This is a genomic window from Granulicatella elegans ATCC 700633 (assembly GCF_000162475.2).
Classification (GTDB): Bacteria; Bacillota; Bacilli; order Lactobacillales; family Aerococcaceae; genus Granulicatella; species Granulicatella elegans.
Genome location: NZ_KI391971.1, coordinates 97,942 through 213,284, shown reverse-complemented (window position 1 = coordinate 213,284; position 115,343 = coordinate 97,942). Strand labels below are relative to the sequence as shown.

General features: G+C 33.7%; 104 protein-coding genes, 4 tRNA genes, 1 rRNA gene, 5 pseudogenes, 3 riboswitches and 1 other annotated feature (1 of these 118 running past the window's edge). Of the genes and pseudogenes, 19 read left to right on the top strand and 95 right to left on the bottom strand.

Annotated features, from left to right (window positions below; all coding sequences use genetic code 11):
- On the bottom strand, nt 1-212 hold the 5' portion of the coding sequence (locus HMPREF0446_RS00915) for a folate family ECF transporter S component (protein ID WP_006703644.1). Its footprint begins 316 nt before the window's first position; the window shows 212 of its 528 coding nt (coding positions 1-212); it begins with the start codon at nt 210-212; its stop codon lies off the left edge, out of view.
- A 63-nt stretch (nt 213-275) separates the two neighbouring features.
- Nucleotides 276-375, bottom strand: a riboswitch (THF riboswitch).
- Between the two features lie 195 nt (nt 376-570).
- Here HMPREF0446_RS00915 and HMPREF0446_RS00910 point away from each other — a divergent pair.
- The 3 genes from HMPREF0446_RS00910 to HMPREF0446_RS00900 are packed head-to-tail and all read left to right on the top strand — an operon-like array spanning nt 571 to nt 3,066.
- Nucleotides 571-1,413 carry an AraC family transcriptional regulator gene (locus HMPREF0446_RS00910; RefSeq protein ID WP_006703645.1) on the top strand — a complete coding sequence of 281 codons (843 nt, stop codon included), beginning with the start codon at nt 571-573 and terminating at the stop codon, nt 1,411-1,413.
- 9 nt (nt 1,414-1,422) lie between these two features.
- Complete coding sequence (locus HMPREF0446_RS00905) at nt 1,423-1,989, top strand: GNAT family N-acetyltransferase (RefSeq protein WP_006703646.1); 567 nt, start codon at nt 1,423-1,425, stop codon at nt 1,987-1,989.
- A gap of 6 nt (nt 1,990-1,995) precedes the next feature.
- A complete protein-coding gene (locus HMPREF0446_RS00900) occupies nt 1,996-3,066 on the top strand; it encodes a PDDEXK nuclease domain-containing protein (protein ID WP_020991245.1) in 1,071 nt (356 codons plus the stop codon).
- Nucleotides 3,067-3,130: 64 nt separating this feature from the next.
- Here the strand turns inward: HMPREF0446_RS00900 and HMPREF0446_RS00895 are convergent, their stop codons facing one another.
- Entirely contained in the window at nt 3,131-4,747 is a 1,617-nt protein-coding gene (locus HMPREF0446_RS00895; protein ID WP_020991244.1) for a peptide ABC transporter substrate-binding protein, read from the bottom strand.
- Between the two features lie 146 nt (nt 4,748-4,893).
- Nucleotides 4,894-5,694 (bottom strand): formate/nitrite transporter family protein, encoded by an 801-nt coding sequence (locus HMPREF0446_RS00890; RefSeq protein ID WP_006703649.1) that lies wholly within the window; start codon nt 5,692-5,694, stop codon nt 4,894-4,896.
- A gap of 192 nt (nt 5,695-5,886) precedes the next feature.
- Between HMPREF0446_RS00890 and HMPREF0446_RS00885 the strand changes: the two genes are divergently transcribed.
- Both HMPREF0446_RS00885 and HMPREF0446_RS00880 read left to right on the top strand, forming a co-directional pair.
- A complete protein-coding gene (locus tag HMPREF0446_RS00885; protein ID WP_006703650.1) occupies nt 5,887-6,288 on the top strand; it encodes a DUF4430 domain-containing protein in 402 nt (133 codons plus the stop codon).
- Entirely contained in the window at nt 6,288-6,827 is a 540-nt protein-coding gene (locus HMPREF0446_RS00880) for an ECF transporter S component (protein ID WP_006703651.1), read from the top strand. The genes HMPREF0446_RS00885 and HMPREF0446_RS00880 overlap by 1 nt, the downstream gene beginning before the upstream one ends.
- Before the next feature lie 24 nt (nt 6,828-6,851).
- On the opposite strand, the gene yidD is transcribed toward HMPREF0446_RS00880, so the two are convergent.
- The 7 genes from yidD to cdaA all read right to left on the bottom strand — a co-directional run bounded on the left by yidD (nt 6,852) and on the right by cdaA (nt 12,323).
- Nucleotides 6,852-7,151, bottom strand: a complete 300-nt coding sequence (gene yidD / locus HMPREF0446_RS00875; RefSeq protein WP_006703652.1) for a membrane protein insertion efficiency factor YidD — start codon at nt 7,149-7,151, stop codon at nt 6,852-6,854.
- A gap of 11 nt (nt 7,152-7,162) precedes the next feature.
- Entirely contained in the window at nt 7,163-7,774 is a 612-nt protein-coding gene (locus HMPREF0446_RS00870; protein ID WP_006703653.1) for a TVP38/TMEM64 family protein, read from the bottom strand.
- 116 nt (nt 7,775-7,890) lie between these two features.
- The gene (locus HMPREF0446_RS00865) at nt 7,891-8,421 is read right to left on the bottom strand and encodes an acyl-CoA thioesterase (RefSeq protein WP_006703654.1); all 531 of its coding nucleotides are present in this window, start codon (nt 8,419-8,421) and stop codon (nt 7,891-7,893) included.
- Nucleotides 8,422-8,724: 303 nt separating this feature from the next.
- Complete coding sequence (locus HMPREF0446_RS08235; RefSeq protein WP_169816064.1) at nt 8,725-8,829, bottom strand: putative holin-like toxin; 105 nt, start codon at nt 8,827-8,829, stop codon at nt 8,725-8,727.
- 253 nt (nt 8,830-9,082) lie between these two features.
- Nucleotides 9,083-10,438, bottom strand: coding sequence for a phosphoglucosamine mutase (gene glmM, locus HMPREF0446_RS00860; RefSeq protein WP_006703655.1), 1,356 nt, complete (start codon nt 10,436-10,438; stop codon nt 9,083-9,085).
- A 30-nt stretch (nt 10,439-10,468) separates the two neighbouring features.
- Entirely contained in the window at nt 10,469-11,485 is a 1,017-nt protein-coding gene (locus tag HMPREF0446_RS00855; protein ID WP_006703656.1) for a CdaR family protein, read from the bottom strand.
- Nucleotides 11,478-12,323 (bottom strand): diadenylate cyclase CdaA, encoded by an 846-nt coding sequence (gene cdaA / locus HMPREF0446_RS00850; protein WP_020991243.1) that lies wholly within the window; start codon nt 12,321-12,323, stop codon nt 11,478-11,480. Before cdaA ends, HMPREF0446_RS00855 begins: the two co-directional genes overlap by 8 nt.
- Before the next feature lie 152 nt (nt 12,324-12,475).
- On the opposite strand from cdaA, the gene HMPREF0446_RS00845 reads away from it, so the two are divergent.
- On the top strand, nt 12,476-12,781 hold the full coding sequence (locus HMPREF0446_RS00845) for a YjgN family protein (protein WP_006703658.1): 306 nt from the start codon (nt 12,476-12,478) through the stop codon (nt 12,779-12,781).
- 40 nt (nt 12,782-12,821) lie between these two features.
- Here HMPREF0446_RS00845 and HMPREF0446_RS00840 read toward each other — a convergent pair whose 3' ends face one another.
- The 9 genes from HMPREF0446_RS00840 to HMPREF0446_RS00800 all read right to left on the bottom strand — a co-directional run bounded on the left by HMPREF0446_RS00840 (nt 12,822) and on the right by HMPREF0446_RS00800 (nt 23,053).
- On the bottom strand, nt 12,822-13,751 hold the full coding sequence (locus HMPREF0446_RS00840; RefSeq protein WP_020991242.1) for a 2-keto-3-deoxygluconate permease: 930 nt from the start codon (nt 13,749-13,751) through the stop codon (nt 12,822-12,824).
- 44 nt (nt 13,752-13,795) lie between these two features.
- Nucleotides 13,796-14,545, bottom strand: a complete 750-nt coding sequence (locus HMPREF0446_RS00835) for an SDR family NAD(P)-dependent oxidoreductase (protein ID WP_006703660.1) — start codon at nt 14,543-14,545, stop codon at nt 13,796-13,798.
- Between the two features lie 163 nt (nt 14,546-14,708).
- Nucleotides 14,709-15,542, bottom strand: coding sequence for a rhamnulose-1-phosphate aldolase (gene rhaD / locus HMPREF0446_RS00830; RefSeq protein ID WP_006703661.1), 834 nt, complete (start codon nt 15,540-15,542; stop codon nt 14,709-14,711).
- Nucleotides 15,543-15,898: 356 nt separating this feature from the next.
- Nucleotides 15,899-16,078, bottom strand: a complete 180-nt coding sequence (locus tag HMPREF0446_RS00825; protein ID WP_020991241.1) for a hypothetical protein — start codon at nt 16,076-16,078, stop codon at nt 15,899-15,901.
- A gap of 1 nt (nt 16,079) precedes the next feature.
- Entirely contained in the window at nt 16,080-17,420 is a 1,341-nt protein-coding gene (locus HMPREF0446_RS00820) for a PTS galactitol transporter subunit IIC (RefSeq protein ID WP_006703662.1), read from the bottom strand.
- Nucleotides 17,421-17,431: 11 nt separating this feature from the next.
- The gene (locus HMPREF0446_RS00815; protein ID WP_006703663.1) at nt 17,432-17,710 is read right to left on the bottom strand and encodes a PTS sugar transporter subunit IIB; all 279 of its coding nucleotides are present in this window, start codon (nt 17,708-17,710) and stop codon (nt 17,432-17,434) included.
- Entirely contained in the window at nt 17,707-18,186 is a 480-nt protein-coding gene (locus tag HMPREF0446_RS00810; RefSeq protein ID WP_006703664.1) for a PTS sugar transporter subunit IIA, read from the bottom strand. Before HMPREF0446_RS00810 ends, HMPREF0446_RS00815 begins: the two co-directional genes overlap by 4 nt.
- A gap of 12 nt (nt 18,187-18,198) precedes the next feature.
- Nucleotides 18,199-20,130, bottom strand: coding sequence for a BglG family transcription antiterminator (locus HMPREF0446_RS00805; RefSeq protein WP_006703665.1), 1,932 nt, complete (start codon nt 20,128-20,130; stop codon nt 18,199-18,201).
- A gap of 259 nt (nt 20,131-20,389) precedes the next feature.
- Nucleotides 20,390-23,053, bottom strand: coding sequence for a YhgE/Pip domain-containing protein (locus tag HMPREF0446_RS00800; protein ID WP_006703666.1), 2,664 nt, complete (start codon nt 23,051-23,053; stop codon nt 20,390-20,392).
- Nucleotides 23,054-23,182: 129 nt separating this feature from the next.
- On the opposite strand from HMPREF0446_RS00800, the gene HMPREF0446_RS00795 reads away from it, so the two are divergent.
- The gene (locus HMPREF0446_RS00795; RefSeq protein WP_006703667.1) at nt 23,183-23,743 is read left to right on the top strand and encodes a TetR/AcrR family transcriptional regulator; all 561 of its coding nucleotides are present in this window, start codon (nt 23,183-23,185) and stop codon (nt 23,741-23,743) included.
- Between the two features lie 115 nt (nt 23,744-23,858).
- Here the strand turns inward: HMPREF0446_RS00795 and HMPREF0446_RS00790 are convergent, their stop codons facing one another.
- From HMPREF0446_RS00790 to HMPREF0446_RS00770, 5 genes are all read right to left on the bottom strand, one after another.
- Nucleotides 23,859-25,379 (bottom strand): ABC transporter permease/substrate-binding protein, encoded by a 1,521-nt coding sequence (locus HMPREF0446_RS00790; protein WP_006703668.1) that lies wholly within the window; start codon nt 25,377-25,379, stop codon nt 23,859-23,861.
- Nucleotides 25,372-26,103, bottom strand: coding sequence for an ABC transporter ATP-binding protein (locus HMPREF0446_RS00785; RefSeq protein WP_006703669.1), 732 nt, complete (start codon nt 26,101-26,103; stop codon nt 25,372-25,374). The genes HMPREF0446_RS00790 and HMPREF0446_RS00785 overlap by 8 nt, the downstream gene beginning before the upstream one ends.
- Before the next feature lie 49 nt (nt 26,104-26,152).
- A complete protein-coding gene (locus tag HMPREF0446_RS00780) occupies nt 26,153-26,608 on the bottom strand; it encodes a MarR family winged helix-turn-helix transcriptional regulator (protein WP_006703670.1) in 456 nt (151 codons plus the stop codon).
- A gap of 137 nt (nt 26,609-26,745) precedes the next feature.
- Entirely contained in the window at nt 26,746-28,101 is a 1,356-nt protein-coding gene (locus tag HMPREF0446_RS00775; RefSeq protein ID WP_006703671.1) for a hypothetical protein, read from the bottom strand.
- A gap of 13 nt (nt 28,102-28,114) precedes the next feature.
- Entirely contained in the window at nt 28,115-28,975 is an 861-nt protein-coding gene (locus HMPREF0446_RS00770; protein ID WP_020991240.1) for a methyltransferase domain-containing protein, read from the bottom strand.
- Nucleotides 28,976-29,148: 173 nt separating this feature from the next.
- On the opposite strand from HMPREF0446_RS00770, the gene HMPREF0446_RS00765 reads away from it, so the two are divergent.
- Both HMPREF0446_RS00765 and HMPREF0446_RS08445 read left to right on the top strand, forming a co-directional pair.
- Complete coding sequence (locus HMPREF0446_RS00765; protein WP_006703673.1) at nt 29,149-30,309, top strand: CobW family GTP-binding protein; 1,161 nt, start codon at nt 29,149-29,151, stop codon at nt 30,307-30,309.
- Nucleotides 30,310-30,591: 282 nt separating this feature from the next.
- Nucleotides 30,592-30,852: pseudogene (locus HMPREF0446_RS08445) on the top strand (hypothetical protein); the annotation flags it as partial.
- A 382-nt stretch (nt 30,853-31,234) separates the two neighbouring features.
- Here the strand turns inward: HMPREF0446_RS08445 and HMPREF0446_RS00760 are convergent.
- The 5 genes from HMPREF0446_RS00760 to HMPREF0446_RS00740 all read right to left on the bottom strand — a co-directional run bounded on the left by HMPREF0446_RS00760 (nt 31,235) and on the right by HMPREF0446_RS00740 (nt 34,831).
- On the bottom strand, nt 31,235-32,050 hold the full coding sequence (locus HMPREF0446_RS00760; protein ID WP_006703674.1) for a DUF2785 domain-containing protein: 816 nt from the start codon (nt 32,048-32,050) through the stop codon (nt 31,235-31,237).
- Nucleotides 32,051-32,131: 81 nt separating this feature from the next.
- Entirely contained in the window at nt 32,132-32,725 is a 594-nt protein-coding gene (locus HMPREF0446_RS00755; protein WP_169816063.1) for a hypothetical protein, read from the bottom strand.
- A 71-nt stretch (nt 32,726-32,796) separates the two neighbouring features.
- Nucleotides 32,797-33,801: a flotillin-like protein FloA gene (gene floA, locus HMPREF0446_RS00750; RefSeq protein ID WP_006703676.1), complete on the bottom strand. Its 1,005-nt coding sequence runs from the start codon at nt 33,799-33,801 to the stop codon at nt 32,797-32,799.
- 11 nt (nt 33,802-33,812) lie between these two features.
- Nucleotides 33,813-34,457: an NfeD family protein gene (locus tag HMPREF0446_RS00745; protein ID WP_006703677.1), complete on the bottom strand. Its 645-nt coding sequence runs from the start codon at nt 34,455-34,457 to the stop codon at nt 33,813-33,815.
- Between the two features lie 80 nt (nt 34,458-34,537).
- Nucleotides 34,538-34,831 (bottom strand): thioredoxin family protein, encoded by a 294-nt coding sequence (locus HMPREF0446_RS00740; RefSeq protein WP_006703678.1) that lies wholly within the window; start codon nt 34,829-34,831, stop codon nt 34,538-34,540.
- A 143-nt stretch (nt 34,832-34,974) separates the two neighbouring features.
- Between HMPREF0446_RS00740 and HMPREF0446_RS00735 the strand changes: the two genes are divergently transcribed.
- Nucleotides 34,975-35,694 carry a YebC/PmpR family DNA-binding transcriptional regulator gene (locus tag HMPREF0446_RS00735; protein WP_006703679.1) on the top strand — a complete coding sequence of 240 codons (720 nt, stop codon included), beginning with the start codon at nt 34,975-34,977 and terminating at the stop codon, nt 35,692-35,694.
- A gap of 103 nt (nt 35,695-35,797) precedes the next feature.
- Here the strand turns inward: HMPREF0446_RS00735 and HMPREF0446_RS08850 are convergent, their stop codons facing one another.
- Nucleotides 35,798-38,668: a YSIRK-type signal peptide-containing protein gene (locus tag HMPREF0446_RS08850; protein ID WP_006703680.1), complete on the bottom strand. Its 2,871-nt coding sequence runs from the start codon at nt 38,666-38,668 to the stop codon at nt 35,798-35,800.
- A 178-nt stretch (nt 38,669-38,846) separates the two neighbouring features.
- Entirely contained in the window at nt 38,847-40,166 is a 1,320-nt protein-coding gene (locus tag HMPREF0446_RS00725) for a glycosyltransferase family 4 protein (protein WP_006703681.1), read from the bottom strand.
- Nucleotides 40,167-41,060: 894 nt separating this feature from the next.
- Between HMPREF0446_RS00725 and HMPREF0446_RS08440 the strand changes: the two genes are divergently transcribed.
- Complete coding sequence (locus HMPREF0446_RS08440) at nt 41,061-41,237, top strand: hypothetical protein (RefSeq protein ID WP_156902298.1); 177 nt, start codon at nt 41,061-41,063, stop codon at nt 41,235-41,237.
- A 72-nt stretch (nt 41,238-41,309) separates the two neighbouring features.
- Here the strand turns inward: HMPREF0446_RS08440 and HMPREF0446_RS00720 are convergent, their stop codons facing one another.
- From HMPREF0446_RS00720 to HMPREF0446_RS00695, 7 genes are all read right to left on the bottom strand, one after another.
- Nucleotides 41,310-43,562, bottom strand: a complete 2,253-nt coding sequence (locus tag HMPREF0446_RS00720) for a heavy metal translocating P-type ATPase (protein WP_006703682.1) — start codon at nt 43,560-43,562, stop codon at nt 41,310-41,312.
- A 22-nt stretch (nt 43,563-43,584) separates the two neighbouring features.
- Entirely contained in the window at nt 43,585-43,794 is a 210-nt protein-coding gene (locus tag HMPREF0446_RS08920; RefSeq protein WP_006703683.1) for a heavy-metal-associated domain-containing protein, read from the bottom strand.
- A 115-nt stretch (nt 43,795-43,909) separates the two neighbouring features.
- The gene (sstT, locus tag HMPREF0446_RS00715; protein WP_006703684.1) at nt 43,910-45,151 is read right to left on the bottom strand and encodes a serine/threonine transporter SstT; all 1,242 of its coding nucleotides are present in this window, start codon (nt 45,149-45,151) and stop codon (nt 43,910-43,912) included.
- A 155-nt stretch (nt 45,152-45,306) separates the two neighbouring features.
- Entirely contained in the window at nt 45,307-46,896 is a 1,590-nt protein-coding gene (locus HMPREF0446_RS00710) for an ATP-binding cassette domain-containing protein (protein ID WP_006703685.1), read from the bottom strand.
- 86 nt (nt 46,897-46,982) lie between these two features.
- Entirely contained in the window at nt 46,983-47,834 is an 852-nt protein-coding gene (locus tag HMPREF0446_RS00705; RefSeq protein WP_006703686.1) for a helix-turn-helix domain-containing protein, read from the bottom strand.
- 216 nt (nt 47,835-48,050) lie between these two features.
- Nucleotides 48,051-49,094 carry a Fic family protein gene (locus HMPREF0446_RS00700; protein ID WP_006703687.1) on the bottom strand — a complete coding sequence of 348 codons (1,044 nt, stop codon included), beginning with the start codon at nt 49,092-49,094 and terminating at the stop codon, nt 48,051-48,053.
- A 179-nt stretch (nt 49,095-49,273) separates the two neighbouring features.
- Entirely contained in the window at nt 49,274-50,638 is a 1,365-nt protein-coding gene (locus tag HMPREF0446_RS00695; protein WP_006703688.1) for a hemolysin family protein, read from the bottom strand.
- Nucleotides 50,639-50,856: 218 nt separating this feature from the next.
- Here HMPREF0446_RS00695 and cbpA point away from each other — a divergent pair, with 218 nt between their 5' ends.
- The gene (gene cbpA / locus HMPREF0446_RS00690; RefSeq protein ID WP_006703689.1) at nt 50,857-51,495 is read left to right on the top strand and encodes a cyclic di-AMP binding protein CbpA; all 639 of its coding nucleotides are present in this window, start codon (nt 50,857-50,859) and stop codon (nt 51,493-51,495) included.
- 474 nt (nt 51,496-51,969) lie between these two features.
- Here the strand turns inward: cbpA and HMPREF0446_RS00685 are convergent, their stop codons facing one another.
- The 5 genes from HMPREF0446_RS00685 to HMPREF0446_RS00665 form a co-directional block, all read right to left on the bottom strand.
- Nucleotides 51,970-54,495, bottom strand: coding sequence for an ABC transporter ATP-binding protein/permease (locus HMPREF0446_RS00685; RefSeq protein WP_006703690.1), 2,526 nt, complete (start codon nt 54,493-54,495; stop codon nt 51,970-51,972).
- Nucleotides 54,496-54,600: 105 nt separating this feature from the next.
- A complete protein-coding gene (locus HMPREF0446_RS00680) occupies nt 54,601-55,242 on the bottom strand; it encodes an SdpI family protein (protein WP_006703691.1) in 642 nt (213 codons plus the stop codon).
- Between the two features lies 1 nt (nt 55,243).
- Complete coding sequence (locus tag HMPREF0446_RS00675) at nt 55,244-55,510, bottom strand: metalloregulator ArsR/SmtB family transcription factor (RefSeq protein WP_006703692.1); 267 nt, start codon at nt 55,508-55,510, stop codon at nt 55,244-55,246.
- Between the two features lie 237 nt (nt 55,511-55,747).
- The gene (locus HMPREF0446_RS00670) at nt 55,748-58,918 is read right to left on the bottom strand and encodes an FtsX-like permease family protein (RefSeq protein WP_020991235.1); all 3,171 of its coding nucleotides are present in this window, start codon (nt 58,916-58,918) and stop codon (nt 55,748-55,750) included.
- A gap of 13 nt (nt 58,919-58,931) precedes the next feature.
- Nucleotides 58,932-59,633: an ABC transporter ATP-binding protein gene (locus tag HMPREF0446_RS00665; RefSeq protein ID WP_020991234.1), complete on the bottom strand. Its 702-nt coding sequence runs from the start codon at nt 59,631-59,633 to the stop codon at nt 58,932-58,934.
- Nucleotides 59,634-59,758: 125 nt separating this feature from the next.
- Here HMPREF0446_RS00665 and HMPREF0446_RS00660 point away from each other — a divergent pair, with 125 nt between their 5' ends.
- Entirely contained in the window at nt 59,759-60,307 is a 549-nt protein-coding gene (locus tag HMPREF0446_RS00660) for a TetR/AcrR family transcriptional regulator (protein WP_006703695.1), read from the top strand.
- A gap of 11 nt (nt 60,308-60,318) precedes the next feature.
- On the top strand, nt 60,319-60,732 hold the full coding sequence (locus HMPREF0446_RS00655) for a peptide deformylase (RefSeq protein ID WP_006703696.1): 414 nt from the start codon (nt 60,319-60,321) through the stop codon (nt 60,730-60,732).
- A gap of 70 nt (nt 60,733-60,802) precedes the next feature.
- On the opposite strand, the gene HMPREF0446_RS00650 is transcribed toward HMPREF0446_RS00655, so the two are convergent.
- The 31 genes and pseudogenes from HMPREF0446_RS00650 to HMPREF0446_RS00510 form a co-directional block, all read right to left on the bottom strand.
- Nucleotides 60,803-61,699, bottom strand: a complete 897-nt coding sequence (locus HMPREF0446_RS00650) for a DUF7916 family protein (RefSeq protein WP_006703697.1) — start codon at nt 61,697-61,699, stop codon at nt 60,803-60,805.
- 13 nt (nt 61,700-61,712) lie between these two features.
- A complete protein-coding gene (locus HMPREF0446_RS00645) occupies nt 61,713-62,444 on the bottom strand; it encodes a copper homeostasis protein CutC (protein WP_006703698.1) in 732 nt (243 codons plus the stop codon).
- A complete protein-coding gene (locus tag HMPREF0446_RS00640; protein ID WP_006703699.1) occupies nt 62,441-63,592 on the bottom strand; it encodes a Sapep family Mn(2+)-dependent dipeptidase in 1,152 nt (383 codons plus the stop codon). The genes HMPREF0446_RS00645 and HMPREF0446_RS00640 overlap by 4 nt, the downstream gene beginning before the upstream one ends.
- Nucleotides 63,593-64,552: a N(4)-(beta-N-acetylglucosaminyl)-L-asparaginase gene (locus tag HMPREF0446_RS00635; RefSeq protein WP_006703700.1), complete on the bottom strand. Its 960-nt coding sequence runs from the start codon at nt 64,550-64,552 to the stop codon at nt 63,593-63,595.
- A 2-nt stretch (nt 64,553-64,554) separates the two neighbouring features.
- Complete coding sequence (locus tag HMPREF0446_RS00630) at nt 64,555-65,646, bottom strand: M42 family metallopeptidase (RefSeq protein ID WP_006703701.1); 1,092 nt, start codon at nt 65,644-65,646, stop codon at nt 64,555-64,557.
- 4 nt (nt 65,647-65,650) lie between these two features.
- A pseudogene (locus HMPREF0446_RS00625) lies at nt 65,651-66,631 on the bottom strand (hypothetical protein).
- A gap of 16 nt (nt 66,632-66,647) precedes the next feature.
- Nucleotides 66,648-67,151 (bottom strand): GrdB-related putative oxidoreductase, encoded by a 504-nt coding sequence (locus HMPREF0446_RS00615; protein WP_020991233.1) that lies wholly within the window; start codon nt 67,149-67,151, stop codon nt 66,648-66,650.
- 104 nt (nt 67,152-67,255) lie between these two features.
- The gene (locus tag HMPREF0446_RS00610; RefSeq protein ID WP_006703704.1) at nt 67,256-68,611 is read right to left on the bottom strand and encodes a PTS sugar transporter subunit IIC; all 1,356 of its coding nucleotides are present in this window, start codon (nt 68,609-68,611) and stop codon (nt 67,256-67,258) included.
- Between the two features lie 11 nt (nt 68,612-68,622).
- A complete protein-coding gene (locus HMPREF0446_RS00605; RefSeq protein WP_006703705.1) occupies nt 68,623-68,943 on the bottom strand; it encodes a PTS sugar transporter subunit IIB in 321 nt (106 codons plus the stop codon).
- Between the two features lie 30 nt (nt 68,944-68,973).
- Nucleotides 68,974-69,297: a PTS lactose/cellobiose transporter subunit IIA gene (locus tag HMPREF0446_RS00600; RefSeq protein WP_020991232.1), complete on the bottom strand. Its 324-nt coding sequence runs from the start codon at nt 69,295-69,297 to the stop codon at nt 68,974-68,976.
- Nucleotides 69,298-69,474: 177 nt separating this feature from the next.
- Nucleotides 69,475-69,912, bottom strand: a complete 438-nt coding sequence (locus HMPREF0446_RS00595) for a hypothetical protein (protein WP_020991231.1) — start codon at nt 69,910-69,912, stop codon at nt 69,475-69,477.
- A 133-nt stretch (nt 69,913-70,045) separates the two neighbouring features.
- Nucleotides 70,046-70,117, bottom strand: a tRNA-Gln gene (locus HMPREF0446_RS00590).
- A 1-nt stretch (nt 70,118) separates the two neighbouring features.
- Nucleotides 70,119-70,202 (bottom strand) — tRNA-Tyr (locus HMPREF0446_RS00585).
- Nucleotides 70,203-70,458: 256 nt separating this feature from the next.
- The gene (locus HMPREF0446_RS00580; RefSeq protein ID WP_006703708.1) at nt 70,459-70,998 is read right to left on the bottom strand and encodes a T6SS immunity protein Tdi1 domain-containing protein; all 540 of its coding nucleotides are present in this window, start codon (nt 70,996-70,998) and stop codon (nt 70,459-70,461) included.
- A 75-nt stretch (nt 70,999-71,073) separates the two neighbouring features.
- On the bottom strand, nt 71,074-71,496 hold the full coding sequence (locus tag HMPREF0446_RS00575) for a hypothetical protein (RefSeq protein WP_006703709.1): 423 nt from the start codon (nt 71,494-71,496) through the stop codon (nt 71,074-71,076).
- 316 nt (nt 71,497-71,812) lie between these two features.
- Nucleotides 71,813-72,070: pseudogene (locus HMPREF0446_RS00570) on the bottom strand (phosphomethylpyrimidine kinase); the annotation flags it as partial.
- Nucleotides 72,071-72,126: 56 nt separating this feature from the next.
- Nucleotides 72,127-72,618 (bottom strand): hypothetical protein, encoded by a 492-nt coding sequence (locus HMPREF0446_RS00565; protein ID WP_006703711.1) that lies wholly within the window; start codon nt 72,616-72,618, stop codon nt 72,127-72,129.
- Nucleotides 72,619-72,838: 220 nt separating this feature from the next.
- Complete coding sequence (locus HMPREF0446_RS08845; RefSeq protein WP_390890851.1) at nt 72,839-72,997, bottom strand: DUF6985 domain-containing protein; 159 nt, start codon at nt 72,995-72,997, stop codon at nt 72,839-72,841.
- A gap of 35 nt (nt 72,998-73,032) precedes the next feature.
- Nucleotides 73,033-73,317, bottom strand: coding sequence for a DUF6985 domain-containing protein (locus tag HMPREF0446_RS08665; RefSeq protein WP_006703713.1), 285 nt, complete (start codon nt 73,315-73,317; stop codon nt 73,033-73,035).
- Nucleotides 73,318-73,397: 80 nt separating this feature from the next.
- Nucleotides 73,398-73,670: a chorismate mutase gene (locus tag HMPREF0446_RS00555; protein WP_006703714.1), complete on the bottom strand. Its 273-nt coding sequence runs from the start codon at nt 73,668-73,670 to the stop codon at nt 73,398-73,400.
- A gap of 15 nt (nt 73,671-73,685) precedes the next feature.
- The gene (locus tag HMPREF0446_RS00550) at nt 73,686-75,155 is read right to left on the bottom strand and encodes an SLC13 family permease (RefSeq protein ID WP_006703715.1); all 1,470 of its coding nucleotides are present in this window, start codon (nt 75,153-75,155) and stop codon (nt 73,686-73,688) included.
- 195 nt (nt 75,156-75,350) lie between these two features.
- On the bottom strand, nt 75,351-75,626 hold the full coding sequence (locus HMPREF0446_RS00545) for a DUF2087 domain-containing protein (protein ID WP_006703716.1): 276 nt from the start codon (nt 75,624-75,626) through the stop codon (nt 75,351-75,353).
- A 153-nt stretch (nt 75,627-75,779) separates the two neighbouring features.
- Nucleotides 75,780-76,400 (bottom strand): ECF transporter S component, encoded by a 621-nt coding sequence (locus HMPREF0446_RS00540; protein ID WP_006703717.1) that lies wholly within the window; start codon nt 76,398-76,400, stop codon nt 75,780-75,782.
- Nucleotides 76,401-76,563: 163 nt separating this feature from the next.
- Nucleotides 76,564-76,680, bottom strand: a riboswitch (FMN riboswitch).
- Between the two features lie 131 nt (nt 76,681-76,811).
- A pseudogene (locus HMPREF0446_RS08435) lies at nt 76,812-76,940 on the bottom strand (hypothetical protein); the annotation flags it as partial.
- A pseudogene (locus tag HMPREF0446_RS08800) lies at nt 76,934-77,083 on the bottom strand (polyribonucleotide nucleotidyltransferase); the annotation flags it as partial. The pseudogenes HMPREF0446_RS08800 and HMPREF0446_RS08435, both read right to left, overlap by 7 nt.
- Before the next feature lie 449 nt (nt 77,084-77,532).
- Nucleotides 77,533-78,399 carry a methylenetetrahydrofolate reductase [NAD(P)H] gene (gene metF / locus HMPREF0446_RS00535; RefSeq protein ID WP_006703719.1) on the bottom strand — a complete coding sequence of 289 codons (867 nt, stop codon included), beginning with the start codon at nt 78,397-78,399 and terminating at the stop codon, nt 77,533-77,535.
- 61 nt (nt 78,400-78,460) lie between these two features.
- Complete coding sequence (metE, locus tag HMPREF0446_RS00530; protein WP_040507379.1) at nt 78,461-80,710, bottom strand: 5-methyltetrahydropteroyltriglutamate--homocysteine S-methyltransferase; 2,250 nt, start codon at nt 80,708-80,710, stop codon at nt 78,461-78,463.
- Nucleotides 80,711-81,234: 524 nt separating this feature from the next.
- Nucleotides 81,235-84,054 (bottom strand): excinuclease ABC subunit UvrA, encoded by a 2,820-nt coding sequence (uvrA, locus tag HMPREF0446_RS00525; RefSeq protein WP_006703721.1) that lies wholly within the window; start codon nt 84,052-84,054, stop codon nt 81,235-81,237.
- 250 nt (nt 84,055-84,304) lie between these two features.
- Entirely contained in the window at nt 84,305-85,066 is a 762-nt protein-coding gene (locus HMPREF0446_RS00520) for an exodeoxyribonuclease III (RefSeq protein WP_006703722.1), read from the bottom strand.
- A gap of 133 nt (nt 85,067-85,199) precedes the next feature.
- On the bottom strand, nt 85,200-86,453 hold the full coding sequence (locus HMPREF0446_RS00515) for a sensor histidine kinase (RefSeq protein ID WP_006703723.1): 1,254 nt from the start codon (nt 86,451-86,453) through the stop codon (nt 85,200-85,202).
- Entirely contained in the window at nt 86,371-87,066 is a 696-nt protein-coding gene (locus HMPREF0446_RS00510) for a response regulator transcription factor (RefSeq protein ID WP_006703724.1), read from the bottom strand. Before HMPREF0446_RS00510 ends, HMPREF0446_RS00515 begins: the two co-directional genes overlap by 83 nt.
- A gap of 185 nt (nt 87,067-87,251) precedes the next feature.
- Here HMPREF0446_RS00510 and HMPREF0446_RS00505 point away from each other — a divergent pair, with 185 nt between their 5' ends.
- The 5 genes from HMPREF0446_RS00505 to purR all read left to right on the top strand — a co-directional run bounded on the left by HMPREF0446_RS00505 (nt 87,252) and on the right by purR (nt 91,842).
- A complete protein-coding gene (locus tag HMPREF0446_RS00505; protein WP_006703725.1) occupies nt 87,252-88,076 on the top strand; it encodes a lipoate--protein ligase family protein in 825 nt (274 codons plus the stop codon).
- A gap of 35 nt (nt 88,077-88,111) precedes the next feature.
- Nucleotides 88,112-89,464 (top strand): HD domain-containing protein, encoded by a 1,353-nt coding sequence (locus HMPREF0446_RS00500; RefSeq protein WP_020991228.1) that lies wholly within the window; start codon nt 88,112-88,114, stop codon nt 89,462-89,464.
- A 132-nt stretch (nt 89,465-89,596) separates the two neighbouring features.
- Complete coding sequence (yidA, locus tag HMPREF0446_RS00495) at nt 89,597-90,421, top strand: sugar-phosphatase (RefSeq protein WP_006703727.1); 825 nt, start codon at nt 89,597-89,599, stop codon at nt 90,419-90,421.
- Nucleotides 90,418-90,771, top strand: coding sequence for an ASCH domain-containing protein (locus HMPREF0446_RS00490; RefSeq protein WP_006703728.1), 354 nt, complete (start codon nt 90,418-90,420; stop codon nt 90,769-90,771). The genes yidA and HMPREF0446_RS00490 overlap by 4 nt, the downstream gene beginning before the upstream one ends.
- A gap of 231 nt (nt 90,772-91,002) precedes the next feature.
- On the top strand, nt 91,003-91,842 hold the full coding sequence (gene purR / locus HMPREF0446_RS00485) for a pur operon repressor (protein WP_006703729.1): 840 nt from the start codon (nt 91,003-91,005) through the stop codon (nt 91,840-91,842).
- Nucleotides 91,843-92,035: 193 nt separating this feature from the next.
- On the opposite strand, the gene HMPREF0446_RS08660 is transcribed toward purR, so the two are convergent.
- The 21 genes from HMPREF0446_RS08660 to rrf form a co-directional block, all read right to left on the bottom strand.
- Nucleotides 92,036-94,870 carry a mannosyl-glycoprotein endo-beta-N-acetylglucosaminidase gene (locus HMPREF0446_RS08660; RefSeq protein ID WP_006703730.1) on the bottom strand — a complete coding sequence of 945 codons (2,835 nt, stop codon included), beginning with the start codon at nt 94,868-94,870 and terminating at the stop codon, nt 92,036-92,038.
- A gap of 263 nt (nt 94,871-95,133) precedes the next feature.
- A complete protein-coding gene (locus tag HMPREF0446_RS00475) occupies nt 95,134-96,093 on the bottom strand; it encodes an AEC family transporter (RefSeq protein WP_020991227.1) in 960 nt (319 codons plus the stop codon).
- 120 nt (nt 96,094-96,213) lie between these two features.
- Complete coding sequence (locus HMPREF0446_RS00470; protein ID WP_006703732.1) at nt 96,214-97,029, bottom strand: metal ABC transporter permease; 816 nt, start codon at nt 97,027-97,029, stop codon at nt 96,214-96,216.
- Nucleotides 96,978-97,682, bottom strand: a complete 705-nt coding sequence (locus tag HMPREF0446_RS00465) for a metal ABC transporter ATP-binding protein (protein WP_006703733.1) — start codon at nt 97,680-97,682, stop codon at nt 96,978-96,980. The genes HMPREF0446_RS00470 and HMPREF0446_RS00465 overlap by 52 nt, the downstream gene beginning before the upstream one ends.
- A gap of 213 nt (nt 97,683-97,895) precedes the next feature.
- The gene (locus HMPREF0446_RS00460; RefSeq protein WP_020991226.1) at nt 97,896-100,031 is read right to left on the bottom strand and encodes a glycosyl hydrolase family 28-related protein; all 2,136 of its coding nucleotides are present in this window, start codon (nt 100,029-100,031) and stop codon (nt 97,896-97,898) included.
- A 220-nt stretch (nt 100,032-100,251) separates the two neighbouring features.
- Complete coding sequence (locus HMPREF0446_RS00455; protein ID WP_006703735.1) at nt 100,252-101,247, bottom strand: LacI family DNA-binding transcriptional regulator; 996 nt, start codon at nt 101,245-101,247, stop codon at nt 100,252-100,254.
- Nucleotides 101,248-101,416: 169 nt separating this feature from the next.
- Nucleotides 101,417-102,115 (bottom strand): MgtC/SapB family protein, encoded by a 699-nt coding sequence (locus HMPREF0446_RS00450; RefSeq protein ID WP_006703736.1) that lies wholly within the window; start codon nt 102,113-102,115, stop codon nt 101,417-101,419.
- A 2-nt stretch (nt 102,116-102,117) separates the two neighbouring features.
- Nucleotides 102,118-103,809 (bottom strand): ABC transporter permease, encoded by a 1,692-nt coding sequence (locus HMPREF0446_RS00445; RefSeq protein ID WP_006703737.1) that lies wholly within the window; start codon nt 103,807-103,809, stop codon nt 102,118-102,120.
- 12 nt (nt 103,810-103,821) lie between these two features.
- Nucleotides 103,822-104,832 (bottom strand): ABC transporter ATP-binding protein, encoded by a 1,011-nt coding sequence (locus tag HMPREF0446_RS00440; protein WP_006703738.1) that lies wholly within the window; start codon nt 104,830-104,832, stop codon nt 103,822-103,824.
- Between the two features lie 97 nt (nt 104,833-104,929).
- Entirely contained in the window at nt 104,930-106,003 is a 1,074-nt protein-coding gene (locus HMPREF0446_RS00435) for an extracellular solute-binding protein (protein ID WP_006703739.1), read from the bottom strand.
- A 26-nt stretch (nt 106,004-106,029) separates the two neighbouring features.
- On the bottom strand, nt 106,030-106,692 hold the full coding sequence (locus tag HMPREF0446_RS00430; RefSeq protein ID WP_006703740.1) for a DUF1868 domain-containing protein: 663 nt from the start codon (nt 106,690-106,692) through the stop codon (nt 106,030-106,032).
- Between the two features lie 185 nt (nt 106,693-106,877).
- Nucleotides 106,878-108,353: a UDP-glucose--hexose-1-phosphate uridylyltransferase gene (galT, locus tag HMPREF0446_RS00425; protein ID WP_006703741.1), complete on the bottom strand. Its 1,476-nt coding sequence runs from the start codon at nt 108,351-108,353 to the stop codon at nt 106,878-106,880.
- Between the two features lie 49 nt (nt 108,354-108,402).
- The gene (locus HMPREF0446_RS08215) at nt 108,403-109,146 is read right to left on the bottom strand and encodes a protein phosphatase 2C domain-containing protein (protein WP_006703742.1); all 744 of its coding nucleotides are present in this window, start codon (nt 109,144-109,146) and stop codon (nt 108,403-108,405) included.
- Between the two features lie 257 nt (nt 109,147-109,403).
- The gene (locus HMPREF0446_RS08915) at nt 109,404-110,960 is read right to left on the bottom strand and encodes an SEC10/PgrA surface exclusion domain-containing protein (protein WP_006703743.1); all 1,557 of its coding nucleotides are present in this window, start codon (nt 110,958-110,960) and stop codon (nt 109,404-109,406) included.
- A gap of 308 nt (nt 110,961-111,268) precedes the next feature.
- Nucleotides 111,269-111,358, bottom strand: a riboswitch (TPP riboswitch).
- A gap of 61 nt (nt 111,359-111,419) precedes the next feature.
- Entirely contained in the window at nt 111,420-112,070 is a 651-nt protein-coding gene (locus HMPREF0446_RS00405; RefSeq protein WP_040507374.1) for a response regulator, read from the bottom strand.
- Nucleotides 112,063-113,193, bottom strand: a complete 1,131-nt coding sequence (locus tag HMPREF0446_RS00400; RefSeq protein ID WP_006703744.1) for a sensor histidine kinase — start codon at nt 113,191-113,193, stop codon at nt 112,063-112,065. The genes HMPREF0446_RS00405 and HMPREF0446_RS00400 overlap by 8 nt, the downstream gene beginning before the upstream one ends.
- Nucleotides 113,190-113,849: a CPBP family intramembrane glutamic endopeptidase gene (locus HMPREF0446_RS00395; RefSeq protein WP_006703745.1), complete on the bottom strand. Its 660-nt coding sequence runs from the start codon at nt 113,847-113,849 to the stop codon at nt 113,190-113,192. Before HMPREF0446_RS00395 ends, HMPREF0446_RS00400 begins: the two co-directional genes overlap by 4 nt.
- Before the next feature lie 12 nt (nt 113,850-113,861).
- Nucleotides 113,862-114,581 carry a metallophosphoesterase family protein gene (locus HMPREF0446_RS00390; RefSeq protein ID WP_006703746.1) on the bottom strand — a complete coding sequence of 240 codons (720 nt, stop codon included), beginning with the start codon at nt 114,579-114,581 and terminating at the stop codon, nt 113,862-113,864.
- Between the two features lie 142 nt (nt 114,582-114,723).
- Nucleotides 114,724-114,796: transfer RNA gene (locus tag HMPREF0446_RS00385), tRNA-Thr, on the bottom strand.
- A gap of 31 nt (nt 114,797-114,827) precedes the next feature.
- Nucleotides 114,828-114,901, bottom strand: a tRNA-Asn gene (locus tag HMPREF0446_RS00380).
- Between the two features lie 10 nt (nt 114,902-114,911).
- Nucleotides 114,912-115,027 (bottom strand): 5S ribosomal RNA (gene rrf, locus HMPREF0446_RS00375).
- Between the two features lie 84 nt (nt 115,028-115,111).
- Nucleotides 115,112-115,343, bottom strand: a sequence feature (23S ribosomal RNA rRNA prediction is too short).

The following is a 115,343-nucleotide window of genomic DNA, read 5'->3' as shown; positions in this document are numbered from 1 at the left end:
AGGAAATTTCCTAAAATATCTACAAAAAATCCTACAACAGCTGCTCGATAAGGTCCTAAAATCACCCCAGCAAGTGCCGCTCCGATAAATCCGAATCCGATTTGTACGAGATTCCCCATTTTAATCGATGGAATCATCTCAATAATTAAACGCATGGCAATCATTAATGCGGTTACCGTTAATGTTCTTGTTAATTGTGTTTGTTTGTTCATATTAGCATCTCCTTTTAACTGTCATAAAGAGCTGCTCCATTTAATAAATAGTCTGTCATTAAATGCAGCGAATGCGAATACACTACCGCAAAGAGTTCTCTTTTTCGTCCAATCGGCAACATCCCATCCATTTGGCACTTAACGCAATGTATTCTACTCTGATTTGTTGTGGTTCGTCTCTTCGATTGACGAAACCTTTTCCATGCACTCCTTTCTACCAGAAAATAGCATACCTGGTTTTTAAGTTGTCGTCAATGAAACTGTCATTCTTCCGTTTCTTTCTATCTTTTCCCAAAGGGAATTGATGAATAAGGCGCTTTCAAGTATAATGAAAGTAACAGATAAGGATGTGAAAAGTATGAGTAATGAACGTTATTTAGTAATTGAATCGAATATGCGAAGTTTATCCTTCCATTTAGAATCTATTACAAAATCAAAATATGATAGCGACTGGCACAGCACAATCCATTCTCATCCATTTATGGAATTATTTTATGTATTAGATGGAAAGGGAGAATTTATCATTGAAAATCGACGTTTCCCTGTAAAGGCACAAGATTTCGTTATTATTAATCCACAAGTCGATCATACAGAAGTTTCTTCCCCTGAAGAACCTCTCGAATATATTGTATTAGGAATTACAGGACTTTCTTTTTCTAACTTTTTTAATACGCAAACAAATGTCGAGCAACCTTTTTCATTTTTCAACTTGCGAGACGAACAAAAGGATATTTTAGTGTATTTAAACGCAATGGTAACAGAAGCAACCAATCACTCGATGAGCTATGAATTAGTTTGTCATAATTTATTAGAAATATTGCTCATTAAAATTCTTCGAAATAAATCGTTTGAAATTGATGTTAGTCCAATTAATAAAACGACAAAAGATATTAGTCTCATTAAACACTATTTAAAAACACATTATCGAGAACAAATCTCCTTACAGGATTTAGCTGATTTAACACATTTAAGCAGATTTTATATCTCACACAGTTTTAAAAATGAAATGAATCAAACACCAATGGAATATTTGACAGATATTCGCATTGAGGAAAGTAAAGTACTCCTCTCTACAACGAATTACTCGATGTCACAAATTGCATCTATTGTTGGATTTTCAACTCAAGCATATTTTTCAAAACAATTTAAACAAAAAATGGGTATGACCCCACTCGCATACCGTAAATCTCAACTAGAATAAGGTGAAACAATGATCCGACAACCCAAACCCGAAGAAAGAAAGCAAATCATTCCGCTCATTCAAACCATTATCGAAGACATGGAATTGCCCATTTTAAAAGTAGTATCACTCAATACTCTTCACGCCATGCTAGAAGAAGCCATGCTACAAGAAGACTTCCGATATAGTCTAACCAATACACTTGTTTATATTGAAGACGGAACCGTTGCAGGAGCAATTTTTGGCTACCATGGACATCTAGAAGAAAAGGTCGATGACCCATTTTATCAATTGTATGAAACGTACAATATTCCTTCTTCCATTCGTCTCTATGAGGATTCTGAAACACAAGCTGGAGAATGGTATATTGATATTCTCTCTGTGCATGAAAATCATCGAAGAAAAGGAATTGGGATGAAATTACTACAGGAAGCTGAAGAATTAGCAAAAAAACAAAACGCTAGTGTCATTGCTTTGAATTGTGATAAGGTGAATGACAAAGCATATCAGCTCTACCAAAAACTAGGCTATACTGCGACTAGTACAAAAATCTTAAGTGGACATTCTTATTATCATATGACAAAAAAACTTGAGTGATTTGGGATGAACAAAAACGATTTATCGATTATGAAAGATAACGAATATAAAAAATTTATTTCGATATTAAAAGAAAAAGTTAGAAGCAGTCAGTTAAAAGCGGCTATAAAAGTTAATTATGAATTACTTGATTTATATTGGAACTTAGGAAAGGAAATTGTTGAAAAACAAAAACAATATTCTTGGGGTGATAGTTTTCTAAAAGTATTAAGTACTGATTTAAGAGAAGAATTCCCTGATATAAAAGGATTTTCACCTGCAAACCTAAAACATATTCGATATTGGTTTAACTTTTATAACGATTCCCTAATGGGGTTACAAGCTGTAACCCAAATATCAGATATTGAAAGAAAAATAAAAAATATTCCATGGGGACATAACCAAAGAATTATGTATAAAAGTAAAGATATCCAAGATGCTTTATTTTATGTAGATAAGACAATAGAAAATGGATGGAGCAGAAGCGTTTTAGAACATCAGATTGATGGGGAATTATATAAAAGACTTGGAAATGCAGTTACAAATTTTGACAATAGATTGCCAGCGCTCCAATCTGAATTAGCCAAACAAACTATAAAAGATCCCTATAATTTTGATTTTTTAACCATACGAGATAAGCATAATGAAAGAGAGTTGGAAGAAGCATTAACCAATCAAATAACTTCTTTCCTTTTGGAACTTGGTACAGGATTCTCCTACATTGGTAAGCAAGTTCATATTAAGGTTGGAGAAAGTGATTTTTATATAGATTTACTTTTCTATCATGTTAAACTGCATGCCTATGTTGTAATAGAATTAAAGACAGAAAAATTTAAACCAGAATTTGTAGGACAACTTAATTTTTATGTAACAGCTGTAAATAAAAACATAAAGTCAGATAGCGATAACCAAACTATAGGTTTACTCATTTGCAGAGACAAAGATAACATAGTTGCTGAATATTCACTTGAAAACATCTCACAGCCAATCGGAATCAGTCAATATGAAATCAGTAAACTACTTAATCAAAAATTCAAAAGTAGTTTACCTTCTATTGAGGAGATAGAAGCATCTATAAAAGAATTCGATTCAAAATAATAATTGATGATTAACAAAAACAGAGGTACCTACTATTATAGTTACCTCTGTTTTAATATTTCTTTTACTGCACGCTTGCCTGACGTAAGTTCACTGTACGTCCAAACGGTAATACTTCAAAGCCTTTTACATTTTCAGCTAATAAATAGCTTTGAGAAGCTTGGTAAATTGGAGCTACAACTGCATCATTCATAATGACTTTTTCTGCAGCTAGCATTTGATTCCAACGATTTTCTGGTTGAGTGGCATAAGTCGATTTCACGGCATCTACTGCTTTATCATATTCTGGGTTAGAGTATTTCGCAAAGTTAATACCGCCACCTGTAATATATTGCTCTAAGAAGTTCAATGGATCTTGATAATCTGGAGCCCAAGTACCGTAGAAAATATCAAAGTCGCTTGCACGTTGTAATTCTAAACGGTTTTTCAATGGAACAGGTTGTAATTTAAATGTTACACCTGGTAAATTCTTTTGAATTTGCGCTTGTAAATATTCTCCTACAAGTTTTGAAGTTCCTGTATCAGAAGTTAATAAAGTAACGGTTGCTTCACTAACCCCTAATTCTTTTTTCGCTAATTCCCATTCTTTTTGAGCTTCTTGTACATCAAATTTCAAGAAATCACCTGATTCATCTACAAAATCTTTTCCAGTTGCTTCATTTGTTGCAAAGCTTTTTGGAATTAATCCTGTTGAAGGAATTGAGCCATCTTTTAAGACATTATTTGTTAACGCTTGTTTATCATAAGCCATCGCAATCGCACGACGGAAGTGTTGGTTTGCTGTTGTTGGTTTCAATGTATTAAAACTCATATATCCCATTGTTGCTTTTGGTTGCGCATGGAATGTTGGTTGAGATTTATATTGATCCACAAATTGGTCACTAATCGTTGTATATTGGACTTGTTTTGAATCAAATAATTGAACAGAAGTTGCTACTTCTTTAGATACATTCACTGTCACTTCATTTAAAGCAACATTGCTAGCATCCCAGTAGTCCGCGTTTTTCACTAATTTCCAAGTTAATTCTGAACCTGTCCATCCTTCTAATTTGAATGGTCCATTTACGACTACATTTGAAACATTTGAACCATATTGATCACCTAATTTTTTAGCCACTGCTTCAGATTGTGGTAAGAAACGTGAACCCGTTAATAATTTTGGTAAATATGGAGCTGGATTTTCAAGTGTAATTTCTAATGTTTTATCATCAAGAGCCTTAACTCCTAATTCTTCCACTGGTAATTCTCCACTACGAATTTTTTTCGCATTTTTGAACACATCCGCTGATTGTGCTACATGTCCTTCTTGTGGATTCACTAATTTACGATAAGTAAATACAAAATCTTGTGCTTTTACAGGAGATCCATCTGACCATTTTGCATCACGTAATGTAAAAGTATAGACTAAACCATCTTCACTCACTTTAGGTTCTTGCGCAGCCATTCCTAATTCAACTTTATTGTTTGCTGCTACACGATATAATCCTTCAAAAATTTGTCCCATCATATCTGAGCTTGGAACATCATCATAATCTGCACTATCTAATGTTGTTAATTCGCCAAAGGTTGTCATTGTTAAGCGATTCGCAGCATTCGTAGAACTTGATGAATTGCTGCCACAAGCAGCCAAACCTACCGCCACTAATAAACTGGTCGCTAACATTTTGGTTGTTTTTTTCATAACAATTCTCCTTTTCATTTCATTCATCGTTTTCACGATAGAGTTATAGTAACAGATTTTATCCGATTCCCCAATTATTCTGCTCAAGATTTTGAAAATTTTCTAAAAATAAAAAAGGCTGCCTCTAGAGGCAACCCTTAGTTTCATTATTCATGATAAACACTTTTTGTTTTGTTTAAGAATGCGTAAGCTAATCCAACAATCACGCCCCCACCGATTGTATTACCGATAAACGCTACTACCCAGTGACGAATTAAGTTGAACCAGTTCATAAATTCTAGAGATGGAGAAACTGCTGAGAATTTAACAATTGAGAATGAAGCAAAGTTTGCTACCACGTGTTCTTCTCCTAAGAATACAAACATGAAAATTGCTGAAATAATAATCCACATTTTAGCAGCATCATCTTTAATTAATAAGAACGCTAAGATTGCAACGTTAACAAAGATATTCGCTAAAACAGCTTCTAGAAGAACTTGTCCATTTCCTCTTAATGCTTTCCCTTTAACAAGACCAACGATGAAGTGTTGTACATCCATTGCATTAAAAGCTGAACTATATGCAAATGCTGCCCCAATAATCATCGCTCCAATCAAGTTGAAGATTCCGCAGTATAATAAAATTGTTACAGCTTTTGATAGGCGAATATTTTTTTGATAAACTCCTGCTGTTAAATACATCATATTAGATGTTGCTAATTCAGAATTTAAGAATAAGATATAAACTAATCCCCAAGTAAAAATAAATGCAAAGAAAAATTTACTTAACGCTGGATTTAATCCTGCAATCACTTGTGCTGCTGCCGCCCCTGCTGCTGTACTCATTGTTAGAAAAGCTCCTGCAAACATTGAACGTAATGCATAACGTGCTTTACTTTCGTCAAACAACGCTTCTTTCTTTTGACAAGCTTTCGCTACTTTTTCTGAAAATTCATAACCTTGTGCCATATAGGTCATTTCCTCCTTTTAATTACTCTTCCTTTTTGGAATAATACTTTGTCAGTATACCACTTTTTTCACAAGGTGAGTAGATAAGATTTTATATTTTTTTAATTTCTTCATAGAATATAAATGACTTTACATTCTATCTCGCTTTCGCTATGATGGTATAGGTTTAAAAGAACACTCTAGGAGGATTTTATGAAAAAATTATTAGCTTTAGCTTTATTAACTGTATCTTTAGGAGCTTGCGCACAACCAACAGCCCCTACTAAACAAACATCTCAAGAAACAACAACTACAGCAAAAGTAGAACAAACGATTACAGTAAATGTTAAAAAAGATGGAGAACCAATTTCAGGAAGTCCATTTACCTTAACTTTCAAAGATGGTGATAAATTATTAACAGTCATGAAAGAACAAATGCAAATCGTTGAAAAAGATGGTTTCGTATCTTCAATTAACGGCATTGAACAAGAACCAGCAAACCAAAAATATTGGTTATTTGATGTCAATGGTGAAATGAGCCCAGTCGGAGCTAACCAAGTTGACTTAAAACAAGGTGACGTTATCGATTGGAAATTAGAAGCATTTAAACAATAATGAAAAATACGTCTATTTTTTCCATTAGAAAAATCACACTGATCGCATTACTATCAACACTAGCCTACATTGGTAGACTCCTATTTTCCTGGATTCCAAATGTTCAACCGGTGACGGTGATTCTATTAATCATTACTCTTGAAATGGGATTAGTAGAAGGAATTTTGACTGCCAGTTTATCGATGATTCTATCTAATATCTTTTTAGGAATGGGACCATGGACCTTGTATCAAATTGCTAGTTTTGCGATTGTCATTCTTGTATTTTCTTGTTTGAAACCTTTCTGGAGACAAACTTGGAAACAACCCTTATTGAAATTAGCCTTTTTTACAATCATGGCTGGTTTAACGGGATATTTATACGGATTTGTCATTTCGATTTTTTCTGTATATTTTTATCATATTCCTAAATTTTGGGTATATTATTTACAAGGACTACCATTTGATACACTACATGCTTTTGGAAATATTGGCTTTTGGATACTCTTATCGCCACTATTGCCACGTATTATTCAAAAGTATCAAACTAAATTTCAGTAATATAAAAAGGAGATTGAATACCGTTCAATCTCCTTCTTTTTTGATTTCTATCGGTTGACAACATTGACAACTTCTCTTTTTTCGATAGTCTTTATGTCGTCTTACTGTAAATTCATCTGGAACTGGATCTTGTCCTCCTAAAATAAATGGATGACATCTCATAATTCTACCAATTCCCATTATTACACCCTTGATAGCGCCATGTTTTTCAATTGCTTGAATCATATACGTTGAACAAGTTGGTCGATAAATACACGATGGTGGAAATAATGGAGAAATCCATTTTTGATATCCTCGAACCAATCCAATCATTATTCTTTTCACACAAAACACCTCTACCCTTGAATCCATTTAAAGAGAACTTGTACTCCTTCTGCTGCAATCAATGTATAAACATATAGTGTGACAGGTTTTGCCACTAAACAAATCGCTACAAAATTCTTAAACGTCATCTTCCCTAATCCTGCTACCATACATAAGAAATCATCAGGAAATCCTGGCAATACTAATGCCCAAAAGAAGAAACGTTCGAATTTCTTCCCATCATTTAAATAGCTAATATATTTATCATAAGTCGCTTGAGAAACAAATGCTTGAACGACTGTTTCTCCATATCGTCTTGCTAGCCAAAAATTAATCATAGACCCAATCATAATACCAATAAAATTATAAATAAACCCATATAAAGGGCCAAATACAATATGCCCAACGACACAAGTTAGTCCGCCCGGAATAATCGGATAAACTACCTGTACTATTTGAATGAAGATAAAGAATAATACTCCATACATTCCCCAATTGCCGACCAACTGTTGGAATGCTCCTCCAACCTCAAAATAATGATGTTTGGCAATGATGTATCCTAAATAAATCGTTAGGAGAATTCCTCCTACTGTCAATACTTGAATAATTTTCCGATTTAATGCAATAGCATTTGTTTTATTCATAGTCCCCTCCTGTAACCTTCTTCATCCAGAATCATTTGATAAGACTACTTTAACAAATCAAATATGAAAAATCCTTGATTTTTTCTAACAAAAACGGTGATAACCTTACATTACTGTCACAATGATTCCATCCAAGGTTTATGAATAGAAACATGATTCATTAATTCTTCTTGTCGTTTCAATTGTTCTAATCGAGCTAAACGTCTGTCTTCATAGCCACTACAAATGAATTTCTCTTCTGCAGTTTCCGGTTCAATCGCTGGAACTGCAAAATCCGTTTCCCCTTCTCGAGGTAAAGCTACAAATGTCCAAAAACTAGTCGCTGCTAAATAACGTTCACCTGTTAAAACATCTTCCCCTACTACTTTACAAAAGACTTCCATACTTTTCTTTCCAACACCAGAAATATACGTTTCCACACAAACAGAATGCCCTAATGGTAATGGTTTTAAATAATTCATCGCATCGACTGAAGCCGTCACTGCTAAACGACGACAATGACGAGACACCGTAATCGATGCACAATCGTCAATAATACGAGTTAAATTCCCTCCAAATAATGTTTGATGCATATTCACATCAAATGGAAAAATTCTTCTAGACTGAATCGCACGTGTTTGTGCGCATGTTTTGATTGTTGTATTCATACTAACTCCTCTAATATTCAATAACGCTATTGTACCATTCCTTTTCTTTTTTTCAAAAAGTATGGCTTTGAGATAATAGTTCCTTCTTTTTTTATTTCTCACCACTCTACAAAATTAGAATCAATATTATTCGGGACATTATCACTTGGATTTGCGAAGTTTGCAATTCGTTTTGTTTTTGGTATAATGAAGATACAAAAAGAGCCGAGCAGCAACTCGACTCTAATGTAGACCGTTGAAAAGACGGTGGCAGTTATTAGTGTATTAATAACACCGCTAACTCTTCCAAAGTTATGAGCGGTGTTATTTTTTTGTCTTGATTTCTATCAGTTTGACAATGAGTGCCACTAACGCAACTAGTAAAGTCGCAAAAGAACACACTAATGTCAATGCTTCATAGACTGACAAAATACAACCTCCTTTCGATAGATTTTAAACAGATGCTCATAAGCATCACCTACCTTTATAGAGATTGCCACCGCTTTAAAACTTTCTACGCCGAGAGTGTACCATAAACGAAATAGAAATAACAGTTAAATGAGCAAAAAATCATATTGTTATAATAATATTATTTAGGACATTTTTACTTGTGTTTGATACAAATTCCTCATACAAAAAAGAGAGCAACTTTCGTTACTCTCTCATACTCAAACTTCCATTCTTAGTCTAAGCCAATTTCTTGACGAACTACATCTGCAATTCGTGTAACATAATCATGACATAACTCATCCGTTGGCGCTTCTACCATGACACGTACTAATGGTTCTGTTCCACTTGGACGAACTAGAACACGACCATTTCCTGCCATTTCGGCTTCCACTGTGTCGATAATTTCTTTAATCGCTGGAACTTCCATAGCCCCGTTTTTATCGCTCACTCGAATATTGACTAATTCTTGAGGATAAGTAGGTACTTCACTGGCTAATTCACTTAATTTCTTACCTGTTTGTTTCATAACATTCATTAATTGAATTCCTGATAATAATCCATCGCCTGTTGTATTTAAATCTAAGAATACAATATGTCCTGATTGTTCTCCACCAAAGTTATAACCATTTTTGCGCATTTCTTCAACAACATAGCGATCTCCTACAGCTGTTTGAAGAGCGACCATTCCTTCTTCTTCCACTGCTTTATGGAATCCTAAGTTACTCATAACTGTTGAAACAATTGTATCTTGATTCAATTGTCCTACACTGCGTAAGTATTTTCCACAGATAAACATAATTTTATCGCCATCTACGATTTCTCCGTTTTCATCAACCGCAATACAACGGTCTCCATCTCCATCGAAACTTAAGCCTAAATCTGCGCCATTTTCTTTTACAAATGCTGCTAAAGCTTCTGGATGTGTTGAACCCACTCCATCATTAATATTCACACCATTTGGTTTATTTCCCATTGTGTAAAACTCTGTTTCTAAATCTGCAAATAAACGATTTAATACAGCTGAAGTTGCTCCATTTGCACCATCTAACGCTACTTTCATATCTGTTAGAGGGCCGTCAATTGTTTGTTGTAAAAACTGACTATATTTCATTGTTCCTTCTAAATAATCATCCACAGTTCCTAATTCATCTGTTGAAGGACGTGGTAATGTATCTTCTGGACTATCTAATAAAGCTTCAATTTCTGCTTCTGTTTCATCAGATAATTTAAAACCATCTGCTCCAAAGAATTTAATTCCATTATCTTGTGCTGGATTGTGAGATGCAGAAATCATAACCCCTGCCACAGCTCCTTGCACACGTGTTAAATAAGAAACACCTGGTGTTGGAATAACACCTAATTGCATTACTTCAATCCCTACAGATAATAAACCAGCAATTAAAGCATGCTCTAATAATTGTCCTGAAATACGAGTATCTCTTCCGACTAAAACACGTGGATGCTTATCTCCACCTGCTTGTTGTAATAAGACATAGCCACCAAAACGTCCTAATTTAAACGCTAATTCTGGTGTTAATTCAGCATTCGCTACTCCTCTTACACCATCTGTTCCAAAATATTTGCCCATGTTCAATCTCCTTTAAAATTCAATCAATTTCTATTGTCTTGTTGTTTGTGTTGTTTGTGTAGTTTGCGTTGTCTGCGTAGTTTCTGTTGTTTCTGGTGTTGTAGATGTAACAACTACTTCAACAGAAATATTTTCTGGATTGATACTATCCACTCCTGTTGGAAGAGTTATCTTCACCACTTGTGTTGTTGTTTTAGTTACTTGATTGACATCTACCACTACAGGAATAGCTGTCAATTTATCCAACACTTCTTGAGCTCCTAAAATTGTAACCTCTTTAGCATCAGATTTCAACTGATAGGAATATTGCGTACCCGCACTTCCTGTTGTTGTTAATATAATAGGAACTTTTTTGCTATTTGTTGTAATTGGTACTCTTACTTGAACTTGTTCTGGTTCCATCTTTAGTGCCAGAGGTTTTCCTGTTGCATCCAACGCTTGTACGGCAACAGAAGAAGTATAGTCTGCTTTTGTATTTTCTGGCACTGTCACATTTGCGACAACCTTTTCTACTTGATTGATCAGTGATTCTGGTCCAGAAATCGTAACTCTAGCAGGACTCACTAAAGCTTGTCCATTTTTATAAGCTCCTGGTAAATTTGCACGATTCACATTTACTGAAACGGGTAATTCAACCGTTGCTTTCTTTTCAATCATAATCTCAACTGTCTCTGGAGAAACAGATCCCTTAACTCCTGAAGGTAGCCCTGACACTTGCAACGTAATCATATGTTTTCCAGTTCCTAATTCATTTAAATTAGGGGTTTTCACACGATAGGAACCATTTCCTACAACGGTTAATAATGAACTACTAGATCCTTCTATTCTTAGAGTAACAGCTTCCGGCAATCCAGTAACCGTGTATAATTGGCTATCCATATCAACATAAATAGGGACATTTCCAATTGTATTTGAAGTTGTCTGAACTGACACTGAAGACGATTGTCTACTTGGACTTGATTCACTTGCGTATACAAATAAAGCCATCGTCAAAACAAAGGATATTACTATCAAAAATGACTTTTTAGTCATCCATTTACTAATCATTGATACGACCTCCTCTAAAGAAATCGATAATCATTGTTAAAATTGTCGAATCTTTTTGAGAAGTTTCTTTGGTAATTAAATGGTCACTTAAAACTTCTACGAATTCATCCGGCGTTAGCTCACGTAATAATTTTTCACGCAATGCGACGCTAACTTTCCCTGTTTCTTCTGAAATAACAATAATTAAAGCATCTGTTACTTCACTTAATCCGATAGCTGCACGGTGTCTTGTTCCTAATTCTTTAGGAATAAATTTACTCTCAGATAATGGTAAATAACATGCCGCTGCTTCCACTTCATGACCACGAATAATCACCGCACCATCATGAAGAGGGGTATTCGGAATAAAAATTTGTGTCATTAATTGATTTGAAATTCGTGATTGTAACGCAATTCCTGTATTAATATATTCTTCCAAAGAATTTGCTTGTTCAATACAAATTAATGCACCGATTCTTCTTTTTGCCATATATTGTACAGAAATATTTAACTCTTCAATCATCCTTTGAGCTTGATTCGTTCCCGAAGCTCTCCTTGAGAAAAAGTTTGAACGACCGATATGTTCTAATCCTCTTCGAATTTCTGGTTGAAAGACGACAATAGCTCCCACAACTCCCCATTGGATTACTAAATTCATAATCCAGTCAAGAGTAATTAGCCCAAACATATAACTGATGAATTTTACCCCAGCAATAACTGCCAATCCCTTCATCAAATGTACAGCCCTTGTACCTTTCATGATGAGTAATAGATTATATAATAAGTACCAAACAATCACAATATCGACAATATTACGAATGCTACTCCAAGCACCTAAACTACTCCAATTAAATTGCATCACTCAACCCCCATTTCTATATCTTCTTTAGTTTATACCTTTTCTAAAAACATTACAACTGCCCTCATCATGAACTTATTTATATTTTATTTTTTGACAGTAAATTTCTCTTCGTGCTACACTACAATCAACTAATTAAGGGAGGATTTATCATGCAAAAAAGTTATTTTGACGGTGGAATGCTAACGTATATTTTCAGTTGCATTATTTCATTTTTTATTATTACACTGACCTTTGGACTAGGAACGCCTTGGGCAATCTGCATTTTTTATAAATGGGAAATTGAACATACCGTTGTTGAAGGCCGTCGTCTTGGATTTAATGGCACTGCACTCGAATTGTTTAGAAACTGGGTCAAATGGTTTTTCTTATGTATTATCACATTAGGAATCTATGGATTCTGGGTTCATATTAAAATACTAGAATGGAAAGCTGAACATACTTATTTCTTAGATTAAAGTAAAAACCACTCCGTAACGTTAAACGGAGTGGTTTTTGTTATGCCACATTCTTTTCTTTTTGCTGAACTCGTTTAGCAATATATGCTGTTAAGATTGGTGTTAATATAGCTGTCACGATAACGGAAGCTGTAATTTGAGTTGTAGCAGTCGCTTCAATTGCTTTAAAAGAAGCATCTACCGCAGAAAGTGCCGCTGGTGTCGCAATAGCACTTGCAGCCGTACTAGAAATCGCAGCACCTGCAACTCCATTTCCTCCAGATAATTTATCTGCAGCAATCGCTGCAACCCCACCAATTAAAGTTGTAATTACACCTAGTAAAATACCAGGTAATCCACCTTCAAGAATTTGTCCAAAGTTCATATTTGCCCCTAAACAAAATCCTACGACGATAATAATCGCTGTAATCCCATTTGAGAGAACTTTCTTCATATAAGGAAAGGCATTTCCTAAAATAATCCCAATAATTAATGGTAAGATTGTTCCAATTAAGTTCCAAATGGAAATATTCGCTAATCCTGCGGTACTTAACACCGCCATTGTTACCATTGGACCAACACTTAAAGTAGTAATCCCAACAGCACCAGCATCAATTTCATCACCGTATACTTCTACAATTCCAGCATACATCGCATTATTCGCTACTGAAATCGCTCCAATTACCGCTACTGCGCTCAATCCTAAGAAATTATCATTGAAAACTTTTGCCACTAATAATCCTAGAATAATTGAAACAATAATTTTAGCGATAATAATAGACGCCCCACGAACAACAGCCTTCGGCGTATTTTTTAAGGAAATCGTTCCACCAATGACAAATAAGAACGCCCCAACCAATGGACCTGCACCTTTTACAATCGGTGTTGTAAATCCACCAATTTGCAAGATTTGAGGAATAAATGTATTAATAAAACATCCAATAAACATTGGTACAATAATGGTATCCCCAGGAATTTTAATCTTTTTCATTGCATTCACATACCTTTTTAAAATTTTATCGAGCGGAAGAAAAATCAACCATCTAATGTAATACCACCATCGCAGTCGCCGATTTCCCCTGTAATAAAGCTTGCTAAATCACTCGCAAAGAATAAAATCATTTGAGCAATTTCAACAGGTTCTGCACGACGTCCTAAAGGAATCATACTAATTACTTTTTGACTCTTTTCTTTATCTTCTGAAAGCACTGTTGTCATATCTGTTCTTGTAAATGATGGACATACTGCATTACAAGCAATATTGTATTTACCGACTTCTTTAGCAACTGCTTTTGTCAAACCATTCAAGCCTGCTTTTGAAGAAGCATACGCTGCAGTTCCTAGAAGACCTCCCCCTAATTTTGCAGCAACGGAAGAAACATTGACAATTCTACCACCTTTATTTTCAATAAAATGAGGGAAAATAGTACTAATCGTTGAGAAACATCCAGAAAGATTAATACGAATGGTTCTTTCCCATTCTTCATACGTCAATTGATCAAAAGGTTTCGCACTAATGACTCCTGCACAATTGACTAAAATATCTACTTTACGTTCAGAGAGAATCTTCTTCATGCTTGCAACAATGGATTCATGATTTCCTAAATCCATGTATTCAAACACAGTATGTTCTGCTCCAAACTCGGCTACTGTTTTTGTAGCAGCAGCTTCATTAATATCTGCAATAACTACAAAACCTCCACCTTCAACAATTCCTCTTACTACTTCTTTTCCAATCCCATTTGCTCCACCTGTCACGATAGCAACTTTTCCTGAAAAATTCATAAAAATCACTTCCTTTGATTGATTGTTTACATTCTATTCCTATAAAAAAATCAGGTTGTTATCATTTGATACTATTTTCACAGTTTTTTTGCAAATTTTATCAAATTTACGTAAAACCAAAAAAACCTGTTGGATCCACCAACAGGTTACGAATTTGTTCAAATTAATCTAAATATCTTTCTGGCACTTTTAGAACAGCACAGATTTTCTTCAAATCTTCTTTAGATAGAACATTACTTTCATAAATGCTCTTACCACTGATTCGTTGAACATCCAATGCAATATGGGCTGCTTTATCAGCAGTTTCAATTAATCCGAAGCAATCTTGATAATCTACACCAGTAGAAAGAACTCCATGTTTGCTCCAAACAACTAAACGATGAGTTTCCAACTCTTTAGCTGTAGCTGAACCAATTTGTTGAGTTCCTGGTACTTCCCAAGGTAGAACAGCAATTCCATCAGGGAATACTACGATTGATTCAGTTAACACTGACCATAAATCTAATGATAAAGATTCAGTTGTTACATCATTTAATAAGCAGTAAGTTACAACATTTGTTGCATGATTATGAATTACTACTCTATGATTTGGATTTTGTTTTAATCTAGCTGCATGAGATAATACATGCATGAAGATTTCACTTGTAGGACGTTTTCCTGTAACAAAACCTGCAACTACTTGATAACCTTTATCTGTTAATTGAATGATACCAGTATCCGCATGTGGTTGAGAATGTAATGTTCTAAAATGGCTTCCAGAAGCAGTAATTAAGATATATTCTCCTCTCACATGTTCTGGAACATCTAAAACTTCCACTTCTTTTCTATTTTCAGCATAGTACGTATATTCTGTACCAGCTAAGCTGCTTTCAAGATTTTCAGCTTCTTCAACTGTTAAACGATAACTAACATTTCCTCCGTTATATTCGTCCCAGCCTTTATTCCACATATCATATGTCACTTGACATAATCCTTCAATAAACTTAGGATACCCCATAATTATTCCCCTTCTTTAACTATAATATTTTTCAGCCGTACCTGAAAAAAATTTTTTTGTTTATCCAACATAATAGTAACCGTTTTCTTAACTTCCGTCAACCGAATTTGTTTATTTTTTAATAATTTATGTGTATTTATCGTAATCCTTTATTATTATGCATTCTTATTGGATTAAATATTCAATTAAACAAATTCTATAAACGATTCCTAATATTAATTCTACAAAAAGAACGGATCCCTATAATGAGATCCATTCTTTAATTTCTTCAAATTTTTCCCATTCAACCGAATTCAAATTCATTGATGCTTCTATTCTATCTATTTCTGAATCAACCCTTTGAATTTTCCTCTTATTTACGATTCTTTTTTAGTTCTACGAACTTTCTTAAATCTACTTTCATCAAATTCCTTGAATAAATTTTGCTTATCCAAGTAGATTACGACAGGTAAAATTAAGACCGTTAACCAAATTATTTGAGAGATAATAGAATAGACAAATAGTATTCCTAATACTAAAACAAGCAATTTCTTCATTCTATTCGCCTACTTCTAATGTTTCATTATATTTCTTTCTATCTTTTAATAGCCATACATAAAGAGCTAACCATACAACTCCTAATACAATAGCGATAACATCTCCATTAAATCCATTTGCTAAAATATAACGAATATCTGGTCCTTCAAAAGTAGCCCATGAAATTAAACCACTTTGATTTAATGTTTTTGTTTCTTCTGCTAAACGAGTCATATATGGAGTGAAGTAAGTTGCTCCATATAAGAATAAAGGAGTAGAAATTAAACCATGAATAATCATTCTTAACACATTACCATTTGTTAATAATAACGCTCCTACAACAAATGATAAATTAATAATACCTGCAAATGGTAATACAATATTATTTGGTAAAACGATAGATCCTACTAAAAGGAATGGGATTGTAAAGATAACTGCTACCCATAATTCATTACGTCCACCAAGTACTGGCCAGTCTAAACCAATATAAACTTCACGATCTTCAAATTTTTCACGCATAAAGTCAGATACTGCCTCTGAAATTGGTGATAAAGCTTGAGAGAATAATTTTGATACCATTGGGAATAATGTTAAAGCTGTTGCAGCTTGAACTGAAAGAGTTAATGCGTATTTAATACCATTACCAGATGCAGCTCCTAATGCAAATCCAATAATAGCCCCCATTACTCCATTTTCACCAAATACACCAATTTTTTCTTTTAATGTATCTGCATCAAATTGTTTATTTAAAATAGGAATTTTTTTCAATAATTCATCAATTGGATGTAAAATTACTGCAATCATACAAATGAAGTGAGGTACTGTAATCCCAGGTACTCCAGTTAAACGTTCTACTTCTGGTGCAAATACATCTCCAAGTTTTAGTTCTAATACAATAATAATAGCTGCTGCAATAAATCCTAAGAAAATGTTATTTGTAAAGTACGTTACAATTACTGCTGTAAAAATTTTATTCCAAACATTCCATAAGTCTACATTTAATGTTTTTGTTTGTTTAGTAACTAACATAATAAAGTTAATTGATAATTGTAATGGGAAAACTAAGAAAGCATATGGCCAAGCCCAACTAATTGCTGCTGCACCAGGCCAACCAATATCAACCGCTGGTAAACTTAATCCAGTATGAGTTGTTAAATCATTTGCTGCTGCACCCATACTTGTCATAATAAAGTTTACTAGAATTCCCATACCTGTAAATGCAATTCCTAGAGTTAACGCTGCTGTGAAAGCTTCTCTGAACTTCATTTTCATTGCTAATCCAACAATTAACATTAAAAATGGAACAAATACTGCCGCTCCTAAATCCAAAATATATTGAATAATGACTTGCAAGGTTTCCATAGTATTTCCTCCTAACTATTTAAAAAATCAATAATTTTTTGTAACTCTTGTTTTTGACCCATTCCTGTTAAAAATGCAATTCCGTTAAATACTGGAACTCCATAGTCCTTTTTTGCTTTGACGATTGAAATATATCCATCTGCTGATTTTAAATGCATTTCTAACGCCTTCATATCTACAGCTTCAATCTCGCAAGGTACATTGGCTTCTTTTAATAATCTCTCAACTTTTGATGCTACTGTTTGAGAAGTAGCCACTCCTGATCCACATGCAACAATTAATTTTTTCATAACTCTTCCTCCATTTCTACTGTTACAAATAATTGATAAACTTCTTCTTCTGATTTTGCATTTTGCAATTTTGTAATAAATTCATCTTGTCCAAAAATATTCATTAGTTCAACTAACAAACCTGTTTGATTTTTTGGTTCAGAAATTCCTAATACAATTACAAAATTTACAGGAACCTCTTCATCCGATGTCCCCATCTGAATAAAAGTTATAGGTTTTGATAATTTAACAATGTAAATAAATGGTTTTTTCACATATTCACTATACGTATGCGGAATTGCTACTGCTGTTTTTTCTAATCTTAATCCTGTTGGAAATTCCTCCTCTCTTTCCATAATTGCAGATGCAAATCCATCTGTTACAAACCCTTTATCAAACAAAGTTTTAGACAATTTTTGAAGCAATTCTTTTTTGTCTTCACCCACTCCTTCTAAATTAATTAATGTTTTATTGACTAACTGTGATATAATTGTCATTTTTTTCACTCCTTATAATATTGATTCAAAGTTAGCTTCCGAAAATAAAGCCGTTATAAAACTTTCATGATTTTCGCTCTCCCATAAATTTTGTATATAAGAAGAACTATCAATCTTAGAATAAATTACCTTTAAGGCATCTTTATAAAGTTCTAAATCCTTCTCTGTAATAGCAATCAGCATAACTACTTTAACTAAATTTTGCCCCCAATAAATTGGTTTATCTAATGTCATCATTATTAATTCACTAGTATGCACCTCTTTGGGATTAGCATGAGGAAGTGCTATACCTGTATAAGTACTTGTTATGCCTAAATTTTCTCTATGACGAATAGTCTTTTCAAAATTTATATTTTCTAAATTTTTCTCATTAGCCAATTGAATAATCTTTGACAAACACTTATCTACACTACTTACCTTTTCTCTAATATATATTGATTTACCAAGTAATTTTTTGATTAAATGATTTGTATATTCCTCATCATTTTTTGTCAAAAAATTGTATTGTGTTTGTTCCATTGTACTTGCTAAAAATTTTCTTTGGATTTTTAGTAAATCTTCTTCTTTCATAATCGTTCCAACATGAATATATGGAAATGATATATTTTCTAATTCCACTGAGCTAATAACTAAGTCATTTTCTCTAACATCTAAAGAACTTGCTTTAGAATATTCTACTTTATGAATATGTTCGAACTGCCCAGTTATTTTTCTAACTTGATTTAACAACAATTCGGATGTCGCTAAACTATGGGGACATATTACATAAATATTCATAGGTTTTTTTATCTTTTCAACAGATATCTCCAAATGTATGGTTAAAAGCGCTGCTTCATTATCTGTTAATTCAACGTTAAAATTATTCTTAAAAACTTTTCCTGATAACCAAACAAAGTTATACAAGACTCCATACTGGTACTTAATTTCTTCCATCAAATCACTCTTCAAATGAATTTTATTTCGCAATCTCATAATCATTGCTGGGATATGATTGATTAACATTCCTCGTAAATAATCGTCTTGCTCAAAATGAATACCCGCTAACTCACCAACTAAGGCTATAAATTCATCGACTGTTTTCTCAATTTGAGCATTGGACTCTAAATAAGTATTTTCATAATTTCCAATAGTAATTAAGCTCTGAGAAAGAGAAATGATTTCTTTCTCGGCAACTTCTTTTCCAGAAACTTCATTCAATAAATCTCTAGCTAATAAATAAGTTTCAATAATTTTTGGGTTATTACTATCTAAATCATTTTGCTGTTCTATAAAATAGCCGTTTTTCCAACGAATATCGAAAATAATCAAGTCCATTAATAAGTAATGACGATATTCATAACAAACTGAAAATTTATATTTTTCTAACAAATGATTCATAATTTGAATAATTTCTTGAACTCTATTCTGATTAATACATCCATAATTCGATAATCCTGCTAAATTAAAATGAATTAATCCACTTAACAGCTTATTACGAAAGAATTTTCTAATATTATCTTCCAAACCATCCAATGAAATTTTCCCTTGATGTTTAATCAATTTGATTCCATTCTTATTAATTTCTTTTTCCAATTCATGAACTTCTCTTCTTATAGTAGATTCACTCGTGAAGTTTTCAATTGAACAATCTAAAATATCAACTTCATTTTTTAGCATAAATGTAGATAATAGTTTACACTCTTCATTTTGCTTATTCGTCTTTTGTGAAGTTTGAAAAGTTTTCTTCAATTGTTCTTTGTATTTTTCATCTATTTCAATATAAATCCCCATGCTAGGCTTTTTCTTTATCTCTGAAGAAAAAGCTTTTAGATATTGATTAATTACTGAAATATCATTGTAAATTGTTTTAGTGGAAACTAAATACTGTTGAGCTAACACCTTCCCTGTCACAGGTTCATTTTCTTGAATTAATCGATTCAATAAATCCATCTGTCTATTATTCATTAAAATCACCCTCCAACCATTTCCACATTTCCATTTTAAACCGCTTGCAAAATAATATTAAGTCAACTTTTTTCCAGAACATTGTGGAAGTTTTATTTTTCACTCGTCCAATTACAAATTTCAATTATAGAAATGCAGAATTTATTTCCTATTATTTTCCTACTTTATCCCCTCTTAATCAATACCTTCGATCAAATTTGTAAATCAAAAATATAAAAAGAAGCTAGCAATAATTTTCACTAGCTTCTTCCATTCTAATTTATCCTAAACTCTCCTCTTCCCCCACACCAGATCGATACGCCATCACACCTAATCCAATAAAGATGACTAGTGTCACGATTAAGAATACAACCTGTTCCTGAATCGTTCCTGCCATAGAAATTGTTTGTCGTAATCCTGATACTGAATAGCTCATTGGAAGCCATGGGTTAATACTCTTGAAGAAATCATTCGTCAATGCAAGTGGATAAGTTCCCGCACTTGAGGCTAATTGTAATAATAAGAGTATTAATGAGAAGAATGCTCCCACACGAGAATTCCATGTTGTTAATGCCGTTACCATTGCCATAAATGTGACACTTGCTAATAGAATAAGCAATAGAGTTTTCATTTCATGTACGGCTGTTAAACCAATCATGTGTACTCCACCATAAACAAGTATTCCTGCTAATACAGCAATCATTCCATTAATTTCTAATCGAGCTTTAAACCAAGCCCAACGTGTTTCTGGATGTCTTCCAGAGGGTAGTTTTGCAAAGATCATATTCGTTGATAATGCTGCCACAAACAATGCAACAGATATCATATATGGAGCCATCGCAATCCCATTGACTGCTACTGCATCATGATCTGTTTTTGATAATGCCAATGGATTGGATAAAGTTTTCGCATTTGTTTCTTCTGTAGAAGCTAATGCTAATTGTTCATTGGCATCCATTAATCCTGTACTTAAAGTAGTCACTCCACCATATAAAGTTTCCAATCCAGCTGAAAGAGTATTTCCTCCATCAGCAAGTTTTTCTGAACCTTCTGCAATTTTTTGTGATCCATCTGTTAATTTAGAAGAACCTGAAAGGAGTTGTTCAGATTTTTGATTTAACTGGCTTGTTCCAGATTGTAAGGTAGTGATTCCAGATACTAATTCTGAAGATTTTTGATTTAATAGGTTACTTCCAGAAGAAATTTTTTCAATACCTGTGACTAGTTCAGGAGCTTTTTGCGCCAATTGTCCGACTCCAGAAGTTAAAGTTGAAGATTTTTCGGCCAATTGAGAAGAACCTGATGCTAACTGGCTGACACTACCGTTTAAAGCACTGTTTTTAGAGCTTAAAGCATTGGCTCCTTGTGCAACTTTATCCACTCCACTTGTATAAGCACCTACACCACTTTGAATCGCTTGGCTAGCTGGAACTAGTTGTTGACTGACTGCCGATTGTAGTGTTCCAATTCCTCCTGATAATTGTGTTAATGAAGAAGAAGCTAATGGCAATACTTGTCCTGCTGCGGATTGTAATTTAGCGACACTTTCTGCTTGAGATTTTGCATTTCCCAAATTCCCTTTTAATACTTGAATCGTCGATAAAATTTCTTTTGCAGATTGCACACTTGTATTTGCTTGATTTGATACAGCTGCTGTTAATTCTGCTTGCTGTTCAGCACTTAAAGTGCTATACGCATTTGTTGTTTGAATGGCTGTTAATGCAGCTTGTTGAGAAGCTTGACTATTTACCATTATACTTTGTGCTGAAGCTGCGATTGTAGATAAAGCATTGGTTACCTCACCCATTAAAGCTGTACTTTCATTTGCATTCGCTGATTGAATCGCTTGATTTAATTGATCTAACCCAGCTGCCAATTGAGAAATTTGACTACTTTTTTGTGCAGATGCCTCTAATTGACTCGATAATTGCTGAATTCCTTGATTCAATTGTTGAACTCCATTTCGCAATGTTTCTGATTGACCTGCCAATTGACTTGCACCTGAAGATAAACTATCCACTCCAGATGTATATGCTTGAACTCCACTAGATAATTGATTCAACCCTGAGTCTAGTTTCACCACTCCACCAGCATATGCTTGAACCCCATCATTTAATTGTTGGATTCCGGAAGCTAATTCTGGAGTTTTAGAAGATAATTGATTTAAGCCATTATCTAATTGAGAAACAGCACCTGTATATGTTAGTAATCCATTATGGAATGTCGTTACACCTGCATCAATTTTTTTCACAGCATCTGTGTAAGTTGCTAGTCCATTCGTAAATTGCTCTGCTCCATTTGAAAAAGTGACACTTGATTGAGCTAAAGTTTGTAAATTAGTCGCTAATTGTTGGCTTCCATCTTTTAATTGATTAGACCCATCAGCAAGAGTTTGACTTCCTTGCGAAGCTTGTTCCATCCCCTCTTTTAAATTCCCCATTTTTTCAAATAAAGCTTTTGTATAAGTTTCTGTCACATTTTTTGCAACTGTTTGCTTTAATTGAGCCATCGCAGAATCACTCATTTTACTAGCAATAAAACTATGCCCACTCGAAGTTCGATAATCAATATTCATTTGTTCCGGATGATTTGTTAAAATCGATGCAGCTTTTTGGGATAAATCACTAGGTAAAGTCACAACCATATAATAAGTACCATTTTCTAGTCCTTCCACACCATCTGCTTCTGTAACAAAATGAAAATCTAACGAATCATTATCCTTCAAATTCGAGACCATGTCTTCTCCAATGTTCATTGACTCCCCATTATAAGTAGCTGGCTGATCTTTATTCACAACTGCTACTGGCAATTCAGATAATTTTCCATATGGATCCCACATAGAAGATAAAAATATAATATTATACAAAGCAGGAATAAGAGCAATCCCTACCATAACAATTATAAAAGTTGGTTTTTTTAAAACTGCTTTCCCTTCTCTAAACATATAAGCCCTCTTTTCTGTACACGATGTCTAATTTTTGATAAAATAGATTATACATCAGTAAAACCAGATATCAAGTAATAAAATTTATTTTTAGACATAGTGTGTAAAAATGTTTATAAAGGAGATATTATGACAGAGAGTAATAAACGACAAAAAACAAAACAAGCCATTGAAAATGCCATGGTACAATTACTAGCAGAACAGCCATTCGACCAAATTAGCACGGTAAAATTAGCTGAGGCAGCTGGAATCAGCCGCTCTAGTTTTTATACACATTACAAAGATAAGTACGATATGATTGATCACTACCAAAGTAGACTATTTCATACTCTAGAATATATATTTGGGAAGTATGCCAATCATAAACAACAAGCTATTTTAGAAGTGTTTGAATATTTACAGTCTGAACCTTTATTAGCAGCCTTATTATCTGAAAATGGCACAAAAGAAATTCAAAATTTTCTTCGCAATAAACTGCTTATTTTACTAAAAACGGATATTTTAACACGCTCTGCAAATCGTCCGTTAAATGAAACAGATTTAGAATATTGTGGCGTTTATTTAGCCAATGCACTATTCGGCGTTTGTCAAACATGGATTGCCCACGGTAAAAAAGAAAGTCCTCAAGAAATAACCGACTTTTTATTTCCACTAACAAATGCCGTTAGCGAAGTTTTCTCTAAAAAATAAAAAACCGCATGAATCGAGAGCGTACGATTCATGCGTTTTTAACATTTATAAATTTTTTTATAGTGAAAGTTAGCCATGAGACTCACAAACAAAAAGATTTTTCTTTTGCTTTTTTCTATCTTTTCAAAAGATTAATCTTCACTAAATACTCTCTAGCAACTTCTTCAGCAGGTCTTCCATTTGCCCCTACTTCAAAGTTCATTTGGCTCATTTCTTCTTCAGAAATTTTTCCAGCTAATTGATTTAAAATTTCTTCTAATTCAGGATGTTTTTTCAACAATTCTTGTTTCATTAAAGGAGCCCCTTGATACGGTGGGAATAATTGTTTATCATCCTCTAATACTTTTAATTGGTAACGTGAAATTTCTGCATCTGTTGAATAAGCATCTGTAACTTGAATATCACCAGATTGAATAGCTTGATAACGTAATGCTGGTTCCATTGTGGCTACATCTAATTGTAAACCATACATACTTTGCAATCCTTTATTTCCGTCTTCACGGTCATTAAATTCTAGTGTAAATCCAGCTTTTAATGGACGATTTACTTTCTTCAAATCAGAAATTTTTGTTAATTTTTCAGCTTCAGCTAATGATTTTGGTACGGCAACTGCATAAGTATTTTGATACGCCATTGGTTTTAAAAATACAAAACCATCTTGTTCTAAAATTCCTTTACGAGCTACTTCGTACACTTCTTCAGGTTCATGACTAACTTTTGGTTTATTCTTCAATAAACTTTCTGTAATCGTTCCTGAAAATTCTGGGTAAATATCAATATCTCCCTTTTTCAATGCTTCATATAAGAAATTCGTTTTTCCAAAGTTTGGTTTCACTTCGACTTTTAATTTTGTTTGATCTTCGATTAATAACTTATACATATTCATCAAAATCTCAGGTTCTGGTCCTAATTTTCCTGCGATCACTAGTTTATCTGATGTTTGCATTTTAGCAATTGTTGGTGCATAAGAAGCTCCTAATCCAATAATTAAAACTAAAAAGGCTGACAGAATCGTTTTTAATTTTGCAGTTTCCATCCATTTCAATAAGAAGTTGAATAAAATTGCTAAAATCGCAGCGGAAATAGCCCCAATCAAGATTAAACTTGAATTATTTCTGTCAATCCCTAATAAAATAAAACTTCCTAATCCCCCTGCACCAATTAATGCAGCTAAAGTCGCTGTTCCAATAATGAATACAGCTGCGGTACGAATCCCAGACATAATCACGGGCATCGCTATAGCAATTTCAAATTTTTTAAGACGCTCGAATTTTGTCATTCCAAAAGCAATTCCTGCTTCGACTAGACTTTCATCAATTCCTTGTAGCCCTGTAATTGTATTTTGTAAAATTGGTAATAGCGCATATAACACTAAAGTCGTTAAAGCTGGTAATGTTCCAATCCCCATTAATGGAATAAATAATCCAATTAACGCTAAAGATGGTAATGTTTGAATAATTCCTGCAATTTGTAATAAAAATCCAGAAATCTTTTTCGACGGACTCACTAATACTGCAACAGGAATAGCAATTACTACTGCTAATAATAACGCTAATAAAGAAAGTTGAAGGTGTTGCCCTAGAGATAACATCCATTCACTATTTCTCTCTTGAAATGTTCGAATGAATTCATTCATGATGTTCTCCCCCTTTAAATAATTCTTTGACAAATGCATTAGCCGGATTCGTTTGAATTTCGTGAGGAGTGTCTACTTGAACAATTTCTCCATCTTTTAATACAGCAATTCTATCGGCTAACTTTATAGCTTCATCTGTGTCATGTGTGACAAATAATGTTGTCATTTTAAATTCTTGATGTAACTGTTTCGTTAAATCTTGTAATTGTTTACGGCTGATGGCATCTAACGCTGAGAAAGGTTCATCCATTAATAATATTTTTGGAGTCGCAATAATTGCCCGAACAATTCCTACTCGTTGTTGTTCTCCTCCGGATAATTCTTTTGGATAACGATTCGCATAATCTTCAAAAGAAAGTCCAACCTTCTCTAATAGCATTTTCGTTTGCTCTTGAATTTGTTCTTTTTTCCAACCTTTCATCTCAGGAATTAAAGCAATATTTTCTGCTACGGTTAAATTTGGAAAAAGAGCAATTTGTTGCAAAACATATCCAGTTTCTAATCGTAATTCTCGTTGATGATGGTCTTTAATCCGCTTGTCATTCAAGTAAATATTTCCATCTGTTGGTTCAATTAATTGGTTAATCATTTTCATCATCGTTGTCTTCCCTGAACCAGATGGTCCTACTAACACCATAAATTCACCGTCTTCAATGCGTAAATTGACGTCTTTTAAGACGGTTTTTTCTGCGTAGCGTAATGCTACATTTTTGTATTCAATCATTTTACCTTCTCCTTTTAGAAAAATCAGCTTGTATCAACAAACGGCTCCTCTAATTTTTCTCCAGTTCTCCGTCCTTTAAATTTTGCAGAATTCGATTCAAATAGTTCTCAACTTGTACGATTTCTTCTTCCTTAAATCCTTCATAGAAGATTTCTCCTAATTCACGGCTAACTTTTTCTCCGATTTCTTTTTGAGATTTTCCTAATTCCGTTAAATTCACATATTTTCTGCGTTTATCTTTTGGACAATCTTCCATACAAACTAAGCCTTGTTCTTCTAATTTTTTTAGCATACTTGTTAATGTGTTGTTCGCTAAACCTGTTCTACAGCTCAATTCTGAACAGGTAATATACCCTTCAGTATCATTCCATAAGATCGACAATATTTTCTCTTGTTCACTTCTAAAAAGAGCATCTGGTTCTTTACTCAACAATTTTTGATAAAGTCTTCCATTCAATAAACGAATATGGTGAATTAAATATCCACCATTCTTTTTACAATCCATAAAAATGACCCCCTTCTAACTTATTTCTACATAGAACTATATTCCTTTTTATCCACTTTGTCAATTACTTCTATATAGAATTTTTGAAAATAAAATAAAAAAAGAGCGTTCTTTCTTGAACACTCCTCTTTGAATTATTAATCTACTTTTTTCATTTCTTCAAACATTTCATCATTGACATAACAACCTAGAGCTGGATTTTCAGATGGGTTAATCACTACATCGAAAGCTTTTGTTACTTGAGATAAAGTTTGAATCATTCCACTCCAACTTTCATCATAAATTTGTCTCAATCTCTTCCAATCTGTATAGAAGACCATTGCTTCTTTTTCATCTTTTCCTGGTAGAATCGCAACATTTAATTTTTCTCCAGATTGTAAATCAATTTGTGCATTTGGATCGGCATTTTCTAATTTAATTGGTGTTAAGAATTTTGCTTTTGGTAATTCTAAACATAAGAAACGATAGTATAAGCCGTGCATAATTTTTTGTTCTTCTGTTTGCGGGAATCCTAATTGCCCTAATAATAAAATCCATCTCATGGCATCAGGATTTGTGACAGGAATATCTTCTTCTGCTACTCCTGTATAATCAGGTGCAGCAATAATTCCTTCTGCTGCAAGAGATGTTTGTTCTGTTACAAGATGGACACCTGTCGCTCCGTTTTGGTAGAACGTTTCTAGGAAGAAATTCTCAATTCCTTTTCCATCTTCTCCTTTTTGAATACGACGTAATTCAAAAATTTCTGTATCTGCAAATCGAGATGCTAATCTTTCTTCATACGCCACTGGAGCAATGAAGATCATTGGGGAACTACAAATAAATCCACCTTCTTCTCTTTGTTGTGTTTGAGAGAATAAATAAGGTTCTTCTGTTTTTTTAGAATACACGGTTACTAATTCATCTGCTTGTAGTAATTTATCTCTCACAGCAATCATTAATTGTTCAATTTTGCCGACATTTGCAGTATGCTCTTCTGGTGATTCTTGCGAAGCATTCATATGACAGTATAGTAAAAATACACGTGCAATTTCTGATAAATCTGCTAAACTTAATGCATCAATATCTCTTTTTGTTAACACACCTTCTTGACGTCCCACAAAGACATTTCCTAATGTATTGACAAATGTTTTATAGATTTCTTCCTTGTCGGCACCTTCTTCGTGTAATACAGTTCCTTTTTTAATGCCTAAAGGCATTGCATCTTCTAACCAAAGAGCCACTGGTTCATTTGTTACTTCAAACACTTTTTCTCGCTGAGCATTTTCCATTGCATAAATTGCAGAAGTTCTTACAGTTCCATTATCATCCCCAAGATTTGTCAACCAAACAAAATCCCCTACTTTTAATGTTCCTTCCAGATTCCCTGTTACTACTAAATCTAGAGAATCATCGCTAATTTTATAAACATCTTCTACCCCTAATTTGAATGTTGGTTTATCTTGAGCTGTTTCTTCTGTTTCTTGTTTTTTAAATAAATCTTTTAATCCCATTTTCTTTCCTCCGTTAATTCTTTTCTCCGACTAATATCCATAAATGTACCGTAATAGTTTCTAAAGGATGATTTTTACTATAGTCTTGATCTTCTTTACTAGCTCCCCAATATAAAGGAGTCATTTGTAATAGGTGTCCATACATTTCTTTTGTAAGTGTCACTTGATAAGAAACTTCTTTTATCTTCATAGATGGATATTCTTGTTTAAATCGTTCTACAATATCCTCATTAGAATAGTACTGTTTTTCTGCATTACTTTTATATAATTGTTGTCTTAATTCAATTAAATAATTACTTCCAGGAATAATTTTAATTAATTTTCCACCTGGTGCTAATACACGGTTGAACTCCTTATAATTCGAAGGAGTTAACATATTAATGAGTGTACCACAAGCTTCATCCTCAAAAGGTAACTGTGCTAAATCTGCCACAATCCACAAAGCTTTTTGAGCATGATGATTACTAGCAGCCAAAATCCCTTCCTTAGCAATATCCATTCCTATTAAAGGAATATCTTCTAAAAATGACGATAAATAAGCAAGCGGGCTTCCTTCTCCACAGCCAATATCAACAATTAGTTGATTCTCCTGTTTTGAAATCAGTGACAAAACTTCGTCTAATAAAGGATTGAAGAAACCACTTTGCGCTAATTCATAACGATGCGTAAATAGCTCTGTATCATAATCCTCATTCGCTTTTTGTTTCATCAAATGGAGAGTACCTTTTTTATTAATATCAAAACGATGACGGTTCGTACAAACCAGACTATACCCATCTAACGCTTCAATAGCTGCATGACAATAGGGACATGCAAATAAATGTTGATGTTTTTGTATAAAGTCTCGACTCCAGTCGATTTTTTTTTGCATCATGCACACTCCTGCTCCATTTATTCTCAATTGTCAGTATACCATAAAATTGATTTTCTGTTTGATTTTCTTTCTCTATAAAATTAACAGTTTTTTATTTTGACATTTTTTCCTGCAATGATACAATAGAATAGAATCGTAATTATGCCGATTTAATTACATGAATGGAGGAAATCATGATGAGTAGTAAAATTCCAGTAACCATTGTCAGCGGATTTTTAGGAGCAGGTAAAACAACGCTCATTAACAAAGTATTAAAAGAAAAACACGGTGAACATATTGCCGTAGTTATTAATGAATTTGGAGAAATTGGTGTTGACCATCAATTCGTATTAGATGTAGAAGAAGAAATTTATCAAATGGATAATGGTTGCTTATGTTGTACTCTTCGTACAGATATTGCAGACATGTTAAAATCTATTTTAATGGTCAAAGAACAAAACGGTATTAAAGTGGACCGTGTATTATTTGAAACAACTGGCTTAGCAGATCCTGCACCAATTGCTCAAACATTTATCAATGTACCATTTTTAAATGAACATTTTATTTTAGACGCTGTTTTAACAGTTGTCGATTCAAAAAATTTCTTATATCAAACCACTCATCAAACTGAACCAGCAAAACAAGTTGGTTTTGCAGATAAAATCTTTATGTCTAAACATAGTTTAGTAGACGATACTATTTATGCAAAAGTCATTAACGAAGTTCGTTCTATCAATCCTTTTGCAGAAATTCAAGATTTAGATGCTCGTCCAGTAGAAATGAAAGATATGTTTGGTCTTGAATTATTCTATGCTTCTGAAAAGAAAATTTTAGAAATGCAAGAAAATTCTGAAGAAGAATATTGTGAAGCTTGTGGACACACTCATGCTCACGGCGAACATGATCACCACCATCATCACGATGAAGAACACTGCGAAGAATGCGATCATGCTCATGAACACGGTGAACACGATCACCACCATCATGATGAAGATCATCACCACGATCACGATCATGATCATCACCATCATGGACATCATCACAAACATCACCACCATAGTGGGATTAATTCATTTGTCATCGAAACAGAGAAACCTCTTGTTTTAGCTCATATTAACGAATGGTTGAATGAATTAGTTTATATTTATGGACCTGAATTATATCGTTATAAAGGGATTTTAAGCGTAGAAGGTTTAGATTACCAAATCATTTTCCAAGGGGTTCAAATGAGTTTTGATATTTCTCGTGGACGTGATTGGAATGATACAGAGCGTAAGTCGACTTTAGTATTTATCGGTAAAAACTTACCAGAAGATACATTAAGAGAAAGTTTCGTTGCTTGTACAAATAAATAATAAGCGTAATATAACTACAATAAAACAGAAAAAACATTCTTAGCCGTAGCAAGATCGCCAGCAGCCTCGCAACTGCGAGTCTCATGGCTAAACTTTGAGCCTTGGTCTCAAATTTCCCCTGTACTATAAGCCAAGGGCTTATAGTACCTTTGCCACGGAAAAATGTTTTTTCTGTTTTATTTTTTCCGTTAAGGAGAACGCTAATTTTTAGGAGGAGCTATGTTACACAATGTTCGTAAATGTATGGAAGCTTTAGTTGCTTAAGTTGAACAAGAACGTCCAAAAGCTTTACTTGTTAGCGGGGATTTAACTTTTAACGGTGAATATCAAAGCTTTGTAGATTTAGCACATTTTTTCAAACAAATCGAATCCTTGGGCACAAAAGTCTTTATTGAACCAGGAAATCATGATATTGCTGATGGATGGGCTCGGAAATTTATTGGCGAGCAAAATTATAAAACAAGACAGCTGACTGCTTCGGAATTTCTATCGTTTTTGTCTCCATTAAATACTGTCTATTTTTTGGGAGCCCATTTCTTCTAAATGGGTTAAAGAGAAAGTTGATTCCTCAGACGTCTATAACACATAAAAAAGAATAAAAGTAACATTATAACGTAAAAATAAAAACAGACAAAAACTCATCACCGTAGCAAGCCTCAGGCTTATATTACTGGGAAAAATCAAGACCAAGGCTTGATTTTTAGCCATGAGACAGTATTTGCTGGCTGCTGGCGACCTTGCTACAGTGATAAATGTTTTTTCTATTTTATTTCTTCCTTAATTCTTCTCACTTTCTTATCGGAGTCTTCATATAATTTTCAAAATTTCACTCTATACTTTAATCATTCCCAAATAAGAAATATTATCCTCCCAAGTTAAATATTTCAAAATCCTTTTTTCCACCGACCATTGTGTCGGTGGTTTTTTAATATTCTTGGAGGATCATCATCATCTCATCCTTTAAAGAATTTTCCCAAAGGTTTAAAGCTTCCATCCTAAAATAGATTGTCGCTAAAAAACTTTTGTACATTGCTAAACGTTGATAACTTTCACGGCTTCCATCTAATTCTTCAAATCTTTGCTTTTTAATCCACTCACACAATAGTTTTTGAGAAAGATTTCCAGACTCTATCCCAAAAAAGATTGCTAATCCTAATCGTTTTTCTTCTTCATCCATAAATGGTTGTTTACTCTTTTGAAAAATATCACTAATGACTTCTAATACTTCTACTACATATTCTTGGGTACAATTCGGATGAGAAATAATGGTTCCTAATAAATCTGCTCCATGAGCAAATGCGTGTACCCATCCTAACTTTTCATCATATCCCGTTCTGTCTTTTTCTCTTTTTAAATAATGAATTCCATTTTGGATCCAACTCGTTCTCTCTGAAGTTGTTAAACAAGAATCATATCCACTTGTTTTATCCCCATCAACTTGTAAAATCATTCCCATTACAAGCGCTGAGAATGAACGATACGCTGTTGCACTACCGAATTCTTCGATTCTATACTCCAAAGGATTTGTGACATTCACTTTTTCAATGATCCATCGTAATTGTTCTTTTGTTATCAGTTGTTCAAAAATAAATTGTCCAAATAAATTAAAGACTAAGTCATCTCGGATTTCTGGATTCGGATTTCCTATATTCTCCCATAACCATTCTAATTCTTCTTGTGTTAATGCTGTATTATTTCCTTGTTTTCTTTTTAACTGAGTAATCATTTCTTGTTCTAACATGATATTCACCTCTCTACTAGGCATATTGTAACACAAAATAAAAAGGCTAAGCATTTCTGCCTAACCTTCTTTCTACGCTTTTTATCGCATACTTTTTGGTTTCGATAACACTTCACTTGCAACAATTGCTTTTTTCCATTGTAAGTGATGTTTTAACACTCGGTTTTTCGTTGTATAATTTACTGCACCTTTTACAGCTTCCACCACTAATTCACCTTTTGAACCCATATGTTGAACTTCTTCTTCCTGTAATTGGATTGCTTCCATTTCTTCTACAAAAACTCGAAGATGTTCTAATAATTCTTCTGGTAAATTCGGGTTATTCATATATAATCGTTTTAATTTTTCAGTATGAATTAAAATAGCACTTCTTCTCATCGTATCAATTTCTTCTGAAGAAATAATGGATACTCTTTGGATTAATTCCTTATCAAATACGGATAAAGAATAATCCTCTGGTGAAAATTGTCGAAAGACTTGTACCATCTTTAAAAATTGTTGTCTCATTTTCTCTGTATGGGATAATGTCGCTTTTGTTTCAGGCATTTCTTCTACGACAACATCTGCTACTTTTTGATTTCTTGGATGATGATGTTTAGACGAAACAGGTTTTTCTTGAAAAGAATGATTCAGCCAATCGTGCAGTTGGCTAAATCCCTTTTCTTTACTTTTCATTTTTAAATTAAGATAACTACCAGCAGACATGATCACAAGGATTACTATATACAAGAGAAAGAGTACAATATTCATGATTCACTCTCAACAGAAGATTTGCTAATCGCTTCTCTCATATCTGTATCCGATTGAATATTTTTCAATTGATAGTAGTCCATGACTCCCAGTTTTCCATTACGAAGAGCTTCTGCCATCGCTAATGGAATTTGCGATTCAGCTTCTACAACTTTTGCACGCATACGTTGTACTTCTGCTAACATTTCTTGTTCTTGCGCTACGGCAAGAGAACGACGTTCTTCAGCTTTAGCTTGTGCAATTTTCTTATCTGCTTCTGCTTGTTCTGCTTGTAATTTTGCTCCGATATTTCTACCGACATCAACATCTGCGATATCAATGGATAGAATTTCATATGCTGTACCTGCATCTAATCCTTTTCTCAAAATCGTTTGGGAAATAGAATCCGGATTTTCTAAAACTAATTTATGGTGAGCTGCTGAACCAACAGTAGTAACAATCCCTTCACCAACACGGGCAATAATGGTTTCTTCACCAGCACCCCCAACTAAACGTTCAATATTGGCACGTACCGTCACTTTTGCTTTTGCTTGAACTTCAATCCCATCCATCGCAACCCCTGCAATAACAGGCGTTTCAATTACTTTTGGATTTACAGATACTTGAACGGCTTCAAATACATTTCGACCTGCTAAGTCAATGGCAGCTGCTTGTTCAAATTCTAAGTCAATATTCGCACGTTGTGCTGCGATTAACGCATCAATAACTACATTGACATTCCCACCTGCTAAATAATGGGCTTCTAATTCATTAATATCGATTTTTAATCCTGCTTTTGTTGCTTTAATCATCGGACGCACAATATATTGAGGAGCTACTCGACGTAATCGCATCCCCACTAATGTGCCCACTCCAATTTTTACATCAGAAAAATAAGCTGTGATCCATAACCCAATCGGTACAAATCTAAAAAATAACATAACTACTGTTAAAATTAGAAATAGTATCACAATGAGTCCAATGACTCCTGTTGGGTTATTTAATAAACCTCTTTCTAACATTTTACTTCCTCCTACTCATTATTGTTCTCCAAAACTTGTACGACGATTTTACTTCCTTCTACTTTGACAACTTGTATCATTGTATCTTCTGGAATGACAAATCCCGTACTGACCACATCAACGATTTCACCGTCTAGTTCAGCCTTTCCACTTGGACGTAATACCGTCAATGCTTTCCCTGTTTTATTGACTAAATCGTCATATACTTTTGAGGTTGAATAGCCTTTTGATTTTTTTAGAGAAGAAAGTAATACTAATCCTTTCTTATGAGAAAAATGATTTCCCCTTTTCACCAATAAAACTAACAAGACTATCGCCAACAATAGTGACATTAAGATTAAAACGACTAAATCCATGACAGCCTGGTTTGCCCAGTACATCCCTCCTAATACAAATACTGTCCCTAACACTCCTAAAGCACCAATTCCTGGAATTAATACTTCAAATCCTAAAAATAGGAACCCAAATACAAATAGGATAATGACGAAAAAGTTCCAGTATGTATGTAGGAAAGTATAGGTTGCAAAACTTATTACTGTTATCAAACTACCAAATATATTCCATTTGGAGAACAAAGAAAAGAAAACACCCATGACAGCTACTAACAGTAATAGTAAGTCTACATACAAAAGACCACCCCCATTCGTTGCCATCATTATAGCACTTTCCTTTTTAAATACAACTGAATAATTATTATGAAATTATTAAATTCAAAGAATTAAATCTTCTACCATTTTTACGAAGGATAGTCTTCCATTTGAACAAATTCTTTTGCTTGTTGCAGTTGTTTTTCGAACAATTCCATATCAATAAATCTCCCTTGACGAGCAAATTCTCTTTCTCCTACAAAAACAATCGCAACCGGAACTGTTAGCACTTGATACTGACTAGCCACTTCAGGATGCTGCGTTACATTAATGACTTCTAATGCTATTCCTTCTTGTTCTGTAACTTCTTCTACTCGTGGCTGTAATGCATGACAAACCCCACAAGTTTCGCTTTCTAAATAGATTACTTTAATATTTTTCATAAACTCACCTCTCTTATAGTGTACCATTTTTAGAAAAAATTTCTTGTAAAATGCATTTCTGAATAGAAAATACTTAACAAACCTAGCTTCCATCTGTATAATGAAAAATGTCTTATAGATATTTTTAGAAAGTGAGTGAGAAAATGGGACGTAAATGGGCTAACATCGTAGAAAAGAAAACTAAACTCGATGCTAACAACAGTAAAATTTATGCAAAATTCGGAATTGAGATCTATGTAGCAGCAAAACAAGGTGAACCAGATCCACATTCTAACCAAAAATTAAAATTCGTAATTGACCGTGCGAAAACTTATAATGTACCTCGTCATATTATCGAACGTGCAATTGAAAAAGCTAAAGGTGGCGGCGATGGCGATTACCAAGAATTACGTTATGAAGGATTCGGTCCTAACGGTTCTATGATTATCGTAGACGCACTAACAAATAACGTAAACCGTACTGCTGCAGACGTTCGTGCTGCTTATAGCAAAAACGGCGGAAACATGGGTGCACCAGGTTCTGTAACTTATTTATTTGACCATACAGCAATCTTCGGTATCGCAAACAAAGATGCAGACGAATTATTAGAACAATTAATGGAAGCAGAAGTAGACGTTCGTGACGTTGTACAAGAAGACGACCAAGCAATCGTTTATGCTGAACCAAACGACTTCAACACAGTTCGTACAGCATTAGAAGGATTAGGAATTTCTGAATTCACAGTATCTGAAATCGAAATGATTCCTCAATCAGAAGTAACATTAACAGGCGATGACTTACGTTTATTCGAACGTATGATTAACGCTTTAGAAGATAATGAAGACGTTCAAAAAGTTTACCATAATGTAAACTTAGAAGACTAATCATTGTTGATTTTTTCAGAATAGAACAAAAGTCTGTCCTAGGAGGTTTTCTCCTGAGACAGACTTTTTTGATTGGTTAGAGATGATTTTAAAATTATCTTTGTTATTTTTTCTCTTTTCTTCTGACTAAAACTCCACCTATTAAGCTTAGGAATCCTAACCATGTTGGAAGCAATTCTGCTTGTCCTGTTTTTGGTAATTCATTTGAACGGATTTCTTCGTTATTATTTTGTGGTGTTTCTTGTTGTGGTACTAATGTTTCTTCAGGTGCTTGCTCTGTACGTTCAGAAACCTCTGCTGAAGAAGTAGTAGGTGATGCTACATTTCCTTCTGGTAATGCTGGCCTTACTTCTGGTTCACCTTTTTCGCTGACAACTCCTTCTGGTAATGCTGGTTGTACTTCTGGCTCACCTTTTTCACTTACAACTCCTTCTGGTAATGCTGGTTGTACTTCTGGCTCACCTTTTTCACTTACAACTCCTTCTGGCAATACTGGTTGTACTTCTGGTTCACCTTTTTCACTTACAACTCCTTCTGGCAATACTGGTTGTACTTCTGGTTCACCTTTTTCACTAAAGTATTCTACAAAGTCATAAATAACCGTTTTTTCATTTTCATCAACTGTACCTATTTCAGGTGCTGAAGTAGCACGATGGCCTTTGTAGAAATAAGACTTACCATCTTTTTTAATCAACGTTCCTTCTTCAGGAGCAGTAGATGTATATTCATCCCCGATAGAAGCATCTTGTTTTAAGACTTTTCCTTCTGCTATTTCGGTAGTAGTTCCTTCTAACATATATTTTGCAAATACATTACCAGCAGTTGCTAGTTTATAGACATAGGTAATTTCCGTAGTTCCTGCTACTACGTTTCCTTTTTCTTTAGAAGAATCATCTTTCAATCCTACTAGTTTATATTTTTTACCGTCTTTTAAGATTTCTGGTAGTTTTACCGTTGTAGCATCATATGAATTTGCATTATTTGTTGATATTGGTGTTCCTACTACTACTTTTTGATTATTCTTATCTAAGTAATATTTAGTTTCTGTAGATGATATCACTGCATCTTTAACGACGGCTGCATTTTCTTTAATAGAAGTTCCATCCGCTAGTTGGTATTTAACAATGACACTACCTTTATTTTCAGTTGTCTCTGTTTCTTCTTTAGCGTAGATGTTTTTGACCTTTGTTAACTCTTCACTAACGTGATAAGCACGTGTTGGTTGATATAAATTGTAATAGTGAATTTCACTATAAATAGGAGCAGATACTGACGCATGTTGATCATATGTAGTAGGTGCGGCAATTCTATAAAGAACTCCATCTTTTTCATATTCTTTATATAATTGACCTAATCCATATTGGTATCTAGTATCTTCATCATTATATCCAAATCTATAAGCTAAATACGTTTTTTCTGGTTGATTAGCATCATTATCTTCACTAGGATAATAATAATCTGTACTCTTATCTCCTAATTTAAAATCCACATTTACTTCAAACACATTTTTTACAAAATTGGCATTTGTTGGAACTTGGTCGACATACTGAATTGCCTTATGAGCCTCTTTAAACTTCGTGACATTTGCTTTTTCACTCTCGTAGTTAGAAGTCTCTTTAAAGTCTTCAATATTTCCAACAAATTTTGGTTCTACTTTATCTCGAGAATTTTTCCATCCTACTGTAATTTCATTTTCACCAAATTTTTCTTTTAGCTTAGTGATATATTCTGCCACATCATGATATTCTACAAATTTCCCATTTTCTCTTATATAACCATTAAACTTCTGATGTACAGAATAAGTAGGACGATTCTTATTATCTACTGCATCTTTATTTATTAATGTATCCTTATAGATTTCTTCCCATGTCTTTTCTTTTTTAGGGTTAGTGACATCTTCGTCTTTTAAATCTCTTAATCTCTCATCTAAAAGATTGTTTAACCCCTCTTCTAATTGTTTCTCATTAAAAACTGTCCCTACCGTATAAGCTGCTTGTTCGGTTGCTGTAGAAACAGAGTCTTTTAATGCTACCTCATTTTTTTCAACAACTAAGATAGTATCTCCTTCCTTAATTCCACCATCCGTTGTTATATTTTCTTTAGTAAAATCTTTAGCATCATTTTCACCTTGTTTAAATGTTTCAACAGCCCAAGAATCATTTGCTGTAGTTGGTTTAGTAGCAAGAACATACTTCCCATATTTTCCTTCATCAGTTTCAGAAACTAACCAAATCCGACTACCTTCTTTAATATTATTATAACGAATACTTCCATCTTCATTATGCAAGTTGCCAGGATTTGCATGTACTGTGATATCATTGAAAGTTGTTTCCTTAGTAGTTCCCTCATGTTTATCTACTTCTGTATCAATCTTATGATATTTTTTTCCATCCTTTTCTAAAACTTTATCAGCTTCTTTGATTTTAGTTAAAACATCATTATTTAAATCTGCTACATTTCCTTCATAACGTTTCCCAAAAAGTCCATGAATTTTATAGTTCATTGTGCTACTAGAAGTTTTTTTATCACCAACAGAGATTTCTACATCCGATTCTTCTTTTAGAACTTCACCTTCTTTTGTGACATAAGAAATTTTTGAATCCTTAAAGGTATCTTCTCCTTGTTTTTTTATATGTTCCTTTTCAACTCTATCTAAATTATATTTAGCCCTATCTTCATTTCTACTATGATTTGTTTTATACGCATCTTCCGTATCTGCTCCAGTGTAACTCAATCCACTAAACACATGCATTTTTGGCATTGTATAACTACCTGCGCCATTACTCAACGTTTCCATTTCCACACTATCTTTTGTAGGTGTTACTGTAGTTTCATTAGCTGTATTTACAGTTTCTTCAGCCAATACCGGACTAGCTCCAACAACCATCATCCCTAATAAAACTGATGCCGCACCAATTCCTTTATATTTACGTAATGAATATTTTTGAATTTTATCTGAAACTAATTTTTTCATAAAAGCCTCTTTTCACTATTCTAAATTGTTATATAAATTTTATATTGTATCTCATTAATCATAGCATTCTATTTTTTAGTTATCAAATAGTTGTATAATTTATTCACAAATATTTTTTTAACTTCGGAAAGGAATTTTTCCTAAAAAATTATTGTAATTTTAGCATTATACATAATTTTCACGATTTATTTATTGATAAATATTTTTCCGAAACTTCTTCTATTGAATACTTCTTCACAAAAGCGATCGTATTATTCAATGTAATTTCATTTTTTAATTCATATAATTGTTTAATAATAGTTGCTAATTCTTCAGGTGAATCAAATAGGCAAACATCTGAATTTTTAGCAGCATAATATTGATGCGCAATTTCCACATTAGATAATAACGGAATTAACCCAAAACTCATTGCTTCGACACAAGCATTCGCAAATAATTCTTTTTGTGAAGTGGAGATATACCCATCATGTTTCCAATACGGTACTTCATCAACATATCCAACAATATGAATATTAGAAGGTAACTTTTCATACTGTTCTTTTAATTGAGTCAAATCTCCCCCATATAAAGATACTTCAACATTCATACCTTCTTTTTCCAATAGTCTAAACGCTTCGATAATCCATTCTACTCTCTTCACTTGACTCATATTCCCAACATAACAATACGAACGAGGGTTGCTTCTCTTTGTAACTACAGAATCATTTTGAGGAGCATAAATTGGTGGCATAAACCAAGTATGATAGCCTAAATCTTGTAAAATATCTGATAAAACTTCAGAAGCGACTAAGTATCGTGTTTTTCTTCTTAAATTATGTGCTGGATCTTTCAATACATTATTATGAATATATTCAAAATATTTTCGATTCGTATTTTCCACAAAGCGCCATAATTTTGGTGTGACTATATTATGCTGATCTCGAATCAAAATATCATTCTTTTCTGTAAGAGTCATTAATACGTGAATCAATAAATCCTCGTATGTGAGCCATTCTCCATCTTTGTAATATAAGTAATTATCCTCCATCATATAAATAGGAGTCGGTTCTTCTTTTGGTTTATAATACCTAGCTCTCAAAGCAACAGAACCATCCTGGTTATACCATTCTAATTCCTCTTTTTTATTTTTCTTTAAAAATAATCCCGAAGTAAAATATAATGTTTCTTCTTCTAATTCCATACTTGCTACAAAGCCATTTATAACGGTCATTTTCCCATTTGGATATTTGTCGATAATATCAGAAGGGCAAACACTTAATTCATCATGTCCAATATCTGACTGATAATGAGAAGCTGATATCAATTCATCCCGTTGAAATCCTATTTTTTCATATCCTGCCTTCCAATCAGGTCGTACTTGAGGATGCGTTAAAATATAAAGATGTCCCCATCCTAAATATTCAGCTATTTTCTTTCTTGATAATTGAGAGGACTCGAACCCATATTTTTTAACATTTTCTTTCCAAAGTCCTGGATGTATCGTAACTATTTTTACCATAAAAGACTCCTCGATTCTTTGATTCTAATCTACTTTTATTACTCTTAATTACCCATATATTACCATAAACAAAATGAAATTGATGTTATAAAAAAGAGGACTTAACATATAGCCCTCAAATTCTTCTATTCTATTTATTTTTCCAAATTTGATAATTTATAGTTATCTCACCTATGATCATTCATCGACAAAGCTTTCCTTAGAAAGTTTAACTGTGATATAAAAATAAACCCCTTACAAAACTTAATTATACATCAATTTTTCTTGAATGATAAGCCTATTTTTTCCTGAAATAATAGTTTAAAATATTGATAAGATAGGGAAAACTAGATACCTAATCAGAGTGGAGATGAATATAAATGAGTAAGTTTTTATTTAGTAATTATTTATTTTATGGAGCTTTTTTCGGCGTAGCAACACTACTTCTTATTTATTATTTCTTACCTGACTTTTTCTTATTATTTGTTCATCTATCTACCATTTGTTTTTATCTAGCATTACTGTATGCTTTTTTAAAATTTGTGTTCAAAAAGATCAAAAATAAATCTTAAAATGTTACTTATCACAGCTTAGATTGTGATGGTGTTATTTTAGATTTGAATTAGCAGTCAACATTTTCTTGCTACCCGAGGTGATTATAAATGGTAACAGTATTTGTGTTTGTTATGGGTTTGATTTCAGTCATAATAAGTATTGTATTAGTCTATAAAAAGAAAATTCAAGAATTTAATCCAATGAGTTTTTTAATATTTGTATTAATATTAATATTTATTTTAGTTGTAGTTTCCATGAAATATTGAAGCGACTATTGGATAAGTTTTCCTTAATGGTCATCATCGTCATTTCACTTAGTAGAGGCGATGGCATGGTATATAAATGTTAGGAGGAATTGATATGAAATTTTATGAAATAATCATCTGTATTACTTTTATATTTTTAGCCTTATTAGTTTGGTTTACCAATATTCTCGATTCATTTCCATTTCTTAAACCAGTAATTGTTATATTTTGTATTGCTAGTTTTTACTACAATGTTATATTCCCAAGAAACAAAGACATGGATATAAAATAATGAAGGAATAATTGAAGCGACCTCAAAAAGTCTAACTTTTTTGGGTCGCTTCATCCTCTTTTTATATTCTATTTATTTTTCTAATTTTGATAATTTATGATTCAATCTCAATGCATTTAGCACCACTGATACGGAACTGAAACTCATCGCTGCTCCTGCTATCATTGGACTTAATAATGGACCTCCAAAGAAATGTAAGACACCCATCGCTACTGGAATTCCAATCACATTATAAATAAATGCCCAGAATAAGTTTTCCTTAATCGTCATCATTGTCATTTTGCTTAATTGAATCGTTTTAGCCACTAATCTTAAATCATCTTGCATCATCACCATATCGGCAGTTTCAATGGCAACATCTACTCCAGAACCAATCGCAATTCCGACTGTTGCTTTGGCAAGTGCCGGTGCATCATTAATCCCATCTCCAACCATGGCTACTTGATAGCCTTCTTCTAATAATTGTTCCACAACACTTGCTTTTTCATTTGGTAATACTTGGCTATATACCGTCTCAATTCCTACTTCATTCGCAATTGCTTTGGCTGTTTTTTCATGATCTCCTGTTACCATTCGAACTTGAAGTCCCAATGCTTTCATTTGTTGGATTGCTTCTTTACTAGTTGCTTTAATCGTATCCGCAACTACAATAATTCCGGCTACTTGTTTTTGAATCGCTACGAACATCGCTGTTTGCCCTTTAGAAGCGACTCCATCAATCACAGCATTAAATTCATCTACCGCAATCCCTTGATTTTGTAATAATAAATGATTTCCTAATAACACTTCTTTTCCATCCACAATTCCTTGAATTCCCATACCAGAAATAGATTGGAATTGTTCAATTGGTAAAACGTCAAATTCTTGTTTTTCAGCTTCTTCTACGATGGCTTTTCCTAATGGATGTTCCGAATGTTTTTCAATCGATGCTGCTATGTTTAGTACTTCTTCTTTTGAATAATCATTGAACACTTGAATATCAACCACTTTAGGTTTACCATTTGTAATCGTTCCTGTTTTATCTAGTAATACAACTCCTACATGTCCAGCTTCTTCTAAAGCTGCACTACTTTTAATTAAAATTCCTCTTTTAGCACCGAAACCTGTTCCTACCATAATAGCAGTTGGAGTTGCTAATCCTAATGCACATGGACACGCAATCACTAAAACAGAAATCATCACCGTCACGACAAATTCAAATGATTCTCCACCAATCAATCCCCAATAAAGACCTGCTAATAGAGATAATCCCATTACGATTGGAACAAAAATTCCTGCTACACGGTCTGCAATGGCAGCAATGGGGGCTTTAGAACCTTGCGCTTCTTCTACTAAACGAATAATTTGAGATAAAGTTGTATCTTTTCCTACTTGACTCACTTCCACTTGGAATGAACCAGTTGTATTCAATGTAGCACCAACAACTTTGCTACCTTCTTTTTTGAAGACTGGTACACTTTCCCCAGTAATCATGGATTCATCAACAAAGCTTTCACCAGAAATAATAACCCCATCCACAGGAATCTTTTCACCTGGTCGTACGAAGACTACTTCTCCAATTTGTAATTCCTCTACTGGAACTTCTACTTCTTTTCCATTACGAATGACTGTCGCTACTTTTGGAGATAAAGCGACTAATGATTGAATCGCTTGAGAAGTTCTTCCTTTTGTTAAAGTTTCAAAATATTTTCCTAAGGTAATAAACGCTAAAATGACTGCTGCAGATTCTACATAAAGGTGCATCACATAATGATACTCTCCAGCAAAAATACGAATCGTACTCCATACACTATATAAAATGGCAGCACTCGTTCCCAATGCAACTAATGAATCCATGTTCGGATGCTTTCTAATCAATGCCTTAAATCCATTCACAAAATAACTACGACTCACCCATAAAACAGGAGTGACTAAAATCAATTGCGTTACAGAAAATACAATTGGATGTTCCATCGGCTGTAAAATTTGCGGAAGAGGAAGTCCAATCATTTCACCCATCGCAATATAAAGTAATACAATGGCAAACACACCTGATACCCATGCTCTGACTTTAAGTGATTGTAATTGTTTTTCTTTTTTCATCGCTGTTTTTTCTAACACATCTTCTTCATCATTTATCAATATAGCCTGATATCCAGCTAGAGAAACAGTTTCCATAATTTTTTGTACATCTGCTTCCTTTGGATTAAATTGCACCATCATTTTTTCAGTCGCTAAATTCACATTGGCTTCTTTAACACCTGGAAGATCTCGGACAACTTTTTCAACCGTACTGACACAACCCGCACATTGTAGTCCTTCTAATGCGAATTCTTCTTTCTTCATTACTAACAACTCCTTCTTACTATTATGCTAATTCAGCTTGATATCCTGCTTTTGATACAGCTTCTATAATTTTTTGTTCTTCTGCTTTATCTTGTAGAAATTCTACAGTCAGCTTTTTAGCTTCGAAATCAACACTTGCTTTTTCAACACCTTCAACAGCACTCACTGCATTTTCAACAGCTTTCGCACAACCTGAACATTTTAATCCTTCTACTTTAAATTCTTTTATCATTAAAAAAACCACCTTTCTTAAATTTACATTTGTAAACTTCATAAATTTATTATACCTCTTATTTTAAAAAAGTCAACACAAAAAAAAGAAGACTAAAAAGTCTTCCCTAGAAATGTTATTCTGCTAATTCAGGACTAACGTTAATTACTCGTCCTTCTTTTTTCCATTGACGGAATTCTGCTGCTGCTGTGAATAAAACATCTGTTGATGAATTTAAGGCAGTTTCACAAGAATCTTGTAATACCCCAATAATAAATCCAACCCCAACAACTTGCATCGCAATATCATTGGAAATTCCGAATAAACTACATGCAACAGGAATTAATAATAATGATCCACCTGTTACCCCAGAAGCACCACAAGCTGCAACTGTTGATAATACACTTAATACTAAGGCTGTTAAGAAGTCTACTTGAATTCCTAATGTATTAACGGCTGCTAATGATAATACTGTAATTGTAATTGCTGCACCCGCCATATTAATGGTTGCCCCTAAAGGAATCGATACTGAATAGCTATCTTCATCTAATCCTAAATCTCTACATAATTCCATATTTACTGGAATATTTGCTGCTGAACTACGAGTGAAGAACGCTGTAATTCCACTATCTTTTAAGCAACGGAATACTAATGGGAATGGGTTTTCCTTAATCATTACAAATACAATAATTGGATTAATCACTAATGCTACAAAGAACATACTTCCAAGTAATACCATAATTAAACTACCATAAGTTGCAAATACACCTACTCCATTTTCTGAAACAGTTGTATATACTAAGCCCATAATCCCAAACGGTGCAAAGCTAATCACTAGTTTAACAACATGACTTGTTGCATCTGCAATTTGTTGTAAAAATGATTTTGTACTTTCATCTGCTTTACGGAATGCAAAACCAAAAACAACTGCCCAAGATAAAATACCAATATAGTTACCGCTCATTAAAGCATTAACAGGATTATCTACTAATTTTAAAATTAATGTTTGTAATACAGAAGCAATCCCTTCTGGCGCTGCAATTTCAGATACTGTGTCAGTTAATGTTAATGTAATTGGAAATGCAAAACTAGCAATAACTCCAACTAATGCTGCTGCAAAAGTTCCGAATAAATATAAAATAACAATTGATTTCATATTTGTTTCGTGTCCTTCTTTATGTTGTGCTAAAGCACTTAACACAATAAAGAATACTAATAATGGTGCGATTGCTTTTAACGCACTTACAAATACTGTTCCGATAGTTCCTACCGCTGCTGCTTGAGGAACGAAAATTCCTAATAAAATACCGATAATCATACCAATGACGATTCGATTAATCAAACTTAATTGATTCCAAAAATTTAATGCTTGTTTCATCTTCTTGCCCCTATTCTCTTAATATAGCGACAATCATACACAAACAAACCCTATTCTGTCAATAAAAATCCACGAATTAGATACATTTGTCCTCTTTAAGAAAACACTTCTTTTTCACTGCTTTTGAGAGGAAGAAAACTCTCCCCTCCCTCTATTTACAAAATGATTTCTTCATCTAATAAAGATTTCAATCCTTCGGGAAGATGATGAGTGACCCAAAGAATGGTTAGATTTTCTTCTTGCAATAAAGACTGCATGATTTCTGTTCCAGTTTGAACATCTAAATTCGCTGTCACTTCATCTAATAATAACACTTGCGGATTTCGAACTAACGCTCTTGCTAGAGAAATGCGTTGTAATTGTCCTCCTGATAATGTTGACGAAGTATCTCCAATCATTGTATCTAAACCTTGCGGTAGTTGTTCCACGATGGATTTCAGCAATACCTTATCTAATACACTCCAAATTTTCTCATCCGATATTTCTTCTTGAAAAACAATGTTCTCACGAATACTTCCTTGGAAAATATGAGGATTTTGTTCCACATAAGTAATAGAATCGTACAGTTTTGAATAGGGAATCATATTTAATTCTTTTTGATATAAAGTTACATTTCCTTGGTATTCTTCGATTTTTCCACCTAAAATATTGAGCAGAGTGGATTTTCCTGTTCCACTTTCTCCCATAATGGCATATTTATGATTTTTGAATAAAGTTTTACTAAAAGGTTTCAACACGATAGCATCCCCATAAGCAAACTGAAGATTTTCTATGTTGTATAATACTTCTGCATCATCCAATGTTTCTACTGCATTCTCCTCTGCTCGTGCTGAAGGCGTTAATGTATGAATTTTTTCAAACAATGGTCTGGCACTAGTGACCATCGCTAATTCTTGGCTCATATTTCCAACGGCATTGAAAATAGTTCCTGCTAAACTTGTCGTTGCCAAAATAGCCCCTACAGTTACCATCCCCTTCGTCACTAAATATCCTGTAAATAAAAAGATGGAAATTTGACTAAGGACATTCCCAAAGCCACCTAAAACTGCTACTTTCGCAAAAGATTTACTATAATTTCTTCGAGTAAATCCCAATTGTTCAGAAGCTTGATGAATTTTTTCTTTAAAATATTTCCATTGTTGAAACACAAAAATCGTATCGTACGCTAATAATACATCAGAAATAATTTGATTAAATCGTTCATTTTCCTTGGTTTTATGCACGGTTTTCTTAGATAGTTCTTTAGCATAAACCTTCGGCAATAGAAGCAAAATACCAATTTCAATAATCACAAAAATGACTAAACTCCAATGAATACTCCATAACCCAATCGTTGAAAACACGATTCCTAAAATTCCCCTTAACAAGGAAAAACTTGGATTGACTGCCATTTCTTGAATTTGATCCATATCACTTGTAAACCAAGCAATATAATCATGATTCTTCTTTTGATGAAAATGACCATAAGATGTATTAGAAATAGCTTCACTCACTTCATCTCTCCAAATCGTTGCAATTTTTTGCTTTACAAAAGATCGATAACGAAGATCCATATACGTTACTACAAGAAAAACAGTATATACCGCTACTAATAATAATGCTCCCATTCTGAATTGATGAAAATCCAAATCCACCAGAGAATTTAATAAATCTGCATGGATAAAGCTTGTCCATAACTCTAATCCCTCTAAGCTACAAAAGATGATGAAAATGGTTATGAGTTGTAATGTTAACTTTCGAATCATGTCATACTCCCCTTAAAAAAACGAATGTTTACTTACAGTATACTTTCCCAATAAACACTTTGAAAAAAATCATCCTATAGTTGGATTTATTCTATTTCACACAAAACACACTCTAAATATTCTTGATATTGAGAAGCCTTTTTCACTTCCTTTAAATTTTTAAAAATATCAATCATCTTCAAACACTCTTGTTCCCCTTTTTCTACATAACCTTGATAAATATGAAGAATCCCTTGCAAATAGTTGAAACGAATTTTCTCATAATAAAATTCTTCATCTTGTAATACCTCTATTAAGTACTTTTCTACTCGGCTAGCTTCAGATGAATTCGCTTCAATATCTTCTAAAAAAATATTTAACAAAATACGACATAACATTCGTTTATGCATCGTATCCTGTTTTCCTAAGCGGGCCTTTCTAAAGATAGAATCTATATATAAATGTGTTTCTTTAGTGGATAAACAAAAAACAATATTCCCAAATAACTCCCATTCATAATCTCCCCACTCTTCTACTTCAAATAAATAAGATTGAATCACTCGTTTTTGTTTCACGTCAATATTTTTACCTTGTAAATACTGTATATGAGCTTCCACTAAAATTTGATTATGAAGATGTCGTCTATTTCTATCAGCTTGAAACAATTGTTTTTCTTCCGCTTTTAAATTTTCCAATAAATAAACGTCTTTTTGACTTTTAAAAGTGTCTAATTTTTGTAGAAATTCCTTTTGAGAATGTTTTGAAGTCGCTAATTGTTCGAATTCATCTAAGGAGACATTTAACCGTTCCAACAAATTCAAAAAAATTTCACTCGTTATTTTACTTTCTCCTCTTTCAAACTTCGATAAAAAGTTTTTACTTAAAATACCTTCCGCTAACTCTTTTTGAGTTAAATGTTTTTCTTTTCTAATTTTTTTAATAAATTCTCCATGTCCCATAACTTCTCCCCCAAGTCATCCTATAAGATTACTTTTTACACAATAATTTAGTTTTTATTATAATCATTTTTAAAAAGGAGTAAAGAATATGACAGAAAAAATCATTGAGAATTCACCAAAAAATCCAAAACCACGCCCAAACTTATCAGAAATTATCCAATCACTAAAATAAAAACTATCGAGCCTATTGACCCGATAGTTTCTTTTAGTTTAAATCTATAGTTTCATATATTTTGTAGAACGACCATTTCCTACTTGTTGTATCTTTTCTGAATCTTGTAATTCTTTTAGAGCTCGTTCAATTGTTCTTTGTGAAATATCTGGGCAAAGAATCATAATATCCTTTTTAGAAAGTGGCGATAATGATTTTTGAATTACTGTTAATACTCTTTCAGGAGATGTTAATTGTTTTTCTCCTATTAATCTAAATCTGTCATCACATTCTTTATATGCTTTCAAGATAATACCTAGCATATATTTGATAAATGGTAATTCATCGTTTTCTCCAGTATGCCATTTTTCACTTGAATGTTGTAATTCTTCATAATAAGACTCTTTTGTTTCCTCAATCAGCATTTCTATACTAATATACCGCCCTACAAAATATCCAAATTTATAGAGTAATAATAATGTTAAAATTCTACTCATTCTTCCATTTCCATCATCAAACGGATGAATACATAGGAAATCATGAATGAGCGCTGGAATTAAAATAAGTGGAGGAACATTTTCCTTTATCGCTTCGTTATAAGCCACCACCATTTCATCAACATACATTTCTGTTTCAAAACTACTAACTGATTGAAATCGAACTTTTTGATTTCCAAAAGCATCTACTTCTATAATACTATTATCTAATTTCTTAAACTTCCCGTTATGATTCACGAAAGAATAAGAATACAACTGATTATGCAGTGTTAAAATATCATTTTTATTAAACTCGATATAATCATAATTTTCATGAATCAGATCAAGCACATGCCTATATCCTGCAATTTCTTCTTCATTTCTATTTTGAGGCTCTGCCTTTTGATTCATCAATTCCTTCAGTCTTGCATCATTTGTATAAATCCCTTCAATCGCATTAGAAGATTTTGTACTTTGAATTTTAGCAACATCCACCATTTTTTCCAGTACATCCGGATAGTTTTCTACATAAAGCTCTTGTTTCCCTTTATATTCATGAATTTTAGCAATATGATGATAAATATTTACAGGTATAGATAGTTCCATCAGTTTTAAATAATTAAATTGTCTCAAAATATCACCTCCATCTTTTTCTACGCCATTATATCATATTTGGCGTAGAAAAACTATAAATGGCGAGATTAATCTACGCCATTTTTGACGTTTTGGCGTATAAAAATTGAAACTGGCGAGATTAGCGTCTATCAAATACAAAAAACTACCGAGCCCGTTGACCCGATAGTTACGATATATTATTCTTCTGTTTCTTCTTCGTTTTCTTCTTGTTCGTACGCTTCTACTTCTTCTGGAGTTAGTAAGTGAACATGAATACGACGAATTCTTCCATTTTCTACTAATGTTGGTTTTAATAAGACATTTTCTTGACGAACTTCTACCACTTCGTCGTCTTCTGGGAAATATCCTAAGTCTTCTAAAATAATTCCCGCCATTGTGTCCACTTCATCTGAATCAATCGTTGTTTGGAAAATTTGATTGAATTTTTCTAATGTCATTCCCGCATCAATTAAGAAATTCTTCTCATCAATTTCACGGTAACTCATTTCTTCCACATCATACTCATCTTCAATTTCACCGACAATTTCTTCGATTAAGTCTTCCAATGTCACGACACCTTCGACTCCACCGTATTCATCTTTTAAAATCGCCATATGTTGACGTGTTTTTCTAAATTCGACTAATAAATCATCTACGAAAATCGTTGACGGAACAAATAATGGCTGATGCGCTAAATCCATTAATTGGATTTGATCGAAGCCTTGTTCTTTTGCCGCTCTTAAAACGTCTTTAGAGTGTAAAACTCCAATGACATTATCTTTATCTTCTTCATAAATTGGGAAACGTGAATAAGAACTACTTAAAATGATTTCAATATTTTCTGCTAAATCATCTTCCACATCAAGCATTAATGTGTCTGTTCTTGGCACCATCACTTCTCTAGCTAGTTTTGAATCAAGAGATAAAACTCCTTGAAGCATTGTAAATTCTTCTTTATCAATTGCTCCATCATTACGACTATTCGTTAAAAGAAAATTCATTTCACTACGCGTTAATTTTTCTTGTTCATTATTAAATTCAATAGGTGTCATTCCTTTTAATAAGCCAGTTGAAACGGTTAAAATCCATACAAATGGTTTGGAAACTTTTTTAACAAATAAAATAATTCCTGCCGTATGTAAGGCAATCGGTTCCGCCAATTGTAAGGCAACTTGTTTTGGATACAATTCCCCAAACACTAATGTTAAATAAGATAAGATTACAGTCACAATCAAAATTGCTAATGTTTCTGCACCCGGTACATTCTCCAATAATGGTTGAATACGTGAAGCAAAACTTGTTGCTGCAGAAGCACTTGAGAAGAATCCGGCTAACGTAATCGCTACTTGAATTGTTGCTAAAAATTCATCCGAATTTTCTAATAAACGCATTACTCGTTGCGCCTTCTTATCTCCTTCACTCGCTTTTTGACTCATCTTTCCTTGATTGATCGATACAAAGGCAATCTCCGCTGCTGCAAAAAATGCATTTATCGCAGTTAATAGTACAATAATTAAAATCTGGATTCCCAGCGAACTCCCATCAGAATCTGCTGTCATCATTCAGTTATCCCCTTTACTTTGTTAATTTTTTAAAAATATACAAATATCATACTCACTTTTGTGTGAAAATGCAAGATATGTCCATTATATAGAGATTTTTGCCCCCTATTTTAATAAATTTCTCGTTACTTTTTAATCAAAAAGTGGTATTATCAATAATGAAAACGTGTCTATATTTTACAAAACACGAAAATTGATTTCAAGAAAGGGGCATGTCTATGCTATTAAAATCACTTGTTATTCCTAAAAAGAGTTTAACGGTTGTTAAAGAATCTTGTACTCTTGAAGAAGCGATTGTTATTTTAGAAAACTCTGGATATCGTTGCGTTCCAGTTTTAGATGAAACAGAAACTTTCTTCCGTGGAAATATTTATAAAATGCACATCTATCGTCATAAAGCAAATGGGGGCGATATGAGCTTACCGGTTACTCATTTAATTAAAAACACTACGAAATTTATCAATATTACAAGTTCGTTCTTCAAAGTGTTCTTTACAATTAAAGAATTACCTTATATTGCTGTATTAGATGATTCTCAACGTTTTTATGGTATTTTAACGCATAGTAGTTTATTAAATATGCTTCAAGAATCTTGGAGTGTGAATAATGGTTCTTATGTTTTAACGATTATTTCTGGTGGGGAAAAGGGATCGTTAGCTCAAATTTCTAAAATTATTAATCAATATGCTTCTATTGCCAATGTGATGACATTAGATACTGAAAAAGATCGTTCGCTTCGTCGTCTGTTAATTACGCTTCCAGCGGGAGTTCCAAACGAAACATTGAATCAAATTATTTCAGCGCTAGAGAAAAAAGACTTCTCAATTGCTGAAGTGGAAGATTTGAATGACTACTAAACCTCGAAACAAAAATAAAAACAGAAAAAGTCTACGCTTTAGTAGCTAGGGACGCCAGCAGCTTCGCTTTGCGAATCTCATGGCTAAAAATTGAGCCTAAGGTCTCAATTTTTCCCGTACTATAAGCCCTTGTGGCTTATAGTACCAAAGCTACAGCGCTCCGATTTTTTCTGTTTTTATTTTTTTGTCCCTTTACTCTTTTCATCCGTAATAAAATTTTCTTCTGTTAATCTTAGTAATTTTTATATACAATAATCCATGAAAGAAATCCTCCTTTGATTGGTTTTGGTCGACTTAATCATAATCTGGATTTCTCTTTTTTGCATATAAAAAATCCTGTCGGTGATTTCTCACCAACAGGATTTGTCAAATAACCTAAAAATTAGAGTTAACTAATTATCCTTTGAGGTGTTTCTATTACGTTTTTATTTCGAGAACTAAACGAATTATAATAATAAATTTGGAGTATAGATATTATTCACTTCGTAATGATTCAACTGGATCTTTCTTCGCGGCGATACGTGAAGGGATAAGACCAGCTAACATGGTAAGGATAATTGAGATACCGATAAGGATAAGTGCTGCAGACAACGGTAATTGTGCCACATTCTTAACTTTTGCTATTTTCTCAACAATCGCATTAATTGGGAAAACAGCAAGTACTGTAATTCCGATACCGAGTAGCCCGGAAATAAATCCTTCGATGACGGTTTCGGCCGTGAAGATGCGACGGATGTCTTTCTTCGAAGCCCCCATTGCACGTAGAATTCCAATTTCTTTTGTACGTTCGAGAACCGAGATGTACGTGATAATCGCAATCATAATCGATGATACAATAAGCGAGATAGCCACGAAGCCAACAAGTACGGTTGTAATCACACCCACCATTGTCGTAATCGAAGACATGATGGTTTGAATATCGTCGGAGTAGGCGAGCACTTTGTCGTCTTCGCCGGCGTCTTTTTTCGCCGTGTTATAGGCGTTGATGAAGTCCTTTAACTCTTGTTTTTGTTGGAACGAAGATGTGTAGAACTCGATAGCAGCCGGTTTGGATTTGTCGATAACACCCAATTTCGCTAAGTTTTCCTCGTAAGTAGCAGCTGAGTTTTCGTTGTATTGTTGGATATATTGCGCTTGTTGTTCAGGCGTCAATTTTACCAACTGGATTTTTTCTTCTTCGGTTAAATTAGCTGAATTGAATGGTTTTGGATCTTTGGCAAATTCTTTTCCAGTAAATACATTGATGTTTGGGTTGACTTCTTGCTCTTTTACGATGTCACTATTTTGAATTTGCTCAGAAGTATAATCGATAAGAGCGCTTGTATAAGCCACAACACCAGAAGGAGTGTTCACACCAGAACTGGTGCCTTCTTTTTGACGAAGAACGCCGACAATTGTAAGATTGAGCCCATTCTCGATTTGCGTCTTCATATAGGCTTCGTCGTTAATTTTATTCATCCATTGGTTATTTTCTTTGGCGAATCTGTTCGTGTTCACAACGGCTTTGAATGTTTTTCCGATGAAATCACTATATTGATATATTTGTGATTTAAGTTCATCGAGTTTCTTCACATCGTTTAATTCGCTAGGGTCTTTAATGCGTAAGCTATAAAGGAGCAAGTCGCTAATTTGATTATCTTCATCCACTATAAGGACGATTTCAGATTTATCATTTGGAAGTCGACCTTCTAGCACGTCATATTGCGTATTAAGCATCTCCTCGTCGCTTGAAAGTTGGCTCCAGTAGTCAATATTTTGCAAGTAACCTTTAATCGTTTGGTTCGACGTGTCGATTTCTTCCGATAAGTTTGACGGAAGAATGCTCTTTGGACCGCTCGATGTATCACTAGCGTAAATGTACGGTTGTAAATTGTATTGGTAACGAATGTCTTTGGTATGGGTTGCGACTTCGGATGCGTGTTCATCCAAGTAAGTCTTGAAAGGCGCGAGGTCGTTTTTCCCAATTTGTTTTTTCAATAAATTCGTCAACACCGTATTGACTCCGAGTTCGTTATTGTCTTTATAAGGTTTATCACTCAAATCCGGAGAGGTTGCAAGCAAATTACTGTGGTTCTGTTCTCTAATCGTCAGAGGAAGAGAAACGAGGGTGTCTTCTTGCACTTTCTTCACGTAGTTGCTCACACCGTTCGAAAGGGCCAGAATAAGGGCAATCCCGATAATCCCAATAGAACCGGCAAAGGCAGTCAGGAAGGTACGGCCCTTCTTCGTCAATAGGTTATTAAACGAGAGAGCTAGAGCTGTCATAAAGCTCATCTTCGTCTTCATGAACTGAATATCGCCTTGTTTGGTTTCTTCGGTTGATTCGTATGGATTCGAGTCGCTTAAGATGTTTCCATCTAATACTTGTACGATACGAGTAGAGTACGCCTGTGCCAACTCTGGGTTATGCGTCACCATGATAACGAGACGTTCCTTGGCGATGTCTTTTAACAACTCCATGATTTGAAGTGAAGTCTCAGAATCAAGCGCTCCAGTCGGTTCATCGGCTAAAACGACTTTTGGATTATTGACAAGGGCACGTGCAATCGCGATTCGTTGCATTTGTCCCCCAGACATTTGGTTTGGTTTCTTATATAAATGATCTTTCAATCCAACTCGTTCTAGCGCTTCGATGGCACATTTCTTACGTTCTGCTTTAGAAACACCAGAGAGCGTCATCGCAATCTCGACGTTTGAGAGTGCCGTTTGGTGGCCGATAAGATTATAGGATTGGAAGACGAAACCAATTGTGTGGTTTCTGTAGCTATCCCAATCTCGGTCTTTAAATTGTTTTGTTGATTTTCCTTGGATAAGTAAATCACCCGATGTGTATTGGTCGAGTCCGCCGATAATATTTAATAGGGTGGTTTTCCCTGAACCCGATTGTCCGAGAATTGAGACGAACTCATTTTCACGGAAACGGATCGAGATATCTTTCAACGCGTGAAATTCTTGATTTCCAGTTTTATATATTTTTGAAATATGTTGTAACTGTAACATTGTCTAACTTCCTTTTAGTTTTTTATTAAGTCTAATAACATAATTTTTCTTCGTAACGATAGAGAATATTGCCTAAAATTATTACCTAGAAAAGTCATTCATCATTTATTTGCTAATTTTATATGAATACACTATAGTAATCCCAATCGTTAGCAATAAAACGCTACTTACAAGAATCATTGCTAATTGATTCGCCACAAATAATGAAATTAAAATAAAGATAATTCCACAAATCATACTCGCAAATCCGAAGAATCGTTGTGTTTTACGAAAAGCTTCATCATTATTCATAATCCAAGGCACACGGAATCCAAAGTGCTTGTTCGTTTCTTTAATTTTAGGACTAACATTTCCAACGAATATCATAAATAACCCTATAAGAAATGCCATCAAACGTCCCATTTGGGATACCATACTATACCCTGTTAAAATTAAGAAAAATTGGAAAAAGGCGATAGCGTTAAACAATAGTAATGTTACTCTGAAAATATAACGGCTAATTTCCTTGTTATGACTTCCGACTAATTCTTTATAATCAATCCATTTGATCAAGCCAGATAATAATAAAATGAAAATTGGTAATATTAGAATCGTCCAACGGGAAGCTGTTGCGACAATATTGCCTTCTAAGTCAAAACGAGAAACGATTGTCTCAGGTGCATACCAAACAACGCATAAAGCAAGTAATATAGGTAAAAAAGTCAAAATGACATCTAATAAATAAATTTTTCTTTGTTCAACTAACATATTATTTTCCTCCAATAATTGAATTCATCCAAACAATTGCCTCTTCTAAAACTGTTAAATTTAATTCATAATAAATAAAGTTTTTTTCCTTTATTTCATAAATTAAATTCGCCTGTTTTAACTTTTTTAAATGATACGACAATGCTTGCGGTGTGATTTGTAAGCTCTGTGCTAAGTCTCCAGTATTCATTCCTCCCTGTCGTAAAATTTCTAAAATCTTCCGACGGTTTTCATCCGATAATGCAGACAAAATATCATTTACAGACATATGATCATCTCTTTCTATTTAAAATTTTCTTTAAATAGATAATACTCCTTGTGAAATCAAAATGCAAGAATTATTTAAAAATATTTTTAAATAGATGTTTAAATTTTTTACAATAAAAAACGCCGGTATTTTTGAAGTGAATAAAAATGAAAATACTAATAGCCGTAGCATTGGAGAGATTCGCTTCGCGAAGCTGCTTGCGTCCATTGCTACAGCTATTCCAGTCTTTTTTCATTTTCAATCAACAGACTTCAAGGCCTCTAACATATCAACCTTTTTCAGCATATGGTTCACTAATATTCCTAGCACTGCTAAAATCAATAAGATAAAAATACACGGCCAAATATAAACATCCAACCCCACTTGCGGATTGAACCGCACAAACGCAGGCGCCACCGCTTCAATAATCACTCGATGTAATACCTTCCCCAACAATAGCCCCACAACAATACCAATCAAAGAAAGAACCATCGTTTCACGATAAATGTACAATGTCACCTCTCGATTCAAAAAGCCTAACACCTTAATCGTCGACAATTCCCGAATTCGCTCTGCCACATTAATCGTTGTTAAATTATATAAAATGACAATAGCTAACAGAACTGACACAATCGTTAATAAGATCATCACTCGACTCAATGAACCAACAATCGTTTCAATCCGATGAATCATGGAAGTATTTTGAACAACTGCCTTCACTCCATCTTGAGCTAATAATTGAGCAGACATCTTACGTACACTATCCGCATCTTTTTCTTTAAAACTAACAAAGCTTGCGTTTTTTGTTGGAGTTTCTTGAGCCAGTGTTTCATAAACCGTTGGCGACATAATCATAAAGTGCCCTGCATACATTTCAATAATGCCTGAGACAACCATCTCTTTCGTCACACCGTCTTTAATTGGTAAACGAACCGTTTCACCTTCATGAACATTCAATAACTGAGCTAATTTTTCCGATAAGAACACTCCATCGTTCGTAAGAGATTTCTGTCGCTTTGTTTTCGCATCATACAAGTGTATATAACGACTTAACTCTGCCTCTTCTCCTACTAATATGGTTAGGGATTGCTCCTCATGTACTCCAGCAATTTTAGTAGCAATCGTTTCACTATGTACATCACTATAATGCTCAATTTCTTTTGTAGATAATAACTGGCTCAACGCTTCTTGCTCTTTTCCCGTCATCACCGCTTCTTTGATAACAATGGCATCATACGTAATAATTTCTCCAAATTGGCGATGTGAAATACCTGATAAAGAAGATAAAATTCCTCTTCCGGCAAATAATAAAGCCACCGAACCAGCTACCCCAAATATTGTCATCAACATTCGTTGTTTATAACGGAAAATATTTCGTGCTGTTACCTTTTGAGTAAAACTGAATCTCTTCCAAATAAATGGTACATATTCCAACCAAATTTTAGAACCTACACTTGGAGCTTTTGGTAATAGTAAACTTGCTGAACTTTCTTTTAATTCTCGATACGCAATCCATACAGGTGGAATAACACTACAACCAATCGAACATAGTAGCGCTACTAAAGTAATCTGGAAATTAAATAGTAGAGAAATCGAAGGAAGGATTGTTTCTTTTAATAAAGTAACCCCTAATATACTTGGTAAAAAGTAAGTCCCTAATCCGATTCCTATGATCGTTCCAATCATTCCCGCACTAAATCCATAAAAAGCAAATTTCTTCATCACATCAAATGTGCTATAACCTAGCGCTTTTAAAATACCGGCATTCATTCGTTCTTCATTGACAAAACGAGTCATCGTTGTCACTGTCACAAGTGCTGCCACAGCATATAATACAACCGGGAATAAATTCGCTACAGCAATAATCCCTTCTGCAGTAGACTTCATATTTAAATAGCCTTCACTCCCTAGCATAGTCGAGCGAGTATAAACAGAATAACGAGGTTTTGTTAGTTTAGAAGCTTTGACTTTTGCATCTTCTAAATCTGTCTCAGCTTGGCTAATTTTTTCTTCAGCTTTTTCTTTTTCATCTGTATATTGGTTTTGTTTTTCTTCAATTTCTTGTTTTGCTTTCGCTACAGCTTCCTCACCAGCAGAAATTTTTCTCTTTCCTTCTGCTAAAGCTCTTTGCCCAACATCTAGCGTATTTTGTTTAGACTGAATGATTGCTAAGCCTTCTTGGTATTGTTTCAAGCCTTCTTGATAACTAGCCCAACCATTCTCGTATTGCGTTAATCCTTGTTCATAAGTGGTAGTTCCCGCATCCAATTCTTGTTTTTGTTGAAGAATTTTTTCTTGCATAGCAGATAATGCTGTTTGAGGAAGCCCTCTTTCTTTTTGAGATTCTAATTGCTTTTCTGCTTCTGCTAATTTCTTTTTCCCTTCTTGTAAGGCGCTATTTTGTTTATTCAACGTTTGTTTGGAAGTTTCTAACTGCACTCGATTAGATTCAAGTAATTCATACTGTTTTTGTAATTTTTGTTTTGCTTGTTGAATTTCTTGATTTCCTCTATTGAGAGATGCCTGATTTTGAGCGAGTTCTTTTTGACTTTGAACTAATTTACCTTCTTGATTTGCTAATTGTTGTTGCCCATCTTCGAGCTTCGTTTTTCCCTCTTCTAGTTGATTTTTAGCTTGAGAAATTTGTTCTTCTCCATCTTGAATTTTTCCATCTGCTTCCTCTTTTAAATCATTCAGCCTTACGGTTCCATTATCGGATAATTTTTCTTCGATAGATTGTTGAATCCAAACCACTTCATCTAAGTATTCCCTACTAAATGTTTTCAAACTACGTAAGTTCGGGTAACGTAAACGAGCTATCGTATAAACAGAGCTATCAAAACTTTCTTGTGGAACAATGGCAAATCCTGATAAGTCCCCACTTCCTGCAGTCGAGACTCCTTTACTATTTTTCGATAAAATTTCACTCGAATGAGCAAATCCGGTGATTTTAAACTCATGCTGTTTTAATAATGACGGAGACTTCACTTCATTTAAATTGATGAGATCCCCGATTTGATAACGATTGGATAACTGTTCATCTAATACGACTTCATCCAGATGACTTGGATAAGCTCCACTCACTAATTCTACTTCCGATTGCTGATTAGTCTTAGAAAATACTCGAATCGCTTTCGGACTGTCTGCTATCACGGTATCTACAAAATATCCAAATTCAACTTCAGCATTTTCTTCTTGTAATTCTTCTTGATCTTTTGGACTTAGTCCATAATCTGCCAATACAAAAATATCCGCTGTATGATATTTTTCCAAATATTGATGAACCGTCTCTTGAATATCCGGACCCGAAACTTTTAATCCCACTAATGCAAATGAACCGAGCATCATTAAACATAAGATAGATAAAAATCTTCCCTTCGATTCCTTCAATGAAGAAAGAATCGCTTTATTCAATATTTTCTTTTTCACGATTCTTCTCCTCTCAATATTCCAATTCCTCAATCGCTTGCGGAGAATCATTCAGTACAATACTTTTCACCCTAGCATCATGCATATGAATTACACGATTCGCTAATGGTGCTAATGCCGTATTATGGGTAACGATAATAACAGTCGCTCCATAATCTCTTGACATTTCTTGTAAAATCTTCAATACTTGCTTGCCTGTTTGGTAATCTAATGCCCCTGTTGGCTCATCACAAAGTAAAATCTTCGGCTTTTTCGCAATTGCTCTAGCAATCGATACCCTTTGTTGTTCTCCCCCCGATAATTGTGCAGGAAAATTATGAAGACGATGTCCTAATCCTACTGCTTTTAATGCTTCTTCTGCATCCCAAGCATCTTTCACAATTTCAGCAGCTAATTCTACATTTTCTTTTGCTGTTAAATTTGGCACTAAATTATAAAATTGAAAAACAAATCCTACATCATCCCTACGATAATACGTTAATTGCGTTTCATCAAAGTTTGAAATATTCACACCATCAATCCATACTTCTCCCTCATCATTTGTATCCATTCCCCCTAAAATATTTAAGACGGTGGATTTTCCTGCTCCAGATGCTCCAAGAATTATAACGAATTCACCTTTTTCAATATCGAAATTCACATCATGATTCGCAATTATTTCAGTTTCTCCCTCTTGATATCGTTTAAAACTATTTTTTACTTGTATATATGTCATCACTTTTCCCTCTACTTATTAAATGAACAACGTGTTGATTATTGTTTAAATTTACTATATAATAGCGCTACAGAAATTTCAATGCGCAATTAGAAGTCGTGTGTTGATTTAAGAAGGATGAGACAATGGAAGTTCAAAAACGACAAACTCAAACAAAAGAAATTTTAAAAACAGCCTTAATTCAACTTCTTCAAGAAAAAGATTTTGAAGCTATTACAGTTAGTGACATTTCTCGCACTGCAGGCGTGAATCGTGGAACTTTTTATTTACATTATGTGGATAAATTCGATATGATGAATCAGTTAGAAAAAGAAATTTTGCATCATATTCTAACACTTTTACATCAGTATCCTATTACTCAAAAACAAGAAGCCTATCCTGCAGTCGTTCAAATTTTCGAATATTTAAAAGAAGAATTTGAATTTATACACGCAGTCGCTACAAGCCGTTTCACGTATACGAACCAACTCGTTCGAAAGTTTTTAATCGAACTAATGGAAAAAATGGATTCGATTAAACAAAATTTAAAACAAGAACTACCAATGCCAGAGGACTATGCTAGAGAAGTATTCATTTATAGCAATAGCGCCATTATTTTCCACTGGATTTTAAAAGGGGGAGTGGAATCCCCTGAAGAAATTACTAAAATATTTCTTGGAATGTGCCAAGAATAAAGGAGACAAGCATGAAAAAAGAAATTATGAAAGACCCATTTTTCTTATCACAAAAAGCAATCCCTGCTAATCCTATTACGGATAAACAAGTCATTGTCGACTTACAAGATACTTTACGTGCCAATCGTGACCGTTGTGTCGGCTTGGCTGCGAATATGATTGGAAGTCATAAAGCCATTATTATTGTTGCCGCTGGACCATTTGATATCGTAATGGTCAATCCAGTCATTACTAAAAAATCTCAACCATACCAAACGGAAGAAGGTTGTCTCTCTCATACAGGAATGAAAAGCACTACTCGCTATCAAAAAATCGAAGTTCGCTATCAAGATGCTACTGGTAAAACTCACACAGGAACCTTTACAGAGTTTACTGCTCAAGTGATTCAACATGAGATAGATCACTTACAAGGAATTTTAATTTAATTATCGAATTCAAACATAAAACGAGCATCTCCCAAATTGGAAATGCTCGTTTTTCTATTCTTACTTTCTATTAACGGACTACCGAACTTGCCATTCTTGCAACGGTATGTCTCATACCTCGAATCGCAACGGACAAAGCAAAGATGTTATTTACATCGGCTAAACCACCATAACCCGCATCTCCAATATGTTGAATATCGACTCCACAAATTTTATTGCGAATAGCGATTTGTTCAATGACTTCCTTAGAAGAACCTTCTTGACTAGTTCCAATGGCAGATAACACAAGTGTTTCATGTTCATGAGCAAATTGGACAATATCAATCAATGCTTCTTCTGTGAATCCAGGAACTGTTCCTACTGCTGGAACCAATAAAATATCCGCTCCCGCTTCAATCAGTTCCTTTGCAATTTCTCGATTCATTACGGGTTCTTTTGAGCCTGCTCCATGCATTTTTCCAGCAATAATGACTCCTGTAAAATATTTTTTCACTTTTTGAATGGCTTGGGCAATTGCTTGATTTGTCACTCCTGTACCAGGATTCCCTGTTAAACAAATAAAGTCTAATCCTAACGCTTCTGCGGATTTCAATGTTTCTTTCGAGCAAATTCTTCCTGCTGGAATGACTAGTCGAGTTTCCAACATTTCTGCCTCTAAATCGACTGGTTCTAAGTTAGCACCAACAGGACGTCCGCATAATTCTTTTAATCGTTCAATTGGATTTGCGCTACCTTCTACCCCGTATAATTTTGGATTTAAACAATCAAATCCATTTAAAAGCATTAAGTCTCCCCCAAATGCACTGGCGATTTCCGCATGTGTTAACTCCGGAATAATTGGACGATGACGAATGGCCATTTCACAACATACCGTTCTACCCTCACCTGCCTGAATGGCTAGTTTTAATTCTTCTGCAGAAAATTTTCTAAAATCACTTGCCACACAGTTTAAAATTCTTTTTCCCATTGTAAAGTCCCCTTTATTTTAAAATAGTAACTGCTTCTTTCATACTTTCTAAATGACACAAATCATAGTCTCCGCTATCAGAATAGCGATAAGAAACTTCTCCATTCGTTGTCGTTGGATCCACTACCCAAGATTTAAAACTTCCATGAAGTTGTTCTAATCCTGTTTTTTCTAGAATTTCTGTTAGATTGGCAAGAGAAACGCCACATCCCCCTAAAAATTCGATTTGTTTTCCATATTGTTTTTGCCACTTAGCTAAATTCTCCAAGCCAGACATAATATTTTTTCCTTGCCCACTTGTTAAAATACGAGTGCATCCTAATTCGATTAATCTTTCTAGTGTTTCTTCCGGATTTTTCACACAATCAAAGGCACGGTGAACGACACTATCAGCACCGTATTCTTTACATAGCTCAATCATTTTCTTTGTTGCATCCCAATCCATGTTCCCTTCTGGAGTTAAGAAACCAAAAGCTAATCCTTTTGCGCCTGCTTCTAAGAAAATTTTCGCATCTTCAAACATCACTTCTTTTTCCAATTCGTTATAACAAAAACCGGCTCCTCTTGGTCGAACCATACAAATAATAGGAATATCGATTTTTTTAACAGCTTGAGTTAAAACAGCTAATGATGGGCTTAATCCTCCTAAATGTAACGCGCTATTTAATTCGATTCGATTGGCTCCTGCAGCTTGAGCATTGATACAGTCCTCAATACCTCCTGCACAAATTTCTAAAGTTGTCATCCTTTCCCTCCTTCTAATGATGTTGTTATGAAACTTAATTCATACAATGCTAATCCATAAATAATAGTATTCACTTTTAAATCTTCGATTCCTATCCACTCATTTGGAAGATGAGCGATATCTCTTTGCCCTGGAAAACTTGGTCCATATGCAATTATATTTGGAATTATTTTGGCATAAGTTCCACCCGTTGTTGTAACAGGCGTTGCATTGCCATCGACGACTTCTTGATAGACTTTTTGTAAAGTTTGCACATACTTTGAATCTTTATCATACAAAACTGGCTTCCAGGAACTAATTTCTTCTAAACGACTTCCTTCTGGAATATGTTTTCGAATATCCGATAATAATTGTTCTTTGGTCACAGAAGCTGGATAACTCATCGTCCACTCCACAAAATGTCTTTCTTCCTCTATTCCAACTGTATATCCTCTTAATTGCATCATCCCAAAGTCTTCATCGGAATAGTTAATTCCTAATTCCACTCCTTGATGAGTTGTATGAAGTAAGTACTGATTGGTAAAATCATATAATGCTGAAATCTGTTCTAAAGAAGTACTCAATCGAACTTTCAATCGTCCTCTTTCTCCATAAACAACTGGCCATTTACAGTCTGGAGTCCATCCAAAAGTAGGGGGCTGTTCTTTTGTTAAATAATGTTTTACACAGCCAAATCCCGTTTCCTCATTTGTTCCAAATACAATTCGAATCGGACTGTCAAATTGAATTCCCTTTTCCTTCAATACATATAAGGCAAATAAATTCGACAAAATCGGTCCTTTATTATCTAACACGCCACGTCCAAAAATTTTCCCATCTCGCTTCGTTGCTTTTAACGCAGGACTTTCCCAGCCTGCTCCTAAAGGCATGACATCTACATGTCCAAAAATACCATAATATTCCCCATCTTCTCGAGTATCTCCATATTGTGCATAGCCAATTTTATTGTCTAAATTTTTCGTTTCAAATCCTAATTCTTCAGCGAGTGCTAACACTTCTAATAAAGCTTGTTTGGGGCCTTGTCCATAAGGAGCTTCTGGCAATGATTCTCCCCGAACACTTTCAATGGCGACTAATCGCTCGATAGCTTTGTGCAATTCAGGTTGAATGTTTTCCAACGCTTTGACTAAATCCTCTCTTATTCCCATTTATTTCACCTCGAGTGGTTTCATCCGTTCTCTTAAATACTCATCCAACCATTCTTGAGTGGCTTTTTCATGAATCATTGTGCCATCTTCTTGTGGATGTACTCGGTAAACCGTTAAGGATTCTTTTTCAGTTGCTACTACAAAAGAGAAATTGGTAATATTGGTAGCTGCTCCCCATTCTCCTTTGTGATTCATCGCTACAACTGATAAATCCCCAGCATTTCCTCTTCGTTGGATTAATTTTTGAGATAAATTCTTCACTGCTATTTCACACGCTTGTTGAGGATGCATTCCTTGTTCCATTAATCGAACAATTTCATAGGAAATAATTCCCTTCATCAAATCTTCCCCTAAACCTGTAGCAGTTGCTCCACCAACTGTGCTATCCACATATAAGCCAGAACCAATAAATGGAGAATCTCCTACACGTCCTCTTTTTTTCATAAACAGTCCACTTGTCGAAGTGCCGGCAACCATTTTCCCGGTTGTATCTAAGCTAACCATTCCAACGGTATCATGACCTGCATAAGGGACTAAAGATTCCGTTTGTAAATCTTTAACACGATTATGATAATGAATTTTCGCGCGATCGGTTAACATATTTTTCTGTTCAAACCCCTGCTTTTGTGCATAAGCTTGAGCACCGATTCCAACTAATACATTATTCACCGATTGTAAGCTCAATTGACGAGCCACTGAAATGGGATTCGCCACATCTTGAATGGCACATACCGCCCCAAAATCAAGAGTTGTTCCATCCATATAGGCTGCATCTAATTCCACTTCCATCACTTCATTAGGAAGCCCCCCATAACCGACTGATTTATAATAGGGAAAATCTTCAACTGCTTTAATCGCTACTTCAATCGCATCTCCAGAAGATGCCTGTTGTTCTAATGACTGCACAGCCTCTTGAACTCCTTCTAGCGCCATTCTCCAAGTGGCAATCATTCCCCACATAGTCACTCCTCCATTCCGTATTGATAATTGTATTCTAATATTTGATGGTATTTTTCCATCGTTAAATCTTCGCAAATCGCACACATTAATCTAAGCGTTGCTTCAACATCTCCTAAATGCACAATACTTTGATGCGTATGCATATAACGAATTGGAATTGATAAAGTTGTCGCTAAAATTCCCGTTTCAGACTTATAAATATTGCCAGCATCTGTTCCACCCTTTGTAAAGCAACCAATTTGATAAGGAATTTGATGTTTCTTACAAAGATTTTCCAAATAAATAAGCAAACCACGATTCGTCACTGTCATATTATCAATGGCAGTAAGCGAGACACCTTTTCCGAGTTTCGTATGATTTTGATTGGCTGGAGTATCTCCTGCTAATGTTGTATCAACCGCAAAAGCCACTAAAGGTTTTTCTTGGAAAGCTGTCGTACGTGCACCCCTTAATCCAACTTCTTCTTGAATTGTTGTTGCTAATGTCACTCTTTTAGATAGATTTTGATGCTCTAAAGCTTGCATGAGCCAAATTCCTAACGAAACACTCACTCGATTATCGAGAGCTTTCCCAATCATATATTCCTGATTCAAACCAATCGTTTGGCAAGTACTCACTAAACTCACGACATCCCCTACTTCAATGCCCATTTCTTGAATAGACTCCCGACTATCAACACCCAAATCGATAAATAACTCTTCCATTGCAACAACTTTTTTACGAGCTTCTGGAGAAATCGCATGCGTTTGAGGCCCCCCAATAATTCCCGTCCATTGTCGACCATCACTCGTTGTAATGGTCACTAATTGTTGTAATAACGTATGCGCCCACATATTTCCGACAGGTTGAATCGATACATATCCTCTCTCATTAATCGAAGAAACAACAAACCCCACTTCATCCATATGAGTCGCAAACATAATGGAAAGGTCTCCCTCTCCTAACGAAAATAATCCTGAGCCTAATTTATCTTGTTTTTTCGTACAAAAAGGAAGTTGTTCTGACACAAATTGTAAAATTTGCTCTTCATGTCCTGAGACACCTACAAGATTACTTAATGTTTTTAATAATTCTATTTGATGATTTTCTAACATCGCTTCACCAACTTTCTTGGAAAGCAAGTTGCTGAACTTTTTGGGAAGTTAAATTTTCTAAAAATACTTGTAGCGTATGAATGACAGGTTTCAAATCTTCCTTCTTCAATAATTGGATAAACTCTCCTTCTTCTTTTAACGGAATCACAACAACAACCGTAGGGGTTCCTGCTAGAGATTTATGAATAAATGATCCATCCGTCCCTTTTTCTTGGACATTTGCCTTCACTTCGTATCCTAAACTTTGAGCAACTGTTTTGATTTCTTTCACTAACGAAACATTGGGTAATAATGTCTTATCAAAATAGCGAATATAGACTGTTTGTTCTGCATAATCTCTAACTGGTACTACATCTAATACAATCGATACATCAGGTAATATCGTATTTGTAGCAGTAATAGCTCCTCTATATCCCACAATCGATTGAGCAATTCCTCCAATGCTAAGTGTATAAGGTAGAGAGGACATTGTTTCCATCAACTGATAGGCAGCATAAACTCCCGCTCGATTAGATATATTTTTACTTAAAATCATTTGTTCCGTTTCAATAACTGGAATTTCTAAGACAAAAGTATCTCCTACTTGAACCCCAAACGCTTCCACTTCTTACTGCGATTTAGTTCCTATATGAATCCAAAATTTCTCTTGTTTTTGTAGGACATAGCCATAGACTCGTTGATGATGTCGTGTTAACAGACAAACTCGTTGATGAAGAAAATCTTTTGGTAAAACATCTCCAATGGTCACAAAAGACAATAATCCACTCTCATGAATATCGTCAATCATTCCTCCACATTCATCAATATTGGAACTAATCATCACTTTAAAAGGACTATTCTCCACTAGTCTCTCCCCAAAAATCGAACCTAATTTATCTTTTTTCAAGTCTAAATTCAATTGTTGATATGCTTGAGATAAATATTGATGGACTTCATACTCATCTCCAGAAACTCCCGGTAAACTACATAAAGTCTGTAACTCCACTTCACTCGCTTCCTTTCTAACGATAAATTCGATTTGAATCTTGTTGATCATGCGCAATAATAAGTGCAATGTCTTTCAACGCTTCATTCAAACCAACCGCTCCTTTTTTAGGCATTTCAATCATTGTCGTCTGTTCCTTGAATTGTTGAATAATCTCTTCATTTTCTTTCGAACAAGCTACATACGTTTTACAATCTGTTTGATGTTCAATAAAAGAAGCTACATTTGCTGCCATTTCTGTATAACTTTCATCATTAAAGCACGGACCTGCAAATAACACTTCTGCTTTTGTTTTCAAAATCAAATTATGAATTTTATGAAGCACTTCTTCCTTATGATTCGCAAAATAATCTGGACCACAATAGACAGTCGCTAATACTTGTAAATTTTCTTTTAAAAAGTAATCTTTATACATTAAGTAGGAACCAATTCCTCCTTTTTCTAACCCAAGAGGAGTATCTGCTCTTTCCTTTCCACCATAACCCGCTTGTATTTGATTCAAAAATAATATCACTCGCATATGCATTCTCCCTTCAAAAAAAGTGGGAATAACGACAGAAATTGATTCATTTCTGTTGTCTTCCCACCTCCGCACGTTCAACTTTTCTACTCGTTTATTACTTTTTATAAATCATCAAAACTTAAATCATCTAATGACAATTCATCTAATTCATCGCTTAATGAATTAGCAGCTTGATGTTCTTCATGAAGATATTGTTTATCAATCACTCTAAAGAATGGATAGTAAATTCCCATTCCGATAATAATTAATACTATTTGGAATAAACCTGCAACGATACTTCCTGTGGCTAACCAACCAGAGAAGAAGAATGGAGTTGTCCAAGGAAGTGCTGCTCCTGTAGTGTATGGAATTAACCCTACAAGAGTCGCAATAGTGGCTAAAATTGTATTCACTAATGGTGTTAAAATAAATGGAATCACAATTAATGGGTTTAATACAACTGGTAATCCAAAAATAATCATTTCGTTAATACCAAAAATACCAGGAACAATAGCTAAACGTCCTAATTTTTTCATACGTTCTGATTTTCCGAAGAATACCATTAAGAAAACAAGTGACAATGTACTACCACCACCACCAAAGTTTCCAAAGAAATCTCCGAATGGACCTGTAAAGATATTAGGAAGTGTTGCTCCTTGTTTAAATGCTTCTAAGTTTTCTGCTGTTAAAGCTAAATGAATTGGATTAAATACCGTATTCGTTACAGCAGGCCCATTAATACCAAAGAACCAGAATAAAGTAGATAAGAACTGATAAATTGGTTCAAAAATCAAACTTTGTCCGAATCCCATTAATGGCGCTTGTAAAATTTTATAAATAAAGTTATGAGCGTATTGATATTCTGTTGCTGAGAATACTAAATACACTACAAAGAAGAAGAACATTGCAAATGCACTTGGAATTAATGCTGCAAAGGATTGAGTAACAGCTGGCGGTACACCGTCAGGCATTTTAATAACCCAACCTTTGTTTTTAACCGTCACAAAAATTTTTACAGAAATAATAGCTGTTATCATGGCTAAAAACATTCCTGCTGACCCTAAATGTGCTAATGCAAATCCATTAAAAGCTTTACCATTCGCTGCATTTACGAAATCAGAATGAACTTTTGGTGTAAGAATAAGGAAACATACAAGAGCAACGGCTCCTCCCGCAACTGGATCATTTTCCAATTGACGAGCATAAGCATACCCAATTCCAAAAGCTCCTAATAACCCTAAAACACTAAATGTTGAATCAATGACCGCATCCATTTTACTTGGCCAACCTTGACCAAAAAATTGAGCTAAGAAATCAACATACCCTGGTATTGGAAAGTTCGCAATTACAAGAAAAATAGAAGCCACAATAATTAATGGTGTGGATACTAAGAAACCATCACGAATCGCAATTAAGACTTTATTATTGCCTAATTTTTCCGCAGAACTTCCCATTATTTTTTCTAACGAAGCAAACATAACAATTCCTCCTATTTTTTATTTTTGATGAGTTGAATCGCGCGTTTCAAAATACGTTCCCCATTAACATTCCCATAATCTTCCAAATTAATCACTTCTACAGGAATACCCGTAGGTTCGTATTTTTCACGAGTAGCATTAAATTTGAATCTCACTTGAGGCCCTAACAGAATGACATCAGGATGAAATTCTTGAACTACAGAATCTAGCTGAACATCAGGAAATGCTTTGACTTCAATTGGCAATTGATGTTGATTCGCAACTTCTTGCATCTTACTTGCCACTAAACTTGTAGACATTCCTGCATTACAAAATAAATAAACACGTTTCATATCTATACCCCCAATTATTTTGTTATGTTTTTATGCTTTTTCAATTTTTTCCAATCGTTGATATAAGGCTAAAATCTCTTCGCTAGTAACTTGTAAGATTTCTGCACTCATCATTTGATCTTCTGAATGTAATAAAAGCAACGAAAAAGGCACCTTATTTCCTGAACTATCTTTTTGTAATAATTCAAAGTGGATTTCATGTCCTTTTAATCGTTGCTGTTGACCTTCCTCAATCAAAGATTGAGCTTCTTCGAAATTTCCTTTTTTTGCAGCTACTATTGCTTCCATAAAAGCTGAACGAGCCGCTCCTAATGCACTAATCATTTTAAAGCACACTAATTCTATTTCATTCATAATTGCTCCTCCTTTCACAATCTTTTAAAAAACGCTTTCTTCCTTAATTTATTATAAACCGTCCTCAAAAAAAATCCTAGTCTTTTATCTTAAAATCTTCAATTATTATATTTGTTCACAAAGTATGAACGAAAAAACTCTCAGAACAACAGAGCTTCCATCATTCTGAGAGTAATATTAACTAATTTTCTTTTCATAAGGAGACTTCACAAATTGAATAGCTTTTAAAATAGCCATAATTGGATTTACCAATACTAGTGCATATTGCACCATCCCAAGCAATCTCATTAATAAAATCATTGGACTAGATAAATGAAGAATCCATCCTAAACTTAATACTTCTGCCATATAACGATATGACAAAAAAAAGATTGGTGTTAACATAATCGAAAACATCATTTCTCCTAATAAAATCAATGGAGAATTTTTCCACGTTTTCCCATTCCATTGTTCTGCAACCATAATCAATAAAGCCATTAGAAAAACAAATAAAACGACTTCACCATCTTTAGATAATAGTGAACTTCCTTGATTCATTGCAAATACAGTTATTACACTCGTTAGTACTATCATTCCCATTATAAACTTCCAATAATAGGTACTAAACTTTTTCATCACCTTTGCTCCTTTCTCTAACTCCCACCTTTACGACTATCATCTACTAACTAGACATTTTAAATCAAGAGTATCTGAGAAAATTTAATAAAAATTTAGGAAATAAAAAAGACAGCCGAAGCTGTCTATCCTACTGGGGTAGCTGGATTCGAACCAACGAATGACGGAGTCAAAGTCCGTTGCCTTACCGCTTGGCTATACCCCAATGGTGGAGGGGGGCAGATTCGAACTGCCGAACCCTAAGGAGCGGATTTACAGTCCGCCGCGTTTAGCCACTTCGCTACCCCTCCAGCTATTATTAAAATAACGTACTCATATATAGTACACTAGACCCTAACTTTTTGCAATACCTTTTTTGAAAAAATATTTATTTTTATATAAGCATAAAGTTTCAAAGTAACTTCTAGTTAAGTATCAAAACTAGAAGTTAGTATGAGACAAAAACACAAAACACAAATATTTAACGTTAGCCGATTGCACTGAAATTGAATTAGGTATTACACAAGGTTCTTCATTTTGATTAGATTATCAAGAGTATGACTACTTTTAATCTCCTATAGATCCAGTGAATTGAGTAATTAAAAAAATATGTTCATACATTTTTACCTTATCTAGATGATTCACATCTTTAAATCCACCTAAAACCAAAAGTGGTATAAATCCAAAACACTGTGTATAATCAAGCGAACCATATTTTTCAATTGCCTCATGATAAAGCGGTAAGTCAAAATAATCATCTGTAAAACTTTTATCAGGTAAAAACTTGATAAAAAGTGATAAATTTTCTAAAAAAATATCAAATATACCTTCTTTATATTTAATAATCCCCAAAAATTCGTTCTTCTCCCAAGTTATAACATCCCCAAAAGCTGTCACAAAAATTGGAATGGAAGTACCCCCTCTGAAGTAAGTTTCCTGAACCAGTTCAAGATACTCATCTGGATTAATGACCTTCAGATAACCGTCTAAAAAAGTCCCCAAACCGCATTCTTCCCAGATTTGAACTAGCTCTTCTGGAACTTGGTCTTTGTACTTTTTAATTACTTCTTGAGGCATGACCGCCACTCTTGTAAAATCTTTTAACATATATACTCCTAATTTAATAAGTTAAGTGAACATATAGATAGATATTTTGTAATTGTTCTGTCATCATCTTGTCTCCTACAGTTGCTCACCTTTCACTTCCTCAAACCATTTTTCAAATTCTAGTCGTGGAAGCAACTCTTCATCCTTCTCATAACGTCCTTCATAGCTATAGCGACTGTCAAGGCTGTTTTTCTGTGAATCATAAATCAACCACATTTCAGTTGGGTGTTCACGATTGTATTCTTGGCAAACATCAAGCATTTTTTGTATATCTTCAAGACCAAAGCGTTGTACTGTTACCATCATATTTTTTGACGTGTCTACTTTTCTATTAATAATTTCATTCACTGCATACATTTTTGTCAAAATTCCATTAATTTTATAAAAAAAATCAAAAGAAAGTAATGCTTCTTCAGAAATACAATAAATATATACTTTTTCTGCTTGATTTTGGACATATTCCATTGCTAGCGAAATCATACTAGCCTGAACTTCCATAAATTTATCTTCAAATTATAAAACCTTATAGTACCACTTGATATAACCGCAAGGAATGTAGCCTGCTTGGTATAAAGCATTCAAATCATCATAAAATGTTGACTCAGCTTGGGGGAACCTCTTTTTTGATAGTCAAGTAGATAGTCAAGCCAATGATATCAAATATAATCTGGTCTTTCGTAGCTCTACCAACAACTTTTGGTGCTAGCAAACTTCAATATTATAGAACGAAAGTAACTGAGTTGTTGTTTAAAATTAAATTTTAGAGTGAGAATATTTTATAGTTCCCTTTTTTCAACTTAATAGCTTATAATTGTCACTTAATAAATTTACTTGCTAACTTGTAAACTTGTTGAATTTCTTTACTATTAACATCCCACCCATCAAGTTCTTCTTTAATCAACGCTGGAATTTTTTTGCTAATGTCCCTCAAAGCATTATCAACTGATTTTCTAACATATTCACTGGAATCTTCTTTTAATGCTGAAATATGTCTAACCGCTTCATATGGATTCTCTTTGAAATATGGTCTACTCGTCCATATTCTCAAACCTTCTGTAACAGCTCTTCTAACATTTGGATCATTATTTTGTAGCCAGTCTTACAACTTACTACTTTTCATATGATAATTTACAAATGTCTTTCCAGCCACTCGATCTTTTTAAAATCCTTATTGTTATTGTGATCATTTCGATAAGAGTCTTGAGAAGAAGCTTTGTAAATACTTAGATACTGCTCCAGACTTGGAAGACGAAATGTGATGCTTTCAATGTGAATAAGCTCTATATCCGATTCCGAAACTCCTGCAAAATCAGGTAAGGAATTGATACTTCCAAATTCAACACTCACTCTATCCTTTTGGAATTCATGCTCATGAATATCTATTAAGACGTAGCCTAAGTCTTTCATCACTTTCATTATCTTGTCCCAGTCATAAATTCTGATATGATCAGGCGCTTCCCAACCTCTAGGATCACCAGGCACATGAATGTCAATGTCAGACGGCTCCCAATTTTCTTTCGTTCTAAACTCCAATCCCAAAGAACCCATCAGTGTTGGTGTAATTCCGACTCGATTTAAATGGAAACAAATGGTTTTAAATTCTTCAAATAAGAGACTCATATTTACTCTAAACCTTTCATCTAAATGTTTGTTATTTCTTCTTTATTACCTTGAACAAAATCATCTTCATTTTCTAGAGTATATCCAGTTATTTTGGATACAAATTCTTTTCCTTCTTTACTAATTCTATTACTCGCCAATATAGTATAAATCAAATAACCAATAAAATGGAATCAATACGTACTTTTCTTAATACAATAAATATAAAAACTACAAATCATTATAGCAGTATATCCTGATAACCAATTTCGGATAATACACCATTAACAAATTTTATTCCTATGCCATTTTCTTTATCCCAATCACACTCACATAAAAAACCAAACTCTTCAATATTTTCATCAAAAGTTAAAGGAAACATGATTTGCTTAGGTTGCAACAAAGAATAAATCTTATCTTCGTCTCCGTTTATATCTAAATAATATTTTTTTCATTATGATTCGTGTAGCTTGAAACAATATTTGATATTTCACGATTGTAATATGATATAATTGCAGAATCTGCCTCTTTTACTATTTCATCTAAGTGATTATTGAAAAATATATACGCTTTTTCCTGATTAATTTCAAACTCAGCATCTTCATCCGCATCAATATTAATTTCCAAAACGTGGTGCTTATTGAAAATATCTAGAGAAATATCTTTTGTCCAACCGTAATTAAATTTTATTTTACCAAAAGTCTTATGATTTATTTCCATTATTATCTCCAATCTTTCTATAAACCTAATACTTTTTTTCTCCCACTTTCTTTAAAGCGATTGGAGTATTCCTGTTTTAATTATCCTTGTTTTTCAATCCATTTTTTTTGATGTTTGCGAGAAATACGCATTAATTCAGTATAAAGTTCAGCTAACTCATCTTTTAAAGACTCATCTTTTAAATACGATTGAACTTTCAAAATCACTTGTTCCTCACGTCCACTATCTAAAATCGGAATATCGTTGTCTAATTTAATTTTTGCTACTTCTTCTACTACATTAGTACGTTCTTCAAATAACGCAACAATTTGGCGATCAATTTGATCAATTTTCTGACGTTGTTCTTCTAACATCAATTTTCCCCTTTCTTACATCCATAAAGTTCCTAATGGATACCCGATTGCGACGGCACTTACAATACTTAACACTAATAACCATCCACCATATAAAAAGGCATCTTTTGAACTCGTCCAACCACTACCAACAGAAATAGCTACATAAGGCATTGCTGGTGGAGTCATATAAGCTAAACTTGCCATAAAACCAATTAAGCAAGCAACAACTGCTGTATGAATTCCTAAATCTGTACTAGCTGCAATCGTTGTTAACACAGTTGTCACAACCGAAACGGTTACTAAATTCGACGAAAAATTCGTTTGAAGTCCCGCCCAAATGACAAAGACAATGACAATTATCATCGCACTCCATTGATGAAATAATGGAGTTAACCCACTTTCAATTAAAGGTAATACACCTAATTCTGGTTTCGTTAATAAAGTTCCTAAACTTAAAGTTGCACCAACTAATAATAAACTTGGCCAGTAAACGCCATGTGTTAACGCCTCTTGAATCGACATTAACGGTTTTCCATCTTCACGGATACAAGCTAATAATACAGCTCCAATCATTGGTGGGAATGCCATCCCCGCAGATTTTAAGAAAGCTGCCACACTAGGTGAAAGAATTCCTAACCATTCCGGAATAATCCACAAAGCAATCACAATTGAAAAAATAGAAACAATCCATCTTTCTTTTTTTGTTACTTTTGGTAAATTTTCCAAGGATTCTAGACTTTGAAAAGTCACTTCTGATAAATCTAATTTCCATAAGCGGTGTAAACTTGCCAACATTCCAATAAAAATACAAATTCCTGCAGGCATTGCAATTCCCATATATTGGATATTCGAAATACTTACACTAGTTGCTGTATGATACAATCCCATTGCCGTAATCGCAAAGACATGATTAATCGGCGTCATCGCCGTTCCAATCGCAATAGTCGAAAATAATGTAATTAAAATAAAGGATGCTTGTCGACTCCCTTTTTCTAATCCAAATACTTCCATCATCTCTTCATAAATTGGAAAGACAATCATAAATAAAATCGTCGGTGAAATAAAACAACTAATAACTAATACCGCTCCTAAAAAGGCTCCTAAAAAATGACTCGGACTTTTCTTTGCAAAATTCGTTTTTAAAAACCAACCGACTAACCGTTTCAAAGCAGGAGTCTGTTCTAAAGCATACGTTACTATAAAGGTAAATAATAAGAAAACAAATGTACTGTTCCCAAAAGAAAGAGAAAACACTTGACTATACGTTACTTTTGGAAGCCACCCAAGTCCTAATAAGACTAAACATAAAACACTTGGCCAATCAATTCCTACAAATAACCACAATAATAAACAACTCATAAAAATCGATAATAAGGCAAATGCACTTCCAGGTATCGCTAATAATTGCCAATCAAAATGCGAATTAACCATCGCAAGAACGATAAAAAGGATACTTAACACTATTGCGACCGTTTGAACCAAACTTCGCGTTTCTTTTTTCATATTCTACTCCTCAACTTTCATTTATTCCGCTATCCATCCTACCGTATTTTTCTCCAAAATACTAGTAAAGCTATCACTTTGACGCTTTTATCGACTATAGTCAAAATGGCTGTCAGTTTATGGTAATTCACGAGCTATCTTTAATGCATCAAAAAACGATAGAGCCTTTTCCTCTACCGTTTCCTATTTTTGTATTTAATTTTCTAATTCAACCTCTGGATTCAGTTGATAATTTTTGCCATAGTTATCCCTAATGACAAATTTATAGTCTACTAAATAGCGACGCATTGTAGCAAAATCATCATATAATTCCTTAATTTTTTCATTCAATTCTTTTTCAGTATACGTCTCTGAATGATTCTTTAAATGATTATAAATAAATTCAAAGATTTCTATTTTATTTTTCTGTTTTTTAGGAAGAACAGTAATCTTTCCATCCCTCATAAATCTAGAAATATTTTCCTCTTTCATACGATAACACCTCTAATCCTTATTCATTTTTTTGGTTAGTTTATACTAAATACAGTAAAAGGACAAGTAAATTTGATCAAAATTTTTCCAACAAAAAACTTGTTAGAAATGGCAGTTATTTCTAACAAGTTCTGGGTAGTGGGTTTATTAAATTTATTGTTTTTCTAATTTTAATACTTTTTCAACTTTTTTATAAAGCATTAACGATAGTACACTGCTTAAGCCAAATTTTAATACATTAAATGGTAATAAGGCAAATAGCATTAATGTCCATAAATTTGTAACAAATGGGTTTGTAGTAGCTGCAAGTGCAACAATTTTTTCAATTGGGAAATGCATTGCTGTTGCATATAATGGGAAAATTACAAAATAATTGGCTGTTAATAATACTACTGTTGCAGTAGCTGTACCAATCACTAAACTTGTAATCGCTCCTTTAAATGTACGGTGATATTTATAATAAAATACTGCTGGCAACATGAAACTTAAACTTCCAATTAAGTTAACTGTTTCGCCAATCCCAAATGTTGTTGTTCCATTTAAAACAAAATTCAATGCAACTTTTACAATCGCAATATACGCACCATATAATGGTCCTAATAAATAACCTCCTAAAATAACAGGTAATTCAGAAAAATCCATTTTAACAAATGGTGGAATAAATGGAAGACTAAATTCTAATAACATTAGAATCGTACTTAACGCACCGAATAGTCCTACTAAAATGATTTGTTTTGTCGCATAACGTGACACTGTTTTTGCATTTGTACTCATCGTACATCTCCTCCTTAACCGGGTGAAGGATCGGATGGTTTCTCACATTCTTGTTCCATTTCATTTGTATAACTGCACAAAAAAATGCAGCAACAAAATGGTCTACATTTCATCGCTGCATTCTTATATATCAAATTGATTGGTATCTTCGAACGTGAAATATAACCATTTTCTCTCATCTAGACTATCACTATCGGTTCTGGAATTGCACCAGATCATGCCTGTTTGGCTCGCGGACTATACCGCCGGTAAGGAATTACACCTTGCCCCGAAAATGTTATTTTATAAACAAAGAGTACCATACTTTTTTTTGCATGACAATAGTTCTGCTCAATATACTGATTGAATCATCTAATTCTCTAAATAAAGGAAAATTCATAAAAATTCATCCTAACACTTAAGTGATTATTTTACCCATTCACCAGCTGCATTGACTTTATATCCGTCAATAACTTCATTTTTAGCCATGTAACCACCTGATTTTAAGTAATACCATTTATGATTTAACTCAATCCATTCTTTTTGAGCTAATTTGCCATCTTCTTAGACATTACGGCCGCAGTCAAGACAGTTGACTCACCGTAACGCACGACAACTGCGCCATTTGCTTGCTTAGCAACCTGACCAGTCTCTACAATTAACTCACGACCCGCAAAAGTCGTTTGAAACACTTGTTTTGTCATTTTAATCCCCTTTGGATTGATGAAATTATACGCCTTGCCTACAAAGATCAAGATACCAAGGACGTCAAAAGCAAAGTAAAAATAGGAAACTGACGAAGTCTTAGATGAAGACAAGATAGTTTATCTTTTTTACACAGCTTTTCGGCCAGGTTCAATTGCTCAAGATACAAATCATTAGAAAGGTTTGATACTAAAGTATCTCAACCTTTCACGCTAATCGCTATCGGGCGATTAGCTAAATGCTTTACTAACTCCCTCGTCAAATAATATCGATTTGACTCGCTCGTGTCGCTAAATCTTGCAGTTTGAATGCATTGTATTATTTAATACCCTCATCTTTGTATCAAGTACGTACAGAGTCTATTTTATCATATTTTTCTTAAAAAGTGCGGTCTTTACCATTAAAAAGGAACCATTCCCCTCACCTGAGAAGAATGGTTTGCTTTTTATTATCCTAGAGACTGATGATTAAACAAGGCATGGGTTGCTTGGTGGATGTATTTTGCTGTTTCTGCATTGTTCATGGTGTAGAGATGCACTCCAGCAACATCTTGAGTTACCAAGTCCACGATTTGGTCCACTGCATAGGTAAGTCCTGCTGCTCTGAGCGACTCAGGGTCATGCTCATACTTGTCTAAGATAGCTTTAAATTTACGTGGAATATGGATATTCTCACAAGTCTTCAAGAGGCGAAGAGCTTGATTTCGATTCAGAATTGGCATTATCCCTGCATGAATAGGAACATCAATCCCAGCCAAGATGCACTTGTCTTGGAAATCATAGAAGCGCTCATTGTCAAAGAAAAGCTGAGTTACAAGGCTCGAACAGCCTGCATCTACTTTCTTCTTAAGATTTTGGATATCTGAAATCTGATTCGGTGAATCCGGATGCCCTTCTGGATAGCATGCTCCGATAATATCAAAGTGAGGAGCTTGTTCCTTGATGAACTCAATCAAGTCAGTTGCATAACGGAAATCCTTTTGAGGTTCCACATCAGGAATAATATCCCCACGAAGAGCCAAGATTTTCTGCACCCCAACCTTGTCCAAGTCAGCAATAGTTTCAGCCACCTTGTCCTTAGTCAAATAGATGGCTGGCAAGTGAGCAATAGTCGGAATCGCCAAGTCATTTTGGATAAAGTCAGCCAAACGAACCGTCGTTTCCTTGATATTAAATTTATTATTGCTGGCAGTTACACTGATAAAGTGAGGAGCCAACTCCTGCATGTCCTGCAAGGATGAAATAATTTTATCATTACCCACTGCTGGGTTTGGAGGGAACACTTCAAATGAGAGTGACGGTGTTTGGCGTGACATAGTCCTTATCCTTTTCTTTTTGATTTCATTTTGAACAACCGTTGTAGGGAGAAATCTAATCTTACAATTTCTCACGCGCAGCTTTAGCTGCTTCAACTAGGCGGATCAAGCTTTCTTTTGTTTCTGGAATACCACGTGTTTTCAAACCACAGTCAGGGTTGATCCAAACTTTCTTGCTTGGCACTTTAGCAAGGATAGCTTCGATAGTATTATCGATTTCGCCTTCGTTCGGCACACGAGGTGAGTGGATATCGTAAACCCCAGGTCCCACTTCAGTTTGGAAGTTTTTCGCTTTGAGTTCGTCCAAGATTTCAAGGTTTGAACGGCTAGCTTCAAAGGAAATAACGTCCGCATCCATGTTATCGATAGCTGGGATGATATCTGTAAATTCTGAGTAACACATGTGAGTGTGGATTTGTGTATCTGGCGCTACTGTTGAGTGTACCAAACGGAAGGCAGGAATAGCCCAGTCAAGGTAGTCTTCATACCAGTCGCTACGACGGAGTGGCAATTTCTCACGAAGAGCAGCCTCGTCGATTTGGATGATTTTCACACCAGCAGCTTCAAGGTCAAGCACTTCATCCTTGATAGCAAGGGCGATTTGAAGAGTAGAATCCTTGATAGAGATGTCTTCACGTGGGAATGACCAGTTAAGAATTGTAACAGGTCCAGTCAACATCCCCTTAACAGGTTTGTTTGTACGGCTTTGTGCATAGCTAGACCATTTAACAGTGATTGGGTTAAGACGAGTGACATCACCCCAGATGATTGGTGGTTTTACCCCACGCATACCGTAAGATTGTACCCAACCATTTTTAGAGAAGAGGTAACCTGACAAGTTTTGACCGAAGTACTCAACCATGTCATTACGCTCGAACTCACCGTGAACAAGGACATCAAAGTCGATATCTTCTTGCCATTTGATCCATTCATCGATTGTTTCAGCAAGGAAAGCATCGTACTCTTCTTGAGACAATTCACCTTTACGGTAAGCCAAACGTTTCGCACGAACTTCTTTAGTTTGAGGGAATGAACCGATAGTTGTTGTTGGAAGAGCTGGAAGTTTGAAAGCTTCTTCTTGGATGGCTTCACGTTCTGCAAATGCTGGCAAACGAGTGTAGTCTGCATCAGTCAAACCAGCGATACGCGCACGAAGTTCAGCATTTTCACCAACACGCTCAGTCGCAAAGAGTTCTTTGTTGGCTGCAAGTGCTTCTTCACCTTGACCATTACGGATAGCATCCAAATCACGAATCTCATCTAATTTTTCAACTGCAAAAGCAAAGTGGTTCAAGATAGCTGGTTCAAATTCCTCATTAGCAGTTGTAAACGGCACATGAAGAAGTGAGCATGAGCTTGTCAAGACAATGTTTTCAGCTGGAATTTGCTCAAGAATAGCCAAGCTCTTTTCGTAATTGTTACGCCAGATGTTCTTACCATTAACAATACCTGCATAAAGAGTCTTGTCAGCTGGGAAGCCACCTTTAACGAGTTCAAGAGTTTTCTTACCTTCAACGAAGTCAAGACCGATAGCATCTACTGGCAAGTTCACAAGGTCAGCGTAAACGTCACGAACATCACCGAAGTAAGTTTGAAGCAAGACTTCAAGACCTTTTTTATCAGCCAAAAGTTTGTTGTAGAGGTTCAAGAAGAGAGCTTTTTCTTCAGCTGTCAAATCTTTTACAAGAGCAGCTTCGTCGAGTTGGATACGAGTCGCACCAAGTTCAGCCAATTTTGCAAAAACTTCTTGGTAGGCAGCTACTAAGCTGTCTACGAAGTCTTCTGCTTTCACACCTTCTTCAAAGTCTGACAGTTGAAGGAAAGTGAATGGACCTACAAGAACTGGGCGAGTGTTCAATCCAAGTTCTTTTGCTTCTTGGAACTCATCAAAAATCTTGTGACCTGCAAGTTTGACTTGAGTGTCTTTTTCAAATTTAGGAACGATGTAGTGGTAGTTGGTGTTGAACCATTTCTTCATTGGAAGGGCGCGAACGTCTCCTTTTTCTCCTTGGTAACCACGACCCAAAGCGAAGTAGCGCTCAAGGTCAGACAAGTCCAAGTTTTGAACTGAAGCAGGTACCACGTTGAAAAGGAAAGCTGCATCTAGGAAGTTATCATAGTGAGAAAAGTCATTTGATGGGATTTCAGTGATGCCTTTTTCTTTGACAATGTTCCAGTGTTTAGCACGCAAGCCTTTTGCGGCTTCCAAGAGTTCTTCTTCTGAGATTTCTTTTCTAAAGTATTTTTCAGTTGTAAATTTTAATTCGCGGAATTCGCCCAAACGTGGGAAACCGATGATTGTAGTTGACATGATGTGTCCTCCAAAATTTGTTGTTGAAACTATCTTAACAGAAAAGAAATCATCTGTATAATTGTAAAAAATTAGGCTTTGATATAGTTTGAAACTATATCTCTGTTTTAAACAAAAGAAAAAGACCTGAGAAAAATGCCTCAAATCCTTTGTGTATCTTGTTTTATAGCTGTATTTTAGTTAGACTGGTAAAACGCGTTATTAGTAATTCTTATAAGTGACTATGACTTGTTATTAGAAAAGACTGGATTGACTACAAGCATCCCTAATAATAAGGTTGTTGACAACCCGGCAATAATTTGATGTTTCAAATTTTTCCGTGCCATATTTCCATCCCCTTTAAATTTGATACCTTCATTCTAGAACTAGGGTATTTTTTGTGTAAACGCTTTAATTACTGATTTTACCAAACTTTCACAGAATTCTTATCTATCTACCGACTTTTCTCATAATCCATTAGTTTTTAATACGAAAAAGACTTTAGAAACTACTACTTCCATAATTTCTAAAGTCTTTCATTCTAATTATTTCAATACTTTCTTCAAATATTGTCCTGTAAAGCTTCCTTTGACTTGAGCAACTTCTTCAGGTGTTCCAGTAGCGACTACTAGTCCTCCACCACTTCCACCTTCTGGTCCCATATCAATAATATAATCCGCCGTTTTGATTACATCCAAATTATGTTCGATTACTAAAACAGTATTCCCTGATTCTACTAAACGATTCAATACTTCTAATAATCGAGCAATATCATCTGTATGAAGCCCTGTCGTTGGCTCATCTAATACATAAAAGGTATTCCCTGTAGACACTCGTTGAAGTTCACTCGCTAATTTCATCCGTTGTGCTTCTCCACCCGATAAAGTTGTAGCGGATTGTCCTAAAGTCACATAGCCTAAACCAACATCTTTAATCGTTTGAAGTTTTCGTTTAATTTTTGGAACAGCTTGGAAAAATTCTACCGCATCATCTACCGTCATTTCTAATACTTCCGCAATACTTTTTCCTTTATATTTGACTTCCAATGTTTCTGAATTATAACGACTACCATGGCAAATTTCACAAGGGACGTATACATCTGGTAGGAAATGCATTTCAATTTTTAAAATACCGTCTCCCTTACACGCTTCGCATCGTCCACCTTTAACATTGAAACTAAAACGTCCTTTTTTATAGCCACGTAATTTTGCTTCATTAGTCGTTGCAAATAAGTCACGAATATCATCAAATACACTTGTGTAAGTTGCTGGATTACTTCTTGGGGTACGACCAATTGGACTTTGGTCGATATCAATAATTTTATCTAATCCTTCATATCCTTCAATTGATTTAAAAGCTCCAGGTTTTTCTTTTGATTTTGAAATTTCTCTTGCTAGAGCTTTTTTCAATACTCCATTGACAAGAGAGCTCTTTCCAGAACCTGAAACCCCTGTGACGGCTACTAATCTTCCTAAAGGAATATCGACGTTAACAGATTTTAAGTTATTTTCACTGGCTCCTTTTAAGTGAATCCACCCTTTATCTTCTGTTCTACGTTCCGTTGGAACGGCAATTGATTTTTTCCCTGATAAATATTGACCCGTCAATGAGTTTGGATTTTTTTCCACTTCTTTTGGCGTTCCAGCAGCAATAATTTGTCCGCCAAATTCTCCTGCCCCTGGTCCAATATCAATTAAGTAATCTGCTGCTCTCATCGTGTCTTCATCGTGTTCTACTACAATTAATGTATTTCCTAAATCACGCATATTTTGTAATGATTGAATTAATCGATCATTATCTCTTTGATGCAATCCAATCGATGGTTCATCTAAAATATATAATACTCCTGATAAATTCGATCCAATTTGAGTTGCTAAACGAATTCGTTGCGCTTCTCCCCCTGATAAAGTTCCTGCTGCACGGCTAAGGTTTAAATATTGCAAACCAACATTTTTCAAGAATGTTAAACGAGATTGCACTTCTTTTAAAATAGGAGCAGCAATTTGTACATCTTGTGGAGATAACGTTAAGTCTTTGAAAAATTCAATTTCTTCATCAACGGATAGTTCTAATACTTCACTAATATGTTTATGATTCACTTTGACTGCCAATGCCTGTTTATTTAAACGATGTCCATGACAAGCTTTACACGATAATTCCGTCATATATTGACGCATTTGTTCTCTAGTATAATCGCTATTCGTCTCATGGTAACGGCGTTTCACATTGACAATGACTCCTTCAAAAGGTACATCCACATCTCGAACGCCACCAAATTCATTTTCATAATGGAAATGGAAAGTGGCGTCTCCAGAACCATATAACACTAGGTTTTTCTGAGACTGTGTTAATTTTTCAAAAGGTAAATCCATTGGAACTTTAAACTGCTCACAAAATTGACGTAGCATCTCTGGATAATAGTTCGAACTAATCGGATTCCAAGGCGCTAATGCTCCTTCATTTAATGTTTTTTCTTTATCTGGAATGACTAAATCGATATCCACTTCTAATTTCATTCCTAATCCATCACATTCCGGACAAGCTCCAAAAGGTGCATTGAATGAAAATAGACGTGGCTCTAATTCTCCAATGGTAAATCCACAATGAGGACAAGCATAGTGCTCACTAAATAAGATTTCTTCTTGCCCAATGACATCGACAATCGCATACCCTTCTGCTAAACGAAGCGCTGCTTCTAATGAATCGAATAATCTTGAACGGCTCTTGTCCGATACAATAATACGGTCGACAACAATTTCAATGGAATGTTTTTTGTTTTTTTCTAATGAAATTTCATCCGTTGTCCCCATCATTTCGCCATCTACTCGAATACGAATATAGCCGTCTTTTTGAATCGATTCGAAAACCTTTTTATGTTCTCCTTTTTTCCCTTTTACAATCGGAGCTAAAATTTGAATTTTTGTTCTTTCTGGTAATTCCATTACACGATTCACCATTTGTTCAATTGACTGACTTTCAATTAGAGTGCCGTCATTTGGACAATACGGTTTTCCTACACGTGCATATAGTAATCTCAAATAATCATTAATTTCCGTCACTGTTCCCACAGTTGAACGAGGATTACGAGAAGTTGTTTTTTGGTCAATCGCAATTGCTGGACTTAATCCATCAATACTATCAACATCTGGTTTATCCATTTGCCCTAAAAATTGTCGTGCATAAGCTGATAAACTCTCTACATATCTTCTTTGCCCTTCTGCATATAATGTATCAAAAGCTAGTGAACTCTTCCCTGAACCGGATAATCCTGTAATTACCACTAATTGATCTCTTGGAATCGTTACATCAATATTTTTTAAATTATGGGAGCGTGCTCCTCGAACGATAATCTGATCTTTCGCCATTCCATCTTCCTCTATTTCTATCTATAATCAAAAACTCTGCCCTTAGGCGTTCACCTTAGTATAGCATAGTTTCTTTTTTATTACGAACAAACGTTCTTTTTCAGTCATACATCTTCATTTTAAGTGAATTTAAAAAAATGAGCAAATTTTGAGCAGAATGTAAGCAGAATATGAGCAGATTCCTACTCAACAAAAAAGTCTGAACCTTCATAGCTCCCTCACTATCAAAATTCAGACATTTTTTTAATTCTTAGATAATTTCCATTTCCACTGGACAGTGGTCACTTCCGGTTACATCCGCACGAATTTTCACTTCTTGAATGCGAGAAGTTAACACTTCTGATACAACAAAATAGTCAATTCTCCATCCAATATTTCTTGCACGAGCGCCACCCATATAGCTCCACCAAGTATAAGCTCCTACTGCTTCTGGGTAACGAAAACGGAACGCATCTACTAAGCCATTCTCTACAATTTGATCAAATTTTTCACGCTCTTCTTTTGTAAATCCTGCATTTTTTGTATTTGTTTTTGGATTTGCCAAATCGATTTCCTTATGCGCTACATTTAAATCGCCACAGAAAATAACAGGCTTTGTTTCTTCTAACTTTTTAATAAAAGCTAAGAAATCATCTTCCCACACTTGGCGATAACTTAAACGAGTTAAATCACGTTTCGCATTTGGCGTATAAACTGTCACTAAATAATAATCTGCATACTCTGCTGTAATGACACGTCCTTCTTGATCATGTTCTTCAATTCCTAATCCATATTGAACAGAAATCGGTTCTTCCTTTGTAAAAATAGCTGTTCCAGAATATCCTTTTTTTACTGCTGAATTCCAATACGCATGATAGCCTGCAAATTCCATTCCTAAATCCACTTGTTCAGGCTGTGCTTTTGTTTCTTGTAAACATAAAATATCTGGTTGAGCTTCTAATACATATTCTTGTAAAGCCCCTTTATTTAAAACAGAACGAATTCCATTCACATTCCATGTTGTTAATTTCATACTTCTTCCTCCACATTCATTTTGTTCTATCATAACAATTTTATAAAATGATGACTAGCAAAAAGATACCGACCTCCAACGATTAGATTTTTAGTCTAACTTTTGGGGTCGGTATTTCAGAAATACTTTTTCTCTAAATATCCGCATCATTCGGCAAGCAAATATAAAAACTAATCACTTCTCCAACGGATTCAGCTAACATTCTCCCACCATGACTTCGAACAATATTATCCGCAATGGCTAAACCTAAGCCTGTTCCACCTGTTTCTTTCGAACGAGAGCCTTCTGCACGATAGAAACGACTAAATAAATGCTCCAACACTTCTTTAGAAATAGGTTCTCCAATATTACGAACAGCAATGGTTACAATGTCTTTTTGTTCCAATACTTCTATCGTAATTTTCGTATTTTCACGACCATATTTAATCGCATTCGACAGTAAATTATGAATCGCTCGTACCATCTTTTCGGCATCCATCTCCAAGACCATTTTTCTTTTTGGTGGAATGACTTCAATTGTCATTTGACGTTTTTGTGCTTCTAATTCAAAATCGGCTGCTACTTGTTCTAAGAAATTTGCTACCGGAATATCATTCAATCGCAATGGTGCTCCATTTGGACTTGTCGTTGTATATTCGAATAAATCATCTACTAATGCCTTCATTTGTTGCGCTTTATGATACGCAATTTCTGCATAACGCTTTGTTTCTTCTGGTGTTTTCGGCTTTCCGTTAATGACTAATCCTAAATACCCAATAATAGACGTTAAAGGGGTACGAATATCATGAGAAACATTTGTAATCAATTCATCTTTTGATTTTTCAATCATCCGTTCATCTTCCATGGCGCTTACGGTCGAGTCTACTAAACGGTTAATACTCGTCACTACTTTTCCCATATCTCCTGCTAATTGGAATGGAATTCTTCGATCATAATCTCCTTGAGCAATTAAATGTAATTCCTCTAAAACATGAGACAATTGCATTTGATGATAACGACGAATTAAACGCCAGTAAGTAAATCCAATTGCAAAAATAGTCGAACTAATGGAGAAAATATTTTTATATAATTGAATTTCACTTGGTTCAACATTCCAAGCTTGACGAATCGAACGACTGCCGTCTACAAAGTATCCAGGCGCATCTAAAATTTGATTCAACAATACTAAAGCTCCTAAATATAAGACAAAGACGATACAGAGTGTAATCACGCCTTCTAAAAATAATTCACTAATTTCCCGGGCTGTTAATTTTAAAAGGGCCGCAGGCTTTTCCTCTCTATCCGCCTTTTTTTGAAAAAATTTGCTATTTACTTTCAATTTTATAGCCAACTCCCCATACGGTTTCAATAACCTTATCTCCACCTGTTGCTTCAGCAATCTTGTCACGTAAATGACTGACGTGAACCATTACCGTTTTAGTAGAGACAATACTTTCTTGTTGCCATACCGTTTCAAAAATTTCATCTGCACTAAATACTTTATTAGGGTGACTTGCTAGTAAGAATAAAATTCCAAACTCTAACACCGTTAATTGAATTTCTAAACCATCTAATGTTGTTACTTGATGAGAACCTTTATTAATTAATAATGGACCAATCGTAATTTCTTCAGCACTTTCACTTTCTTTTGTTAAAGCTGAAGTTCGACGTAATAATGATTTTACACGTGCAATGACTTCTAATGGGTTAAAAGGTTTTGTTACATAATCATCTGCCCCATTTGTTAATCCTTGAATTTTATCAATATCTGTTGATTTGGCACTTAATAATAAAATTGGTAAAGCATCATTCGTTTTGCGAATTTCATGCACAACAGAAATCCCATCTAACCGTGGCATCATAATATCTAAAATCACCATATCAATATCTGGATAAGCTTGAATTTTTTCTAATGCTTGTTTTCCATCATATGCTTTTACAATTTCAAACTTTTCATTTCTTAAATAAATGGATAATAATTCAACAATCTCGCGATCGTCATCTACGACTAAAATTTTCATAAAAATCCCTCTTTTCGTATTCTTTTCAACTTTATCCTACTCAATCTCTAAGAAAAACTCCACCATTTCATTAAAATCTTGAAAATTCTTTAATAATTTGGCAAAAAAATCGCTTCTTTATGCCTGAATACACGTTTTTTTGCTATAATGTAAGTGTATTCCTAATTTATTGGAAAGGATTTTTTATGACACAAACACCTATTACAAATCAACAAGTTCAATTACTAGAAACAATTGTCTCTTCTTCAGAACAAATGCAAGATCATTTTGTTCCATTTGCAGTGGATGAATCCATTTTACATCATCTCGTGCAATTTCCATCGGAAACTTTTCTACATTTTTGGGAAATGGAAGATACAGTGATTTTAGGAATGACAGATACTAAAACACCCTATTTAGAAGAGGGAGTTGCCTTATTAAAACAACGAAATTACACACCAGTTGTTCGTCATGCTGGAGGCTTAGCCGTTGTTAGTAACTCAGGCGTTTTAAATATTAGTTTATTATTTTCTAGACAAAATGCAACGATTACTCAAGTCTATGAATGGATGCAAGAACTCATCACTCGTGCCTTTCCAGAAGCTATTGGAGAAAAAGAAATCCAAGCCTTTGAAGTGAGTGATTCCTATTGCCCAGGAGACTATGATTTAAGTATCCAAGGGAAGAAATTCGCTGGAATTGCGCAAAGACGTTTTAAAAATTCTATTTGTGTCTCTATTTATCTTAGCATTAATGGAGATCAAGAAGAACGTGGAAACTTAATCCATGATTTTTATGAAGAAAGTATTAAGGGAGAAGAAACTCGTTGGCATTATCCAACAGTTAACGCAGACAGTATGGCGAATTTATCTCAATTATTAGACTTAACTCTAACGGTTCAAGAAGTTAAAGAACGCATTTTAACAGCTCTATTAGATGGACAATGTGAATTATTAGAGTCAGAAATTAATTTTGCAACTGAAGCAAGTTACCAAAAAGCCATGGATCGTTTAAACCTTCGAAAAGTTTAACGGTAAATCCAGACAATATAAGGAGGAAAAGATTGATGTATATTGAAGAACTATCCCGTGAAAAAGTATTACGTGACCCTGTTCATGATTACATTCACATTCAACACCGTGTTATTTTAGACTTAATTAATAGCCGAGAAATGCAACGATTACGCCGAATTAAACAAACAGGCGCTTCTATGTTCACCTTCCATACAGCTGAACATTCCCGCTTTTCTCATTCATTAGGCGTCTATGAAATTGCTAGAAGAATTTGCGACAAATTTGTTCGTAACTACCCTTCTACAACCCCAGAAGATGGATTATGGGATGACTCTAACCGCCTTGTTGTCCTATGTGCCGCTCTATTACACGATATCGGACACGGCCCTTATTCTCATGCTTTTGAGAAAATTTTCGATACAAACCATGAACAAATTACGATTGATATTATTTTGTCACCAGACACAGAAGTGAACAAAATTTTAAAAACGGTCTCTCCTACTTTCCCAGAAGAAGTAGCCAGTGTCATTCAAAAGAAACATCCAAATCCACAAGTCGTTCAATTAATTTCTAGTCAAATTGATGCTGACCGTATGGATTACTTACTACGAGATGCTTATTTCACAGGGGTAAACTATGGAACCTTTGATTTAACTCGTATTTTACGTGTGATTCGTCCTTATAAAGGTGGGATTGCCTTTAACTTCTCAGGAATGCATGCCGTAGAAGATTATGTCGTTAGCCGTTATCAAATGTATATGCAAGTTTATTTTCATCCAGTATCAAGAGGTATGGAAGTGGTGTTAAATCACTTATTAAAACGTGCTACTGAATGTTATCATTCAACGACTAATCCATTAAAATATACCGCATCTTTCTTAAAACCATTTTTTGAAAAAAATTGGACATTAGAAGACTATCTGCGTCTAGACGACAGTGTATTAAACACTTATTTTGCTCATTGGCAAATTGAAGACGATGCGATTTTAAGCGATTTAGCAGATCGTTTTATTAATCGTAGACCATTTAAATCCGTGCCATTTAACCCTGTCAATGACGTGGCAACAATTGAACGTATGAAAGAACTAGTACAAAATGTTGGTTATAATACCGAGTATTATACTGCGATTAATAATAGTTATGATTTACCATATGATTTCTATCGTCCAGATTCAGTAAAACCAAGAACGCAAATTGAATTAATGGAACGAAATGGAAATATGGTCGAATTATCTATTGTTAGTTCGATAGTATCTGCTATTTCAGGAAGAGTTCGTGGAGATGAACGCTTATACTTCCCTAGAGAAATGTTTGCAGAAGGAACATCAGAATTATTTAGCGAAGATTATAAAGAATTCCAAGAATTAGCAACTAAACTTGATGTCTACTCGAACCAAATGAAATAATGTTAAAAAGACTTTTCTAAACTAGCCGGACTCAACAAAAGGATACAGGCTACAAGGGAAAGTCTTTTGTGCTTTTTTATTCAGTAAAAAAATATGCTATAATAAAGTGATACAGAAAAAAGGAGACTCACTATGATTAAATTAATTGCCATTGATATTGATGGAACTTTGATTAACTCAAAACACGAAATTACTCCTCGTGTTCATGCTGCATTAACAAAAGCAAAAGAACAAGGTGTCTATGTTGTTCTTTGTACAGGGCGTCCTCTTCCTGGCGTTCAAGGATATTTAAACGAATTAAACTTAATTAATGATCGTGATTTTGTTATTACTTATAATGGTTCACTTGTTCAAAAAACAGGAACAGGCGAAAGTTTAGTACGCTTTGGAATGACAATGGATGATTTAAAACTCATGGATGATTATCATCAACAATACGGCGTTCACTACCACGCAATCGATGAAAAAAATATTTATGTGACTACACCAGATATTGGAAAATACTCTTATATGGAACGTGACCTTGTTGGAATGCCAATTGTGCAACAACCACTAGATCAATTTGACCCAAATGCTACTTTTTCAAAAATGATGTTCGTAGATGAACCAGAAATTTTAGAAAATCTGATTCCAAATTTAAGTGACTCGTTCAAAGAAAATCATAATATCGTTCGTAGTATGCCTGTTTACTTAGAAGTCCTACATCCACAAGCCAGTAAAGGACACGCTGTCGCTAAACTAGCAGAACTATTAGGACTAGATGCCAGCGAAGTAATGTGTATCGGAGACCAAGGAAACGATAGAGATATGATTGAATATGCAGGTATGGGCGTTGCCATGGGAAATGCAATCGATGAAATTAAAGAACTCGCAAACTTCATTACAACAACAAATGATGAAGACGGTGTTGCAGTAGCCGTAGAAACTCATGTGTTAAATACGGAGAACTCTCTATGATTCATTCCATGAATCTAGCTCCTTCTCCATTTGAAATGATTGCATCTGGAAAAAAGACTATCGAATTAAGATTAAATGACGAAAAACGAAGAAAAATTCAAATTGGAGATTTCATTCAATTTACCAATGTAAAATCTCCAAACGAATCCATTCTTTGCGAAGTTATCCGGCTTCATCCATTCGAAAACTTTGCTTCATTATACAAAGCACTTCCTTTGCTATCTTGTGGCTACACAGCTTCAACCATTCAACACGCACATCCTGATGATATGCGAATGTATTATTCAAAAGAAGAGGAAGACACTTTTGGAGTCGTTGGAATTGAATTGAAATTAATAACAAAAAAATAACCCAAAGGAGATTTTACACCCCTTTGGGTTTTATTTACACTGTAACATAAAGAAACTCTTCACAAAACACGATTATTAAAGAGAAAATTTAAAAAAGAAATCGATTTTTAACGAATGTTCGCCTTATTTTTTGTTGTAATTTTCGTAAATTTCTGTATAATAGTTTTACTGGAGCAATCTTCAGCCAGAGCTGTCTTATAAGCTTTGATTCAAATTAAAGGAGGCTAACCAATGAAATTAAAGAGAAGCGAACGTTTAATCGATATGACACAACGATTACTCGATAATCCTCACACATTGATTTCATTAACAACTTTTACAGATTTATACCAATCTGCAAAGTCTTCCATTAGTGAAGATATTGCCATTATTAAACGCACCTTTGAAATTCAAGGAATTGGTATTGTTAATACACTTCCTGGAGCTGCAGGAGGCGTGATTTTCACTCCAAAAATTAAAAAAGAACAAGCATTAGAAGCAGCACAAAAAATTTGTGACCAGATGAATGATTCAACTCGTCTACTTCCTGGTGGATATATTTACTTATCTGATTTACTAGGAAAACCGGACGTTCTTCATCACTTAGGAAAAATGATTGCTTCTGCCTACGAAGACCAAAAAGTCGATGTCATTATGACTGTAGCAACGAAGGGTGTACCAATTGCTCAAACAGTTGCCAATTATTTAAATGTTCCATTTGTTATCGTTCGTCGTGATTCGAAAATTACAGAAGGAGCCACTGTAAGTATTAATTACGTATCTGGTTCTTCTTCTCGTGTTGAAAAAATGGAATTATCTAAGCGTACTCTCCCAAGTGGATCAAATGTACTAATTGTCGATGACTTTCTAAAAGCCGGTGGTACGATTAATGGGATGCGAAGTCTTATCAAAGAATTCGATTCTCATGCAGTGGGTGCAGTCGTTTTCTGTGAATCAGGAGTCTCTGGACACCAATTACAAGATTATTCTTCTATTATTCGTATTACAGAAATCAACACTGAAAACCAACATATCAAAGCAGAATTAGGCAACTTCTTCGAAACACATACATTTTTAGAAGAAACACATTAAAAATACAAAATAACAGAAAAAACTTTCCTTAAATAGCAAGGTCGCCAGCAGCCTCGCTTTGCGAGTCTCATGGCTAAAATTCGAGCCTCGGTCTCGAATTCTCCCTGTAAAATAAGCCACCAAAGTGGCTCATTTTACTATTGCTATTAAGAAAAGTTTTTTCTGTTATTTTTTCTTTACGTTATAAAACGGACTATACCCATTCACCATTTTCATTCAATTGATATCCATCAATAACGGTATTTTTTGCCATCTTACCATTTGATAGTACATAATACCATTTTCCATTTGATTGAATCCATTGATTTCTAGCATAAGATCCATCTTCATTTAAGTAATACCAGCTATTATATGAAGAATCGAAGATCCATTCATTTTTCGCCATGTATCCACCAGATTTCAAATAATATTGATCCTTCCATGTATTTTCTACATAATGACCATTTTCATCAAGATAGAACCAACTATTATATTTCGCATCATAAATCCATTCATTTTCTGCCATCGTTTTATCTGCTTTAATATAATAAGATCCAATCCATTGTTTACTTACAGCTTTTCCATCATTATCTACATAGTACCAACGATTACCTTTTTTCTCCCATTTATTACGAGAGACTACTTCTTTCGTTGTTTCTTCATTTTCTTTAGTAGTTTCTACTTTATTTGAAACAACTTCTGTAGTTTTCTCTTCTTTTTCTTTTGATGCAACAGGTTTTAATTCAATCGTACTAGTTGTTTCAGTAGGTTGAACTGATTTTAATTCCGGAAGCACTGAAGGTTTTTCAGTAATAGTTCCGCCATTATCAACCGGTTGAGTTGGAGCCGGTTTTTCAAGAAGTGGTTTTTCGATTTTTTCCTCTTTTGGCTTGAATCCTTCATTTGCATTATTTACTACTTTAGCATTATGAATATTTTGAATTTGTTCAATAAATACTGCTAACTCTTCTATAGTTATTGAACGAGGAATCCCTTCTCTATTCACTCCAATTAAGTTTAAAGTTTCAATTTTTTTAATAACTTTTTCTGCTAACTCATCCACTTTTAACTGAAGTGCTAATTTTTCAGATAATGATAATGAAGAATCTTGGTTAATTTCTAACTTTTCATTTAAAGCTACATTATTCACTGTGTATTTGTTCTTATTCATCGGTGCAGTGAAATGAGTATTTTGAATATTATCATTTACAAGACTCAACATCTTCTCAATTTTTTGAGTAAGTGAAAGTTTATCAAATTCTTTTGCATTATTATTCAATTTATTTCTTAAAAAATGGATAACAGGTGCTCCAAGATTCATTCTAATTTCAGAAATCACTTTTTCCTTTTCAACATCTGTATAGCGATTATCTGCTAGAATTAATTTTTCTTGTTCTTCTCTAAATTTTGAAACTTTAATTTTAATTACTTCTTCTAATACCTTTTCTTGATATTCACTTTTAGCTACGTTGAGTAATCTTTCATAATACTGTTCAGAATTTTCTCCATATCGTAAATCCTTATCAATAAATTCGACTATCTCATTTATTAGACTATTATTCAATGAATCATTAAAACCATATTTTTCCAATTCTTGTATATATAATTTATAACTTTCTTTCAAACTATTTTTAATTCTTAGTGGAGTTAAATAAATTTTTATATTTCCATCAAAAAATTTTTTATACTCACTAATTAATTCTTCTACTTTTTCATCAAATTTTTGATCATATCTTTTATTGTAGTTTAAATTTCCAATAAGCTTAGTAATAATTTCATTGATTTTTTCATCAGTAATACCAGAGTTTTCCAACTCTTGTTTTTTACTATTCACATAAGAGTTTAAAGCCTCTTTCACTTTACTTTTTGCTTTTAATGATTCAACTTCATTTTGAAGTTCATTTTTAGCATTCCTAAGAATATAATTAAGTTCTGTTTCTCTGTTCAGTCTATAGTAATATCTAGCATTTTTAGAAGCTTTTTCAAATGACGATTTTAGAATATTATTAAAATCTTCTTCTGAAATTCCTTCCTCTAATAGTTTTGTTTTTTGACTATTACCATACTCTTCAAACTGAGTTTTAGCATCTAAAGTAAGTTCTTTAACTTTAAATTCTGTTTTTTCTTGAACAATTCTATCAATATATTTTTTAACTTTCTCTTTTGAAAAAGGCTCTTCATATTCACTACCATTAGCATTTGTATGTACTTTTCTAATTTCAAGAATAATATCATTAATAGTTTCAAATGGTACTATATTATCTCCCAAAGCATATTTAACTTCTAGAATATTATCTATTTTTTGTAATAATTGTTTTTTCTGTTGCTCTGATAAAGAAGAATCCTGATTAATTTCTTGCTCTTCCTTCATTTCTGCATATCCAATAATGGATTCAATTTCATGATTATATAATTTGGATGTATTCCGATAAATTCTATATTCTCTAACATATTGAATAGTATTATCTAATATAGTTGGATAATTTGTTAACAAATCTTTTCGATCATCTTGATAATATCTAGTTCGTGAATAAGAATCTGTATGAAATGGGTAATCTTCAGTATAACTATCCTTCAAATCGCCTTTATACTCTCTCATCTCAGCAATCCATTTTTCCTTTTGAGTTGATTCAAAATAATTCGCATTTTGTACAATATCAATTGCTTTATCTAATGAATTTAAAATAAAATTATACGCTGTGGAATCTATTACTGTCTCAATAAATAATTTTTTAACTTCATCATTAAACTCATCTCTATATCCTTGATAAATTCGTTTTTCAACCCACTTATTAACTAATTCATCCAACTTTTCATTAGTAATACCATACTTAGCAACTACCGGTCTCATAGTTTTGCTAAATTCTTGTACTTCTTTCTTATATTTAATTTTTTCTGGACTTTCAGTCGCTGTCGTTGTTGTTGTTTCCTCAACGGCAATTATAGGTTTAGATAATTCATGTTTAATGATTTCTGCACTTGTGATACCAACCGTTGATACTAAAGCAAACGCAACTCCTAGTTTTAGAGATTTATGATTAACTTTCATTCTATTCCCTCTTTCCTGTTTTTTATGAGTTAAGTATACTACATCACAAAATTTAAAAAAACATTTTTTATCTAGCAAAAATAAAAAGAAAAGCTCCCTTTGAATAGCAGCAGTAAAATAAGCCACTTTGGCTTATTTTACAAAGGTAAATTCGAGACCGAGGCTCGAATTTTAGCCATGAGACTCGCATTGCGAGGCTGCTGGCGACCTTGCTATTCAAGGAAGTTTTTCTGTTATTTTTGCATACGTTATTACGTTAATTTTTACGACTGGAACGCAATCGAAAATAGCATCATCCATACGGGTAAAATCACGATATAGAATAAAGTTGTAATCGTAACAGCTGATGTCGCAAAATCAATATCAGCATTTTCCTCCGTTGCTAATAATGGCATAATGACCAATGTCGGAATTGTTGATTGAAGAAAGAACGTTTCTTGTAATTTCATTGGTAATTCAATCGAAAACAACTGCATCATTCCCACTTGGATAGTTAAAAGAATTGCCGGAAACAATACAAAACGCCCAAAAATCGATAAACTCATATCTCGATCGAACGTCAACGAACGAAGCCCCACTTGTGCTAAATGGATTCCAATATACATTAACGATAATGGAGTTACCAAACTACCCATATAGATCAAAGAATCCTCTAAAAATTCAGGAAGTGTCCATCCAAACCATACCCAAATCATACTACCTAAAAAAGCGATTAATGGTGGTGAGAAAATCCGACTCCATTGAATTCCTTTTCCAACATGTTGCTGATTATAATAAGCAAATAAATACGTTCCCACTGTAAACGTCGATAAAGTATTCACTACATAATAGACTAAAAAATAAGGCATAGCCTCTTCACCAAATAAAGATAAATTCAACGGTAGTCCCATAAAAATCGTATTTGCATTGACAATCGTATTTATCACCGTCGCCTTACGATTATTTGGAATACGAAATACTTGAACAATGATCCAAGCAACAAAATATCCAATAATAACACTCAACAGTGGAATTCCTAAACTGCCAACAAATTCGATCATTTTTTCCTTTGAAATAAATCTTAAAACAGAAATCATAATCGAAGCTGGTAAAGCAATTTTAATAATAAGAGAAGCAATACTTGTTGAAAAATTTTTATCAAACCATCCCTTTATTTGTAATACATATCCTAAACTAATCATGATGACTATCGTTGCCATACTTGAAAAGATTTCACCTAACATTTTAATCCTCCAATTTCTTAGTACAGTCACTATACTCTGCTTTTCCTGTACCTGTCAACATTCCATAAAATATAAAAAATCTCGAAAAATCTGCTAGACAAACTTTCCGAGACTTCAACTTTATTTCTTGAATTGATTTTTAATCATTGTTCCAAATAAACTAATGACTAAAATCATTAGGAATACACAAGTAATCGTAGCACCTGGTGGTGTATCAAATTCATAAGACATACTTAATCCACTAAAAATACCAAATATGCTAATTAAAATACCCGACACAATTACGCCTGTAAAACTTCTCGTTAAACGAATCGCAATAGAGGCTGGTAACACAATAACCGCTGAAACTAATAAAGCTCCAGCAATTGGCATCATCACTGAAATGACTACACCCGTAATAATCGTGAAAACTTGTGTCATCAAACGAACAGGTAATCCTGCCGTATAAGCAGTATCTTCATCAAATGATAAAACATATAATGGTCGTCTAAAAATTAAATATAACACGACTACAATAATCGCTAAAGCTATCATCAACCACATTTGTTGTTGTGTAATCGTCACAATGGAACCAAATAAAAATTGATCCACACTAATCGTTGAACGACCTTTTTGGAAATTCATTAAAATTAAGGCAATCGCCATCCCGCCGGACATTAATATCGCAACGGTCACTTCTGAATAACCTTTAAAATATTTTCCAATTACTTCTAACACAATAGCTGCTAAAACTACCACTACTAATGTCATAAAGGTAGGATTATAGCCTAATAATAAGCCTAGAGAAACACCCACTAAGGAAACATGAGATAAGGTATCTGCCAATAATGACTGTCTTCTTAAAATTAAAAATAAGCCCAAAATTGGTGTAATCATCGCCATTGCTAATCCTGTGATGAATGCTCTTTGCATGAAACCATAGAAAAACATCTCCATGGAGAATCCTCCTTTCTCATCAAATGAATATGTTTATCCACATAATGTTCCAAATCTTCTTCCTCATGCGTCACCATTAAAATCGCTTTTCCATGATGTGCACAACTGTGATGTAAAAGATGATAGAAACGCTCTCTACTTATTTTATCCATTCCTGCTGTTGGTTCATCTAAAACAAATAAGTCTGGATCTGTTGCAAAAATACGCGCTAAACAGATTCTTTGTTTTTGACCACCCGACAACTCGCCAATACGTTTATGGCGTTCATCCCACATTCCAACAGATTTTAAGGCTCTTTCAATATGTTCATGGTCTTCTTTATCTAATCGTTGGAACCAACGACCTTGTTGGTAACGACCTGAAGCAACTAATTCATAAACGGTTGAAGGAAATCCCACATTAAAAGAAGAAATTTGTTGTGGGGCATATCCAATGGATAATGTTTCTCCTTGTGTATTAACGGTTGCGATTGTTGCTTTTCCTTGTTTTGGAGTTAATAATCCTAAAATATTTTTTAATAAAGTAGATTTTGCTGCACCATTTTCACCTGTTAATATGACAAACTCTCCCGGTTCAACAGTAAAACTAATGTTTTCTAAAACGGGCTCATTATCATACGAAAATGATAAATTCTCAACTGAAACGTAACTCATACTAACTCCTTCCTTTTCTAAATCGTAGTAATTCTTTTTTATGTACGTTTGTTAGGATAGCATATTTTAGTACGAATAATCAAGAATTTACGATAGATAGAATTCTATTAATATCTAAAAGATTTACTCCACAACTAAAATAGGAATCAAGCAACCTAACATTGCTTAATTCCTTCAATAAAGTTAATTCAAAAATCCTATTTTATTCAGTAATTAAATCCATTCACCATTATCATTAACATAGTAACCATCTGGAGTAATTGTATTTATTATTAATTCTCCTAATGAATTTAAGTAGTACCATTTACTACCTACTTGTTGCCATCCTGTTAACATTTCTCCTGATTTATTCATGTAGTACCAATATTTTCCAACTTGAACCCATCCTATTGACATTGCTCCCGTTTCATCAAAAAAATACCATTTACTATCATCTAACAACCAAGCAGTCTCCATTGCTCCTGAAGAATTTAGGTAATACCATTTATCATTAATATACTGCCATCCAGTTTGCATTACACCGTTTTTATCTAGATAATACCAATTATCTGCTTGAATCCAACCTTTCACTATCTTACCCAACGTATCAAAGTAGTACCATTTCCCTTCAAGTTGTTTCCATCCTACTTGTACTTTATCTAATACTACATTTGAATTTGTTACTGTATTTTTAATTGATTTAGATTCATATGTGTTTATTTCTTCATTTTTTTCTAAACCGTCTAAAATTGAATTGCCTAATTTTTCATTACTAATACTTAATGTATTCTTTAAAATTTTATATACTCCATTCTCCGTTACAAGATTAAAATCACCAATGCTATCATTAATAACAGATTCTTTACCATTTTCAGTAGATTTGATAAAGGAAATGAAATCACTCTTCAAATTATAGAACCTATTATTTAAAACCATTATTTGACCTGTTGAATCCTCAATTATAATCCCCTTATCCCCACCAAAAATCTGATTATCAGAAACTGTTAAATTATTACTAATTCTTAATAATTCAATATTTGGTTGTTTAGAGTCTTCTGAAGTATTTTTAATTATATTTTTAGTCACAGCAATATCTGTTACTTTCCCAAGATATTCTGCATTATCTTTTGCAACTCGTATTGCTATCGTATTATTGTCAGAAATATTGAATTCATTTTCTGTAATATCTACCTTCTTATTTAAATCAAGTATATCTTTATCATTTTTATAACTAAAAGCATTTACTAGAGCTGCTCCGTTTTCTCGATAGATTACACTTTCTTCCTTATTCTTCTTATCAAAACGATTTCCTTTAATTAAAATATTAGTAAATCCTGTAAAACGAATTCCAGCATAAATCATATTATCAAAATGATTATTCAGAATTTTGATATTAGAAGGATTTTGTGTGGTAATCGCTTGATAATGTGTACCTATTCCTGTTACTAATTCACCGGACTTTTCACTCTTTCCAAAATATGAATTTTGAATAGTCACATTTTCAGACTTTACACCTGTTTCATTTAATGCGTAAGGAAACCCTTTCCTTGTCATTGGTTCAATTTGAATAGACTCCTTCGTAATCATTGCATTATCTTTTATTGTCTTAGGTAATGCCTGACCTAAGAAACGTGATTGATCTACTAAAACGTTTTTCGAACCTGCAATTTGAATAGCATGCCCCTGAAAACTATCTTTAAAAGTTACATTTCGAATTGTGACATTAGTACTGTTTCCAATTGCAAACCCGCCAGAAGAATTTATTAAAGGTAAATTCTTTGGTTTACTACCTTCTTCGTTTAATACACCATTCATATCAATTGTACCACCAGAAAAACTAATATTCTCTGTCGGTTCCCAAAAGATTTTATCCCCACCATTAATAAATGGACCAGTCATAAATACAATTGATGGACGATCTTTAAAATTGATTCCATTTAATATAGTCGCCTTATCATCCAAACGAATATCTATATTACTTTTTAACTGAATAATTTTTTTTACAAGATATGTTCCTTCTGGAAAATATAGTTTTCCTCCACCTAACCCTTTTGTTGCAGCATCAATAGCCTTTTGAATAGCTTCTTGGTCATCTGTTATACCATCTCCAACTGCTCCAAATTCTTTAACGTTTATAAAATCTTTCGCAAATTGAGAAATCTCTGTATTACTTAAAATTTTTCCGTTTACAGGTTGTATTGCTTCCATCGTTGAACTTATCTTTTCCTCAGTTACTAATTTAGCATTTGGATTAACTTCCTCCGCTAACACTAAATGAGTTCCTACTAAAGAAAACGCTAACAAAAATAAGCATGTCCCAATTTTTAATCTACGAATACTGCTTGTTTCATTATAAATATACTTTTCCATGGTAGCCTCCAAATTTATATGATTTGTTTCCCTATTTTTTATAACTATTCTTTGAAAAGTTATAAAAATGACACCGCTGTCATTTTCTTTCATAATATACACCTTGAACTAATTTGTCAAGGTATATACCATTAAAATTTTTTCTAATATCAATAACATTACATAATTCTTTAATTTTTTATAATAGGTTAAAATTTACATTTTCAAAATTCAAATATGGTTAAAAAGTTTGCCGTCTTATTAAACTTGCGGAAACTTCAACTGACTCTCTTTGTTCACCATTTATAATTGCTAAAACACCTTCAATCATTTCTTTCGCTAATTCTGTATAATTTGGAGCGATGGTTGATAATGCGGGAGTATAATATTTAGCTATTGGTATATTATCAAAACCAACTATTGTCAGTTGATCAGGAATCAATATTCCTTTTTCATAACATCCTCTAATAACACCTTGAACTTTTTCATCTCCCGAAACAAAAATAATATCCGGAATATTAGAAGTTGATAAATGCTCTTTTACATAATCATATACAGATTCAATTGTAAATAAGCCATATATAACTTCTAAATCAATATCATATCTCTTTTCCTTTACAAACTCTCTAACACCATTTTCACGATTTTTATTAACAAGAGATGGTCCACCCATTAATAACCACATCTTTTTAAAGCCTTTTTCTTCAACAGCTTCCATTAAATCATATCCTGCTTTAAAATCGTTATTTGAAACATAAATAACACCATCTGTGTGAGACTCTCCAAATACAATAAATGGCATATTATTCTTTTTCAAATATTGAATTCGACTATCATCTTTTCCTTCATAAAATACAATTACACCATCAACTAAACTACCTGTACTGGAAATAATAGAATCTTTAATAGAGTCTCCTTCTCCAAAATACTCAACAATTGCATTAACTCCTACTTCTTTACATGTCTGCAATACCTTATCTAGTAAAGTTTGAAACCAAATTAAAGGGAATGATTCCATTTTTTTCACAGATATTAAAATATTAATGGTTTCTTTTTTCGTTAAATTTTGAGCATAAGCATTTGGAACATATGATAATTCATCTATTACTTTCATTACAGCTTGATAGGTCTCAGGTTTAACTCTTTCTCCCCCATTAATAACTCTTGAAACAGTCTTTGGGGATACCCCTGATATTCGTGCAATATCATAAATAGTAATCTTCTTGTTATTTTTCATTTTTAGTCCTCAAAATAATCTAAATTTTCAAAGTGATTTGCCCTATCATTCTATCAAATATAATCCTAACATACAATTTATATTTTCATATTTTACTAACTAGATTTTTACTTCAAACAAGTCATTTTATGATAAAAAGGCAAGGTTACCCTCGCCTTTTTATCTTGCGTTAACTAGTTTCTTCTAAGTAAATAACTCCAACAATATCTGACAATTCTTCCATTAAACGAAGATGTTCAAATTTCCCAGGAAGTTCTAAAGTAATAAAGGACGCTATTTTCTTTTCAGGTACATCAAAATATTGAATTCGACTTTGATTCACTTCGCCAAAAGCTGTTCTTGAATCTGTAACACGAATATGTTTTTCAGCACAATATACTAATACACGATTATAGGCTTCTGTTGAATTTACCACTATATACAATTCAATAATTTTTGAACGTTTTTGTAAATATATTTTCAATGGTTGAAACATTGAAATAATACCCCAAATTGAAATAGCCGTTAATATAGCTCCTTGATAGAACCCAACGCCTATCGCCAAACCAATACCTGCAGCTCCCCAAATTCCTGCAGCCGTTGTTAATCCTGTTATCTTTTTATTTTCTTTTATAAGAATTGTTCCTGCCCCTAAAAAACCTACTCCCGATACTACTTGAGCGCCTAATCGTGTAGGATCCCCCGTTCCAAACTTATATGAAACAAACTCATTCGTCATCATTATTAGACAAGCTGCAACACAAACAACGCTGTGTGTGCGTATCCCTGCTGGCTGAGATTTTCCTCCTCTTTCCATACCAATTAGACTTCCTGCTACTAGTGACAAAACTATTCGTATTACTATTTCAATATTTGTTAAGGCTGTCATAATTACTTCCTAGTTGTTTTACTTTGTCTTTGTGTAAAGTATAGTACTGTTGAAGAAATAATCATTAATACAATAGTATATACAAAGACAAGAGCTTGTGCATTTGAAGTTGCTGTTTCATCACCTGCTGAACGAATAGTAATTCCTAGCGGCTGAGCCAATGGATGATACAAGAATACAGATAAATCGAAGTCTGTTAATAACGAATTAAAGTTAAGGGCAATGATTGAAAGAACTACTGGTAAAATAAATGGAATAATAACTTTCATCATTGTATAAAATGGTGATGCTCCCATACTACGAGCTGCATCTTCCATTTCATCATCAACGCTAAATAAAATAGCTCGAACCATACGATATGAGAATGGTATTTTTACAATAATATATGCAATTAATAGCATTACAAAAGTTCCAACTAAAATTTTATTTAATACAAGTGGTTGTGGTTGATTAAATGTAAAAAGTAAACTAATTGCTAATAATGTACTTGGTAGTAACCAAGGAAGCAAAGCTCCATATTCAAACAAGAAGTCAAATTTAGATTTATGTTTTCTAACCACTCTCGCAAAAACAACAGCAAGGACTGTTGCTGTAATGGCAGCGAGAATTGCATAAATAAAGCTGACTAAGAATGGTGAGAAAGCAACACTATTACTAAAGAATTGATAATAGTTTTCTAAAGTAAAGTTAGACAATGATAAATGTCCTGTTTGAATCGCTACTGGATCTGTAAATGAATATAAAATAATAAAAACTAAAGGCAATAAGAAAACTGTAAATAATGCATATGCAACAATATGTGCAATGATATTCCATGGTTTTGAAGATATCTTTTGCTTTTTCAAAGGTGCTTTTGTTTTAGAGATAGAAATATAATTTCCGCCTTTTTCAATTTTATTCATGATAGTTAATAAAATTGTAGTAGCAATCCCTAAAATAATCGCAAGTAAAGCAGCTAAATCACGAGAATTTCCCATACCTGCAAATGTAATAATCATTGGGTTAATGGTTTGGAATTGTTTGCCTCCAACAATCATTGGTGCTGCAACTGCAGATAATCCACTAAGGAAAATCATAATAGTTAATGCAAATAAGGTAGGTGTTAAAGTAGGTAAAACTACTTTTCTAAACACTGTAAACGGTTTTGCACCCATATTACGTGCAGCTTCAATTGTATGATAATCTACACTTCTAATCGTATTTGTTAAAAACAATGTATGATTAGCAGTTCCTGAGAAAGTCATAATAAACAATACTGCTCCATATCCAATAAACCAGTTAGGATCAAGTGAAGGAATAATGTTTTGTAAAACTCTTGTAATCATTCCATAAGGTCCATAAACAAATTTATAACCTGTCGCAAGAACAACCCCTCCATAAATCAATGAAGTCATGTATCCTAATTTTAAGATTTTAGCTCCTTTAATATCAAAGTATTCGGTGAATAATACACAAAGTACTCCTACAATGTTTACTGTAATAATCAATGAAAAAGCTAATTTAAAACTGTTCATAATACTTTGTAGAGCTCTTTGAGATTTTAAAACACGTTCAATTGCATTTATAGAAAAATGTCCGTCTTTAACAAATACATTCACTACTAAATCAAAGTTTGGATAAATAATAAACGTTACTAGGAACCAGACTAACCCTAAACGAATAAGCCAATCTTTCCAATTTAACTTTTTACGCATACTATCCCCTCCCTAATATTGAACAATATCTGAAGGTGTAATATATAGTTCTACATTTTCCCCCACAGATTTAATTGCAAATTGACTATCAATACGAGTCACATTGACAATTTGATTTTCAGATACTTGTATCGTATATCGAACGTTTACACCAGAAAATTCTGTATCAATAATTGTACCATTTAAGACGATATCTTCTTCTGTTTCACGTTTAAAACGAATTTTCTCTAGACGAATATATCCTTTCTTATCTTCTAAGTTTACTGATGGATTTTTAGATAAAATATCATGAACCGTTTCTTCAGTTAAGACATTAATATCTCCAATAAAATCACATACAAACTCTGTTTTTGATTGATGATAAATTTCAGGTGGTGTTCCTACTTGTTCAATAAACCCATTATTGAATACAGCAATTCTGTCTGATAATGTTAAAGCTTCCTCTTGGTCGTGTGTAACATATAATGTTGTAATTCCTAAATCTTTTTGCAGACGTTTTAATTCTTTTCTTAAATCTACACGTAATTTTGCATCAAGATTAGAAAGAGGTTCATCTAAACAAAGAATTTTAGGTTCTAATACTAATGCACGAGCTAATGCTACACGCTGTTGTTGACCACCAGATAATTCTGACACATTACGTTGTAATTGTTTATCAGAAATTTTAATTTTTGCAGCTACTGCTGCAACTTTTGCTTTAATAACATCTGGAGCAACTTTTTTTACTTTCAATCCAAAAGCAATATTATCAAATACTGTCATTGTTGGGAATAAAGCATAAGATTGAAACACAATTCCAATTCCACGTTTTTCAGGTTCTAATTTAGTCACATCTTTCCCATTTACTTCAATTCGTCCTTGAGAAGGATCAAGAAATCCTACTAAAGCTCTTAAAGTTGTTGATTTTCCACAACCTGACGGTCCTAAAAAAGTAAAAAATTCACCTTCATTAATTTCAAGATTAAGATTATCAATTGCAATAAAATCTCCATACTTAATTTGAATATTATCAAATTTAATCATAATGTTTTCTCCTTCATCTATTTCAAAAAGTCTCGCAAAGGTTCTTTCTATCTAATAGAGTTTAGACCCTGCGAGACTCGTGATACCATTTATAAAATTATTTAACGTATTCTAATTCTGCTTTTTCAACCCATTGGTCTAAGTATTTTCCAACAACTTCCCAATCAATAGCTTGTGGTTTAAGTTGTCCAACAAATTTCTTAGTATCTTCTGGTAATTCAGATACCGCATCTTTATTTGCAGGAATAGATCCAAAGTTTTTACTATATTCAGCTTGAATTTTAGCTTGACCAAACCAGTTAATAAATTCTTTAGCAAGTGCTTTTTTCTTACTAGTATTTAATACCATTGTTTGTTCTGTTACAAATGGAACACCTACATCTGGTGTCATTACTTTAAATTCTACATTTTGTTCTTTTTGTCCTACTAATGCTCCTGAGCCCCAAATCATACCATATTGAACAGGACTTTCTTTATCTAAAACTTTAACGACTGTACTTTCACCTTTTTGAAGTGTATATGCATTTGCAAAATAATCTTTTGCAACATTCCAACCTTTTTCAGATACACCTAAATCTCCTTTTTCATCAAGATAACGAACTAAGATACTTGCATAAATCGCACGTCCAGTACCACCTGTTAATCCATAAATTGAATATTGACCTTTATATTTACTTGCTAACTCTGTCCAATCTTTTGGCATTTCTTTCGCTTCAGGATTTCCAACTAATACTAACGGTTGAACAATCACTGGATTATAAAAACCATCTTTATCTGCTAATGATGAATCAATTTTATCAAACCAATCAGGTTTAAATTGTTCTAATAATTTTGCATCTCGTAATTTATTTGAATCTACAGCTCCAATCCCAAATACCATATCAGCAACTGAATTATTTTTTTCTGCAATAACACGATCTGCAAGTTGTGCACCGGCAATATCAACCATACGAATATTAAATCCTGCTTCCTTAGCTTGAGCTGTTAACCAGTCTCCACGCCCGTTTGATACCGAGTTAGAATAGATTACTAATTCTTGACTTTTATCTGCTTTTTCATCAGCTCCTGAGTTAGAATTAGATGAAGGATTTGTACTACTTGAACAAGCTGCTAAAGCTGTAGCTGTAAATACTGTTGTTAATAATTTTGATAAAAATTTCTTAGTTTTCATAATAAAACTCCTTTTATGTTAATTTTTTATTTCCCAAATTTTTCATGATATGGAACAAATTGTCTCATATCTTCAAACACTGTATAATCAATACGATTTACAGTAATTACAGGTACTTTCTCTAGTAATACTTTTGTTAATTCTTCTTTTACTTTTTTAAATTCCTTATCTTCTTCTTCAGTTAACGGAATTCGTAAATATCCAATTGAGATATGAAATTGATATCGATCATGATTAGGGAAACGTACTCCTGCTTTTTCTGAAACATATGTACGTATTTCTTCTAATCTTTTAGCAGATTCTTCATCAGCAGGTTCCACTAAAATATTTTGATTTCCCATTTCAGTTACTCTCATATGAATATTTTCATTCAATAATGGAAATATTTCTAATTGTTTTGCAAAATAATCATGAATTTCCTGCAATGGGGTATCTAATGATAAGTGACTACTCCAAAACTCTGGTTCACGATTCTCATGACAAAGTAACTCAATCACTGTCATGTGAATCGATCCTCTAGGTGTTAGAGTAAATTTATCAATAAATGGTAACTCTCTATAACGTGATTGAATAATATCAACTACTTCCATCAAGTCAGATTTACTGTATAAATTTGCAACTACAGTATTTCCTGGGAAATGGTTAAATTCACCATTTTCTTTAAATTTAATTTTAGTAAGATTTTTCATAAACTTCTTCCTTTGTTATCTTGTTTTTGACACCGGTGTCAACCCGATGAGTTCATTATACTTTGCAAACGTTTTATTGTCAACCGCTTTCATTTTATTTTTTTAAATTTTTTGCAAAAAAATTACGCCAAATTTTGACGTAATTCTTTTTAGAAATTTATTTATATTTTTATATTTAAGCTATTCTAATTAATTCCCACTGTTTCAATAAATCTCTTAAATCCTTCTCGACCAGATTGGTTATTTTTATACACACCAGCATCTTCCAATACTCTAGCAAAAATTTGCCCTACTTCATATTGAATAATTTTAGTAACTTCTTTTTCTTCTATATTTGAATATTTCTCTTTTAATTGTTTAGCCCAATCTAAATGATACTTTGCTATTTCATTTGGTTTATTTAATAAAAATTCCTCTACTTCTTCTAATTCTGTTTTTAAGCGAGGTGGTAGAATTGCAAGCCCCATTACTTCTATTAATCCAATATTTTCTTTTTTTATATGATGGACATCTTTATGAGGATGATAAACGCCGTCTGGATGTAATTCAGATGTATGATTATCTCTTAAAACTATATCCATTTCATACTTTCCATCAACTTTTCTAGCAATAGGAGTAACAGTATGATGCGGAGTATCACCTGTTTTTGCAATAATATCTAATTCAATATCTGTATAATTTTTCCATTTCTCCAATATCTTCGATGATAATTCTATAATTCTCTTTTTATCTTTTCCACGCAATCTAATAACTGACATTGGCCATTTAACTATTCCAGCTTCTATATCTTCAAAACCTGTAAATTCAAAATTTATATCATAATCTGCTTTTTCCATTGGGAATACATATTTTCCACCTTGATAATGATTATGACTTAGTATAGAACCTCCAGAGATAGGAAGATCAGAATTTGATCCTACAAAATATCCTGGAATAATATCAATAATATCTAATAATTGTTCAAATGTCTTAGGAGTAATTGCCATCGGAACATGTTCTGAATTAAAAAAGATAGCATGTTCATTAAAATATGAATACGGAGAATATTGAAATCCCCACAGTTCTTCTCCAAGATTCATTCTTATAATTCTATGATTTGCTCTTGCTGGATAATTCACTCGTCCTTGATAACCTTCATTTTCCATGCATAAAAGACATTTTGGATAATTTGATGGTTTCAGTAATTTTTCAGCTGCGATTGTTTTAGGGTCTTTTTCAGGTTTAGATAAATTAATTGTAATTTCAAGATTTCCATACTTCGTTTCTCCGTGGAACGCAATATTTTTTGAAATAGCAGATAACTTAATATAATCATTATCCTTACTTATTTGATAAAAATTTTCAATTGCCTTTTGAGGAGATAACTTGTATGAATTCCAAAAAATTTCATTTATAAGACTTGGTATTGGAGTAATAAAATTCATTAACTCTGCACCTAAACAGTCTTTTTCTTCAACTGTCGTATTAACTTTTCCATTTTTTTCTGCTATTTCCACTAAACTATCTTTTAGGCTTTTTATATCTTCTTCCTTTGTAAAAGTGTCAATTCCTTCCTCGCCTACTAAAGCTAGTACCCTATTTTTAACATAGGAATAATCCATTGAACTATATACTCCGTAGTTGATAACTTTCTCTACAAATTTGTCAATTAATGGTTGCATTATTTTCTCCTTTAACTTTATATATTAAAATTTCCTTTGTAATATCGCCTTACAATTCAACAACTAATATACTTGCATCATCTTTTTTTCCATAAATAGGATCAAGTTCTGTCGATTGTTTTCTCATTTCGATTAATTCCTCAAAACTTTTAGTAGTATTTTGAGAATAATAATCATAAAATCCATCACTCATCAAAACAATTTTATCTCCAGTAACTTCAAGATTTCCATATAGCGCATGTTCAATACTTGCATCATCTAAAGAACCAATCCAATAACCTTTCTCTTTATTAGCAAGGCCTCTAATTTTTTGTAAAATTTCTTTTTTATTTAATACATTTAATCCTTTTTTTGAATTTTCTATTTCATTTTTCCCTAAATCAAATAATCGATCCACTCTATGATCCGTTAATTGTTCATCATTTACTAACATGACGCAATCCCCAAGGATTAAATATTCAAGTTTTCTTTGTGACAATCTAGCAATAATAAAGGCAAATGTTGGTAATTTATAATATTCTTCATGATTGGAATCATTTAAACCTATAATATTTCTAACTTCCTTTATAGCATTTTGAAAAATAGTCTTTAAAGATTCTTTTTCATTGCAATGTACTTTTAGTTTTTCAGATAATAGATGAGTTATCTCAGAAACAGAGTATCCAATAGACTTTTTTGAATCATATAAATCTGTAGCCCCATCAATAATCCAAAAATAATTTTCAATATTCCCTAAGGCATCCTCATTTTCCATTGCTGTTCCTTGTATAGAACAAATATTTTTTATTTTCATACTTTCTACCCCCAATTCCAATAAGATAAGTTAATTCTATCGTTAAAAAATTCCAACTAACACAAATTTAGTTAGTAAAATCTTTAGAAATATAAAAAAACAATTATGACACCGATGTCATTTCTTTCATCATATACCTTCAAAGTATAATTGTCTAGAAAAATATAATAAAAAGTATCAAAAATGTAAACGCATCATTCATGCTTAGTTTATGGACAAAAAAAAGCAGGCAATGACAATTGCCCACTTTTAATCGATTATTTTAAAGTTGCTAAATGATCTTTTAAGCGTTGAATCACTTTTTGTTCATAATCTGTACGAACTTTTTGAGAAATTTCTGCTTTTGAAAATGGTAAAGTACCTTCTTTTTCTAAATAAGAATCTTCTATTTGAATAAAGTGCCCAGAAGCTCCTAATCCTACTCCAAAGTAATCAGCACTGTATGATTTTCCGAAATTCACTCCTGCAACACTTTGAGCATGATCATATTCGATTCCATTGAATAAGAATAATAAGATAGCTTCTCTTAATTCAGCACGAATAGTAAAGTAATCTTGATTTTGGAAATCTGTGCTAATCGCATTTTCATAATATTGGCTACCATTTGATTTTGAATTATCTGTAGAAGTTAGTATTCCATATTGTTCTACTACTTTATTAATGGCATGCGCATCATGACCTTTTCCATCTGCAATAAATCTTCCATCATTAATATATTCTTTAGCAATTTGCTCCGCAATAGTAACCATTGTTTCTGTTACTTTTACTGGCGAATAATTCATTTGTTTTCTGACTGAATTAATTAACGAAGCAGCATACAGGTTTAGGGATTGTTTCATATCTTCTGGCATTGAACGAAGATTATATTTTGCCAATAATGTATTAGAAATAGCTCCTATTTCTTTTTGATTTTGTTTTAATAATGATTTACTAATAGTATTTAAAGCCGATACATTCTCTTGATTTTTACCTTGAGCAGTTGAACCATATTGATTCAAACGTTTTGCATATTCTTCATTAATTGAAATTGAATCCTCTGATTCTAACCATTGAATCGCTTTTTCTAATGCTTTCTTTTCTTCTTGTTGACGTTGAGATTGAACAGCACCATCTAAATTTCTTCTTAAATGATCCTCTTCTGATTCACGCATTTTACCATCTGATTCTAAATAGTATCCATCTACTTCTTGGTCATAAGCATACGTTCCATCTGATTTTAGATAATACCATGCTTCATAAGACTTATCATAAATCCATTCTAGTGCAGCCATTTTCCCGTTTGATTTTAAATAGTAAGAACCTACCCACTCATCATGAGCATAAGATCCATCACCTTTTAAATAATACCATGCATTTTCAAGAGCATTTTGTACCCACTCAGAAACAGCCATCTTTCCATCAGCTTTTAAATAATACTCTTTTTGCCATTCAGAACGAGCATAAGCACCATTCCCTTTTAAATAGTACCAAGCTTTATAATTTTTATCATAGATCCATTCTGCCATAGCCATTTTCCCATTGGAATTTATATAATAATCCCCTTGCCATGTAGAATAAGCATAAGAACCATCACTTTGTAAATAATACCAACCTTGATAATCAGCATCATAAATCCATTCTTTTTCAGCCATTTTTCCATCAGCTTTTAAATAATAGTCCCCTTGCCATTGTTTAGTCACCGGCTTTTGATTTTGATAAAAATACCATGAACCATTTTCTTTAATCCAACCTTGTTTTGAAGTTTCTTCTGCATGAACTGCAGCAAGACTTGTTAAAGTAATAGTTGCTAGTAATGAAATAATTTTTTTATTCATAAAGTGCCTCCTTTATTCCTTACTGTTATTGTACCGAATCTTGTATAAAAAGCAACTAATAGCCTATAAAGAGAAACTCCACTATCAGGCACAACTCTGATAGTGGAGAAAAAGGGAAAACACACCAAAATGATGGCAACAAATGGGTGTTTTACTTCAATTCGAAAGCACATGTTTCCTGTTAACAGAAACAATCCGTTAAAACTATATAAAAAGCCCCTCTCGTTATTAAAAACAAAAGGGGAATCATCGCATAATCATAGATTAGAATAAAATACTAGTTTAAAAACTGTAAATTAGCCTTCTTCTATACTTGATCGTCATTTTCCTTCGCTGGCATTATCCAGAACAGGTTCAATGGGTATGATCTCAGCCTTTCGGCACCCCAAATGCTTCTCTATTGAATTGAGTTCAGTATAACATGTTTCCTATGAGAAGAAAAGAAAACAATACTTTTTATTAGCGAATATGATGGTCATAAGCAAAAATTACTAATTGCGTACGATCTCTCAAAGCTAATTTTGATAAAATTGTACTAATATTATTTTTAACAGTTCCTTCAGATAAAAATAATGCTTCTGAAATTTCTTTATTATTTAACCCTTGAGAGACAAGTCGAATCAATTCAATCTCTCTTTCTGTTAAACCGAATGAAGAAATATCCGTTTTTTCTATCGTAGTTGGTGCTTTTGGTTGCATCACTAATTTTTCAGAAACTGTCGCATCCATCACTACTTTTCCAGACAAAGCAACTTTAATCCCATCATAAATAGCTTCATAACTGCTATCTTTTAATAAATAACCTGAAGCTCCATATTGCATCGCTTCGACAATATATTCTGTATCTTGAAAGGTTGTCACCATTACAATTTTCACTTCTGGATAAGCTTCTTTGATAAGTTTAGTTCCTTCAATACCTGTACTTACTGGCATACGAATATCCATTAATACAACATCTGGCACTTCGATTTTGCAACATTCAAACGCTTCTCGTCCATTTCCAGCTTGATGAATCACTTCAATATCTGGATAAGTTTCTAGCATAATTTTTAAACCTGAACGAATTAATTGTTCATCATCTACTAACATCACTTTAATTTTTTCAGACATTGGCTTCTCCTTTCAATTTCATTTGCACTGTAAACCCTTGTTCAGTATTTTTGATTTCTAATTGCGCCTGTAGTTCATGCAGTCGCTCTTCTAACGCTTTTAATCCACCTTCTAGTGAAATAGCTGAAGATCCTACTCCATTATCCATAATTGTTACAATGAGTTCATTTGCAGAATACATCATTAATAGCGTAATTTTAGTTGCTTTTCCATGACGAATTGCATTTGTCGTTGCTTCCTGCACTCCTCTAAAAATGGTTAATTCTTGCTCTTTAGAAAGTTGAATTGTTGGTTTATTTTGTCGAAATACAAATTCCACACCACTATGTTGTTTTGTTTCATAAATAAATTCTTCTAAAGCTACATTTAGTTGTTGTTTCGTTAGTTGTTCTGGTTTTAAATCATGAACTACAGTACGTACTTCTTGCAATCCTTTAACTGCAAATTCTCTTAATTGTGAACTCATTTGAGAAACTTGAGGATTATTTTCTTCACTTAATTTACTAATCGCTCCTAGTTGAATAATAATCGTTGAAAGACTATGTCCAACTGAATCATGAATTTCTCTTGATATACGATTTCTCTCTTGTAAAGTATATAATTCCTTCATCGTTCCCATTGTATATTGCGCTTGTTGCAATTCCTTTTTCTGCTCAAACAATTGATTTTCTTGATCTTTTAATAAATTTTCTTGTTCATTTAATTTTAAAACAAGATGTGCACCATAATAAAATAATACATTTCCAAAAATCATTACTGGAATTGACCACCATTGTTGTTGCTTTATCCCTAATACAATAACTACTAGAGTAATCATCCCTTGAAGTATAATGGCATGTAAAGATGAAAATCGAAAACTAATCTCGAAACATAATAAAAGCATTAAGCTAATAAAAATATTTCCTGTAAAATAACAAAATGTCAAAACTGCGATACCTTGAGCTAAAATTGCCCAAGGATATTGAATCGAATAGTAATCTAATTGAGCTACAACAAGAATAACAAGAAATAGTAGCAAGTGATAAGCATTCACCGGATGATACAATGCCCACTCTACAAGAGCTGTCATTAACAAGCCATAGCGAATTAAAAATTTTAGTTGATTTTCTTGAATCATTTTCATAATAGGAATCCTCTAGCGACTAAAAAAATCATCGCAACACTATTACTCACAAAATGCATTAACATAGATGCCGCAACATTATCCTCATAATAACGATACATTCCTACTAAAGGAATTGTCAAAGGAACATACATCAACGCCGCACTCCAGTCAATTCCACCACTATTAGAAATTGAATGCAGTAAAACAAAAAAGAAAATTGAAATTGCTGTTAAAATCCAAGGATTTATTTTATCTTTAAAAGCTCCAATAATCGCTTCCCTAAATACCAATTCTTCTACAATAGGTGCAACTACACAAGTTAAGATTAGCATTAATACAATAGATGTAGAACTTAATAAAGATTCAATATTCGCTTGATTATCTGTCTGCTGTAATGGAACAACAAGTGCTAAAAGCAAAGTGAGAACTACTCGAACTACATAGCCAATCGCAATATCTCGAACAAATCTTCTTTTCACTAATCTTTCAAATCCTCTTTGAATCACTTCTCGATAAGACCAGACTGCATACATAGCTGTTATTAATTGAACTAAAATATACACTTTTCTATCCACATGCAATGTACCATCTTCAGCCTGTGTTAAAAAAAATCGAGGAACAATCATTAAATTAGAAAAATAAACAAACCATAATAATACTGCCTTTTTCTTCATTCTTTACCTCCATTAATGGAAATCTTTATGTTCTAAACTATAAATTTTTTGAATTTTACCATCATGCCAAACAACACCATGTAAAGCCCCACCAAAAACAGCTCCACCGTCCATTCCAATTTTTCCATCATGTTGCCATAATTTCATATAATCTCCATCTTCATTTAATCCTTTTAATGGAGTATGACCAAAAATAATTGTTTTTCCTGTTGTATTTTTTCCAGTATGGAAAGGTTCACGAATCCAATAAAAATCTTTTGGAACAGTGTCTAACCAATGATCTAATCTTAAATCGACTCCAGCATGAACAAATAAAACATCTCCTTCATCAATATATAAAGGGCGTTCTCGTAAAAAAGAAATTAACTCAGGATATTGTTCTTTTACTAATTCGCAATCTTTTAAAGAATCAATTTCTGTATCTACAGGACGATTTAATAAATGGTTAATCGTTGTGTTTCCGTTGTTTCTCATATAATGATCAAATCGCTCTTCTGGATTATCAATCCACGCTAAAAACATCACTTCATGATTTCCCATTACATACCAAGCATTTTTTTCTTTTACATATTTCATAGCTGTTAAAACACTTTTTTTATTATTTGGTCCTCTATCAATTAAGTCTCCAAGGAAAACTAATTGTTGAGTACTTTCATCCCAATTCTTTAACATTTCATCGAGCATTTTATCTTCTCCATGAACATCTCCAATAATAAAATATGTTTTTTTCATAAATTTCTACAACTCCTCTTTAAGCATACGATGATTATACCATACTACAAAGTTTCAAAAAAGCTTGTAGAATTATGTTAAAATAGCTAAACAAAAAAAGACTGGCATTTACCAGTCTCACTTAATTTTATATTTTTATGTAAGCTACTTGCCGGGATTGAACCGGCGACCTCCACCTTACCAAGGTGACGCTCTACCGACTGAGCTAAAGCAGCAAGCTACTGAATTTTGGGTAAAAAAAAAGAACTCCGCAAGTAGGACTCGAACCTACGACATCATGATTAACAGTCATGCGCTACTACCAACTGAGCTATTGCGGAATATTGAAAAGCGTGGCAACGTCCTACCCTCACAGGGGGAAACCCCCAACTACTATCGGCGCTAAGAAGCTTAACTTCTGTGTTCGAGATGGGAACAGGTGTATCCTTCTTGCCATCGTCACCACACTTCTCTTTGAAAAAGCTCTCGCTCTCTCAAAACTGAATCTATATCCAAACTTTCCTCATTTACCTTCAACCTTGGTTAAGTCCTCGACCGATTAGTACTAGTCCGCTCCATGCCTCACGGCACTTCCACTCCTAGCCTATCTACCTGATCGTCTCTCAGGGGTCTTACTCATTTAAAATGATGGGAAATCTCATCTCGAGGGGGGCTTCACGCTTAGATGCTTTCAGCGTTTATCCCGTCCACACATAGCTACCCAGCCGATGCTCTTGGCAGAACAACTGGTACACCAGCGGTGTGTCCATCCCGGTCCTCTCG

What these genes read in the sequence shown, in the direction of transcription:
- HMPREF0446_RS00910 (WP_006703645.1), top strand. Translation starts at nt 571, where the DNA reads ATGAGTAATGAACGTTATTTAGTAATTGAATCGAATATGCGAAGTTTA.
- HMPREF0446_RS00905 (WP_006703646.1), top strand. Translation starts at nt 1,423, where the DNA reads ATGATCCGACAACCCAAACCCGAAGAAAGAAAGCAAATCATTCCGCTC.
- HMPREF0446_RS00900 (WP_020991245.1), top strand. Translation starts at nt 1,996, where the DNA reads ATGAACAAAAACGATTTATCGATTATGAAAGATAACGAATATAAAAAA.
- HMPREF0446_RS00895 (WP_020991244.1), bottom strand. Translation starts at nt 4,747, where the DNA reads ATGAAAAAAACAACCAAAATGTTAGCGACCAGTTTATTAGTGGCGGTA.
- HMPREF0446_RS00890 (WP_006703649.1), bottom strand. Translation starts at nt 5,694, where the DNA reads ATGGCACAAGGTTATGAATTTTCAGAAAAAGTAGCGAAAGCTTGTCAA.
- HMPREF0446_RS00885 (WP_006703650.1), top strand. Translation starts at nt 5,887, where the DNA reads ATGAAAAAATTATTAGCTTTAGCTTTATTAACTGTATCTTTAGGAGCT.
- HMPREF0446_RS00880 (WP_006703651.1), top strand. Translation starts at nt 6,288, where the DNA reads ATGAAAAATACGTCTATTTTTTCCATTAGAAAAATCACACTGATCGCA.
- HMPREF0446_RS00870 (WP_006703653.1), bottom strand. Translation starts at nt 7,774, where the DNA reads ATGAATAAAACAAATGCTATTGCATTAAATCGGAAAATTATTCAAGTA.
- HMPREF0446_RS00865 (WP_006703654.1), bottom strand. Translation starts at nt 8,421, where the DNA reads ATGAATACAACAATCAAAACATGCGCACAAACACGTGCGATTCAGTCT.
- glmM (WP_006703655.1), bottom strand. Translation starts at nt 10,438, where the DNA reads ATGGGCAAATATTTTGGAACAGATGGTGTAAGAGGAGTAGCGAATGCT.
- HMPREF0446_RS00855 (WP_006703656.1), bottom strand. Translation starts at nt 11,485, where the DNA reads ATGATTAGTAAATGGATGACTAAAAAGTCATTTTTGATAGTAATATCC.
- cdaA (WP_020991243.1), bottom strand. Translation starts at nt 12,323, where the DNA reads ATGCAATTTAATTGGAGTAGTTTAGGTGCTTGGAGTAGCATTCGTAAT.
- HMPREF0446_RS00845 (WP_006703658.1), top strand. Translation starts at nt 12,476, where the DNA reads ATGCAAAAAAGTTATTTTGACGGTGGAATGCTAACGTATATTTTCAGT.
- HMPREF0446_RS00840 (WP_020991242.1), bottom strand. Translation starts at nt 13,751, where the DNA reads ATGAAAAAGATTAAAATTCCTGGGGATACCATTATTGTACCAATGTTT.
- HMPREF0446_RS00835 (WP_006703660.1), bottom strand. Translation starts at nt 14,545, where the DNA reads ATGAATTTTTCAGGAAAAGTTGCTATCGTGACAGGTGGAGCAAATGGG.
- rhaD (WP_006703661.1), bottom strand. Translation starts at nt 15,542, where the DNA reads ATGGGGTATCCTAAGTTTATTGAAGGATTATGTCAAGTGACATATGAT.
- HMPREF0446_RS00825 (WP_020991241.1), bottom strand. Translation starts at nt 16,078, where the DNA reads ATGAAGAAATTGCTTGTTTTAGTATTAGGAATACTATTTGTCTATTCT.
- HMPREF0446_RS00820 (WP_006703662.1), bottom strand. Translation starts at nt 17,420, where the DNA reads ATGGAAACCTTGCAAGTCATTATTCAATATATTTTGGATTTAGGAGCG.
- HMPREF0446_RS00815 (WP_006703663.1), bottom strand. Translation starts at nt 17,710, where the DNA reads ATGAAAAAATTAATTGTTGCATGTGGATCAGGAGTGGCTACTTCTCAA.
- HMPREF0446_RS00810 (WP_006703664.1), bottom strand. Translation starts at nt 18,186, where the DNA reads ATGACAATTATATCACAGTTAGTCAATAAAACATTAATTAATTTAGAA.
- HMPREF0446_RS00805 (WP_006703665.1), bottom strand. Translation starts at nt 20,130, where the DNA reads ATGAATAATAGACAGATGGATTTATTGAATCGATTAATTCAAGAAAAT.
- HMPREF0446_RS00800 (WP_006703666.1), bottom strand. Translation starts at nt 23,053, where the DNA reads ATGTTTAGAGAAGGGAAAGCAGTTTTAAAAAAACCAACTTTTATAATT.
- HMPREF0446_RS00795 (WP_006703667.1), top strand. Translation starts at nt 23,183, where the DNA reads ATGACAGAGAGTAATAAACGACAAAAAACAAAACAAGCCATTGAAAAT.
- HMPREF0446_RS00790 (WP_006703668.1), bottom strand. Translation starts at nt 25,379, where the DNA reads ATGAATGAATTCATTCGAACATTTCAAGAGAGAAATAGTGAATGGATG.
- HMPREF0446_RS00785 (WP_006703669.1), bottom strand. Translation starts at nt 26,103, where the DNA reads ATGATTGAATACAAAAATGTAGCATTACGCTACGCAGAAAAAACCGTC.
- HMPREF0446_RS00780 (WP_006703670.1), bottom strand. Translation starts at nt 26,608, where the DNA reads ATGGATTGTAAAAAGAATGGTGGATATTTAATTCACCATATTCGTTTA.
- HMPREF0446_RS00775 (WP_006703671.1), bottom strand. Translation starts at nt 28,101, where the DNA reads ATGGGATTAAAAGATTTATTTAAAAAACAAGAAACAGAAGAAACAGCT.
- HMPREF0446_RS00770 (WP_020991240.1), bottom strand. Translation starts at nt 28,975, where the DNA reads ATGATGCAAAAAAAAATCGACTGGAGTCGAGACTTTATACAAAAACAT.
- HMPREF0446_RS00765 (WP_006703673.1), top strand. Translation starts at nt 29,149, where the DNA reads ATGATGAGTAGTAAAATTCCAGTAACCATTGTCAGCGGATTTTTAGGA.
- HMPREF0446_RS00760 (WP_006703674.1), bottom strand. Translation starts at nt 32,050, where the DNA reads ATGTTAGAACAAGAAATGATTACTCAGTTAAAAAGAAAACAAGGAAAT.
- HMPREF0446_RS00755 (WP_169816063.1), bottom strand. Translation starts at nt 32,725, where the DNA reads ATGAAAAGTAAAGAAAAGGGATTTAGCCAACTGCACGATTGGCTGAAT.
- floA (WP_006703676.1), bottom strand. Translation starts at nt 33,801, where the DNA reads ATGTTAGAAAGAGGTTTATTAAATAACCCAACAGGAGTCATTGGACTC.
- HMPREF0446_RS00745 (WP_006703677.1), bottom strand. Translation starts at nt 34,457, where the DNA reads ATGATGGCAACGAATGGGGGTGGTCTTTTGTATGTAGACTTACTATTA.
- HMPREF0446_RS00740 (WP_006703678.1), bottom strand. Translation starts at nt 34,831, where the DNA reads ATGAAAAATATTAAAGTAATCTATTTAGAAAGCGAAACTTGTGGGGTT.
- HMPREF0446_RS00735 (WP_006703679.1), top strand. Translation starts at nt 34,975, where the DNA reads ATGGGACGTAAATGGGCTAACATCGTAGAAAAGAAAACTAAACTCGAT.
- HMPREF0446_RS08850 (WP_006703680.1), bottom strand. Translation starts at nt 38,668, where the DNA reads ATGAAAAAATTAGTTTCAGATAAAATTCAAAAATATTCATTACGTAAA.
- HMPREF0446_RS00725 (WP_006703681.1), bottom strand. Translation starts at nt 40,166, where the DNA reads ATGGTAAAAATAGTTACGATACATCCAGGACTTTGGAAAGAAAATGTT.
- HMPREF0446_RS08440 (WP_156902298.1), top strand. Translation starts at nt 41,061, where the DNA reads ATGAAATTTTATGAAATAATCATCTGTATTACTTTTATATTTTTAGCC.
- HMPREF0446_RS00720 (WP_006703682.1), bottom strand. Translation starts at nt 43,562, where the DNA reads ATGAAGAAAGAAGAATTCGCATTAGAAGGACTACAATGTGCGGGTTGT.
- HMPREF0446_RS08920 (WP_006703683.1), bottom strand. Translation starts at nt 43,794, where the DNA reads ATGATAAAAGAATTTAAAGTAGAAGGATTAAAATGTTCAGGTTGTGCG.
- sstT (WP_006703684.1), bottom strand. Translation starts at nt 45,151, where the DNA reads ATGAAACAAGCATTAAATTTTTGGAATCAATTAAGTTTGATTAATCGA.
- HMPREF0446_RS00710 (WP_006703685.1), bottom strand. Translation starts at nt 46,896, where the DNA reads ATGATTCGAAAGTTAACATTACAACTCATAACCATTTTCATCATCTTT.
- HMPREF0446_RS00705 (WP_006703686.1), bottom strand. Translation starts at nt 47,834, where the DNA reads ATGGGACATGGAGAATTTATTAAAAAAATTAGAAAAGAAAAACATTTA.
- HMPREF0446_RS00695 (WP_006703688.1), bottom strand. Translation starts at nt 50,638, where the DNA reads ATGATGACAGCAGATTCTGATGGGAGTTCGCTGGGAATCCAGATTTTA.
- cbpA (WP_006703689.1), top strand. Translation starts at nt 50,857, where the DNA reads ATGCTATTAAAATCACTTGTTATTCCTAAAAAGAGTTTAACGGTTGTT.
- HMPREF0446_RS00685 (WP_006703690.1), bottom strand. Translation starts at nt 54,495, where the DNA reads ATGTTACAGTTACAACATATTTCAAAAATATATAAAACTGGAAATCAA.
- HMPREF0446_RS00680 (WP_006703691.1), bottom strand. Translation starts at nt 55,242, where the DNA reads ATGTTAGTTGAACAAAGAAAAATTTATTTATTAGATGTCATTTTGACT.
- HMPREF0446_RS00675 (WP_006703692.1), bottom strand. Translation starts at nt 55,510, where the DNA reads ATGTCTGTAAATGATATTTTGTCTGCATTATCGGATGAAAACCGTCGG.
- HMPREF0446_RS00665 (WP_020991234.1), bottom strand. Translation starts at nt 59,633, where the DNA reads ATGACATATATACAAGTAAAAAATAGTTTTAAACGATATCAAGAGGGA.
- HMPREF0446_RS00660 (WP_006703695.1), top strand. Translation starts at nt 59,759, where the DNA reads ATGGAAGTTCAAAAACGACAAACTCAAACAAAAGAAATTTTAAAAACA.
- HMPREF0446_RS00655 (WP_006703696.1), top strand. Translation starts at nt 60,319, where the DNA reads ATGAAAAAAGAAATTATGAAAGACCCATTTTTCTTATCACAAAAAGCA.
- HMPREF0446_RS00650 (WP_006703697.1), bottom strand. Translation starts at nt 61,699, where the DNA reads ATGGGAAAAAGAATTTTAAACTGTGTGGCAAGTGATTTTAGAAAATTT.
- HMPREF0446_RS00645 (WP_006703698.1), bottom strand. Translation starts at nt 62,444, where the DNA reads ATGACAACTTTAGAAATTTGTGCAGGAGGTATTGAGGACTGTATCAAT.
- HMPREF0446_RS00640 (WP_006703699.1), bottom strand. Translation starts at nt 63,592, where the DNA reads ATGGGAATAAGAGAGGATTTAGTCAAAGCGTTGGAAAACATTCAACCT.
- HMPREF0446_RS00635 (WP_006703700.1), bottom strand. Translation starts at nt 64,552, where the DNA reads ATGTGGGGAATGATTGCCACTTGGAGAATGGCGCTAGAAGGAGTTCAA.
- HMPREF0446_RS00630 (WP_006703701.1), bottom strand. Translation starts at nt 65,646, where the DNA reads ATGTTAGAAAATCATCAAATAGAATTATTAAAAACATTAAGTAATCTT.
- HMPREF0446_RS00615 (WP_020991233.1), bottom strand. Translation starts at nt 67,151, where the DNA reads ATGCGAGTGATATTATTTTTGAATCAAATACAAGCGGGTTATGGTGGA.
- HMPREF0446_RS00610 (WP_006703704.1), bottom strand. Translation starts at nt 68,611, where the DNA reads ATGTTTGCTTCGTTAGAAAAAATAATGGGAAGTTCTGCGGAAAAATTA.
- HMPREF0446_RS00605 (WP_006703705.1), bottom strand. Translation starts at nt 68,943, where the DNA reads ATGAAACGTGTTTATTTATTTTGTAATGCAGGAATGTCTACAAGTTTA.
- HMPREF0446_RS00600 (WP_020991232.1), bottom strand. Translation starts at nt 69,297, where the DNA reads ATGAATGAAATAGAATTAGTGTGCTTTAAAATGATTAGTGCATTAGGA.
- HMPREF0446_RS00595 (WP_020991231.1), bottom strand. Translation starts at nt 69,912, where the DNA reads ATGAAAAAGTTTAGTACCTATTATTGGAAGTTTATAATGGGAATGATA.
- HMPREF0446_RS00580 (WP_006703708.1), bottom strand. Translation starts at nt 70,998, where the DNA reads ATGTTAAAAGATTTTACAAGAGTGGCGGTCATGCCTCAAGAAGTAATT.
- HMPREF0446_RS00575 (WP_006703709.1), bottom strand. Translation starts at nt 71,496, where the DNA reads ATGGAAGTTCAGGCTAGTATGATTTCGCTAGCAATGGAATATGTCCAA.
- HMPREF0446_RS00565 (WP_006703711.1), bottom strand. Translation starts at nt 72,618, where the DNA reads ATGAGTCTCTTATTTGAAGAATTTAAAACCATTTGTTTCCATTTAAAT.
- HMPREF0446_RS08665 (WP_006703713.1), bottom strand. Translation starts at nt 73,317, where the DNA reads ATGGAAATAAATCATAAGACTTTTGGTAAAATAAAATTTAATTACGGT.
- HMPREF0446_RS00555 (WP_006703714.1), bottom strand. Translation starts at nt 73,670, where the DNA reads ATGTTAGAAGAACAACGTCAGAAAATTGATCAAATTGATCGCCAAATT.
- HMPREF0446_RS00550 (WP_006703715.1), bottom strand. Translation starts at nt 75,155, where the DNA reads ATGAAAAAAGAAACGCGAAGTTTGGTTCAAACGGTCGCAATAGTGTTA.
- HMPREF0446_RS00545 (WP_006703716.1), bottom strand. Translation starts at nt 75,626, where the DNA reads ATGAAAGAGGAAAATATTTCTAGATTTATGAGGGATGGAAAGATTACT.
- HMPREF0446_RS00540 (WP_006703717.1), bottom strand. Translation starts at nt 76,400, where the DNA reads ATGAGTACAAATGCAAAAACAGTGTCACGTTATGCGACAAAACAAATC.
- metF (WP_006703719.1), bottom strand. Translation starts at nt 78,399, where the DNA reads ATGTCACGCCAAACACCGTCACTCTCATTTGAAGTGTTCCCTCCAAAC.
- metE (WP_040507379.1), bottom strand. Translation starts at nt 80,710, where the DNA reads ATGTCAACTACAATCATCGGTTTCCCACGTTTGGGCGAATTCCGCGAA.
- uvrA (WP_006703721.1), bottom strand. Translation starts at nt 84,054, where the DNA reads ATGGCGAAAGATCAGATTATCGTTCGAGGAGCACGCTCCCATAATTTA.
- HMPREF0446_RS00520 (WP_006703722.1), bottom strand. Translation starts at nt 85,066, where the DNA reads ATGAAATTAACAACATGGAATGTGAATGGAATTCGTTCTGTTTTAAAT.
- HMPREF0446_RS00510 (WP_006703724.1), bottom strand. Translation starts at nt 87,066, where the DNA reads ATGAAAATTTTAGTCGTAGATGACGATCGCGAGATTGTTGAATTATTA.
- HMPREF0446_RS00505 (WP_006703725.1), top strand. Translation starts at nt 87,252, where the DNA reads ATGACACAAACACCTATTACAAATCAACAAGTTCAATTACTAGAAACA.
- HMPREF0446_RS00500 (WP_020991228.1), top strand. Translation starts at nt 88,112, where the DNA reads ATGTATATTGAAGAACTATCCCGTGAAAAAGTATTACGTGACCCTGTT.
- yidA (WP_006703727.1), top strand. Translation starts at nt 89,597, where the DNA reads ATGATTAAATTAATTGCCATTGATATTGATGGAACTTTGATTAACTCA.
- HMPREF0446_RS00490 (WP_006703728.1), top strand. Translation starts at nt 90,418, where the DNA reads ATGATTCATTCCATGAATCTAGCTCCTTCTCCATTTGAAATGATTGCA.
- purR (WP_006703729.1), top strand. Translation starts at nt 91,003, where the DNA reads ATGAAATTAAAGAGAAGCGAACGTTTAATCGATATGACACAACGATTA.
- HMPREF0446_RS08660 (WP_006703730.1), bottom strand. Translation starts at nt 94,870, where the DNA reads ATGAAAGTTAATCATAAATCTCTAAAACTAGGAGTTGCGTTTGCTTTA.
- HMPREF0446_RS00475 (WP_020991227.1), bottom strand. Translation starts at nt 96,093, where the DNA reads ATGTTAGGTGAAATCTTTTCAAGTATGGCAACGATAGTCATCATGATT.
- HMPREF0446_RS00470 (WP_006703732.1), bottom strand. Translation starts at nt 97,029, where the DNA reads ATGGAGATGTTTTTCTATGGTTTCATGCAAAGAGCATTCATCACAGGA.
- HMPREF0446_RS00465 (WP_006703733.1), bottom strand. Translation starts at nt 97,682, where the DNA reads ATGAGTTACGTTTCAGTTGAGAATTTATCATTTTCGTATGATAATGAG.
- HMPREF0446_RS00460 (WP_020991226.1), bottom strand. Translation starts at nt 100,031, where the DNA reads ATGGAAAAGTATATTTATAATGAAACAAGCAGTATTCGTAGATTAAAA.
- HMPREF0446_RS00455 (WP_006703735.1), bottom strand. Translation starts at nt 101,247, where the DNA reads ATGAAAAATAACAAGAAGATTACTATTTATGATATTGCACGAATATCA.
- HMPREF0446_RS00450 (WP_006703736.1), bottom strand. Translation starts at nt 102,115, where the DNA reads ATGACAGCCTTAACAAATATTGAAATAGTAATACGAATAGTTTTGTCA.
- HMPREF0446_RS00445 (WP_006703737.1), bottom strand. Translation starts at nt 103,809, where the DNA reads ATGCGTAAAAAGTTAAATTGGAAAGATTGGCTTATTCGTTTAGGGTTA.
- HMPREF0446_RS00440 (WP_006703738.1), bottom strand. Translation starts at nt 104,832, where the DNA reads ATGATTAAATTTGATAATATTCAAATTAAGTATGGAGATTTTATTGCA.
- HMPREF0446_RS00435 (WP_006703739.1), bottom strand. Translation starts at nt 106,003, where the DNA reads ATGAAAACTAAGAAATTTTTATCAAAATTATTAACAACAGTATTTACA.
- HMPREF0446_RS00430 (WP_006703740.1), bottom strand. Translation starts at nt 106,692, where the DNA reads ATGAAAAATCTTACTAAAATTAAATTTAAAGAAAATGGTGAATTTAAC.
- galT (WP_006703741.1), bottom strand. Translation starts at nt 108,353, where the DNA reads ATGCAACCATTAATTGACAAATTTGTAGAGAAAGTTATCAACTACGGA.
- HMPREF0446_RS08215 (WP_006703742.1), bottom strand. Translation starts at nt 109,146, where the DNA reads ATGAAAATAAAAAATATTTGTTCTATACAAGGAACAGCAATGGAAAAT.
- HMPREF0446_RS08915 (WP_006703743.1), bottom strand. Translation starts at nt 110,960, where the DNA reads ATGAATAAAAAAATTATTTCATTACTAGCAACTATTACTTTAACAAGT.
- HMPREF0446_RS00405 (WP_040507374.1), bottom strand. Translation starts at nt 112,070, where the DNA reads ATGTCTGAAAAAATTAAAGTGATGTTAGTAGATGATGAACAATTAATT.
- HMPREF0446_RS00400 (WP_006703744.1), bottom strand. Translation starts at nt 113,193, where the DNA reads ATGAAAATGATTCAAGAAAATCAACTAAAATTTTTAATTCGCTATGGC.
- HMPREF0446_RS00395 (WP_006703745.1), bottom strand. Translation starts at nt 113,849, where the DNA reads ATGAAGAAAAAGGCAGTATTATTATGGTTTGTTTATTTTTCTAATTTA.
- HMPREF0446_RS00390 (WP_006703746.1), bottom strand. Translation starts at nt 114,581, where the DNA reads ATGAAAAAAACATATTTTATTATTGGAGATGTTCATGGAGAAGATAAA.